The organism is Massilia aurea (assembly GCF_040790145.1).
Taxonomy (GTDB): Bacteria; Pseudomonadota; Gammaproteobacteria; order Burkholderiales; family Burkholderiaceae_D; genus Telluria; species Telluria aurea_C.
The window spans coordinates 1-101383 of the sequence record NZ_JBFMMP010000016.1 but is presented as its reverse complement, the minus strand read 5'-3'; the positions used below and the strand labels follow the sequence as shown (position 1 = coordinate 101383).

Here is a 101383-nt window from a genome sequence, read left to right as displayed (position 1 = left end):
AATAGACAGGCCGAGATCAAAAATCAGGGATGTCTATTCTGATGCGACAGTCAACAAGATTATTCCGGACAGCAGTGAGCGGAGGCTGGAACGACGTTCAAAGGTCAACGTAGAAAACTGCAGTCGCGGATCGCTACGGCACCAACCGCAACGTATGCTTCACCGCGCCCGGCAACAATGGCGTCGGCTTGCCCTCCACCCAGGCCCCATGGTCGCCCATGAAAAACGGCGACAGCGGATGCCCGCTCTGCCCGCCCGGCATATTGTACAAGCCCTCTTCTTCCCGTCCCGGCGACACGATCAGGCGTTCGGACTGGCCGAACTTCGGCCCCGCCACGCGCGGCATGTGTGCGTCGCCCGCCAGCTGGTCGGCCGGTGCGGCCAGCCATGGCCGCAGCGCCGGCACCGCCATGCTGATCGGATGCGCAACGTCCACGGTATTGCGCGCGCCCCAGGTGGCTTGCGCCAGCGGCGTGCCGGCGTCCTGCAGCGCAGTGATTGCACGATCCACGGCCGCCAGTTGCAACGCCTGCCAATCGGCGTAGCCTGACGGCAGCCAGCCGGCCGGCTGTTCGTTGAGCAGGCGCGCCATTACCGCCGGCCAGCGCGCGCTGGCGCCGGCGGCGCTGGCTTTCGGATCGAGCGCCTTGAGCTGCACATTGACCCCGGTGTACAGCAGGTCGTGCAGCGCCCACATGAAGTCGCGCGCCAGGCGGTAGCCGACAGAGTTCACGCTGGCCCGGCCATCCCAGCTCGTCTCGAGCAGGCGCCGGAACTCGGCCCGCTGCGGGCGCCCGGCCAGCGCGCTGGCATCGAGCGCAAGCAGCGCGCGGTCACGCCACGCGCCGATCAATAGCGCGCGGTCGTCCAGCGCCGCATCGAACGCGCGCCGTACATCGGTCTGCGCGCCCAGCGCCGCCACGCGATCGTGCAACTGACGGTTGCGCATCCCCAGGTCGTAGCCGCCGTCGCCCAGCAGCGCATAACCCTCGCCCATCAACTGGCGGCTGTTGGCGGTGGTGAGCTGGCCAATGGCGGGGTTGACCACGCGCGGGTACGCCGCGTAGGGCAGCGTGCCCTTCCAGGTTGGCGTCGCTGTATCCGGTGGCAGCGGGAACGTCGTGTCGTTCGCCGCCGTCGCGCGCTGCGGCAGCAGGCCGGCGATCGTCCAGCCGATGTTCCCGCGCGCGTCGCCGGCCACGAAGTTCTGGGCCGGGATGCCGTTGCTGGCCGCCGCTGCCAGCGCCGCGTCGAGCGTGGCACTGGACTCGAGCTTGAGGTGATTCATGTTCAGCGCCGCCGGATCGTGCGCGATCCAGTGCACGGCGTAGCTGCGCCCGGCGACCTCGCGGATCGGGCCCAGCCACGTATCGCGCACCACCAAGCGTTCGGCCGGCGCGCCTTTCACCAGGATCGTCTCGACATATTCCTGCGGCGTTTCCCACCTGCCCGCCACGCTCACCTGGCCCGGACGCGCGGCGTCCATGCCCAGTTCGACCAGGTCGAGCGTATCGGCATAGCTGTTGGTGAAGGCCCACGCCACCTGGCCATTGCTGCCGACGATGACCGAGGGCGGCGCGCCGGGCAGGCTCACGCCCGCCAGGCGGCGCTGGCCGCCGGGGGCGGTCGGATCGGGGAAGCGCAGCGCCAGCCGGTACCAGATGTTCGGCAGTTGCAGGCCCAGGTGCATGTCGTCGGCGACGATGGCCGCGCCGTTCGTGCTGCGGCTGCCGGCCAGTGCATAGTTGTTGCTGCCAACCGAGTCGGTTACGTCCCGTCCGGACAGCTTGATGGGCGCGCCCGGCACGAGGCGCGCCTCGCCCCACCAGCCTGGCGCGCGAGCGGGCAGCGGCACAAGCTCGGGCGCCGCGCCGCCGTCCAGCGTCGTGTCGAAGTCCGTGGCCTCGGGCAGCAAGAACGCCAGTTGCGCGGCGTCGCTGTGCGCGCGCATCCAGCCGCGCGCCAATTCACGCGAGGCCTGCATGCCTTGCAGGTCGATGTACATGGCCCAGATGACAAGGAGGGAATCCGATCCGTGCCACGGCCGCCGCGCAGCGCCGGTCAGCGCGTATTCGAACGGCCGCGCACCAAGCGCCGCCAGGCCTTCGTTGACGCCGACCGCGTAGCGTTCCAGCAGTGCGCGTTCTGGCGCGGGCAGGCGCGCAAACGTCGCCTGGGCGCGGGCCTTGAAGCGATGCAGCCGGTTGGCACGGTCAAGGGGCACGGCGCGCTGGCCGAACAGTTCGGCAAGTTCGCCAGCCGCCGTGCGGCGCAGCAGGTCCATCTGGAAGAAGCGCTCCTGCGCGTGCACGAAGCCGGTCGCATACGCCACGTCGAGCCGCGTGGCACCGGTGATCAGCGGCACGCCGCTCGCATCGCGCTCGATGCGCACCTCGCCCGTCAAGCCCGCGATCTGGCGCTCGCCGTCGAGCTGCGCCAGGCTGGCGCGCAAGAACAGCCACGCGCCGAGCAGCACGAGCAGCACCAGTCCCAGCAGCGCACCGATGCTGCGCAACGTCCATTTCTTCCATCGCTGCATGTGATCCCCCTGATTGCTGCGTATGTTGCCAGAAAAACCTTTCGACGAGCATCAAAGAGCACGACGACGCGAGATTCGCACGTTTGATCTGGATCATATCCACACCGGGTTCTGATTCTAAGCTGACACTGCGTCACCACCCCAGGAGAGCTGTCATGTTCACCGCCGTTCGCAAGCATTGTCGCTCGTTGGCCATGGCCGGCCTGGCCTTGCTGGCCGCAGCCTGCTCCACGCCCGCCGAGCGCGCCGCGCGCATGCAGGCTGAAATGACCCAGCTCATCGCCATCTACGGCCCGGCTTGCACGCAACTGGGCTACGCCGCCAGCAGCGACCCGTGGCGCCAGTGCGTGCTGCACCTGAGCACGCGCGAGGAGTTGCAGCGCATGGGCAGCAACTCCGGCGTGTATGGCGGTTGGGGACCGGGCCGCTGGCATGGCGGCGGGTATTGGGGGCCGTACTGGTAATGCCACGCGTAAAAAAACGAGGCCCGTATCGACAGGCCTCGTTCGGATATCGCCAGAGCGACAGCAGGCGGCAAATTACGTGCTGCGGCGATCGAGCATGGCGCGCGCAATCGTGCCCGCATCGACATATTCCAGCTCTCCACCGACCGGCACGCCGCGCGCGAGCCGGCTGACCTTCAGGCCGCGCGCCTTGAGCATCTCGCTGATGTAGTGCGCGGTGGCTTCACCCTCGTTGGTGAAATTGGTGGCCAGTACCACCTCACCCACCACCTCGTCGGTGGCGCGTGTCACCAGCTTTTCCAGGTGCAGGTCGCGCGGCCCGATGCCGTCCAGCGGCGACAGCCGGCCCATCAGCACGAAATACAGGCCGCGCCAGGTGAGCGTCTGCTCGACCATCAACTGGTCGGCCGGCGTTTCAACCACGCACAGCAGCGTGTGATCGCGCTCGGGATCGGCGCACAGGTCGCAGATCTCGACATCCGAGAAGGTATTGCACTTGACGCAGTGGTGCACCGTGTCGACCGCCTGGTACAGCGCGCGCGACAATTGCGCCGCGCCCTCGCGGTCATGCTGCAGCAGGTGAAATGCCATGCGCTGGGCCGATTTGGGACCCACGCCAGGCAGGCGCCGGAGCGATTCGATGAGAAATTCGAGGGATGTCGACATGGGTGGCTGAATAAAAACGGCCTGCCGGCCTGACGCCGGCAGGCCGCATCGTCATTGCATCAGAAAGGCATCTTGAAGCCGGGCGGCAGGCCCGGCATGCCGGCGGTGACGCCGCTCATTTTCTCGGCAGCAGTTGCCTCAGCCTTGCGCGAGGCGTCGTTGAACGCAGCGGCGACCAGGTCTTCCAGCATGTCGCGGTCGTCGCCGAGCAGCGACGGATCGATGGTGACGCGCTTGACGTCGTTCTTGCAGGTCATGACGACCTTGACGAGGCCGGCGCCCGACTGGCCTTCGACTTCGACCAGGGCCAGCGCTTCCTGCGCCTTCTTCATATTGTCCTGCATGGCTTGCGCCTGTTTCATCAAGCCTGCGAGCTGGTTTTTCATCATGGTGTGGTTCTCCAAATAGGGTTATCTAAGTTGATTCAGGCGATCTTGACCGAGCCGGGCACGACGAACGCATCGAAGCGTTGCTCGAGTTCCTGCACGAACGGGTCGGCCGCGACCACGGCCTCGGCCTCGCGCTGGCGCGCTTCACGCGCCGCTTTCTGTTCGGCGCCGGCGGTGTACCAGACCGGGCCGATGTCGGATTCCACGCTCACGCGCAGATGCGGGAAATGTTCTTGTAGCGCCGCCGCCAGCTTTTCGCTGTTGCCGCTGGCGCGCAGCGTGTCGACTGGCACGCGCAGCCGGAACGTGACCGCATTGTCGTTGGTTTCGCACGCGATCAGCTCGGTCTGCAGGGCCAGTTGCTGGGCCACGCCGCGCAGAGGCAGGCTGCCGGCCAGCGCCGGCCAGTTGCCGTCCCAGGAGATCTCTGGCACCGGCGTGATGACATAGGCATGCGGCGCCACGCGGGGCGCGCGCACCGCCGGAGCCACGACCACGGCCGGCGCGGCCTCGGTGGTGACGGTGGCCACCGCCGTGTCGTCGGAAAATTCGGTGACCCATGAAGGCACATCATCGTCTGCCGGCTGCGGGGCGCGCATCGTCGGTTGCGGCGGCGCAATGGCTTGGGCTTGGGCTTGCGCCGGTACGACGGACTGCGCCACGGCTTGCTGGCCGCCGCCGTCCCACGGCGGGGCCGCCTGGCTGCGTGGCGCCGTGTGCATCGAGGCGCCTGGCCCCGGCGCTGCAGGCGCTGGTGGACGCGGCGCTGGCGAAGGTGGCGAAGGCGGCACTGCGTCGGCCGCTGGCTCAGGACGCTTGTTGCCGCCCGCGCGCATGCCCGAGCCGGCACGCGCCGCTTCGAGCGCCGCATTGAGCGCGGCCCGCGCCGACGTCATCGGCGGCGCGCCGGCAGCGGCAGCTGCGGCGACGGGCGCGGCAGGCATTGGCGGTGCCGACGGACGTGGCGCCGGTGCAGCCGCCGGGGCCGACGCGGCCGCGCGCGGCGTCACCGCCGCATGACTCGCCGCAACCGCCGCCGCAGCGCGCGCACCAGGCACGTTGATCGGCGCCGCTACCGGCGGTGCGCCGACGTCCGAGCCGCCCTGGCCGGGGCGAAAGGCGAGCATGCGCAACAGCGTCATGGTGAAGCCCGCGTATTCGTCCGGCGCGAAACCGATCTCGTTACGGCCATGCACGGCGATCTGGTAATACAGCTGCACTTCTTGCGGCTCGAACAGGCCGGCCAGGCGCATGATGTCGGCCAGCTCCGGCAAGTCTTGCGGCACCGCGCCCGGCACCGATTGCGCCAGCGCGATGCGGTGCAGCAGCGTGCCCAGGTCTTGCAGCGCGCCGTTGTACGACAGGCTGCGGCTGGCCATTTCGTCGGCCACCGCCATCAGGTCGGCGCCATCCTGCGCGGCCAGCGCATCGAGCAGGCGCACCAGGTACGACCCGTCGAGCGCGCCGAGCATGCCCTGCACCGATTCGAGCGTGACCTGGCCGGCGGCGTAGGCGATGGCCTGGTCGGTCAGCGACAGCGCATCGCGCATCGAGCCGTGCGCGCCTTGCGCCAGCAGGCGCAGCGCGGGCTGCTCGAACGTGACGCCCTCTTGCCCCAGGATGTCTTCGAGGTGGCCCACGATATGCCCCGGCGGCATCTGCTTGAGGTTGAACTGGAGGCAGCGCGACAGCACCGTCACCGGGATTTTTTGCGGGTCGGTGGTGGCGAGGATGAACTTGACGTGCGGCGGCGGTTCTTCGAGCGTCTTGAGCATCGAATTGAACGCGTGGTTCGTCAGCATGTGCACCTCATCGATCATGTAGACCTTGAAGCGCGCATTGCTCGGTGCGTAGACGGCTTGTTCGAGCAGCTGCGCCATCTCGTCGACGCCGCGGTTGGACGCCGCATCCATCTCGATGTAGTCGACGAAGCGACCGGCATCGATGGCGACGCAGGCTTCGCACACGCCGCATGGCTGCTCGGTGATGCCGCCCTGCCCGTCCGGGCCGATGCAATTGAGCGACTTGGCCAGGATGCGCGACAGCGTGGTCTTGCCGACCCCGCGCGTGCCCGTGAACAGATAGGCGTGGTGCAGCCGCCCGGTGCGCAGTGCGTGGCTCAGTGCACGAACGACGTGCTCCTGGCCAACCAGCGTATCGAAATTCTTGGGACGGTATTTGCGGGCGAGGACTTGATAGGACATGCCACGATTTTACCGCAGATGACGGTCGCCGCGAACATTCGGCGGTCGAGCTGGCGTACGGCGGGGCACGGGACGACGGCGACAGGCGTGGTGAAGCCGCGCTGGCGAAGGTGATTCAAAAAAGGGGAGGAAGCAGCGGAGATACAGCGAAAATACAGCGAGGAAGATCGAAAGAGGCGAGCCTGATCTGCGGCACTTGCGGTGAACGGCTTTGGCTGCTTCGTTCCCGACCTGACCAGGTAAACCATGCCACAATGCGCAGGGGCCCGCCAACCCGAATTATACCGCACGCACGCAGTTTGGGGAACTGGCCTGACCGCCTCATACACAAACCGCCAGCACCCGCCTTCACCACGTCAGTATGCACGTCGTTCCCGCGCAGGCGCACTGCTGTCCGGGATATTCATACGCAAAAGTATGCACGTCATTCCCGCGAAGGCGGGAATCCAAGTGAAGTTACAGAATGTTCATTCTCTTGCGTGGCCCGAACGCTCACCGGAGGTCGGTTTTTAGGCCGCTAGCCGGCGACACTTAGGTTCCCGCCAAGGCGCCCGGCGAGGGCGGGAACGACGTGGTTTTCCCTATGAGGCGATCTCATTTAAGCACTCAGAATTATTCCGGATAGCAGTGGGCGCAGGCGGGAACGCAAGTCCGTCGCGTCGCCACAAATAGTAATTGTGGCGACCACGCATGCACAACTGGGTTCCAGCCTCCGCTGCAACGACGTGCTGAGGGCAACACATGATAGCGACGTCCGTGAATTGCCGACCCCGCTACCGCTTCCACCTAAATCCCCAGTTCTTGCCAGATCGCATCCACGCGCGCCTTGACCTCGGGCGCCATCACGATCGGCGTACCCCATTCGCGGTTCGTCTCGCCCGGCCACTTGTTGGTCGCATCGATGCCCATCTTGCTGCCCAGGCCACTGATGGGCGACGCGAAATCGAGGTAATCGATCGGCGTATTGTCGACCAATACAGTGTCGCGGGTCGGGTCGACACGCGTCGTGATCGCCCAGATCACCTCTTTCCAGTCGCGCACGTTGACGTCCTCGTCCACCACCACGATGAACTTGGTATACATGAACTGGCGCAGGAAACTCCAGACCCCGAACATCACGCGCTTGGCATGGCCCGCGTACTGCTTCTTCATCTGCACCACCGCCATGCGGTAGCTGCAACCTTCCGGCGGCAGATAAAAATCGGTGATCTCGGTGAACTGTTTCTGCAGCAGCGGAATGAACACTTCATTGAGCGCCACGCCCAATACGGCCGGCTCGTCCGGCGGTTTGCCGGTATAGGTCGAGTGATAGATCGGATCGCGCCGCATCGTGATGCGATCGATGGTGAACACCGGAAAACTATCCTGTTCATTATAGTAGCCAGTGTGGTCGCCATACGGCCCCTCGAGCGCATGCTCGAAACCGGTCGGGTGGTTCGCGTCCGGGTAGATATGCCCTTCCAGCACGATCTCGGCGGATGCCGGCACCCTGAGTTCGCTGCCGATCGCCTTGGTCAGTGTCGTGCGACTGCCGCGCAGCAGGCCGGCGAACTGGTATTCGGACAGCGAATCGGGCACCGGCGTCACCGCGCCCAGGATGGTGGCCGGATCGGCGCCCAGTGCCACGGCGATCGGATACGGCTGGCCGGGATTGGCCAGCGCATGCTCGCGAAAGTCGAGCGCACCGCCGCGATGCGCCAGCCAGCGCATGATCACCTTATTGCGCCCCAGAACTTGCTGACGGTAGATGCCCAGGTTCTGGCGCTTTTTATTCGGACCCTTGGTGATGACCAGGCCCCAGGTGATCAATGGCGCGACGTCGCCCGGCCAGCAATGCTGGATCGGCAGGCGGGCCAGGTCGACGTCCTGCCCTTCCCACACGATCTCCTGGCACGCCGCGCCCTTGACTTCTTTCGGCGCCATATCCCACACGGCCTTCACGAGCGAGCCCATGCCCATGATGTCGGCGAAGCCCTTCGGCGGCTCGGGTTCCTTCAGGCGCGCGAGCACGTGACCGATGCGGCGCAGTTCGCTCACATCGCTCGCGCCCATGCCCAGTGCCACGCGTTTGGGCGTGCCGAACAAATTGGCCAGCACCGGAATCGTGTGCCCGGTTGGCCTGGAAAACAGTAGCGCAGGACCCTCGGCGCGCAACGTGCGGTCGCATACTTCGGTCATTTCGAGGTGGGTCGAGACCGGAATATCGACGCGTTTGAGCTCACCCATGCGCTCCAATTGGGCCATAAAATCACGCAGATCTGTATATTTCATCAAGTTTTAAGCTTTTCTTCGGTTGCAGAACATTAGTGAAGCGGCGACGCCAAGTGATTGATTCAACAAGTGTTTCACGCTCATCAGTCCCTTCTTAATAACTAGAAGTAATATAGAACCAATGTGCTAGGGTTGACTTGATATAAGCTGCCCCCTACAATCCGTCCTACTTTGATGAGACAGCCATACTTTTTTTGACACAATTTTAGCTGTTCTCATGCATTCACGGGGTCGGGGCCCCACATGACATTTTAGGAGTGTTTTCAACGGGCGTCTGCCCACTCCCCCGAGACAGTTGTTGAGCCACTGGCACCAGTCCCCATGTTGGACGGCAGCCAGCTGAAGCAAGGCAATGACGGCGTTAGTCGGCCGCGTCGCGGCGACAAACGATTTTCTGATGCACGGTCTAGAGCACCCCCACGTAACGCCTTTGGCGCGACGACGGGCTTCTTTTCGCCGCGACAAGGGGAAATTCGATGTTTCATCGTTTCATCATGAGCGCAAAGCTCATGCATTCCATGGCCAGCCAGCCGATCACGGTTTCCTCCGTGACCAAAACGGCACGCCGTGTTTTACAAACTGCACGTTCGACCCTGACCGTATTCGGTCTCAGCGCAGTGGCCATGATGGCCCTGATCTACTCCAACGACAGTGTCGCCAAGCGCGTCTCTGAGATGCTGCACCCGCAGCCTGTCGTCGCGGCCGTCGTGCCGCCCGCGCCCGTCGCTACCGTCGTGCCAGCCATGCAGGCCACGGCCAACGCGGTTGCCATCGAAACGACCCACCTGGGCACGTCGACTGCCACGCTTGGCAACAGCAAGCAGCAGCAGTACGTGACCAAATGGCTGTCGAAGCGTTACCGCGTCGCCAGCGATGCCGCCAATATGCTGGTCTCGACCGCCTACTTGACGGCGCATGACCTGAAGCTCGATCCGCTGCTGATCCTGGCGGTGATGGCCATTGAATCGGGCCTGAACCCGTTCGCCGAAAGCGCGATGGGCGCCAAGGGCCTGATGCAAGTCATGGCCAAGGTCCACCACGACAAGTTCGAGAAAGTCGGCGGCCAGCAGGCAGCCTTGAATCCGGTCGCCAACATCCGTGTCGGCGCCCTGATCCTGAAAGACTATGTCAAGCGCACCGGTTCGGTCGAGGGCGGCTTGAAGACCTACGTCGGCGCCGCCGATATGGACAGCGACCAGGGCTATGGCGCCAAGGTGCTCAACGAGTACCGCCTGCTGAACCAGGTCGCCAAGGGCCAGAACGTGCCGGCGATGAAGCGCTACACGCCAACGCCGGCGCCGATCGTCGTCAGCAAGCAGCCGGAAACCGAAAGCGTCAAGCCGGAAGTCAAGTCGGTGCCGGAGGCAACCACGGTTGCCAACGCGCCGGTGGTCACTGCAGACGCACTGGCCGGTCTGTAAGCGCTACGCGCTTTCCGAGAAACCATCGCTGCGGCGGTGGTTTTTTTTGGCGGGTGCACGTCCAGGTTGCAGGCGGCGCGGCTGACTTGGGTTCCGCGCCGTATCCGCAACCATAAAAAAAGCCACCGGCTCGCGCACGGTGGCTTTCTTGTTAGTGCGAACGACGATCAGCGCCGCTGATCGCCCGCCGCTTCATCCGGGCGCAGGCGCTGGGCCAGCTTGTCCAGCACGCCATTGACATACTTGTGGCCGTCGATACCGCCAAACGACTTGGTCAGCTCGACCGCTTCGTTGATCACGACGCGGTACGGCACTTCAGGGTGGTTCTTCAGCTCGTAGGCGCCCAGCAGCAGCACCGCGTGCTCGATCGGCGACAGTTCGGCGATCGAACGGTCGATCAGCGGCGCGATCGACTCGCGCAGCTCGACCGAGGTGCTGATGGCGCCATTGAGTAGCGCCGAAAAGAAATCACTGTCGGCCTTGTCGAAACCATGGGCGCTGCGGATATTGGTCGCCACGATGCGTGCCGGTTCATTGTTCAGCAGCCATTGATACAGCCCCTGGAGCGCGAACTCGCGCGCGCGGTGGCGCGGCGTGCGGTTCTTGCTCGGGTTGGCGTGCATATTCTTGTCAGTCATTGTTCTCTTGCCTTTACTGTTATTCGTCCTCTGGCACCAGCTCGTCCAGCGCCATCAGGAGGTTGGCCATTTCAACGGCGACACGCGCTGCGTCGGCGCCTTTTTCGGCCATGCGTACTTCTGCCTGCTCATCGTTTTCGGTGGTCAGGATCGCGTTGGCGATCGGGATGCCGTAATCGAGACCGATGCGGGTGATGCCCGCGCCCGATTCGTTCGACACCAGCTCGAAGTGGTACGTTTCACCGCGGATGACCGCGCCCAGCGCGATCAGGGCATCGAACTGTTCGGTGACAGCCATGCGCTGCAGCGCCAGCGGCACTTCGAGCGCGCCCGGCACGGTCACGTGCAGGATGTCTTCGTCGGCCACGCCCAGGCGCTTGAGTTCAGCCAGACACGACGACAGCAGGCCATGACCGACATCGGCGTTGAAACGGGCCTGCACGATACCGATGCGCAGGTCTTCGCCCTGCATATTGCTTTCAAAAGTTCCTACCGTCATGACTGACCTCTTGTATTGGTTGTTCTATATTAGTTGGATTGGATGGTTCAGGCGTCGGGCCGCGGCACGTAGCCCGTCACTTCCAGGTCGAACCCGGTCATTGACGGCATCTTGCGCGGGTTGGCCAGCAGTTGCATCTTGCCCACGCCCAGCGCGCGCAGGATCTGGGCGCCAATGCCGTAGGTGCGCAGGTCCATCGATGCGGCGCGGGCCCCCAGACGGTTGCCCTTGGCATCCTGCGGCGCCAGTTGCGCAAACAATTGCTCGGCCGTTTCGCCGCAATTGAGCAGCACGATCACGCCGGCGCTGCTGGCCTTGATGGTGCGCATGGCCGAAGCCATATCCCACGAGTGGGTGGTGGCGCGGTTTTCCAGCAGGTCGAGGATCGACACCGGCTGGTGCACGCGCACGAGCGCTTCTTTCTCGGGCGACAGGTCACCATGCACCAGTGCCAGGTGGGCCGAGCCGCTCGGGGCGTCGCGAAACGCCACCAGCTGGAATGTGCCCGCTTCGGTCGACAGCGTGCGCTCGGCAACGCGCTCGACCAGGCATTCGTTCTGGCTGCGGTAATGGATCAGGTCGGCAATGGTGCCGATCTTGAGGTGGTGTTCTTTCGCGAACTCGATCAGGTCGGGCAGGCGCGCCATGGTGCCGTCTTCCTTGATGATCTCGCAGATCACCGAAGCGGGCGACAGGCCGGCCATCTGCGTGAGGTCGCAACCGGCTTCGGTGTGACCGGCGCGCATGAGCACGCCGCCCTTCTGGGCGCGCAGCGGGAAGATGTGGCCCGGCTGGACCAGGTCGTCAGGCACGGTGCCTTTATTGACGGCGACCTGGATCGTGCGGGCGCGGTCGGCTGCCGAGATGCCGGTGGTCACGCCTTCGGCCGCTTCGATCGATACCGTGAAATTGGTGCCGAACGAGGTGCCGTTTTTCGACGTCATCATCGGCAGGGCGAGCTGGTCGCAGCGCTCTTCGGTCAGGGTCAGGCACACCAGGCCCCGGGCATGGCGAATCATGAAATTGATCGCCTCGGGCGTGACAAAGTCGGCTGCAAGCACGAGGTCGCCTTCGTTTTCGCGATCTTCTTCGTCGACCAGGATGACCATGCGGCCAGCGCGCAGTTCGGCGACGATTTCCTCGGTGCTGGAAATGGACATACAGATTCCTTGAAACGGGGTTTTGCGTAATCCGCTATTTTAAAGGATTTACAGACTCCCAACCGCATTCCCGATGGCAGCAAGCCCAAATTGCCAGCACGGCGCGCCCCTGGCGTCAACCGTGCGTTGCCAATAGACAACCACAGGTGACCTCGCGCCAGTAAATTGCTAAGCTAGCCAACTCGCCAGGCAAGCCCGTGGCACGACTGCACCCAACTGGATTATGATTAAGACATTATTGCCGTATTTACCCGTCGTCCGCGGCAGTCATTTCCACGGAGTCGCCATGCCGGTTGTCCATCCTGTTCATTTCCCCGGCGCCACCGCCAGCGGCGGGCTTCGCTGATGGCCACCATCCTGATCGTCGACGACCGGCCAAGCAACCGCAGCTACCTGAGCGCCCTGCTGGGCCTTTCCGGCCACCGCATCCTCGAAGCTGAAAACGGCGCCTGCGCGCTGGCCATCACGCGCGCCGAGCTGCCCGACCTGATCATCACCGACATCCTGATGCCGACGATGGACGGCTACGAGTTCGTCCAGCAACTGCGCGCCGAACCGGCGCTGCAAGACACGCGCGTCATCTTCTTCTCGGCCGTGTATTCCGAGCGCGAAACGCTGGCCATGGCGGCGCGCTGCGGCGTGACCACGGTGCTGGGCAAGCCCGCCGACCCGCACCGCATCCTCGACGCCGTCGACGCCGAACTGGGCGTGGCCGGCGGCGCGCCGGCGCCCTGCCCCAAGGCGTCGCAAGAGCACGAGCGCGAGTTGCCGTTCGACCTGGGCGCGCGCCTCGGCGAACTCGAACGCATGTGCATGATGCTCGTCGGCGAGCGCCGGGTCGAGGCGCTGGCGGCGGCCTTTGTCGACGCCGCACGCCGGGTGCTCGATGCCGATTGCGTCGCCCTGTGCCTGCTGGGCAGCTCCGAGCGCAGCGTACGCCACCTGGCCACGTACGGCGTCGACAGCGCCCTGCTGCTGCCGACGGCGCTGGCTGAACACGACCTGCCCGGCGTGCTGCTGCGCGCCCGCGCGCCGCTGCGTCTGGAAGCGGACGACACGCTCCTGGCCACGCTGCCCGCCGGGCACCCGCGCGTGGCGCACCTGCTTGGCCTGCAGGTGCACGACCTGCAGCATCCGCTCGGCTGGCTGTATTGCACGCGCGCCGACGGGGGCGCGCCGTTCTCGGACGAAGAAGAACGCTGGGCCACGGCACTGGCAGCGCAACTGGCGGTGGCCTACGAAAACCTGAACCTGTACGAAGTGGTGCAGCACCACGCGGCGCAACTGCAGCTCGAGGCCATCGCCCGCGCCGATTCCGACGCCGCCCTGCGCGACAGCGAACACCGGCTGGAACTGGCGCGCCAGGTGTTCGACAGCACGCAGGAAGCGATCCTGATGACCGACGCCGATGCCAATATCGTCGCCGCCAATCCGGCCTTCGAGACGATCACCGGCTACCACGAGTCCGATGTCATGGGCTGCAATCCGCGCGTCATGCGCTCGGGCCAGCACGACGCCGCGTTCTACGCGAGCATGTGGAGCTGCCTCGAAAAAGACGGCCAGTGGCGCGGCGAAATCTGGAACCGCCGCAAGAACGGCGAAATCTACCCTGCCAGCATGAGCATCAGCGCGGTGCGCGACGACGCCGGCACCCTCACCGCCTATGTGTCGGTATCGACCGACCTGTCGGCGCTGAAGGCTGCGCACCACCAGCTCGATTTTTTGTCGAACCACGACGCGCTGACCCAGCTGCCGAACCGCTCGCTGTTCAACGACCGCGTGGGGCAGGCGCTGGCTGCGGCGCGCCAGGATGCCAGCCAGGTCGCCCTGCTGCTGTTTAACGTCGACCGGCTCTCTCGCATCAACGACAGCCTCGGTCACTCGGCGGGCGACACCGTGCTGCGCGAAGTGGCCCGCCGCGTGAGCGCGCTGGCAGGCCCCACCGATACCGTGGCGCGCCTGTCGGGCGATGAATTCGTGCTGCTCATGACCGACTTCGACGACACCGATGACGTGATCTACTGCGCCCAGCGGCTGATCGACGCCGTGGCCGAGCCGCATTCGGTGGGCGGTCACGATCTGGTGGTCACCGGCAGCGTGGGCATCAGCATCTATCCGCGCGATGGCGACGCGCCGGGCGACCTGCTCAAGGCGGCCGACGCCGCGCTCACGCACGTCAAGGACTCGGGGCGCAATGGCTTCAGGTTCTTCAAGGGCGAGATGAACGCCGAGGCGCTGCGCTGGCTGGCGCTCGAAACACGCCTGCGGCGCGCGATCGAGCGCGACGAATTGTCGCTGCACTACCAGCCGCAAGTCTCGCGCCAGGATGGCACGCTGGTCGGCATGGAAGCGCTGCTGCGCTGGCAAAGCGCCGAGATCGGCAACGTCTCGCCGGCCGACTTCATTCCGCTGGCCGAAGACACGGGCCTGATCCATCCGATCGGCGAATGGGTCATTCGCCAGGCGTGCTTCCAGAACAAGGCCTGGCAAGATGCCGGCCTGGCGCCGGTGCGGGTGGCCGTCAATGTCTCGGCGCACCAGTTCAAGGCCGGCTCGGTGGTGGAAGTGGTACGCCGCGCGCTGGCCGACAGCGGCCTCGATCCGCGCTGGCTCGAGGTCGAACTGACCGAGAGCGTGATGCTGGGCGACAGCAGCGCCGCCGAAGCCCAGATGGCCGAACTGCGCACGCTGGGCGTGTCGCTCTCGCTCGATGACTTCGGCACCGGCTACTCGTCGCTGGGCTACCTGTCGCGCTTCCCGCTCGACAAACTCAAGATCGACCAGACCTTCGTGCGCAATATCACCAGCGAGCAGCGCAGCGCCGCGATCGCCCAGGCTACCATTGCGCTGGCCAAGGGTCTCTCGCTGTCGGTGGTCGCCGAAGGTGTCGAGACGGTCGGCCAGCGCGATTTTCTCGGCTCGCTCGGCTGCGACGTGATGCAGGGATATCTGTATGGTCGCCCTGTTCCGGCGCCCGAGATGGCCAGGTTGCTGGCGCTCGGCGGCGTAACGCTGTAGGCATTGTCCCGTCCTTGCGCTGTCCTTGCACGATTCTTTAGCGCAGCCTTAAGCCCATCCGTACGGGGGCGGGCGACCTGTAAAATGCAGGGATCAAGTCACCGGGATCACCCAATGAGCAACAAATTAGTACGCGGCCTGCTGCTTCCCGCCGCGCTGTGCGTGTTCTCGCTGGCGCACGCGGGCCAACCGGCCCTGCCTGCGCCGCAGAGCAAAGCGCCGGCGGCAGCCGTCTCGAAAATGGACGCGCTGCAGCTCGACGCCGTGATCCCGGTCGGCCCGCAGGTCAAGGTCGGCACACTGGCCAATGGCCTCACTTACTACATCCAGCGCAATGCACGCCCCGAACGCAAGCTCGAACTGCGCCTGGTCGTCAAGGCCGGCTCGATCCTGGAAGACGAGGACCAGCGCGGCCTGGCCCACTTCGTCGAGCACATGGCCTTCAATGGCTCGACCAACTTCCGCAAGCACGAACTGGTGTCGTACCTGCAGTCGATCGGCGTGGGCTTTGGCGCCGACCTCAATGCCTATACCTCGTTCGACGAGACCGTGTACATCCTGCCGATTCCGACGGATAAACCGCAAAATGTGACCAAGGCCTTCCAGGTGCTGGAAGACTGGGCCCACGGCGTCAGCTTCGATACCGATGCCGTCGACAAGGAGCGCGGCATCATCCTCGAAGAAGCGCGCCTGGGCAAGGGCGCGGCCGACCGCATGGGCAAGCAGATCTACCCGCGCCTGTTCAACGGCTCGCGCTACGCCGAGCGCCTGCCGATCGGGCGCGAAGACGTGATCCGCAATTTCAAGCCTGACGCCCTCAAGCGTTTTTACAAGGACTGGTACCGGCCCGACCTGATGGCAGTGGTCGTCGTCGGCGACATCGATCCGGCGCAGGCCGAACGGCTCGTCAAGAAGCACTTCACGCGCCTGAAGAATCCGGATGCGCCGCGCCCGCGCGACTACGCCACCATCCCGGCCCGCGCCGACACCGAGGCCCTGGTCGTGACCGATCCGGAAGCCGACGGCAACTCGGTATTGATCCGCTATCCGGTGCAGCCGGTGCGAGACCTTGGCACCGTGCGCGCCTACCGCGAAGAGCTGGTGCAGGGCCTGTTCGCCTCGATGCTCAGCGCGCGCCTGGCCGAAATCTCGCAACTGCCCGATGCGCCATGGCTCGGCGCGAGCAGCTCACTCGGCAAGCTCACCCCGCGCTACCGCGCGTACAACGCGTCGGCCGCCATCGGCCCGCGCGGCGCGCAGCCGGCCATCGCCGCGCTGGTCCAGGAAAACGAGCGCGCACGCCAGCACGGCTTCGGCCTGCAGGAACTCGAACGCGCCAAGAAAAACCTGATGCGCACCTACGAGCAGGCCTGGAACGAGCGCGCCAAGAGCGATTCGGGCACCTATGCGGCCGAATACATCCGCAACTTCCTGCAGGACGAAGCGATCCCCGGCATCGACACTGAATACCGCTACGTGCAGAACCTGGTGCCCGGCATCACCCAGGCCGAGATGAACGCCTACGCGCGCAGCACCATCCCGCAAGACTCGGGCAAACTGGTGCTGTACACGGGCGTGAACAAGCCCGATACGCCGACCGGCCCGCAGTTGCTGGCCGCGGTGGCCGACGCCGCGCGCCTGCCGGTGGCGCCGCACGACGAGAAGCTGCTGGCGGCGCGCCTGATGGAGCGCCCGGCCCAGCCAGGCAAGATCACGCACGAAGAACACGACAAGGCGCTGGGCCTGACGCGCCTGACGCTGTCGAACGGCGTGAAGGTGATCCTGAAACCCACCGACTTCTTGAACGACCAGGTGATCCTGAGCGCGGCGCGCCCCGGCGGGCAAAGCCTGTTCCCCGACCAGGACATCCTCAACGCACGCTTTTCGAATGCCATCGTGGCCAGCATGGGCGTGAAGGATTTCACGCCGCTCGACATGCGCAAAATACTGGCCGGCAAGGCGGCCGGCGTGACCGTGGGCCTGGGCAGCTATACCGACGTCATCGCCGGCGCTTCGGGCGCGACCGACATCGAGACCATGTTGCAGCTGCTGTGGCTGAAGTTCGCCGACGTGCGCCGCGACGAAGATCTGTTCCACGCGTACATCGACAAGCAGGCCGAAATCGCGCGCAATGGCAGCGGCCAGCCGGGGCGGCGTTTCGGCGACGCAATCGTCTCGGCGCTGTTCAACGACCACCCGCGCGCGCCCCGCACGCTCGAGGCGGCCGAATACGCGAAGATCGACCTCGATCGCAGCATCGCCATCTTCCGCCAGCGTTTTTCGAGCGCCAGGGACATGACGTTCATCCTGGCCGGCAGCTTCGATGAACAAGCGATCCGCCCCCTGTTGGCGAGCTACCTGGGCACCCTGCCCACGCCCGCCATTCCGGTGGCCTTCCGCGACGTGGGCCTGCGCCCGGTGACCGGCGTGGTCAAGCGCGAAGTGCGCAGCGGTACCGAACCGAAGAGCACGATCTCGATCAACTTCACGGGCCCGGCCGAGTTTTCCGAAGCCGAGCAGCTGCGCCTGTCGGCGCTGATCGAAGTGACCAACCTGCGCATCATCGAGGTGCTGCGCGAGAAAATGGCGATGATCTACGGTGGCGGCGCCAGCGGCGCGCTGAGCAAGATCCCGTACGGAAACTATTCGATCGGCATCAACCTGCCGACCGGGCCGGAGAACGTCGACAAGGTCGTGGCCGCGACGTTTGCCGAAATCAAGCGCCTGCAAGAGAACGGCCCGGATGCGGCCGAGCTCGAGAAAGTGAAATCAGGCTGGATCCAGAACCACCGCCGCTCGCTGCGCGAAAATGGCTACTGGGTCGCCAACCTGCAATCGAGCCTGACCGAAGGCACCGATCCGGCGTCGATCCTGAAGGTCGAGCAGCAGGTGGGCGCGCTGACGGCGCAGGACGTGCAGGCGGCGGCGCGCCGTTACTTCGATACGAAGAACTATGTGCAGGTGGTGCTCAATCCTGAGGTGGCAGCCAAAGCGGCATCCGTGGCCAAGGCGCCTGTTGCCGCCAGGATCGACTTGCCGGACACGCCGGCCAGCTGATCCGCCAGGCGCACCGGCCCGGTTGCTCGTGCGGCGGCGTTGTCGTCTATACTATGCAGGCACGATGAGGCCGTGTGCCCGGCACCTGCCGCATCGTGCTTCTGCCGATGTACAGATCAACGCCGGCGCCAGGCAACTTGGCGCTCTACTGGTAACAGACCATGAGCATTCCAGACAAGCCGGTTCACCTGGCCGGCAAGCCCCTCACCCACGCATGCCACGCCTGCGCTTTTTTTCACACCGATGAAGAAAAGTACCGCGTGCTGATGCCTTTCATCCTCGAAGGCTTCGAGCGCGGCGACCTGGCCGCCCATATCGTCAACCCGGCGCACCGCGCCGCCCACCTGGCCGAGCTGGCCCACGCTGGCGTGGATACCGCCGCCGCCAAGGCGCAAGGGCAACTGGCCGTGCGAACCTGGGACGAGACGTATCTGCAAGATGGCAAGTTCGACCAGGAACGCATGATCGCCTCGCTGCTGGCGCTGATCGCGCCCGAGAATGCACCACCCGGAAAAATCTCGCGCAATATCGCCGATATGGCCTGGATGAACGGTGCCCGCCCTGACGCCCGGCAAATCGTGGCCTACGAGGCGCGACTGAACCAGGCGCTTCCCCACCACCACAACCCGATCGTGTGCACCTACGACCTGACGCATTTCAGCGCCGACGTCGTGATTGACATCATACGCACGCACCCGATGGTCATTATCGGCGGCATCCTGCAAGAAAATCCGTTCTTCGTGCCGCCCGAGCAGATGCTCAGGGAACTCGAAGAGCGTTCCCTGGCGAGCGCCATGCCGGCCGGCGCCCCGCAATAGACCAGCGCACCGGCATGCATTCACACGACGAGCACCGCGCCGAGATCGATCGCCTGCGCAAGACCACGCGCGACCTGGTTGCCATGACCACCCTGCCCGCTGTCTGGGGCGACCTGCCGCCGGAGGGCGTCATCGACAGCCTGGCGGGCGTCCTGCTCAGCACACTCGACCTCGACCTGGCCTGCATCCGCCTGCCCGGCAAGGGCGAGATCGAACCCATGGAAGTCATCCGCACCAGGCGCGACGATTCCGACGCCATGCTGCCTGCCGCGCGCACCGTGCTCGATGCGGCCATGCAGTCGGCCGATGTGCATGGCGCCTGCCCGGCGGCGCGGCAACACGGCGCCGCGCCGCTCCTGTTCAGTACGGCCCGCTTCGGCATTGGCAGCGACCTCGGCGTCGTGGTCATCGGGGCGCGCCGCGCCGGCTTCCCATCCGAGCACGATCGCCTGCTGTTGGGCGTGGCCGCCAACCAGGCCACCGCGATCCTGCAGCGCCGCCTGGCCGAAGGTGCGCTGGCGCGCAGCGAAACGCGTTTCCTCGACCTGGCCAACGCGGCGCCGGCCATGCTGTGGGTGACGGAGCCCGACGGCAGGTTTTCGTTCCTGTCGCGCGCCTGGCACGAATTTACCGGTGACGAAAGGGGCGCCGATCCCGGTATCGGCTGGGTGGCGGCGGTGCATCCGGACGAACGCGCCATGGCGCAGCACTCCTTTCTCGCCGCCATTGCCGGCCGGACTGAATTCAGCGTCGAGCATCGGCTGCGACACGCCGACGGCGACTATCGCTGGGTGATCGTCACCGGCAGGCCCAGGCGTGCCGATGCCGGCGTGTTTCTCGGCTTCGTCGGCAATCTGTTCGACATCAGCGACCGCAAGCTGGCCGAGCGAGCGCTGCACGAGACGCGCGACATGCTCTCGACGATGTTCGACGCGTTGCCGGTGGGCGTGGCGGTGGCCGACCAGGATGGCAAGCTGGTGCTGTCGAACCAGGCCATGCACCGCTACCTGCCCACGGGCGTGCTGCCGTCGATGGACGACGAGCGTCATACGCGCTGGCGGGGGTCTCATGACGACGGCCGCCCGATCGAGCGCCCTGATTTCGCCGGCGCGCGCGCGCTGCGCGGCGAGCGCGTCGTGCCGGGCATCGAAGTGCGCTACCTGGGCGACGATGGCGTCGAGATCTGGACCCAGGTAGCGGCCGTTCCGATCAAGGACCGTGACGACATCACGCGCGGCCAGGTGTCGATCGTGACGGACATCGATGCCTTCAAACGCACCGAAACGGCGCTGCGCCTGGCGGAAACCCGCCAGCGCGAGCTGTTCGACGAGGTGGCCCGGTCCAACCGCAACCTGAGCGAGTTCCTGGCGGTACTGGCGCACGAACTGCGCAATCCTCTGGCCCCGCTCCTCACCGGCCTGGAGCTGATGCGTATCGGGCCGTGCGACGCCGCCACGCCGGCCGATGTGCGGGACATGATGGAGCGCCAGGTGCGCCAACTGGCGCACCTGATCGACGACCTGCTCGATATCGCGCGCGTTACCAACGGCAAAGTGGAGATCAGGAAAGCCCGCGTCGACCTCAACACAATCGTCTCGAACGCGGTCGAGACCAGCCTGCCGCTGATTGAATCGAGCCGCCATGCGTTCAACCTCGCGTTGCACGACACGCCGCTGCCGGTGCTGGCCGACGCCACCCGCATCGCGCAGGTGATCGGCAACCTCTTGACCAATGCGGCGAAGTACACGCCCCCGGGCGGCGCAATCTCGCTGCGCGTGACGCACGAAGGCCTGGAGGCCGTGGTTGCCGTGACCGACAACGGCGTCGGCATCCCCGAAGAAGCACTGGAATCGGTATTCGAGATGTTCAGCCAGGTGGGCAGCAACCGGCAGCACGCGCAGGGCGGTCTGGGCATCGGCCTGTCGCTGGTCCGCCAGCTCGTCGACCTGCACGACGGCACGGTCAGCGCGCACAGCGATGGCGCGGGCAAGGGCAGCCGGTTCGAGGTCAGGCTCGCGCTCGACGGGTCGATGCCGGCGCCGCTGCCCGATAGCGGGCCAGCCGTGCCTGGCGAGCCGGCTGCGCCAGTGCTGCGCATTCTCGTCACCGACGACAATGTCGATGCAGCGCTGACCCTGTCGATGCTGCTCGAGATACACGGCCACGACGTCCGGGTCGCCCACGACGGACAACAAGCGTTGCAGGTGGCGGCGCAATTTCTGCCCGATGTCGTGTTTCTCGATATCGGGCTGCCGGATATCCTGGGCTACGACGTGGCGCGCGGCGTGCGGCAGATTCCCGGGCTCGCGCACTGCGCCATCGCCGCCGTGTCCGGCTTGGGCGCGCCGGACGATCTGGCGCGCTCGAGCGCCGCCGGCTTCGACGCGCACTTCACCAAGCCGGTGGCCTCGAGCCGCGTGCTCGACTACCTGGCGGTGGTGGCTGCGAGCATGCGCTCGACGTAGCGCGCGATCAGGTCGATCTCGAGGTTGACGCGCGCGCCGGCGGCCAGGTGGCGCAGCGTGGTGACTTCGATCGTGTGCGGGATCAGGTTGATCGAGAAGCGGCAGACTTTCTGGCCGCCTGCCTGCAGGTCTTCTACCCGGTTGACCGTCAGCGACACGCCGTTGACGACGATAGAACCTTTGTACGCCAGGAACTTGCCCAGCTCGTGCGGCGCATCGATGACCAGTTCGCGCGATTCGCCGACCGGCTCGAAGCTGTGCACGACGCCCAGGCCGTCGACGTGGCCCGACACCAGGTGTCCGCCCAGGCGCTCGGCCAGCGTCAGTGCTTTTTCCAGGTTCACTTCGCCGGGGGCGTCCAGGCCCACGGTCTTGTTCAGGCTTTCGCGCGAAACGTCGACCGTGAACGCGGTGGCGGTTTTTTCGGTGACGGTCATGCAGGCGCCGTTGATGGCGATCGAGTCGCCCAGGCCCACGTCGGCCAGCGACAGCGGGCCGGCATCGATGGCGAGACGCACGCCGGCGTCCAGGCCGCCGGCCAGTGGCGCGACGGAAGTGATGGTGCCGACTGCGGCGACGATTCCAGTAAACATACGACGTTATTCCTTGTTGGGGAGATCAGTTAATTTGTTCAAAAATCAGTTTTCGGCGTCGGCGAAGCGGGCCAGGATGCGCACGTCTTCCCCCACGCGGCTGACGTCATGAAAGCGCAACTGGCGGCGCTCGGTCAGTTGCGTCAGCGGCGGCAGGTCGAACATGCCTTGCCCCGGGCCGATCAGGCTTGGCGCCAGGTACACCAGCAGCTCGTCGACACAGCCTTCACGCACCAGCGAGGCATTGAGTTTGCTGCCTGCTTCGACGTGCACTTCGTTCACTTCGCGCCGGCCAAGCTCGCGCATCAGCGCCGGCAGGTCGACCTTGCCGTGTTCGTTCGGCAGGTACAGCACCTCGTGGCCGGCGGCGCGCAGGGCCTCGGCCTTGGCGCTGGCCGGGTTGTCAGTCATGCTCTCGGTCGCCGCGACGATCCAGCAGGGTTCGCCCTGCAGGACATGTGCCGTCAGGTCGATGTCGAGGCGGCTGTCGACGATCACCCGGCGCGGTTGCATCGGCGTGTCGAGGCCGCGCACCGTCAGTTGCGGGTTGTCGGCCTTGACGGTGCCGATGCCGGTGACGATTGCACTGGCGCGGGCGCGCCAGGCGTGGCCGTCGGCGCGCGCGTCCGGGCCGGTGATCCACTGGCTTTCGCCGCCGGCCAGCGCAGTGGCGCCGTCCAGGCTGGCGGCCACTTTAAGACGCACCCACGGCAGGCCGCGCACCATGCGCGAAAAGAAGCCGATGTTCAGTTCCTGCGCTTCGCGCGCCATGATCCCGGAGCGCACCGCGATGCCCGCCGCTTCCAGCTGCGCCAGGCCGCGGCCGGCGACCAGCGGATTGGGATCGACCATCGCCGCGACCACGCGGCCCAGGCCGGCGGCAATCAATGCGTCCGAACAGGGAGGCGTGCGGCCATGGTGGCTGCACGGTTCGAGCGTCACATAGGCGGTGGCGCCACGCACATCGTTGCCGCGCGCGGCAGCGTCGCGCAGCGCCTGGATTTCGGCGTGCGCCTGGCCGGCGGGCTGGGTGTGGCCGGCGCCGATCACGACATCGCCCTTGACGATCACGCAGCCGATGCGCGGATTGGGCGCGGTGATGAACATGCCGCGCGCGGCCCAGGCCAGCGCCGCGGCCATGCCTTCGGTGTCGTTGAGAATCGGTTGGCTGTCGTGCGTCACGTGGTCTTTCTTCAATGCGCGTTCTTCAAGGCGCATCCTGCAATGCGCTATCGTCAGGGCGGCGCGGCGGCGCCATCGCAGCCGGCGTCCCGGGCCGGGTTGCACAGGCGCGGGCGCCCGAGCATATTGATTTTAATACGGCGCACCTGGCCGCCATGGAATAGCGAGAGCGTGCCCAGCCGCGACGCGGCGCTGTTGGTATCGCTGCAACTGCGCCCCGCGCCATTGTAGGCGATGTATTGCGGAGCTGCAGGGTTGGTAAAGGAATAGCTCACCTGCACGCCCTGCGGCAGCGCCGAGCGCACGGCGAGTATGTCGTCGCCCGCGCCCGCCTGGCGATCGTTGTCGCGATCGACGTAGACCGTCCAGCCGCGCCTCCAGTCCAGGCCGGCCGCGTCGTTGGCCGTGATGATGACCGGTTCGTTGCGTGAAATCGCCTGCGAACGGGTGAGCTGGATCGCACTGTAGAGGTCGCTGGCAGAGACGCGCAATTCCTGGCCTTGCACGATCCGGTGCAGGCCGGGCGCCGCCACCGCCGATGTGATCGCGACCAGCCCGAGCACCACGGCCAGTTCGGCAAAGGACAGGCCGCTGCAGCGACGCCGCAGGATGGCGCGGGCAAGTACTGCCGGGATTCGGGATCTCATGGCCAGCAGCGCGGCGACGGGCCGCTGGCGCCTTGCGCGCCGGTACTGTCCAGCGTCAGCATGCCGCATTCAGGATCGGCGAATGCGCGGTTGACCTTGGCCGTACCTGGGCGCGCACGCAGCAGGATGCACGCGGCGATCGGTTGTCCCGGACAGGCGTCGCCGTCGAGCTCGTAGGCGCTGGCGGCGGCGCTATTGCCGATCCAGGCGCGAAACCGGCGCGCGTCAGGGTCACTCGCATCAATTGAAAAGGGCATATAGCTGTGATGCTGCGCGAGGTATTGCTCCTGGCGCTGCATGACGTCGAGCAGCGCCAGTTGCGCTTCGACCCGCCGCGCCTTGACGATCTGGCGCGTGTACGACGGATACGCCACCGACGTCAGGATGCCCAGGATCGCCAGCACAGCCAGCAGTTCGATCAGCGTGAAGCCGCTACCTTGTCGCGTCATGTACGTGCTCCTGTGGGTAAATCTTGTAACTCAGTCGGATGCGGCGGCAACGATCCCGGACCAGTTGCTGATCTCGCGCCAGCCGACGCGGCGCCCGGGCGATCCGTCGGGCAGCTTGCGGTAATACGCCTGCAGCGCGGCCCGGGTACCGGGCATGCCGCCGACGCCGCGTGCGCCGATGCGGTACAGCTGCCCTTCGCCGGACGCCGGCATCAGCTCGATCAGGTAGCGCGGCGCCTCGATAGGCAGGCCGCCCTCACCCGTCGGCAACGTGGCGCCGGTGAACCTGCCGTACGCGATGGCCGGCCCGTCGCTTTCGGCCAGTTGCGCAAGTTGCCGGTTGGGATCGGCGTCATGCGCACACAAGCCGTTGTACGGCAGCGCGCCGAGGCAGCCGCCAACGAACGCGTCCGCGCTGCCGCCAAGGATGGCGTTGGCGCGCGCCGAACCCGGCGCCGCGCCGCCTTCGATATCGCGTTCGGCATCGAACAAGGCGGCTTCTGCCATGTGCACGGCCAGCACGCGGTCGCGTTCGTACGCCGCCGCGCGGGCGCTTTGCAGCGCGCCCCGCGCAGAGGCAATGCCGGTCATGAGGACGGCCAGCATCAGCACGAGCGCGGTAATCAGCGCGATGCCGTCCTGGCGTTCGGGCATGGGTGAGTGACAGGAGCGCATCGGGACTCAGGGTGACGCTGCGGGCGGTTCGGCAGATGGTGCGACGGGCAATGCCACGGGCAACGTGATGGGCAACGTGATGGGCAATGCGACCGGCAACGCAACGACGGCGCCGTACACCTTGCGCATGCGCGCCTCGCCGCTGGCATCCAGGTCAGCCGCCGCCAGCAGCACCCCCGGATCGCCGGCGGCTAGCGCGGCATCATATGCCGGCCCGAACAGCGAATGGACCACGCGCGCGTTGGCGCCGGCATCGACGCGCGGCCCGTGCAGCAGCAGGCCTGCCCGCACGCTGGCAACCCGCTTCCAGTGCGTGCGCGTGCGCAGATCGGCGTCCCGCTCGCTCGCCGTCGTGCCGACGAGCACCAGCGCTGCATCGAGCGCCGCGATCGCACTGGCATTCACGTACCGGTTGGGCGTGCCATCGCCATCGGTGTCCAGGCCGTAGAGCACCTGGAAGCTGTCGACCCGCCCCGCCACTGCATCGGATGACCAGCTGCCCGCGCCCTTGTATTTGCAGCGCAGTTCGGCGTCGCCCTGCGCATTGCGCGCGACATAGAAAATGCTCCAGCCTTCTTCTTCGCGATGGACCGGAAAGCCGGCGCAGTCGAGCGTGCCGCCATCACCGTTCGGTGGCGGGCCGGTGCCGGCAAAGCGCAGCGCCAGCACGTCGCTGCCATTGACCGCCGTCGGCAACGGCGCATCGATGCCGGCGCCGGCGTGCGTCAGCGAATGTGCATCCAGCCCGGCGATACGCGCGGGCGCGGTGGGGTCAAGCGCAGGATGCGCCGCCCAGTCGACGTGGCCCGCCAGCCGCACCGCGCGTGCCAGTGCATCGGTTGCGTAGCGGCCGGAGTCGTCCATCTCGGCTGAGTCGAGGAGCGCCGCATGGGTACGGGTGGTGCCGATCAGCAGCGACCCTGCCGCCAGCAGTACGGCCAGGCCGAGCGACATCGCCACCATGAATTCGGCGATGGTAAAGCCGGCCTGGCGCGCGAACCGTCGAGGCACGCTGCTCATCGCGCCACCATCAGCACGAACGCCGGCAAATCGTCATTGCCATGCCAACCGACCTTGATTGCCACCGCCGCATGCGCCCCACCACTGCACGCCCACCGGTAGCGCCGACTGCCCGCATCCCACGGCGCCGCATCGCGACACACGGCAATGCGCCCGCCCGGAAAGCGCCCGTGCACGAGCAGGCGCGTCTCGTGCAGGTCGAACGCCGCCAGCGCCAGCGGGCTGCATACCGCAGAACCGAAGCACGATGCGCCGCCGGCAGGCAGGCCGTCGGCCACTGCGTCATAGTCGAACGAAAGATAGGGATTGCTCGCATCCGGCAAGCTGGCCAGATGAACATTGGCGCCCATGCGCGCCGTTAGCGAACTTGCCAGACCCACCGCTTCGGCGGTCAAGGCCGCATGCTGGCGCGTGCGCTGCGCCGCCAGTTGCGCCGCGCTTGCCCCGACCACGCCAATGGCCAGCACGAACAGCGCCACCAGCACTTCGATGAGTGTAAAACCGCGATGTGAATGCAGCTGCATGCAAGCCTCCGATAACGAGCTACGACGTTATCAGCCAGGCTTGCTGCGCCCGTGCGGCGGCGCAAGCGTGCGCCGCGCCGATCGGGGAACCTTGGGAAGGGTTTAGTTGTCGAGCTTACGCTGGTGTCCGACTTCAGCCAGCGCGGCCTGGAACGAATCCAGGTCTTCGAAATTTTTATACACGGAAGCGAAGCGGATATAGGCGATCTTGTCGAGGCCCTTGAGCTCTTGCATCACGAGCTCGCCCACATAGCCGGTATCGACTTCGCGCAGACCGCTGGTGAGCAGCTTTTCTTCGATGGAGGCAACGGCCTTGTCGATGGCTTCGGCTGCCACCGGGCGCTTGCGCAGCGCCAGCATCAGGCTGCCGCGCAGCTTGGATGAGGCGAATTCGGTGCGGCTGCCGTTCTTCTTGACGATGATCGGCATCGACAGTTCGATGCGTTCATAGGTGGTGAAGCGCTTGTCGCACTTGCCGCAGCGGCGCCGGCGCCGGATGGCGTCCCCTTCCTCGGATACGCGGGTATCGAGGACTTGTGTATCTTCATGCTGACAAAAGGGACATTTCATGGCGCCGGGGCTGCGACTTTCGCTTCGGTACTACATGGGTACTACCGGGCCGGCGAACCGGCCCACGACAGGAGAATCAGGCAGCGTAGACCGGGTACTTGCTGGTCAGCTTCTTGACTTCGCCCTTGACGCGCTCGATGGTCGCGGCGTCGTGCGGGTTGTCCAGCACGTCGGCGATCAGGTTGCCCACAGTAACAGCGTCTTCTTCCTTGAAGCCGCGCGTCGTGAAGGCCGGGCTGCCCAGGCGGATGCCCGAGGTGACGAACGGCTTTTGCGGGTCGTTCGGGATGCCATTCTTGTTGCAGGTCATGTGTGCCTGGCCCAGGATCGCTTCGGCTTCCTTGCCGGTCAGGCCCTTGGCGCGCAGGTCGACCAGCATCACGTGCGATTCGGTGCGACCCGACACGATGCGCAGGCCGCGCGCGGTCAAGGTGTCAGCCAGCGCCTTGGCGTTCTTGACCACTTGCTGCTGGTAGGCCTTGAATTCCGGGGTCAGCGCTTCCTTGAACGCGACGGCCTTGCCGGCGATCACGTGCATCAGCGGGCCGCCCTGGATGCCAGGGAAGATGGCCGAATTGATGATTTTCTCGTGCTCGGCCTTCATCAGGATGATGCCGCCGCGCGGGCCGCGCAGCGATTTGTGTGTGGTCGAGGTGACGAAGTCGGCGAACGGCACCGGGTTCGGGTACTCGCCTGCAGCGATCAGGCCGGCGTAGTGGGCCATGTCGACCATGAAGTAGGCGCCGACATCTTTCGCCACTTTGGCGATGCGCTCGAAGTCGATCTTCAGGGCGAACGCCGAGGCGCCGGCGATGATCATCTTCGGCTTGTGCTCGTGCGCCTGGCGCTCGAGCGCTTCGTAGTCGATGTCTTCTTCGGCGGTCAGGCCGTACGAGACGACGTTGAACCACTTGCCCGACATGTTCAGCGCCATGCCGTGGGTCAGGTGACCGCCTTCGGCCAGCGACATGCCCATGATGGTGTCGCCTGGTTTGAGCACGGCGAAGAACACACCCTGGTTTGCTTGCGAGCCCGAATTCGGTTGCACATTGGCCGCTTCAGCGCCAAACAGTTGCTTCAGGCGGTCGATCGCCAGCTGTTCGACGACGTCGACGTATTCGCAGCCACCGTAATAGCGCTTGCCCGGATAGCCTTCGGCGTACTTGTTGGTCAGTTGCGAACCCTGCGCTTCCATCACGGCTGGCGAGGTGTAGTTTTCCGATGCGATCAGCTCGATGTGGTCTTGCTGACGAACGTTTTCCTTCTGGATAGCATTCCACAGATCCGGATCGACATTGGCCAGCGTATGGTCTTTAGCAAACATGTAAAACTCCAATCGATAGTAATCCAGGCAACGAGCAGCGCTACGAGCGGGGGCGGCGAGCCAATAGGGCGCGGGCAGCCGCGATCGAACGCGTACCGGTTGATGGCTGCCCAGGCGAACGGCGTATGGCGTCTCAGGTTCCCCGGTGGGTGTCCACCTTTGCCGCCGTGCGCACCAATAAGTTGCGCTTGAGCGGTGTTTCGCCAGTTACGTGAGACGTAAAGTCCGCAAATTGTACTGAACTCCCCATTGAAGGGCAAGGAAAGCCCTGTCTTGGTGGCAAGCCGAGGTGGAATGGGCGACCCGCCACGCCGTCATGGTCATATCGGCTACAATTTTGCAGTCGTGCATCTGCCCTCACCGCTTATCAAGGATCCATCATGATCGTCCTCATCACCGGCGCATCGGCCGGCTTCGGCGCCGAAATGGCGCGCACTTTCGTCTCGCACGGCCACCGCGTCGTGCTGGCCGCCCGCCGCACCGATCGTATTGCCGAGCTGGCAGCCGAGCTGGGCGACGCCGCCCTGCCGGTGACGCTGGACGTTACCAGCCGCGCATCGATCGAAACGGCCCTGGCCGGCCTGCCAGCCGAATGGAAGCAGATCGATGTGCTGATCAATAACGCGGGCCTGGCCCTGAACACCCTGCCGGCGCAGGAAGTGCCGCTGGAAGACTGGGAAACCATGATTGCCACCAATTGCAAAGGCCTGGTGACGATGACCCGCCTCGTGCTGCCCGACATGGTTGCGCGCGGTAGCGGCCTGGTGATCAATATCGGTTCGACCGCCGGCCACTACCCTTACCCGGGCGGCAATGTGTATGGCGCAACCAAGGCGTTCGTCGAACAGTTCACGCTCAATCTGCGGGCGGACCTGGTCGGCACCGGCGTGCGCGCCACCAATCTGGCGCCGGGCCTGGCAGGCGGCACGGAATTTTCGAACGTGCGCTTCAAGGGCGACGATTCGGCCGCGGCCAAGGTGTATGAAGGCACGACGCCACTGAGCGCCAAAGACATCGCCGATACCGCCTACTGGATCGCGACGATGCCGCCACACGTCAACGTCAACAGCATCGAACTGATGCCGACCTGCCAGGGTTTTTCGCCCTTCACGATCAAGCGAGTGTAGGTGCCTGGTTGCCTGCGTGACGTACGTATGCAGGCAACCGATAACGTGCTCTTGATTTGTGAGAAAGTGTTACAGTGATTGGTCTTTTTACTACGTTTCAAGTCTACTACTGCTCAAAAGCACAACTGTGTGCCAAGCGTACGTAAGTAATTTCCGCTCTCAGTGTGCCTTAGCGTACATATCGAGATAGAAACTAACGTAGAATGTTTCTCATGTTCATGTATCGGCAGTAGCGATGTCTTCAGTGTTTATCTGGCCAGTCAGGGTGTATTACGAGGATACCGACGCCGGCGGCATTGTTTTCTATGCCAATTACCTGAAGTTCTTCGAACGGGCCCGCACAGAATGGTTGCGCGCACTCGGCGTGCAACAGCAAGCACTGCTCGATGCGAACAACACCGCCTTCGTCGTCAAGAATGTGACCCTCGATTACCATTCGGCGGCGCGCCTCGACGACGAATTGACGATACGAACCAGCGTAGAAAAGCTGGGTCGTGCATCGGTTCAGTTCCTGCAGCAGGCCTGGTGCGGTGACACCCTGCTCAATACGGCCAGCGTCACGGTGTGTTGTGTCGATATTGCCACAATGCGCCCGCGCCCCATGCCCGACCACGTGGCTGCTAAAATGCGTGCCGCCTGAATACATACCTAAATACATAGCCCATGACCGTCACTCCAGACCTTTCATTCGTCGCCCTGATCGGCAATGCCCACGTGCTGGTGCAATTGATTATGGCCTTGCTGTTGCTGCTGTCGATCGTGAGCTGGACCTACATCTTCCGCAAGGTGTTCGCGATCCGCGCCGCGCGTGCACAGACCGAGCAATTCGAGCGCAGCTTCTGGGCCGGCGGCAACCTGCACACGTTGCATCAGAGCGCCAGCAGCCAGCGCGACCAGAGCGGCGCCCTGGCCCGCATCTTTGAATCCGGCATGGGTGAATTCATCAAGGGCAAGCAAGCCTCGCGCGAAGCACTCGACATGAATTCGGTCCTCGACGGCGCCCGCCGCGCCATGCGCGCGTCGTTCCAGCGCGAACTCGATGCCCTTGAATCGCATCTGAACTTCCTGGCGTCGGTGGGTTCGGTCTCGCCCTACATCGGCCTGCTCGGTACCGTGTGGGGCATCATGAACGCGTTCCGCGGCCTGGCCAGCGTCGAGCAAGCCACGCTGGCGATTGTCGCCCCGGGCATTGCCGAAGCGCTGATCGCTACCGCGATCGGCCTGTTCGCCGCGATCCCGGCCGTGGTGGCGTACAACCGCTTCACCCACGATATCGACCGCCTGGCCAACCGCTTCGAGAGCTTCGTCGAAGAATTCTCGAACATTCTCCAGCGCCAGTCGCGCTGATCCAGGGAGCCTGCCGATGGCCTTTTCCAGCAGCATGCGCGGTGGACGTCGCCGCAAGTTCAAATCCGAGATCAACGTCGTGCCATACATCGACGTGATGCTGGTGCTGCTCATTATCTTCATGGCGGTGCCGGCCAATCAGGCGCCGAGCGTGGTGAACCTGCCGCGCGCCGAGAAATCGGCGCTGCCGCCGGACACCTACATCCAGGTGTCGATCGAGCCCGAAAATCGCCTGTCGATCGGCGTGCAGGGCAAGGTGCGCGTGGCCCAGGAAGACGTGGCCGACCGCTCCGCCCTGCTTCAGCGCCTGCGCGCGCTGCATGAAGAACATCCCGATTATCCGGTGCTGATCGCGGGCGACCGCGAGAGCAAGTACGACGACGTCATCCAACTGATCTCGGAAGCCAAGAAGATGGGTATCAACCGGGTTGGCCTGGCCACCCAGTGATGTCGATGCATTGATGCCTAGAATATGTCCGAACTGAAGCCACATAACGCCGGCGTGCCGTATTACGTGCCGCCCGAACCGAGCCGCCTGCCATCGTTCTTGTTGGCAGTGGTCGTGCACGCCGCGTTGCTGGCGTTCCTGTGGATCGGCGTGAGCTGGACGGCCAAGACCCCGATCACGGTCGAGGCCGAAGTGTGGGATATGTCGGTGCAGACCGCCGCCGCGCCTGAGTTGCCGCCTGAGCCAGCGCCGGAGGTGACACCTGAGCCTGAGCCAGCACCTGAGCCGGAGCCAGTGCGCACGCCGCCCTCACCTACTCCGCCACCGGTGGTCGAGCAGCCGGCCCCGAAGCCAGCCCCGGACATCGCGCTGCAGCGAGAGAAGGAACGCAAGGCCGAGGACGCGAAAAAGAAAGAATTGGCCGAGAAGCGCGAGGCCGAGAAACGCGAGCGCGAAGAGCAACTGGCCGAACAAAAGAAAAAAGACGAGGCAGAGCGCAAGCAAAAAGAATTGGCAGCCAAGAAGGAAGCCGACGCCGAGAAGAAAAAGAAAGAAGCCGAGAAGCTGGCCGAGGAAAAGAAAAAAGACGCCGAAGACAAAAAGAAAGCGGATGCACTGGCCGCCGCCGACAAGAAAAAAGCCGACGCGGCAAAAGCCAAGGCGGCCGCTGCCGAGAACGCCAAGCTCGACAAGTTCCGCGCCGATGAACTCAAGCGCATGGCTGGCGCCATGGGCAGCACCGGATCGGCAGCGAAGTCGACGGGGCCGAAATCCGACGGCGGTTATATCGCCGCGATCACGGCCGCGATCAAGAGCAGCACGGCCTATCCGGGTAACACGGATGTGTCTGGAAATCCACGCGCCACGTTCCGCGTCGACCAGTTGCCGACCGGTGAAATCATGTCGGTGCGGCTGGTAAAAAGCAGCGGTGTGCCAGAATTTGACAGGGCAGTAGAAAATGGTATCAAGAAAGCATCGCCACTGCCCAAAAAGAAGGACGGGACGGTGGAGCGTACGCTTGACGTGAATTTCTCGATGCGTGATTACGATTGATTCGGTGTGAACCAGCTTTACAAGAGAAACTATGAAAAAAATCCATTTCCTGCTGTTTAGCGTTTCCCTCGCCATGGGATCGGCAGCCAATGCGCAGCTGCAAATTGAGATCGCGGGTGTCGGCAGCAACCAGATTCCGGTCGCCATCGCCGCCTTCGCCGACGAATCCGTCGCACCCGACAAAGTTTCGGCGGTCATCCGCGCCGACCTCGAGCGCAGTGGCGTGTTCAAGGTGATCGACGCCGGCCAGGTCATCAGCGACCGCGACGCCGGCAGCATCAACCTGGCAGCGTTCAAGGCCAGCGGCGCCGACGCGCTCGTGGTCGGCAGTGTGGCGAAGCAGCCGGACGGCCGTTTCGCGATCCGCTACAAGCTGATGGACACCGTCAAGGGCGGCGAAATCTCGCAGATGGGCGGCGAAGTGCAGCCCCGCTACACCCGCCTGCAGGCGCACCGCATCGCCGACGACGTGTATGAAAAGCTGACCGGCGTGCGCGGCATCTTCTCGACCCGCATCGCCTACGTCAAGGCGGACAGCGGCGCCAAGCGCTACGTCCTGGCCGTATCGGACGCCGACGGCGAGAACGAAGTCATCGCAACCCAGGGCAAGGAACCGATCATTTCGCCAGCGTGGTCGCCAGACGGCTCGAAGGTCGCCTACGTGTCGATGGAAGACCGCAAGCCGGTCGTGTACCTGCAAGACCTGATGACCGGTCGCCGCAACGTGATCTCGAACCAGAAGGGCAACAACTCGGCGCCATCGTGGTCGCCTGACGGCTCGACCCTGGCCGTAGCCCTGTCGAAAGACGGGAACACAGAAATCTACTCGGTCAATTCAAGCGGCACGGGCCACAAGCGTCTGACCAACAATGCAGCCATCGACACCGAGCCGCAGTTCTCGCACGATGGCCAGACCATTTATTTCACGAGCGATCGCAGCGGCGGTCCTCAAGTCTACAAAATGAGCGCCGCCGGCGGCAATGCCACCCGCGTGACGTTCAATGGCAATTACAATATCAGCCCGCGTGTGTCGTCCGACGGCAAGACGCTGGCCTGGATTTCGCAGCGCGGCGGCGCTTTCTCCTTATATGCGATGGACCTGGCCAGCGGCCAGGAACTGCGCCTGGCCGATGGGGCCACCGAACCGAGTTTTTCGCCTAACGGCAAGTACATCATGTATGCAACCAAGGGTGGCGGTCGCACCTCGCTGGCCGTGGTGTCTGTGGATGGACGAGTCAAGCAACGCTTGACGACCAAAGCGGGAAACATTCGGGAGCCCAGCTGGGGTCCCTTCATGAAGTAAGAAGTAAAACCTCAACATAACAGGAGAAAATCCATGCGCAACTTCAAGAGTGTAGCTTTCATCGTTTCCACCGCAGCCCTGCTGGCCGCTTGCTCGTCGCCGACCAAGCTGAACGAAACCCCGGTCGTCGAGAAATCGCCAGAGCCGGCAGCACCAGTCGCCGACACCCGTGACATCCGCCCAGTCGAAACCGGCACCGTCGATCCACTGAACGACCCGCAAGGCGTCCTGGCCAACCGTAGCGTCTACTTCGACTACGACAGCTTCGTCGTGCGCGCTGACGGCCAGCCAGTGGTCCAGAACCACTCGGGTTTCCTGACCAAGAACACCGCGCGTAAAGTCCTGATCCAGGGCAATACCGATGAACGCGGCGGCACCGAGTACAACCTGGCCCTGGGCCAGAAGCGTGCTGAAGCCGTCCGTCGTTCGATGGCGTCGCTTGGCGTGTCGGAAGGCCAGATCGAAGCCGTCTCGCTGGGCGAAGAAAAGCCAAAAGCCACCGGCAGCAACGAAGAATCGTGGGCTGAAAACCGCCGCGCAGACATCGTCTATCAATAATCGATTCGGCTGAACAAGCCGGACAGGTTAGATTGACAGGGGGCGGGACGCAGTGCAGACTGCTACCCGCCCCTTGTTTTATCTCAGCAACCGCCGTAGTCACCGGCTTAGTAGAAAGAACACAACGCTTATGATCAAACTGTCCAAGTCCCGCCTCGCATGCCTGGTTCTGGCCCTGTGGATGCCGCTGCACGCGGCCGCCGGCCCGTTCGACGACGAAGAGGCGCGCAAGGCCATCCTGGACCTGCGCACCAAGGTCGACAACATCACGCGCGACCTGAATACGCGCATCGACAGCAAATCGGACAAGACGGTGCAGATCGAGATGCTCAACCAGCACGAGCAGACGATGCAGGAGATCGCGCGCCTGCGCGGCCAGATCGAAGTGCTGGCCAATGAGGTATCGAAAGCGCAGAACAGCCAGAAGCAGCTGTACGCCGATCTCGATGCGCGCCTGAAAAAAGTCGAACCGCGCGCAGAAGTGATCGACGGCCAGACCGCCGAAGTACTGCCATCCGAAAAGACTGCGTACGAAGCCGCCACCGCCCTGTTCCAGGCCGGCGACTACAAGGGCGCCTCGGTCGCGCTGCAAGAATTCGTCAGGCAGTTCCCCCAGTCACCGTATGCGTCGAACGCGCAGTACTGGCTCGGCAACACGTTCTATGCGCTGGGCGACTACAAGAAGGCCATCGCGGCGCAGCAGGTCGTCACCACCACCTACGCGACGAGCCAGAAGGTGCCGGACGCAATGCTCAATATCGCCAGCAGCTACGCCCTGCTGAAGGACAACAAGAGCGCGAAGAAATCGCTGCAGACGCTGGTGTCGAAGTACCCGGATTCGAGCGCCGCGCAGACCGCGCGCGATCGCCTGGCATCGCTGAAATAAGCCACACCGGGGTACGCCACGCGGGTACGGCATTTGACAGCGCGGGTGTCGCCCCCTATAATCTTGCTTCTTCGGGTCGTTAGCTCAGCTGGTAGAGCAGCGGACTTTTAATCCGTTGGTCGCAGGTTCGAATCCCGCACGGCCTACCAAAGATTCAGCAGAAAAGCCAACCTTCGGGTTGGCTTTTTTGTGTTCTGCTCAAATTCAGGAAGCGCACACCATGACGTATGAAGATTATCTCGACGAAGTAACCACCCTGCTGACCGAGATGTATGACCTCAGCGATGAAGCTGCGATCAAACTCGTGGTCGATGCACAAGCCAACGATTTCTTTGTCGCCCACGATGACAACGAAGAACTGCGCAACGAGGCCCAGGCCAAGCTCGACGCCGTCACGCTGCACGAAGGCAAGCAGAACCGCAACCAGACGCAGCGCAAGCAGCAGCAGCGTCAGGTGCAGAAGAAAAAAGCCACGTAGTCAGGCCGCCTGCGTCGCCGGATTCGCCTGCTTCCGGTACAGGAACTCCAGCACCTGCCGGCGATGCTCTGTGTATCGCGCATCCTGCGCCAGCGCCACCCGGTCGCGCGGCCGGTCGAGCCCCACCTCGACGATTTCGCCAATCGTCGCCGCCGGCCCATTGGTCAGCATCACGATCCGGTCCGACAGCAGCACCGCCTCGTCCACATCGTGCGTCACCATCACCACCGTCGACTTGGTGGCCGCGACGATCTTGAGCAGCTCATCCTGCAAATGCGCGCGCGTGAGCGCATCGAGCGCGCCGAACGGCTCGTCCATCAACAGCACCTTCGGCTGCATTGCCAATGCCCGCGCGATACCGACCCGCTGTTTCATGCCGCCCGAGATTTCATGCGGGCGCTTGGTCTCGGCGCTGGTCAGGCCGACGAGCGACAGCGCAGCCATCGTCCGCTCGCGCAGTTGCGCCCGCGTCTCGGCCGCACCGAACACCCGCTCTACACCCAGATGAATATTTTCGTAGCAGGTCAGCCATGGCAATAACGAATGGTTCTGGAACACCACCGCGCGCTCCGGCGACGGCCCGCCGATCTCGCGGCCAGCGCAGATCAGCACGCCCGCAGTCGGTTTCAGCAGGCCCGCGATCAGGTTCAGCAGCGTCGATTTGCCGCAGCCCGAGTGCCCGATCAGCGTGATGAACTCGCCCTTGCGCACCGTAAGATCGATGCCCTGCAGCGCCTGGAACACGCCCTTCTTCGTCTGAAACGCCATCTCCACGCCGGAGATGTCGATGAATTTCGATTGCAGTTCGTCCATGATCGACATCCCTTTCAGTTAGCGACTTGTTCGTGGGTCAGCGCGCGCGCCAGCGACACCAGCGCCAGCTCGAGCAGCAGGCCGACCACGCCGATGATGGCAATGGCGATGATGATGTGCGCCACGTTCAGGTTGTTCCACTCGTCCCACACCCAGAAGCCGATGCCCACGCCGCCGGTCAGCATTTCGGCCGCGACGATGACCAGCCAGGCGGTGCCGATCGCCAGGCGCACGCCGGTCAGGATGTACGGCAGCGCCGACGGCAGCAGGATCTTGGTAAGGATCTTCCACTCGGACAGGTTCAGCACGCGCGCCACGTTCATGTAATCCTGCGGCACGCGCTGCACGCCGACGGCCGTGTTGATGATCATCGGCCAGATCGAGCAAATGAAGATCGACCAGATCGCCGCCGGGTCGGCCGACTTGAATACCAAGAGGCCGATCGGCAGCCAGGCCAGCGGCGAGACCGGTTTCAAGAGGCTGATGATCGGGCCAAACATGCGATTCACAAATTGCACGCGACCGATCACGAAGCCCAGCGGAATCCCGACCAGCGCCGCCAGGCCGAAGCCGACCGCCACGCGCTGCAGCGACGCCAGCACGTTCCAGCCAATGCCCTGGTCGTTCGGGCTGTTGCGGTAGAACGGATCGGCGAACAATTCGAGCGCCGCCTGCCACGTGACCAGTGGCGACGGAAACGCCTCGTTCTGCGCGGCGATCACTTGCCAGATCACCAGCACCAGCGCGATGCCCGTCAGCGGCGGCGCGACGAGCCGCACCGCCGTGGCGAACGGCTGCGCACGGCGCGCGACCACGGATGCCGGCTTGCGCGGCATGACGGTGCGGGCAGGCCCGCCGGCAGCGGTCGGCGAAGGCGCCGGCTCGTTGGGAACGGATTTCAACAGGGCATTCATGACGGCTCCTCGACACACAGGTGGATGATCAAACCTTGACCTTGAAAGACGCCGCGTAAGCTTGCGGATTCTTGCCGTCCCAGACCGTGCCGTCCATCAGCTTCGACGTGCGCAGCAGGCTGGCCGGGATCGGCGTTTTCGTCATGGTGGCCGCGTCCTTGTACAGTTGCACCTGGTTGACCGACGTGGCCACCGCCAGGTAATCCGGATCGGTCTTGAGCAGGCCCCAGCGGCGATGCTGGGTCATGAACCACATGCCGTCCGACAGGAACGGGAAGTTGACCAGGCCATCGTTGTAGAACTTCATGTGGTTGGCGTCGTCCCAGGTTTTCCCCAGGCCGTTCTGGTAACGCCCCATGATGCGCTGGTCAATGGCGTCCTTGCTGGTATTCACGTACGACTTGGCGGCGATGACCTCGGCCATCCTGTTCTTGTTGGCCAGCGAGGCATCGATCCACTTGCCCGCTTCGAGAATGGCGGCCATCATCGCGCGGCACGTGTTCGGATTGGCCTTCGCAAATTCAAGCGTCGAGCCCAGCACTTTCTCGGGATGGTCGCGCCAGATGTCCTGGGTGGTCGTGGCGGTGATGCCGATGCCGTCCATGATCGCGCGGTGGCCCCACGGCTCGCCGACGCAGAAGCCGTCCATATTGCCGATGCGCATATTGGCCACCATCTGCGGCGGTGGCACGGTGATGACCTTGGCGTCCTTCATCGGATTGATGCCGTTGGCCGCGAGCCAGTAATACAGCCACATCGCGTGGGTGCCGGTCGGGAAAGTCTGCGCGAAGGTGTAGTCGCGCTTCTCGGTGCGCATCAGCCGGGCGAGCGAGGCGCCGTCGACCGCACCCTTGGTCGCCAGTTGTTTCGACAGCGTGATGGCCTGGCCGTTGTTGTTCAGGCCCATCAGCACGGCCATGTCCTTCTTTTGCCCGCCGATGCCCATCTGCACGCCGTACAGCAGGCCGTACAGCACGTGGGCGGCGTCGAGGTCGCCATTGGCCAGCTTGTCGCGCACGCCGGCCCACGAGGCCTCTTTGCTCAGCACAAACTTGACGCCGTATTTCTTGTCCAAGCCCAGCACTGACGCCATCACCACCGACGCGCAGTCGGTCAACGGGATGAAGCCGATCCTGATCTCGGTTTTCTCGGGTTTGTCCGATCCTGCCGCCCACGCCCCGCCCCCGGCCAGACCCAGCAGGCCGCCCGCTGCCGCCAGCGAGGCGCCATGAATGATGTTCCTGCGTGTGCCATCGACGCTCGTGCTGGTAGAAGGGTTGCCCTGCGCTTGACGCTGTTGATTTTCCATCGCAAATCCCAAAAAGTGATCAGGCAAAAAGAAACGCCTACCCCACATGAACGTGTTCATGCGTTGGTAGACGTCGTTGTCCGGGAAGGTGGGGCCGTCATTGGCATGCACCTCGTGCGCTCCGTTGCGCATTGGTCATTACGCAAGCTTCGTGCCAGAACCGTCCCCAGAGTGCAGGCACGGACCGCGCACCACGCAGTGCACCGCAGCATGGCGCGTACAGCGCACTACGATTGCGCAGCGCCTCATTTTGGACGGTAGCGCACGCAGCGCGCTGCGCCGGACGCTGCGGTACGCGCACGGTTGACAACGCGGACTGGCAAAATTCAGTGCGTGCATGCTAGGATTGTTTATTGCTCCGCACACATGCACGTGCCTGATCGTGCGCCACCGGGGCCTGCGATTGGAGTAATCATGCATACCGAACAAATTCAACGTCAGCGTACGGCGATCCACGCGGCGACCGCCATCGACCGCAGCAACCCGACATCCCCGCGCCGTCACATCGCGCAAGACATCGTCTCGAGCAGCCGCCGCCTGCGCCAGCGCATCGGCGTCGTCGCGGTCGTGTGCATTGGCTTGGCCACCGTGCTGGTGGCCCTGGAATAAGCAAGGGTACGACGGGTTGTCCGACACGTTCCCGTTGATGCAAAAACGTCGCACCTGCGGAGACTGGAACGACGTGCGAGGGGCGTCGCTAACGGCAGTGGGTAGCTGGCCATGGCCGGCGTGCGCCGATCAAAACTCTTCCCAGCCGTCGCCGACGTTTGCCGTCTCGGCCTGCTTCGGCCTGGCAACCGGCGCCGCATCCATCTTCGGCTTCACCGGCGCCATTTTCGCTGCTTTCACGACCGCCTTCGGCACCACCGCCGGCAAGGTAGTAACCACCCGCGGCTTGACCGCCACCGCAGTGCGGACGGCCACCGGTGCATTCAGCTTGAACGCGCCCACGGTCTGCGCCAGCTTGGTTGCCTCTTCCTGCAACGACGACGCCGCCGCCGACGCCTGCTCGACCAGCGCCGCGTTCTGCGTGGTCACCTGATCCATCTGCGCCACGGCGCCGTTGATCTGCTCGATGCCGGCCGTCTGCTCCTGGCTGGCGGCGGTGATTTCGGCCATGATGTCGGTCACCCGGTTCACGCTTTGCACGATCTCGGCCATCGTCGTGCCGGCGCGGTCGACCAGCTCGGAACCGTGGTGCACCTTCTCGACCGAGTCGTCGATCAGGACCTTGATTTCCCTGGCCGCCGCCGCGCTGCGCTGCGCCAGGCTGCGCACCTCGCCCGCCACGACGGCGAAGCCGCGCCCCTGCTCGCCGGCGCGTGCCGCTTCCACGGCCGCGTTCAGGGCCAGGATATTGGTCTGGAACGCGATGCCGTCGATGACGGCGATGATGTCGACGATGCGGGTAGCCGATGTATTGATCGCGCCCATTGTCTGCACCACCTGCGCCACCACGGCGCCGCCCTTGCCTGCCACTTCAGACGCCGACGTGGCCAGCGCATTGGCCTGGCGCGCGTTGTCGGCGTTCTGCTTGACGGTCGACGTCAGTTCTTCCATCGACGACGCCGTCTCCTCGAGCGAGCCGGCCTGCTGCTCGGTGCGCGACGACAGATCCAGGTTGCCGGCGGCGATTTCGCCAGAGGCGGTGGCGATATTGTCGGTGCCGGTGCGGACCCGGCTGACGATGTGCACGAGCGAATCGTTCATGTCCTTGAGCGCCTGCAGCAGGCGGCCGGTCTCGTCGTTCGACGTGACGTCGATGGTCTGGGTCAGGTCGCCCTGCGCCACGGCGCCCGCGATCGCCACGGCGCGCTCCAGCGGACGCACGATTGCGCGCACCAGCAGATATCCCACCAGCGCGGCCATGATGACGCCGAAGGCCAGGCCGGCCAGGCACACTGCCCGCACCACCTCGAAGGTCGATTGCGATGCCTGGTATTCGGTGAGCGCGGCGTCCTGCTGCTCCTTGATCAACCTGTTGCCCAGCTCATTGAGCGGCACGTACAGCTGCGTCATCGGGCCGTTCAGCAGTTGCACCGCCTGCGCATTGTCATTGGCGCGGATCGCGGCCACGGCCGGCTGCAGGCCACCATCGAGGAAGGCCATGCGCGCCGCGGCGAACTGTTCGACCAGCACGCGCTCGGTGTCGCTCGAAACGGACTGTGCGTATTGCGCCCATATCTGGTTGATCGTGGCGATATTCGCGTCGATCGTGCCCATCGCGGCACTGCGCTGGCCCGCGTCTTCCAGGTTGACGGCCTTGGCCACGGCCAGCTGGTTCGCCGTGATCAGCTGGGTCACCTGTCCCACCTGGTTCAAGCCCACCAGGCGGTGATCGTACATCTGCTTGAGCTCGGCGTTGGCGATGCCCAGGTTGTAGATGCCGATCACCGCGCCGGCGACGAGTTCGACGGCGAGAAAGGCGATGACGAAGATAAGACGCGACTTGATGCTGAGATGTTTGAACATGGCTCGCTGGGCTGACCTGTAATGAATCGAGGGATGATCCTTTGAATTATAGAAACTTTCGGTTTCCTGTGGGAAGTATTGAACAGGCGCCCCAACGGTTCTTGCGTTACCGCCAGCCATGCGTCGCTGCACATCAACAGCGGTTTGCCACTTATGCAAGCTGCACGAAACGTATAAGCAAAAATGACATTCGCGCTGTGAATGGGCAACTTTGTCGATAAAATGGCACGATTGTTCACGTTGTCCCCATCGAAGCCTCTATGACCCTCCCTGTCCTGTTGAACCTGGCCATTGCCCTGGCCGTTTGCGTCCTGCTGTACCGACTACAGGCCAATCACGTGTCATTTACCAAGCGCGTGTTCGCCGGCCTGGGCCTGGGCGTCGTGCTCGGCGCCGGAATGCAAGCGGTGTATCAGGTGGCGGGGCCGGAAATCAAGGCGACCAATGCCTGGCTCAACGTGATCGGCAGCGGCTACGTCCAGCTGCTGCAGATGATCATCATTCCCCTGATCATGGTGTCGATCATCCAGGCCATCCTGAAACTGCGCGACGCATCCTCGCTCGGCAAGATCAGCACGCTCACCATCGGCATCCTGCTCATCACGACGATCGTCGCGGCCTCGATCGGCATCCTGATGGCCAAGCTGTTCGGCCTGACGGCGGTCGGCCTGACCTCCACCGCCGCCGAAGTCGCGCGCGGCGAGTACATGCAGGGCAACCTGGCAGCGGCCAAGGAACTGTCGCTGCCGTCGCTGCTGCTGTCGTTCATCCCGACCAACCCGTTCCTCGACATGACCGGCGCGCGCAAGACCTCGACCATCGCGGTGGTGGTGTTCGCGATCTTCATCGGCATCTCGGCCACCGGCATCGCCGGCAAGAAGCCGGAAGTGTTCGCGTCGTTCAGCAACTTCGTGCATGTGGCGCACGTGATCGTGATGCGCATGGTCACGCTGGTGCTGCGCCTGACCCCGTTCGGCGTGTTCGCGCTGATGGCCAAGGTGGTATCGAGCTCGAGCTGGCAAGACATTCTGGGCCTGCTCAACTTTGTCGTCGCCTCGTACGCGGCGCTGGCGCTGATGTTCTGCGTGCACCTGGCGATGGTCGCGGCCAGTGGCCTCAATCCCTGGCGCTACGTGAAGAAAATTTTCCCGGTGCTCGTGTTCGCGTTCACGTCGCGCACCAGCGCCGGCTCGATTCCGATGAGCGTGGCGACCCAGACCGCGCGCCTCGGCACGCCAGAGGGTACGGCCAACTTCGCGGCGTCATTCGGCGCCACCATCGGCCAGAACGGCTGCGCCGGCATTTACCCGGCGATGCTGGCGGTGATGATCGCGCCAACGATTGGCGTCGATCCGTTCACGGCCGCGTTCCTGTTGCCGCTGCTGGCGATCATCGCGTTCGGCTCGATCGGCGTGGCCGGCGTGGGCGGCGGCGCGACGTTCGCGGCATTGATCGTGCTATCGGCGATGGACTTGCCGGTGGCGCTTGCGGGCTTGCTCATCTCGGTCGAGCCGCTGATCGACATGGGCCGCACGGCGCTCAATGTCAGCGGCTCGATTGCCGCCGGCAGCGTCACCAGCCGGGTCATGAAACAGACCGATATGCGGGTGTTCGAGGACAATGCCGAGATCAACCTGGACAGCGAGGCGCGGGCCGTCTGACGCCCCCTTGCAGGCGTCGGGCCCGCCGACAATCGTGCGCTGACGCCGCCATGAAACCATCTATGATGACGCCAAGATAACTTTTTGGCGGACACGATGGAACAAAAATGGCCACAAGAAATCTGGCTCGTGCGGCATGGCCAAAGCGCCGGCAATGTCGCGCGCGACCTGGCTGAAGCGGCTGCGGGCCACCGCATCGACATCGCCGAGCGCGACGTCGATGTGCCGCTGTCCGACCTCGGCGAGCGCCAGTCCGCCGCCCTCGGCGCCTGGTTCGCGTCGCTCCCTGCCCAGCAGCGCCCGACGGTCGTGCTGCATTCGCCCTATGTGCGCGCCACCGAAACGGCCAATCTCGTGATGCGCCACCTCGACCGCGACGGCCTGTTGTGCGTGCGCGCCGACGAACGCCTGCGCGAGAAAGAATTCGGCGTGCTCGACCGGCTGACCACGCACGGCATCGCGCACCATTTCCCCGATTTGTATGAGCAGCGCCACCACGTCGGCAAGTTCTATTTTCGTCCGCCCGGCGGCGAAAGCTGGTGCGACGTCATCCTGCGCCTGCGCAGCGTGATGGATTCGCTCGAACGCGACTTCTGCGGCGAGCGTGTGCTGATCGTTGCGCACCAGGTCACGGTCAATTGCTTCCGCTACCTGTTCGAGCACCTCAGCGAGGCGCAGATCCTGGAATTCGACCGCAGCGGCGATGTGCCGAACTGCTCGGTCACGTCGTACGGATTCGATCCCGAGGCCGGCAAGCGGGGCGACCTGGCCGTACGCCTGGTCAACTTCGTCGCGCCACTCGAAGAGACCGGCACGCCAGTCACCGTCGCCAAAGACGTGCCATCCGCTCCCAACGCGTAATGCCACCCGCCATGGATGCGAGCAAGGTACACGATGTCGACCCCGGCCTGCTGGCCGGCTGGCCTCTGCCGCAGCCCGGTGCCGGGGGCGACAAGGAACTGCGCGGCCATATCCTGATCATCGGCGGCTCACGCGAAATGCCGGGCGCCATCATCCTGGCCGCCACGGCCGCGCTGCGCGCCGGCGCCGGCAAGCTGACCATCGCCACCGGCGCCAGCGTGGCGCAGCTGGTGGCGCTGGCCATGCCCGAGGCGCGCGTGATCGGCCTGAGCGAGCACGACACCGATGGCTTCAGCCTGGACGCGCTGGCCAGCCTCGACCCGCTGACCGATCGCGTCGACGCCGTGCTGGTCGGCCCCGGCATGCGCGACCCGGCCAGCACCGCGCATCTGGTGCATGCCTTGCTGCCGCGCCTGGCCGACGCCGGCGTGGGCCTGGTGCTCGACGCCTGCGCCATGGACGTGCTGCTGCATCGGCCGCACGACGCGTCCGAAAGCGCGCCGATGCGCTTTGCGCGCCCCGTCATCATGACGCCGCACTGCGGCGAAATGGCGCACCTGACCGGGATCGACAAGGATTGCATCGTCGGCCTGCCCGACGCGCCGGCCCTGGCGGCGGCGCGCGACTGGAACGCCGTCATCGCACTCAAGGGCGCGCGCACGGTGATCGCCGCGCCCGACGGCACGCTGTGGCAGCACGAAGGCGCCGGCAATATCGGGCTGGCCAGTTCGGGTTCGGGCGACGTGTTGGCCGGCATCATCGCCGGCTTGCTGGCGCGCGGCGCCAGCGAAACGCAGGCCGCCTGCTGGGGCGTGGCGCTGCATGCGCGCGCCGGCGACCGGCTGGCGCAGCGACTGGGCCCCATCGGTTATCTGGCGCGCGAAATTTCCATGGAGGTGCCGGCATTGCTGGCGCAACTTGGTAATCAAAACACGTTTGCAGCCGGTGCGGCCGGGGCCGCGCCAGGCGGCGTGGCGATGGTTCCATGAATCACCGAATGTCACAGCGAGTGTGTAAATAATGTCACCAATTCCGACAAGTGTGCGGTATCTAACGAACCAGCAGTCGGGCTTGCGGTCTAATTGACACAGATGCATTGAAGTTGAGTCAAGTTCGCACTGAGGGCCGCGGTTAGCGTCGGTACCCTCCACGTTTCACCTGAAACCCACCGCGTGACGGTGGAACTGACCTGGCGCCGGTAGTTTCCCAAATAAATACTTGGGCTGCCGGCACTTACATAGACGTCAATCGAGGAGCGAAAAAATGAATGCAATGACCAAGGCACCAAAAATCCTGTTGACCGCCGCCGTGCTGGCAACCCTGCTGGGCGCGTGCAAGAAAGACGAAACGGCCACCACCACGGTCCCGGCCGACACCACCGCCACCACCCCAAGCAGCACCTCGGGCGCCACCGGCACCATGGGTGACACCGGCGCCGGCGCAACCGGCACCGGCACCACCGGTACGGGCGACATGGGCACCGGCGCCGCAGGCACCACCGGCACCACCACCGATACCACGGGCGCGGCTGGCTCGAGCGGCATGACCGGCGCTACCGGCACCACGGGCTCGACCGGCACTGCAGAAGGCGCCACCAGCCCGCAGACCACCGATCCAGCGACCACCACCACGCCGCCACCAACCGGCACCACCGGCCAGTAATCCTGGTCAACTCACCGAACGTCGCCCTGCTGCCCGGGGCGAGTCCGGTGCAGCATCGCAGCCCGGCTATTAGCCGGGCTATGCGTTTTTGGGCCAGTCGGAATTCAAGCGTCCAAGTGACGCTCTGCCACATCCCGAATCAATCCCTCCACGATCCCGAAATCGGCCGGCTTGGTCAAATGATGATCGAACCCCGCCTGGCTTGACCGGCGCCGGTCCTGCTCCGCGCCCCAGCCGGTCAGCGCGATCAGCGTCGCCCGTTCCATGCCCGCGATGCGCCGCATCGCTTCGGCGGCATCGTAGCCGGTCATGTCGGGCAGCCCGATATCGAGAAACACGACCTGCGGCAGCAGCGCCGCCGCCTGCAGCAGCGCCGTGGCGCCGTCGTGCACGGCAGTCACTACATGGCCGTTCATCTCGAGCAGCGCCTGCAGCGTCTCGGCCGCATCGACGTTGTCGTCTACCACCAGGATGCGCAGCGCGCCCGGTTCGGCCTGTGCCGCCTGCGGGGCGGCGACCGCGATCGGGGCCTGCGGCTCGGCGCTGTCGGCCGGCAATGGAAGCCAGACCGTGAACTGGCTGCCCAGCCCGACCCCGCCACTGGCGGCGGCGACCCGGCCGCCATGCAGCTTCACGAGGCGCTGCACCAGGTTCAGGCCCACGCCCAGCCCGCCCTGCGCCATCTCGGCGCCGGCATGCGCCTGCGCATACATGTCGAACACGGCTTCCAGGGCGTTGGCGGCGATACCGATGCCGTTGTCGAGCACCGTGATCGCCACTTCGGCGTTCTCGAGGCGCGCCCGGACCTCGATCGCGCCCCCCGGCGGCGTGTACTTGGCCGCGTTATTGATCAGGTTACTGAGGATCTGCGCCACGCGATGGCGGTCGGCGTGCAGGCTCACACGTTCGGCCGGCAGGTTCACGCAGAGCGCATGCCGCCCGCCATCGACCAGCGGCATGCTCATGTCGACCGCTTCGCGCACCACGTCGGCCAGCAGCACGCGCTCGCAGCGCAGCGTGACCTTGCCTTCGGCCAGGCGCGCCATGTCGAGCAAATCGTCCACCAGGTGCACCATGTGATCGACCTGGCGCCGCATGATCGCCTGCACGTCGCCGCTTGCCGCGCCGACACGCATCAGCTCCAGACCCGAGCGGATCGGGGCCAGGGGATTACGCAACTCGTGCGCCAGCGTGAACAGGAAGTCGCTCTGCGCCCGGTTCTTCGCGCCCAGTTCGCGCGCCAGGCGATGCAGCTCCTGCTCGGCATGCTTCTGGCTGTCGATGTCGAGGGTGACACCGTCGAAGCGCTCGGGCCGGCCATGCTTGTCCAGGCCGCACCAGCCGATGGCCCGCAGCCAGCGCGGCGTGCCATCGCCCGACGCGGCCAGCGTGCGAAATTCGAGATCGAGCGGCGCGCCGGCGCGCACCGCATGCTCGACGCTCACGGCCAGGCGGTCGCGGTCTTCCGGATCGACCGCCGCCAGCAGTTCCTCGACCGAGGTGGGGCGCCCCATGTCGACGCCGAAGTGCAGCGCCATCTCGGCATTGATCTGGAAATGCGTGAACGGCATATCGGCATACCAGACGCCGATATCGCCCGCCTCGGACACCCGCTCGAAGCGTTCCTGCAACAGCTTGCGCGCGTGGACATCGATCACGGTGCCGACGTAACCGTCTGGCTCGCCGGCCGCATTCACGCGCGGCAAGCCGGCGTCGATGAACCAGCGGTAGCTGCCGTCATGGCAGCGCAGGCGGTAGTCGAACGAGAACGGCTGGCGCGCCGCATTCGCGGCCAGGAAGATCTCGCCCGAGCGGGGCCCGTCGTCCGGGTGCACGTTCTCGAGCCAGCCCATGCCAAGATCCTGCTCCGGCGTGCGGCCCGTGTAGTCGTACCAGCGCTGGCTCAGGTAGGTACACAGGCCGTCGTTGTCGGTGGTCCAGAGCATCGCGGGCGACGCATCGATCAATGCGCGCACATGGGCTTCGCGCGCCTGCGCGTCGCGCTCGTTCTGGCGCCGCTCGCGCCCGAGCGCCACCTGGGTGCGGATGCGCGCCAGCAGTTCGTTGGCCGAAAACGGCTTGACCAGGTAATCGTCGGCGCCGGCCTGCAGGCCCTCGACCTTGGCTTCTTCGCCGGCGCGCGCCGACAGCAGCATCACCGGCAGGTGGCGCAGCGACTCGCTGGCGCGCACCCTGGCGATCAGGCCGAAGCCGTCCAGGCGCGGCATCATCACGTCCGACAGCAGCAGGTCGGGCGGGTCTTGCAGCGCTGCCTCGTAGGCGGCCAGGCCGTCGGCCACCGCGCGCACGTCGGCATGCGGCTCGAGCAGCGACTTCAGGTAGGCCCGCATGTCGTTGTTATCGTCGGCGACCAGGATGCGCGGACGGGCGTCGCCCGGCGCGACCACCAGCACATCGATGTCAGCATCCTGCGCCGCGGCCTCCGGCAAGTCCGGCAGCCAGCGCAGCGCTTCTTCGACAAAGGCGGCGCCCATGCGCTGGCGGTCTGCCATGGCGTCCGGCGCCTGCAGGATATGGTCCGGCGGCAGGTGCGCGTCGCCGAACGGCAGATCGACGTCAAAGCGTGTGCCTTCGCCGAAGGTGCTCGCCACGGCGATCGTCCCGCCATGCAGGCGCACCAGTTCCTGGATCAGCGCCAGGCCGATGCCGGTGCCTTCGTAGGTCCGGCCCGGCGCGCCTTCGATGCGGTGGAAGCGCTCGAACATGCGCGGCAGTTCGTGCTCGGGAATCCCGGTGCCGGTGTCCTGCACCGACAGGCGCGCCATGCCGGCGTGCTCGCGCAAGGTGACCGTGACGCTGCCCTGGAGCGTGAACTTGAAGGCATTCGACAGCAGGTTGAAGACGATCTTTTCCCACATGTCGCGGTCGACGAACACCGGCTGCGGCAGCGGCTGGAGATCGACGTGATATCGCAGCCCGCCCTTGGCCATGGCCGATTCGAACACGCCGGCCAGGTCGACGCTCAGGCGCGCGAGATCCACCGGGATGTAGCTGGCCTGCACGCGGCCGGCCTCGATGCGCGAAAAGTCGAGCAGCGAGTTGACCAGCTTGAGCAGGCGCAGCGAGTTACGGTGCGTCAGTTCGACGCGCTCGCGCTGGGCCGCGCTCATCGTTTCGGGCGCATCGGCCAGCGCATCGTCGAGCGGCCCCAGGATCAGCGTGAGCGGCGTGCGGAATTCGTGCGACACGTTCGAGAAGAACGCCGTCTTGGCGCGGTCGATCTTGGCCAGTTCTTCGGCGCGGCGCTGCTCTTGTTCATAGGCGATGACATTGCCCACGGCGGTATTCACTGCGGCGCCCAGCAGTTCGTAGAAATTGCGGTACTCGGCGTCGAGCGCGCGCCGCACGCTGACACCGGCCACGACGAAGCCGAACAGCTCCTGCTGGCCGGGCAAGGTCAATGGCACCACCAGCGCCGAACGCGGCGCGTCGTCGTACGGGCCGCACACGAAGCTGCCCAGCCGCGCCGCGACATCGTCGACCTGTTCGACGGCGTGCGAGGCGCCGCAGCGGGCAAACGGCCAGACGCTGTCGTCGAACGCCGTCGACACCGGGGCAAGCGGGTTGTCCGGCGCCAGGCCGGCACTCCCGCGCAGCGCCAGCGTGCCGGTGTCGCCATCGATCTGATAGAACAGCAGAAACGGCACGTCGGCGGTCATGTACGCGCAGTGCGTCGCCAGTTGCGCGCCGATGTCATCGATCGAGCGCGTCATCGCCAGGCTGGCGGTCAGGTCGCGCAAGCCCTTGCTGCGGCGTGCGCCCAGCACCTGGGCTGTCGTTTCGGTGATCGGGTGGAACACGCCGCCGACCGCGCCGGATTCATCGCGGATCGGCGAGAACGAGAACGTCATGTTCGCTTCTTCGAGGTAGCCGCTGCGATCGAGGAACATCTGCTGGTCCTTGATGTAGGCGCCCTCGCCCTGGTGCGCGCGCTCGAAGGCGGCGCCCACCACCGGCAGGGCCGAGGCCCAGACCACCTTGAACGGCGCGCCCATTGCCGCCGGATGCAGGTCGCCGCAGATCGGGCGGTAGGCGTCGTTGTAGATCTGGATGTCGTCCGGGCCCCAGCAGACCAGGATCGGGAAGGTCGACGACAAGCACAGGCTGACCGAGGTGCGCAGGCTTTGCGGCCATTCGGACAGCGGCCCCAGGGCGGTAGCAGACCAGTCCATGTTACGGATCAGCTCACCCATTTCTCCGCCGCCAGCGAGCCAGTTCAGGTCGTCACTGGTGGACACGGCGATGGGCTGGGCTGCGGGCATGGGACTGGACCTTACGGATGAAAAAGGAGGCGCGACGTGTCGTTTTCTGGGAGCACGCGACGCTTGTCAACGCAGCCTGGAGGCGAAAAGCGTGACAAAACACCCGCTATTAGACCATAACAATGTACCCATTGGTTGCCGAGACGCTATTTTGCGGCGGCAACCCAACTACCAGAACCAGGCGTGAATACAACACGGCCAGCGCGAGGCTGGCCGTGTCGGGTGAATCTGACAGGGCGGCTTGTCCCACCCTGCCCGGCGGATCAGGCCGGCATCGCCTTGCCGCGGCCGCGGCCGGTCACGAAGCGACCGGCACGCACGATCAGGCGGTACACCAGGCGCACCAGGGTCAGCGCCAGGATGGCTTCGACGAACGTCATCAGGAACGCCACCAGCGCGTTGCGGCGCTCGGCGCGGCGGCCGTACTTGGCCACCATGCGGTCGCGGGCGATCTCGATGCTGTCATAGAAGGTTGGCACCACCAGCAGCGTCAGGATGGTCGAGGTGATCGTGCCGCCGATGATCGAGATGGCCAAAGGCTGGTAGAACTCGCCCGAGTCGCCCAGGGCCAGCGCCACCGGCAGCATGCCGGCGATCAGCGCGAAAGTGGTCATCAAAATCGGGCGCAGGCGCTTGCGCCCGGCCGCCATCAGCGCTTCTTCGCGGTCCATGCCTTCGTGCTCCAGCGCACGGGCCGCGTCGAGCAGCAGGATCGCGTTCTTGGCCACCAGGCCCATCAGCATCAGGATACCGATCATGCTCATCAGGTTGAGCGTGTTCTTGGTGATGATCAGCGCCAGCACCACGCCGATCAGCGACAGCGGCAGCGACAACATCACGCCGATCGGCGCGGTGAACGAACCGAACTGCATCACCAGGATCAGGTACATCAGCGCGATGCCCGAGAACAGCGCGATCAGCATTTCACCGAACAGCTCTTGCTGGTCTTCACCCGAACCACCCAGCGCCAGGCCGTAGCCCGGCGGGAAGTCGAAGGTTTTCGCCAGTTTCATGGCGTCGGCCGTGACTTCGCCGGCCGAACGGCCCTGGGCATTGGCCGACACGGTGATCATGCGCTCGCCGTTCTTGTGGCGGATCGCCGACGGGCCCTTGCCCATCGTGATCGTGGCGATCTGTTCGAGCGGCACCATCATGCCGGTGCCCGAGACCGAGATCGGCAGGCGCTCGATACTGTCGGTATTGACGCGGTCATCAGGGTGCAGGCGCACGGCGACGTCGCGGGTCTCGCTGGTCGGATCGACCCAGTCGCCCACTTCGATGCCGGCAAACGCCACCCGCAGCGATTGCGCCGCGTCGCCGACCGAGATGCCCATGGCGTTGGCCAGACCGCGGTCGAGCACGATCTGCAGTTCGTTCTTCGGGTCTTGCTCGGACAGCGCGACGTCCACCGCGCCCGGTACTTCGCGCAGCTTTTCCATGTACGCCGTGGTCAGGTCCATGAGCTTGCGCGAATCGGGACCGGTAAACTCGATCTGGACCGGCTTGCCGTTGCCGCCAAGGTCATCGATGACCGTGTATTCGGCGCCGACCAGGCCACTGATCCTGGCGCGCAGGTCGATGGCGATGTCGGATGCACTGCGCTTGCGCTCGCCGCGCTTGCCGATGTCGACGTAGATCGTGCCACCGCTGAGATTGACGTTGCTGTTGGTGTCCCTGGTTTCGGGCAGCGTGCGGGCCGCCACGGCTGCCGCCTCGAGTTTGCGGCGCGCATACTCGATGGACGACGAGGCCGGTACACGTACCTCGATCTGCAGGTTGCCCGAGTCTTGCTTGGGCAGGAAGCTCGATCCACCAAAGAAGTGGTGCATGGCCATCGCTCCGATCAGGCTGGCGACGGCCAGCACGGCCATCCAGCGACGGTGATGCAGCGCCCAGGCGATCACGCGACCGTAGCGGTCGGCCTGGTGGTCGAACCACGCGTTGAAGCGGTCGAGCACGCGGCCAATGCCTTTTTTGGGCGCGCTGTGGTGATCCGGCGGATCGCCCCAGTAAGCCGACATCATCGGGTCGAGTGTGAACGAAATGAACAGCGACACGATCACCGAGCAGGTCACGGTGAGCGCAAACGGCCGGAACCATTCGCCGGAGATGCCGGGCATGAATGCAACCGGCACGAACACGGCCATGATCGAGAACGTGGTCGCGGCCACCGCCATGCCGATTTCGGCCGTGCCTTCGAGCGCGGCGGTGCGGCGGTCGGCGCCCATTTCCATATGGCGCACGATGTTTTCGCGCACCACGATTGCATCGTCGATCAGCACGCCGATCGCCAGCGACAGGCCCAGCAGCGTCATGAAGTTGAGCGTGAAGCCGCACAGCCAGACCGCGATGAAGGCGGCCAGCACCGACGTCGGCAGGGCCAGCGCGGTAATCAAGGTCGAGCGCCACGAATTGAGGAAGGCATACACGACGAACACGGTCAGCACGGCGCCCAGCACCAGCGCTTCGATCACGTTGTTCAGGCTCGACTGGGCATCCTTGCCGCCGTCGCGCACGACTTCGAGCTTGGTCCCGCTCGGGAGCAGCTTGCTTTGTTTCTCGACCACTTCGTGGACGCGCTTGGCCAGCGACACCGTCGAGGCATCGCGCGAACGGGAGATTTGCAGGCCAACGTTGGGCTTGCCGCTACGGACCGACAGCGTATTGATGTCGGCAAAACCATCCTGGATCTCGGCCACCTGGTTCAGGCGCACGATCTGGTCGCCGTTACGCTTGACGACGATCTGCGAAAAATCCTCGGGCCGCTCGATGCGCCCGACCAGGCGAATGCCTTTCTCGTCGAGTTCGCTACGCAGCTTGCCGACCGGTGCATTGGTATTCCCGTTGCGCAGCGCATTGGTGACGTCCGTCGCCGAGACATTGAATTCGCTCAGCTTCTCGGCGCGCAGCAGCACCGACAGTTCGCGCCGCAGGGCGCCGTTGACGACCACGGTCGACACGCCGTCGATGGCGCGGAATTCGTCGGCCAGCACGTCTTCGGCATAGCGCGAGATTTCGGCATGGCTCTGGCTGCTCGACGACAGCGCCAGCGACATGATCGGCTGCGCCGACGGATCGACCCGGCGCAATACCGGTTCGCGCATCTCGATCGGCAGCTTGTAGCGCACCGCCGCAATCGCGTTGCGCACGTCGTCGGACGCCTCGATCAGGTCGCGGTTGAAGTCGAACTCCATCCAGATCGATGCACTGCCTTCGTTCGAGGTGGAATTGACGTCCTTGACGCCCTGGATCGCCTGCATCTGTTTTTCGAGGCGGTTGACGACCTCGCGCTCGACGGTTTCGGGCGAGGCGCCCGGATACGGAATCTGGACCACGATGATCGGGATCTCGACGTCCGGCTCCTGGTTGACCTTCAGCTTGGACAGGGCCAGCAGGCCAATGGCCATCATCGCGACGATGATGACGATCGTGGCGACCGGTTTTTTGACACTAAAATTGGACAGGAACATGATGGGTTTTCCTTGGATGTTCCTGGATTACTTGCCCTGGACCGCACCGGCGCCGGCGCCGGTGGCGCTGGCCACGCGGGCGTTCGGCATGTCGACCTTCTGGCCGTCTTTCAGGTTCGACGTCGGCGAGCGCAGCACGACGTCGCCGGCTGCGAGGCCCTGCTTGATCTCGACATTGCCCGTGCGGGCGTCGCGCGCGCCGACCACCAGCTTGACCTTGGAGAGCGTCTTGTCCTTGATGCGCCAGGTGTGGCTGGCGTCGCCCACGCGCACCAGCGCGCTCTCGGGCAGCATCAGCGCATCGGTCGCGGCGGCGTCGACACGCCCTTCGGCGTACAGGCCGGCCACGCGCGGCTGCGCGTTATCGACGAAGCCCACCAGCACCTCGACCTGGCGCGTGACCGGATTGGCAGCCGGGTCGATCCGTTTGACCACGCCGGAGAACGTCTGGTTCGCGTAGCCGTTGACGCGGAAACTGACCTTCTGGCCGATCTTGACGGTGCTGACCGAGTCGGCCGACACCGCGCCTTCGAAGCGCATGCTGGTCGGATCGATCACCTTGACGAGTTCCTTGCCGATGGTGGCGGTGTCGCCATTGGACACCTTGCGCTCGGAGACGATGCCGTCGAACGGTGCGCGCACCGTCGTGCGGGCCAGTTGCTGGCGCGCGGTGGCCACGCGGCTGCGGGAGCTCGACAGTTCGCTCAGCGCGTTATTGCGCGCCATTTCGGCGTCGTCGAGCGCCTTGGCCGACGTCATGCCCGACGCGCTCAGCGTTTTCAGGCGCTCGAGCTGGCGATTGGCCTGGTCGACCGCAAGCGATGCGGCGCGCTGGGTGTCCTCGGCCGACATCAGGGTGTCGCGGATCGAGGTTTCATCGAGGCGCACCAGCACGTCGCCGCGCTTTACCGGTTCGCCGTTTTCCTTGAGTACCTGCAGCACGATCGCCGAGACTTCGGCGCGCAGGTCGGCGCGGCGCTCGGGCTCGATCGAGCCGGTGATCACCGGGCCCGAAGAGACCGATGCGCTCTGGATCGTCAACACGTCCTCTTGCGCCACCGTCAATTGCGTCGGCTTGTTGTCCTTGCCCTCGGGGGCTTTGGAATCCTTGCCGCAAGCGACGAGGCTTGATGCGATGGCTAGAACGAGGAGTGTTTTGCGCAGCATTGTGATTCTCCGGAAATGGACTCGGTGTTTTTATAAAAATAAGCTCAGATACATCCAGCGCGCAGTATTCAGGAGGTCTCCAGCAGCGTCAATTGACGAACCTGTGTATTGCCGAATTCGATGGATGAAGTGCGGAATTTGGCGATGAGCTGCACGCCGTCCGGGATGAAACGTAATAGAAAACGGACAAGGTGTGGACGCCCGGACGTCCGCCGGGATGCGTGACGGCCGCATCCCGTACATACATCAGAAGCCCCCGCCCAGGACGGTGTAGAGCAAGAAGCCCATGCCGATGCCGGTCAGGATGCCGCCGGCGATTTCAAAACGCGTATGGCCCATGCGCTCACGCAGGATCACATAGTCTTGTTTGCCATCGTGCAGGCGGTTGAGCGTGACGGCGTGGCGGCCGACGTGCTGGCGCAGGCTGTTGGCGTCGATCATGACGATAAAGGCGAGCGTGACGGCCACGCCAAAGGCGGGATGCCCCATGCCCTCGCGCAGCGCGATCAGCGTGGCCATGCTGGACACGACGGCGCTGTGGTTGCTCGGAAAGCCGCCATTGCCGACGAGGTCGAACGCCCAGCGCCGGTAGCGGACACTGGAAATGAGAAACTTGATTGGGCCGACCACCATCCAGGTCAAAACCGGTGTGACGAGATAAATGAATTCCATGGGTTTTCTTCGAGTGAAAATGCTGGCCAGAATTATCTCAGAAGCAAGGCTCAGCGGGCGACTTTCGCAATCGCCCATTTTGGACAGGACACGGTAATATTGTCTCAACGGGTAAATACACACAAGAGGCGCGTATGCGGCATTTCCGGTGGTCCTTCATCGTCACGGCGGTCCTCATGGTGCTGGCCGGCTGGTGGGGATACGCGCACCGGGGCTGGCCAGGCCTGCTGCAAGCCCTGTGGATCACGGCCATCCTGGGCGTACTCGAAGTGTCGCTTTCTTTCGACAATGCCGTCGTCAACGCCTCGGTGCTCAAGCATTGGAACGAGTTCTGGCGCAAGTTGTTCCTCACTGTCGGCATCCTGGTGGCGGTGTTCGGAATGCGACTGCTGTTCCCGCTCGTGATCGTGGCGGCCGCAACCGGGCTGGGCCTGCCCGACGTCTGGCATATGGCGATCGACAATCCCAATGAATATTCGCGCAACCTCACCGAGCACCACGCCGAAGTCGCATCGTTCGGCGGCGCCTTCCTGATGCTGGTGTTCCTGAACTTCCTGTTCGACGAAGAGAAAGACCTGCACTGGTTCGACTGGTTCGAGGCCAGGGTGGGCAAATACGGCACCGAAGGATTGGCCGTGCTGCTTACGCTGCTGTGCGTAATCATGGCCATGAGCCTGATGCCTGAAGCGCGCAAGCTGGCCGTGCTGATCGCCGGCGTGACGGGCGTGCTGATCTATATAGCGGTGAAGTGGCTCAGTAACCTGCTGGAAGAGAAAGAACACGATCCATCGGTGGGGGCCATGATTTCGCAGGGCAGCATCGGGGGCTTCCTGTACCTCGAGGTGCTCGACGCGTCGTTCAGCTTCGATGGCGTGATCGGCGCGTTCGCCATCACCAACGACGTCGTCATCATCATGCTGGGGCTGGCCATCGGCGCGATGTTCGTGCGCTCGATGACCGTATTCCTGGTCTACAAGGGCACGTTGCAAGAGTTTGTCTATCTCGAACACGGCGCGCACTATGCCATCGGCATCCTCGCGCTGATCATGTTCGCCAGCGTGCACTATCACATTCCGGAATGGTTCACCGGGCTGTCCGGGCTGGCGTTCATTCTCGTGTCGCTGTGGTCGTCAATACGGTATCGCCGGCGGCTGGCCACGTGAAAGGGAATGCGGTTTGCGATTGAGGCAAGGCATGGCAGAATGGGCGCGCACCGCTTTTGCGTTGCAACTTTGAAACTCCCAATCACTTTTTGATCGACCTGCCCAATCATGCCGAAACCCAAGCGCACCACCGCCATCCTGTTGTCCCTCATCGCCGTCGTCGCTGTATTGGGTGCGGGCTACACCTGGTTCACCCTGAACTGGTCGTACTCGGAAGGCGAACGGGCGGGCTATCTGCAGAAATTCTCGAAGGTCGGCTGGTTGTGCAAGACCTGGGAAGGCGAAATTTTACTATCGAGCATGCCGGGCGCGATTCCCGAGCGCTTCGCGTTTACCGTGCGCGATGAAGCCGTCGTCCCGAGCTTGCAGGCAAGCATGGGCAAGCGCGTGCAGGTAACGTATGAGCAGCACAAGGGCGTGCCGACCAGCTGCTTTGGCGAGACCGAGTACTATGTGTCGAAGGTGGCGGGTGGGCCGGATGATCCGGTGTCGCCGAGCCAGGCACCGGCGGTTGCAGCAGCGCAACCGGCAGCCGCGCAGTAAGCACACCACCACGTCGTTCCCGCGTAGGCGGGAACCTAAGTGTCGCCGGCTAGCGGCCTAAAAATCGACCTTCGATGAGCGTTCGGGTCACGCAAAAGCATGAACATTCTGTGACTTCACTTGGATTCCCGCCTGCGCGGGAATGACGTGCATAGTTTTACGTATGAATATTCCGGACAGCAGTGCGCGGAGGCGGGAACGACGTTTTCCGGGCGCAGGTGCAATCAGCGCACCACCTGTCACTCAGGCTCCTGCTTGCGATCCCCATCCAGCTCCCGCTGCGTCGCAATCACTTCCGCCAGCCTGGCCGCCGCCTGCGCCGCCGACGTGTCGCCTGCCCTGGCCTGCGACTGCTTGAACCGGCCCAGCACTTCGCGCGTCAGATCCGCCGATACCGAGCGCTGCCCTGCTTCCACCTTGCGCTCGCCGATGGCGCGCTGGGTGGCGGCCAACTCGGCCGCGTCGTCATCCTGACGCCGGCTTTCCAGATTGACCAGCTGCTTGCGCGCGTCGGCCATCTGCTGTGTGGCGTGCGCCGCCTTGCGTTGCATTTCGGCGTGCTCTTGCGCGTGCTCGAGCAGCGCCCGCTGCGCTTCGCGTTTTTCCACCGCCGCCTGTACCGCTGCCTGCTCGGCCAGTTCGCGTTCGCGCGCCATGGCGGCCTGCGCCTCCTCGGCGTCGGCGCGCGACTCGGCTGCCTGCGCCGCCGCCTGCTCGGACGCCAGCCGCGCCGCCTGCGCCTCATTGGCGCGGGTATCGAAGGCGGCCTGTTCGCGCTGCGCGGCCAGCTTGCGCTCGACCAGCACCAGCGCCTCGCGCGCAGCCCTGGTCGCGTCGCGTTCGGCGGCAATCGCCTGCTCGGTCAGGGCCACTTGCTGCTGCTCGACCTCGGCCCGTTCGGCCTGGGCTTGGGCCAGCTCCGCCGCGCGGCGCGTGTGCGCCTGCTGCGCCGCAGCCGCAGTCTCGGCCTGCGATGCTTCTTCGATCGCCGCGTCGGCCTGCGCCTGCTGCGCTTCCCAGGCGGCGCGCTGGGCTTCTTCGATGCGCCGTTCGGCCTGCGCCTTGGCGTGCAGCGCCGCCGCAGCCGCCGCTTCGGCTTCGCCGCGTGCTTGCGCAGCCAGCGTCAGTTCGTGCTCGGCGGCGATTTTCTGTTCCAGTGCGGCCAGGGCCTGCACCTCGGCCGCTTTGCGCTCGTGTTCGGCCTGCGCCAATCGCTCGGCCTGCTCGCGTCGCTGCGTCGCCAGTTGCGCTGCCTCTTGTAGCAGTTGCACTTGTGCGGCTTCCAGCGCCAGCGCTGCCGCCTCGTCGTCGTTCGACGCGGCCTGCGCGCTAGCGGCGGCCTGCGCCAGTGCCGCACGTTCGTCGGCCAGCGCGCGCTCGCGCCGGTGCTCTTCGGCTTCGCGCAGCGCTGCCGCCGCAGCCGCTTCGTCGGCCGCCGCCCGTTCGCGCGCGTCGAGCGCAGCCTGGGCTTCGGCTTCCAGCCGCGCCTGCACCTGCTCGCCCGCTTCTTCTTCGGCGCGGGCGCGGTCTTCGGCCACCAGGCGCAGCTTGCGGTCGGCTTCGATGCGCGCTTCGGTGGCCGCCAGGATGCGCGTTTCGGCATCGCGCCGCGCTTCGGCGCTCGACGCCGCCATCTGTTCTTGCCGCTCACGGTGCAGGGCCGCGTCGCGGATTTCTTTCTCGGTCTGCAGGCGCATGCGCAGCGACTGGCCGGCCACGCGTTCGGATTCGGCCTGCGCCAGCGCGATCGCTTCGCGCTCCTGTTCGATGTGGGCGTAGGCGCGCGCTTCTTCGAGCGCGCGCGCTTCGGCCGCCGCGCGGGCAAACGCCGAGGTGAGCGCGATCTGGTCGGCGCGCTCGCGCTGCTGGGTCAGGTCAAGCGCTTCGGCCTCGGCCTCGGCCAGCTTCTCGGCGGTCTGGCGCGCGGAGCGTTCGGCCCGTTCGCGCTCGCGCGCCAGGATAGCGATGCGGGCGTCGGCGCTGGCGTTGTGCTGCACTTCTTCGCGCGCCGCCTCGACTGCCGCCATCCGTTCGACCGCCTGCAGGCGCGCCTGCTCGGTGTGCACGACCAGTTCGTCGGCCGCGCGGGCGGCCTTGGCGGCTAGCTCGGCTTCGGCCTCGATCTGGGCGGTGGCGCGGCGGCGCGCTTCTTCTTCTTGCCGTGCCCGTGCTTCGGTGGCCACCCGCACTTCGGTATCGCTTTTTACGCGCGCGCGCAGCTCGGCGGTTTCGTGGCGGATCGCCTCGAGTCGCTCGCTCGACGCCTGCGCGGCGGCGCGCAGCGAGTCGAGCCGCTCGCGGTTGGCGAGAATGGCGTCTTCAGACGCCTGGGAATTGGCTTGCGCGGCGGCAGCGGCGGCCGCGTCAAGCACAGCGCGTTCGTCTGCCAGCGAGCGGGCGCGCGCTTCGGCGTGGTGGCGGCTCTCGGCCGTGATATTGGCCTTGGCTTCAGCCTCGACGCGCGCGATCGCCTCCTGGATCTCGCGCATTTCCAGCGGCTTGCGGCCCTGGGGTGCAGGTTCGCGGGCAGGCTCGGGTTCAGCCGGCAGCACCGAAACCACGTCAGTCGGCGCCAGCGCGCCGGCGGCCGGCGACAGATCGATCGTGAAGTCGTTGTCGTCTTGTTGGGCTGGGTTCGGTTCCATGCGGATTCTCTCTCTGGCTTCTTCGGGGCGACAGTCTGTTCGATTATCCGGCAAATCCGGCTGGCCTGCTACGCCGAACTGCGCGGCAATAACGGCTCAGCTCGACGGTTTGCCGGCACGCGCGGCAACGGCTACATCTGCCACAGCGGCGGCTCATCCATGAGCGCGACCTGTTCGCGCAGTTCGAGGATGCGGTCTTGCCAATAACGCTGGGTATTGAACCAGGGGAAAGCGGCCGGAAACGCCGGGTCGTCCCAACGCATCGCCAGCCACGCCGCGTAGTGAATCAGGCGCAGCGTGCGCAGCGCTTCGACCAAATACAGCTGGCGCGGGTGAAAGTCGCAAAAATCTTCGTAGCCGGCCAGCACGTCGGCCATCTGGCCCACCATCTCTTGCCGCTCGCCCGACAGCAGCATCCACAGGTCCTGCACCGCCGGCCCCATGCGGCTGTCGTCGAAGTCGACGAAGTGCGGCCCGTCCGGCGTCCATAGTACATTGCCGCCATGGCAGTCGCCGTGCAGGCGCAGCAGCGGCAGTTCGCCGGCGCGCTCATAGCAGCGCGCCACGCCGTCCAGCGCCTGCTCCATCACGCTCGACCAGGCCGGCAGCAACTCGGGCGGCACGAAATCGTGACTGCGCAGCCAGTCGAACGGCTCGCGGCCGAACGTGACCGGGTCGAGCGCCGGGCGCAGGGCATACGGCTTGACGGCGCCCTGCGCGTGGATGCGGCCGATGAAGCGCCCGATCCATTCCAGTACCGCCGGGTCGCCCAGCTCGGGCGCGCGCCCACCCCGGCTGTCGAACACCGAGAAGCGAAAGCCGTCGAAGGTGTGCAGCGTGCGCCCGCCGATATCAATGGCCGGCACCACGGGGATCTCTTTCTCGACCAGTTCGGCAACGAATGCGTGTTCTTCCAGGATCGCCTCGTCGCTCCAGCGCTCGGGCCGGTAAAACTTGACCACCACCGGCTCGCCCTCTTCGCGGCCCACGCGGTAGACGCGGTTCTCGTAACTGTTGAGCGCCAGCAGGCGGCCGTCGCCGTGCATGCCGACGCTGTCGAGCGCATCGAGCACGGTCGCGGGATCGAGGCGCGCGTATGGATGGTCGGGCGTGTCGTTGTCGAGGTTCAAGGTATCCATGCCCCCATTGTACGGCGGCGCACGCGCCGGTGGTAATCGCGTGCATTTTACGAGTGCTGTGTTCGTTCTCGCACAGATTGTGACAATGTAACAAGGTCTCATGCGTGTATGTATCCGCGCATTGTCGCAGCGGACAAAACCGTAGAGGACTGAACATGAAGAAACTGACCCTGACCGTCGTCGCACTCGCCGCAGGCCTGCTGGCCGGCACCGCCATCGCCCAAACCGCCGCCCAGCCGCCAAAGGCTGAGCCGAACATGCAAAAAGTGCTGGATGCGATGGCGGCCCTGAAGCCGAAGCCCATCGAAACCCTGAGCCCGGAAGAAGCGCGCAAGCAGCCTACGCCAAGCGACGCCGTCAAGAAGGTCTTGACCGATGCCGGCAAGAGCACCGCCCCGGAACCGGGCGTGACGATGAAGACGCAAACCGTGCAGGGCAAGGGCGGCAGCTTCCCGGTCCACATCTTCACGCCTGAAGGCGCCGGTCCCTTCCCGGTGGTCGTCTATTTCCACGGCGGCGGCTTCGTGATTGCCGACACCAAGGTGTATGAAGCATCGGTGCGCGGCCTGGCCAAGAAAGCCAAGGCGATCGTGATTTCGGCCGACTACCGCCTGGCGCCGGAACACACCTTCCCGACGCAGCCGGAAGACGCATTCGCGGCTTACCAGTGGGCGCTGGCCAACGCCAAGAGCCTGAACGGCGATCCGATGCGCGTGGCCGTGGCCGGTGAATCGGCCGGCGGCAACCTGGCAACCGTGGTATCGATGATGGCGATGGAAAAGAAAATCCAGATGCCGGTGCACCAGCTGCTGGTCTACCCGGTGGTCAATGACGACATGAACAACGCATCGTACAAGACCAACGCCAACGCCAAGCCGCTCAACAAGGCGATGATGACGTGGTTCTTCAAGCATTACGGCGCCGATCCAAAGAACCCGCACGCGCTGCCAATGAAGGCCGCCTCGCTCAAGGGCCTGCCATCGGCCACCGTGATCACGGCCGAGATCGATCCTTTGATGACCGAGGGTAAAGCCTACGCCGACCGTCTCAAGAAGGAAGGCGTGGCCGTCAACTATCGCCATTACACGGGCGTGACGCACGAGTTCTTCGGCATGGAAGCCGTGGTGCCAAAGGCGAAGGAAGCCCAGCAGTTCGCGGCTGACGAGCTGACCAAGGCGTTCGCGGCCAAGCGTTAAGCCCCAAGCGTCAAGTCCCAAGCGTTGCAACAGCGCCTCGCCGGCAGGTTTTTCGTGCCCGGCGACGGCGCAGGCGTTACACTGGCGCCTTTGACGCAAACAGGCGCGCTCGCGCCGCACTCTACCTACCTCATGCACCTCGAACAGCCCCTCTCAGAAAAAGAATTCGACGAACTCGACCAGTTCCTGTTATCCGACCGTTGCTCCGACGACGCGATGACGATGGACACGCTGCACGGCTACCTGACCGCCATCGCGATCGGCCCGGAATCGATCATGCCGGCCGAATGGCTGCCGATGGTCTGGGGCGAAGACGAAGCCGCCGCGCCGAAATGGAAGAACAAGCGCGACGAAGAACGCATCGTCAACCTGATCATGCGCTTCATGAACGAAGTGCTGATCACGTTCGAAGTCTCGCCGAAGGATTTCGAGCCGCTGTTCTGCGAACACGAGGTGGATGGCAAAGTGCTGATCGATCCGGAAGCCTGGTGCTGGGGTTTCTGGGAAGGCGTCGAACTGCGCGCTGGCTCGTGGGACGCGATCTGGGATACCGATGTCGCAGAACTGATCCGCCCGATCTACCTGCTGGGCGCGGACGAGATCGAAGAAGCCGAACTGGCCGAGGTCGACGATCCGGTCAAGGTGCACGCGCTGGCGTTGCAGATCGAGGCGAACGTGCCGGCGATCTACCGCCACTGGCTGCCGCTGCGCAAGCCGGCGGTGGAGACGGTCGTGCGTGAAGAGCCGAAGGTCGGACGCAATGACGATTGCACCTGTGGCAGCGGGAAGAAGTTCAAGAAGTGCTGCGGGGCTGACGCGTCGTAATCATTTCACGCCGGCTCCGTTTTCGGGCCGGATGATCTCGCCGCCAACGATCGCCGCGTCGGCGGCGAAGCCGCCTCGCCGGCCGCGCCAACCCTACATAACGTGGTCGGCCGTTCTGGCCTGCACGCTTGCCAGCAAACCCAGCAACCCATCGAAATCCAGCGGCTTGACCAGGTGGTGCGCGAAGCCTGACGCCAGCGCCGCATCGCGGTCTTGCGGCTGCCCGTAGCCCGTCACGGCAATCAAGACCGTGGCTGCCAGCGCGGGATCTTTCCGCAAGCGCCGCGCCAGTTCGTGGCCGTCGATCTCGGGCAGGCCAATATCCAGCAAACAAACGTCCGGGCGCATGCTGCGCGCCCGCGCCAGTGCGCCGAGCGAACCATGCTCGATCGCCACGTCATGCCCCTGCGCCGCCAGCAGCAAGCCGAGCGTCTCGGCGGCATCGGTATTGTCGTCGACCACCAGCACTTTCAGTCGCGTGACGTCCGCCGGCGCGCTCACCACCGGCGCCGGCGCGCACGGCGCGTCTTCGAGCAGCAGCGGCAGCGTGATGACGAACGTACTGCCCTTGCCCAGCCCCGGGCTCGAGCAGCCGACCGTGCCGCCATGCAGCTCGACCAGGTGCTTGACCAGCGCCAGCCCCAGGCCGAGGCCACCCTGAGCCCGGTCGGACGAGCGCTCGGCCTGCGTAAACAGATCGAACACCCGCCCCGTGAGTTCGATATCCATGCCGATGCCTTCGTCGCGCACGCTGAGCACCAGGCGCGTGCCGTGCAGGTCGGCGCGCAGGTCGATGCCGCGCCCCGGCGGCGTGTACTTGGCCGCATTGGCCAGCACGTTGGCCACCACCTGCACCAGGCGCGCCTTGTCGCCCCGCACGCAGGCACCATCCGGCGGCAGGCGCACGGTGAATGTTTGCGCGCGCGTATTGATCGTCGGGCGCACCTGCTCGATCGCTTCTTCGACGACAGTACGCGCCGCCACGCGCGCCTGGCCCAGCGTGATCAGGCCGCGCGTGACGCGCGAAACGTCGAGCAGATCGTCCACCAGGCGCGTCATGTGGCGCACCTGGCGGCTGATGATGGTGCTGCTCTGCTGCACCCTGAAAGCGTCGACCTTGCCGAGCCGGAGCAGTTCGGCGGCGGCGCTGATGGGCGCCAGCGGATTGCGCAGCTCGTGCGCGAGCATCGCCAGAAATTCATCCTTGCGACGGTCGGCCTCGACCAGTTTTTCTTCGGCCAGCTTGCGGTCGGTGATATCGCGGAAGAACGTGGCGATGCCGCCGTCCTGGGTCGGATAGGCGCGGATATCGGTCCAGATGCGCCGGCCGTCGGCAAACACATGGCACTGCTCGGCGCTGCCGGCCTTGCGGGTGGCCATCACGCTGCGATACATGCACCCGGCGTCGCTGTCGATCATGGCAGGAAACACGGCCCAGTGATTGCGCCCGATGACCTCTTCGCGCGTGATGTCGCAGATGCGCAAGCCTTCGGCGTTCATGCGCTGCATGACCCAGTTGCGGTCGAACAGCGCGAAGCCTTCGGAGATATTGGCGAAGATCTCACGGCCGCGATCGAGTTCGTCGCGCAGCATCGCCTGCGCGCGCGCCGTGCCTGCCGCGGCCCAGGTGCGCTCGGCCACGTCACGCGCCAGAGCGACATCATGCCCGGTCCACGAGCGCGGCGTCGGCGTATCGACGCCCAGACAGGCGCCAAGATGCCCGCCCGCCATGAGCGGCACGACCAGCATGGCGCCCACGCGCTCGTCGAAGGGCGACTGCAAGGCGCGCGGATCGTTGGCGGCGTCGTGGATGCGCACCACGGCGCCACGGCGCAGCTCGTCCATCAGGGCCGGCCCGAGGTGGCTCAACTGCCCGCCCAGTGCCCCGCTGAGCGGATCGGTTTCGACGTACTGCACGCGCGCCGCGCCCAGTTCGGCGCCCAACAGTGCATTGGCCGTGGCGATCACCTCGCCCGCATCGTCCAGCGGCGCGAGCGCGTCGGACAGCGTGAGCTGGAACGCCGCGCGGCGCTCGCCCAGCACGCGGGCCGTGGTTTCCATCGAGGTGCAGAACAGGCCGCCGACACTGCCGTCGGCCTCGTGCAGAGGCGCGTACGAGAACGTGAACCAGGTGCGCTCGGGATAGCCGTTACGCAGCAGGCATAGTTCGTGATCTTCAAAATAGACCGGCTTGCCCGCCATGGCCAGCTCGATCTGCGGCTGCAGCTCAAGCCAGACCTCGGGCCACAGCGCCGCGAACGGCTGCCCGAGCGCGCCGGGATGGCGCTCGCCCAGGATCGGGATATAGGCATCGTTGTAGAGGACGATGTGCTGCGGCCCCCAGGCAACGAACATCGGGAAGGCGGAATGCAGCAGCATGTCGACCGCGGTCCGGAGGGACGACGGCCAGGTATCGGGTGCGCCAGGCGGGCACTGCCGCCAATCGTGGCTGCGCAGTTGCGCAGCCATCGCACTGTCACCCGCGAACGCGGTAGCTGGGAGCGAAGGCATGACAATAATTGTCGCATACCTTGCTCAGCGGATTGCAGTTTTTTCCGATTTGCGGATGACGTTTGCCGAAATTACACTTTAATGAAATGCTCGCGGTAGTAGCGCAGCTCTTCGATCGATTCGACGATATCGGCCAGCGCCGTGTGCTTCTGGTGCTTCTTGAAGCCCGACGCCAGCTCTGGCTTCCAGCGGCGGCACAGTTCCTTGAGCGTCGACACGTCCAGGTTGCGGTAGTGGAAAAACGCCTCGAGCTTCGGCATGCCGCGCGCCATGAAGCGGCGGTCCTGGCAGATCGAATTGCCGCACATCGGCGATTTGTTCTTCGGCACATATTGCTTGAGAAACTCGATCAGCTCGACTTCAGCCTGGGCTTCCGTCACGGTCGACGCTTTCACGCGGTCGATCAGGCCCGACTTGCCGTGGGTGCCCTTGTTCCAGTTGTCCATCTTGTCGAGCGTCTCGTCCGACTGGTGGATGGCGAACACCGGCCCTTCGGCGATGATATTCAGGTCCGGGTCGGTGACAACGACGGCGACCTCGATGATGCGGTCATTGTCCGGGTCGAGGCCCGTCATTTCCATGTCGAGCCAGACGAGGTTGAATTCATTCGGGCGCTGGGGCGTCGCCGGCACGGCGGAAGGTGTAGCTTGTGACATAATTCTCTCTTTGCCTAATCAATCCTGCATTTTCTCACAGGCACAGAATGTCTTCATTCGGGTTTTCGGTTTTGTTCGTCGCTTTCTTGCTGGGCACGCTCACGCTGCGCATCTGGCTCGCTGCGCGCCACGTCAGGCACATCGCGCGCCACCGCGCCAGCGTGCCGACCGAGTTTGCGCCGAAAGTGCCGCTCGCGGCGCACCAGAAAGCGGCCGACTATACCGTCGCCAAGACCCGCCTCGGCCTCATCGGCACCCTGTGGGGCGCCATTGTCCTGATCGGTTTCACCCTGATGGGCGGGCTACAACTGCTGTCGCTCGCGGTCCTGCCGTTCACCGGCCCCGGCCTGATGCACCAGCTGGTACTGGTGGTGGCGTTCACCGTGATCGCCAGTGCGCTCGACCTGCCGCTCGACTGGTACCGCCAGTTCGTGCTCGAACAGCGCTTCGGCTTCAACAAGATGACGCCCGGCCTCTGGTGGGCCGACCTGGTCAAGAGCACCTTCGTTGGCGCGCTGATCGGCTTGCCGCTATTGTGGGTGGTGCTCAAGTTGATGGAAGCCAGCGGCGAGCTGTGGTGGCTGTTCACCTGGTTCGTCTGGAGCGGTTTTCAGCTATTGATGATCGCGTTCTACCCGACCGTGATCGCGCCGCTGTTCAACAAGTTCACGCCGCTGGCCGACGTCAGCCTGAAAGCGCGCATCGACGCGCTGATGACGCGCGTCGGTTTCGCCTCGCGCGGCCTGTTCGTCATGGATGGCAGCAAGCGCAGCGCCCACGGCAACGCCTACTTCTCGGGCTTTGGCCGGGCCAGGCGCATCGTGTTCTTCGACACGCTGCTGGCGCGCCTTGAACCAGCCGAAATCGAAGCGGTGCTGGCGCATGAACTGGGCCACTTCAAGCTGCGCCATATCGTCAAGCGCGTGGTGGTGATGTTCGCGATGTCGCTGGCCCTGCTTGCCCTGCTCGGCTACCTGAAGGCCCAAGCCTGGTTCTATACCGGCCTGGGCGTGCTGCCATTCATGAACGCGTCGAATGACGGCATGGCGCTGATCCTGTTCGGGCTGGTGCTGCCGGTGTTCACGTTCGTGCTTGCACCGCTCAGCTCGATTACGTCGCGCAAGCATGAATTCGAGGCCGATGCCTTCGCCGCGCAGCATACCGATCACCGTCACCTGGTGTCGGCGCTGGTCAAGATGTACGAAGACAATGCGTCGACGCTCACGCCCGATCCGCTGCATTCGGCCTTTTATGATTCGCACCCGCCGGCATCGGTGCGCGTGAAACACCTCACCATGGCGGCCGCATGACGCTCGAACCGACACTGACTGCGCGTCACTGCACCCGCAAGGCGCCCGCGCTCGACGCGGTGGCCATTGCCAATCTGCTGCACGAAGTTCCCGGTTGGGCGGTGACCGACAACGTCCTGACCCGCGAATTCAAGCTGCCCGACTACCGCGCCACGATGGCTCTGGTCAATGGCGTGGCGGGCATCGCTGAACAAGAAGACCACCATCCCGACATGACGGTGGGTTACGCCACCTGCCGCGTCAGCTGGACCACCCATTCCGCGGGCAGCGCGCTGTCCGAGAATGATTTTATCTGCGCCGCGAAAGCCAATGCGCTGTACCTGGACCTGGAAAACGCATGAGCGCATCCCCTACTGAATTGACTGGCACGATCATCGCGGCCCACGGCCGCCACTACCTGGCCGACATCGACGGCGAAAAACTGCAGTGCGTCACGCGCGGCAAAAAAACCAATGTGGCCGTGGGCGACGTCGTCCACGTGGTCAAGACGTCCGAGAACCAGGCCGTGATCGAGCGCATCGCCGAGCGCACCACCCTGCTGTATCGCTCCGACCAGTACAAATCCAAGCTGCTGGCAGCGAACATTTCGCGCCTGTTCGTCGTGATTGCCACCGAACCCGGCTTTGCCGACGACCTGGTGTCGCGCTCGCTCGTCGCCTGCGAAGCGGCCGGCATCGAGGCGCACCTCATCTTGAACAAGACCGACGTGACGGATTTGCTGCCGCGCGCCCGCGAACGCGCCGCGCAGTATTCGCGGCTCGGCTATCCGGTGCACGAAGTCTCGGCCCAGGCGCACCCGGAAGAAACGGTGGCGATCCTCACGCCGCTGCTGGCCGGCCAGTCGTCGATTTTCATTGGCCAGTCGGGCATGGGCAAGTCGTCGCTGATCAACCTGCTGATCCCGGACGCCGACATCGCCGTGCGCGAAATCTCCGCCGCGCTCGATACCGGCAAGCACACGACCACCTTCACGCGCCTGTACTGGCTGCCCGAAGTCGACGGCAAGGCCGGGGCGATCATCGATTCGCCGGGCTTTCAAGAGTTTGGCCTGTACCACCTGAGCGAAGGCATGCTCGAGCGCGCGTTCGTCGAGTTCAAGCCCTACCTCGGCGGCTGCAAATACTACAACTGCCGCCATATGGCCGAGCCGTTCTGCGCCATCCTCGACGCCGTCGCGCAGGGCAAAATCTGGAAGCACCGCCATGAACTGTATGGCCAGCTGCTGCACGAGTCGGCGCAGACGCTGTACTGAGCGCCCCACGACTTTCCCAAGCGGAAAGAAATTCCCCTTATAATTCAAGGGACAAACACAGCAGCAGACACGAGTAGACTTATGATGCAGAGCACCTCACCGATCAAGCACTTCCTGCAATTTTCCGACTTCACGCGCGACGAGTTCGAATACGTCATCAAGCGCGCGGCGATCATCAAGCGCAAGTTCAAGGCCTACGAGGTGTATCACCCGCTGGTCGACCGCACGCTGGTGATGGTGTTCGAGAAAAGCTCGACGCGCACGCGCCTGAGTTTTGAAGCTGGCATGCACCAGCTGGGCGGCGCCGCCATCTACCTGAACACCCGCGACAGCCAGCTCGGCCGTGGCGAGCCGGTGGAAGACGCCGGCCAGGTGATCAGCCGCATGTGCGACATCATCATGATCCGCACCTTCGGCCAGGACATCATCGAGCGCTTCGCCGCCAATTCGCGCGTGCCGGTCATCAATGGACTGACCAATGAACACCACCCGTGCCAGGTGCTGGCAGACGTGTTCACCTTCCACGAACACCGCGGCTCCATCGCCGGCAAGACGGTGGCGTGGATCGGCGACGCCAACAATATGCTGTACTCGTGGCTGCAGGCGGCCGAAGTGTTCGGCTTCCACCTGAACGTCTCGACGCCGGCAGGCTACGAGATCGACCCGAGCCTGGTCTCGACCACGCGCTACACGCGGTTCGACAACCCGTCGGACGCCTGCGAAGGCGCGCACCTGGTCAATACCGATGTCTGGACCAGCATGGGTTACGAGAAGGAAAACGCAGAACGCCTGAAGGCATTCGACGGTTTCATCGTCGACGGCGCCAAGATGGCGCGCGCCGCCGACGACGCGCTGTTCATGCACTGCCTGCCGGCGCACCGCGGCGAAGAAGTGGCCGCCGAAGTCATCGACGGCCCGCAATCGGTGGTCTGGGACGAAGCCGAAAACCGCCTGCACGTGCAAAAAGCCCTGATCGAGTACCTGCTGCTCGGTCGCATCGAAGATTGAATTTTTACCCCTGAAGCTTGATCGTTGGCCGTCCATCCCGGCGTTTGCCGGGCTGGATTTGCGGGCCAGCTGACCATTACCCCTCTACCATCTCCATCACTGGAACTCCCATGAGCGACATCAAGAAAGTAGTACTGGCCTACTCCGGCGGCCTCGACACCTCCGTCATCCTGAAATGGCTGCAAGACAATTACGGCTGCGAAATCGTCACCTTCACGGCCGACCTCGGCCAGGGTGAAGAGCTGGAACCGGCACGCGCCAAGGCCATCAAGTTCGGCATCAAGCCAGAGAATATCTATATCGACGACGTGCGCGAAGAATTCGTGCGCGACTTCGTGTACCCGATGTTCCGCGCGAACACCGTGTACGAAGGCGAATACCTGCTGGGCACGTCGATCGCGCGCCCGCTGATCGCCAAGCGCCTGATCGAGATCGCCAACGAAACCGGCGCCGACGCCGTCTCGCACGGCGCGACCGGCAAGGGCAACGACCAGGTGCGTTTCGAGCTGGGCGCCTACGCGCTCAAGCCAGACGTCAAGATCATCGCCCCATGGCGCGAATGGGACCTGCTGTCGCGCGAAAAACTGCTGAAATACGCGGAAGACGCGGGCATCGCGGTGGACATGAAGCACAAGAACGGCGGCGCGCCGTACTCGATGGATGCCAACCTGCTGCACATCAGCTTCGAAGGCCGTCACCTGGAAAACCCGAGCGCCGAAGCCGAAGAATCGATGTGGCGCTGGACTGTCTCGCCGGAAGCGGCGCCGGACGAAGCCGAATACCTGGACGTTGAATTCGAGCGCGGCGACATCGTCGGCCTGAACGGCAAGCGCCTGTCGCCAGCCGCCGTCTTGACCGAGCTGAACCGCCTGGGCGGCAAGCACGGCATCGGCCGCCTCGACCTGGTGGAAAACCGCTACGTCGGCATGAAGTCGCGCGGCTGCTACGAAACCCCGGGCGGCACGATCATGCTGCGCGCGCACCGCGCCATTGAATCGATCACGCTGGACCGCGAAGTGGCGCACCTGAAGGACGACCTGATGCCACGCTACGCGTCGCTGATCTATAACGGCTACTGGTGGGCGCCGGAACGCGTCGCGCTGCAGACGCTGATCGACCACACGCAGGCCACCGTGAACGGCTGGGTGCGCATCAAGCTGTACAAGGGCAATGTGATCGTGGTGTCGCGCGATTCGAAGACCGATTCGCTGTTCGACATGAACATCGCGACGTTCGACGAAGACGGCGGCGCGTACAACCAGGCCGACGCGGGCGGCTTCATCAAGCTCAATGCGCTGCGGATGCGCATTGCCGCGAAGGCGCGCGCGAAGCGCGGGCAGTAAGTGGAGAAGCCGCCTGAGGGCGGCTTTTTTTGGCGGTTGCGCTGTGCGTGGTTACTTGGGTTCCCGCCTTCGCGGGAACCCAAGCACGTTGAGCCGCCACAAGCTCAAAGCGCTAGGTAGAAAGCAGACTAGACGCCATGGACAAACCCTCCTACGTCTACATCCTGGCCAACCGCCCCTACGGCACACTCTACATCGGCGTCACCTCCGACCTGATCAAACGCATCTGGCAACACCGCGAAGCAGCCGTTGCCAGCTTTACCAAGACATACGGTATCAAGACCCTGGTCTGGTACGAAATCCACACCGACATCCGCGCCGCCATCACGCGCGAAAAACAGCTCAAGACCTGGCACCGCAACTGGAAAATCAACCTGATCCAGTCTGCAAATCCACGCTGGCATGACCTGTTCCCCGCGCTCTGCACTTAACTAAACCTCAACGCGGCGACCACCCCGCCCACAGCTTGCGCTCGACCGCATCCAGATCCGGCTGCACCCGCAGCTTGTCTTTCGCATCGAACACCATGTTCGGCCGCTTGGCCAGGTCGTAGGCCGGCCAGGCCGGTGCGCCTTGCGCCACCGGCTTGCCGTCCTTGACGAACGACACCCACGCCGCCAGCATGTGCTTGCCCAGTTCGGCCGCCTCGGGTCCGGTCGCGCCCAGTGCCGGCGCGGTCGAATCGTGCAGGTTGTCGAACACCAGCGCCAGTTCCGAGCCGTGCACCGAATAACCCACTTTCTCGCCGCTGCCAAACGGCATGTCGAGGCGATACACATACGCCTTGCCGCCCGCCTTGGCCTGCGCCTCGGCCATGCGGATCGTCGGCACCCAGTACTCGGCGGCGGTCAGCGCCTTGTAGCGCAGTTGCGCGTCATTGAGTTTCGGGAACGACGCCGGGTACTTCGCGAAGATCCTGTCGAATGCCGGCAGCTCGATATTGGCCAGCTCGCGTGCTTCGATATTGCCGTTCATCGTCTTGGCCGGCCCGAAGAACGCGTTCTCGTCGCGCGCCGTGCCCATGATGATCGGGATGTCCCGCGCCGCGCCTTTGGCGATCGCCTCGACCGGCAGCATCGGCATCGTCACGCCATCGACCACGCCGCGGAACGGGTACTTGTAGCCATACTCGGCGATCAGCTTGACCTGCGCCGCCAGCAGATCCTTGGCCGGCAGCGTCGTCAGCTCGCTCGCGCGGCTCTTGTCCAGGCCCATGCGCTGCAGGATGCCGTCGGTGACCGCGGCTGCCATCGCCGGCGTGGCCAGTGTCTGGCCGCCACCGCTCTGGCTGATCACGCGATGGAACAGCCCCTTTGCGGCCGGCATCGCGATCAGCGAGATGACGTTCTTGGCGCCGGCGCTCTGGCCGCCGATCGTCACGCGGCCTGGGTCGCCCCCGAGCGCGCCGATATTCTTCCTGATCCATTCCAGGCCCATGACCTGGTCAAGCAGGCCATTGTTGCCGCTGCCGGCGTATTGCGATCCCAGTACGCCACTCACGTCCATGAAGCCGAACACGCCGACGCGGTACGCCACCGAGACCACGACCACGCCCTGGCGCGCCAGGTTGGCGCCGTCGAACACCGGCATGCTGGTGGTGCCGGCCACGTTGCCGCCGCCGTAGATGTACACATACACCGGATGCGGGCCCGGCGTCTTCGGCGTCCACACGTTCAGGTACAGGCAATCCTCGGAATACGTCGGGCCGACCGGCACGTATTTGCTCGGGCCGATCGGCATCTGGATCGGCGCCGCCGGGAAGGCTTTCGCATCGAGCACCCCGCTCCAGGCAGGCAGCGGTTGCGGGGCCTTGAAGCGCAGCGCGCCCACCGGCGGCTGGGCGAACGGGATGCCGAGATAGCGCGCGACATCGCCGCCGTCCTGGCCGCGCAGCACACCGGCAGGCAGGCGCAGTTCAGGCGTGGGGGCGGTAAAGGCATCGGCCAGCGCGGCCGGCATCGTCAGCAGCATGCCCGCGCCGAGCATCAGGGCGCCACCGGCGCGCAGGAAAGTACGTTTGGAGTTCATGGCAGTCTTCATGGTCATGGTGGATTAAAAGGCGATGCGCGGGAAGTTGAACAGCGCGCCGATATTGGCGTTCATGCGCACGCCGATCACCAGCGCGTCGTTGATGTCACGCGGGTGGTTCGGCGTCACGCGGGAATCGGGCTTGTGCAGGTACTGGATGTTCGGCGCGATCGTGATGCCCGGCGCCAGCGCGTAGCTGTAGGCCGTCTCGAACACATAACCTTCCGAGTTCACGCGGCCGGTGCCGCCGCCCTTCGCGCGCCGCTCGCTCAGGAATGCCACCTGCTTCTCGGGCATCTTGAGCGTGCTGACGACCACGCCGAACGTGTCGTTGTCGCGGCCCGCGAAGGTACCGGTCTTGACCAGGCCTACCTTGGCCGTGTACTTGATCGCCTCGGCGTCGCTGCGGTTGTAGACCACGCTGCCGAAGGCGGCCAGGTTGCGCTTTGACTTGAGGTCGGGCCGGTACAAGACCTTGTCGCCCATGACATACAGGCCGTTGCCGTGGCGGTGCGTCTCGCGCGTGCCGCCGTAGGTCGTGAACGAGCGCCCTTCCGTATTCAGGTACACGTCGTTGCGCGGCGCATCGAGGTACCAGGCGCCCAGGCGAATCCGGCGCGGCATCGGGTCGTTGTTGAAATCGGTCTCGTAACCGGTTTCGAGCATGTAGTTCTGGCCCGTGATGCGGCTCGAACTGAAGTCCCACAGGTGCGTGCCAGCGTCGAGCGTGGCCGGGTCGATCGAGAACGAACCGGCATGCACATACGTCTTCTCGCTCGGCCGGAAACTCACGCGCCCGCCCCAGGTCGACAGGGGCGCGAGCACCGTGCCGGACGACTGGCTGAAGCCATACAGTGCGCCGCTGTGGGCGTGGTTCTGGAACAGCGTCGAGAACGGCGACTTGGCGAACGTCTGGAAGGCGCTCATGCGGCCAATGGAAAAACTCAGGTCGTTCTTGTTATACAGCGAGAAGTTCTGGTGCAGGCTCAGGTCGAGAAAACGCAGCAGCGTGAATGGCGCCGAGTTTTCCTGGGCCGACGTGCCGCCGCCGATATAAAACGTGGTCAGGCTGCGGCTCTTGATGCCGATGACGCTGGCCTGGATCTTCGCGCCGTTCCAGCCCATCATCTTCTCGAGATCGACGTCGACGCCGCCAACGACATACTGCGATGCGGTGGCGCCCTGCCTGATGCCGCCGCTCGGGTTCCCGGCGAGCTCCATATTCAGCAGCAGGCGGGTATAGATGCCGCGCTCGGCCAGCGTGGCCAGTACACCGGTCTCTTTCGCTTTTTCCGGCACGGCCTTGCGCGCCGCCTCGGTGGTCGCGGCCGCATCGACGGCGCCGGCGCGGGCCGGATTCGGGGCCTGGGCGAATGCGCTGCCCATGCCGAGCGCGCACACCACGGCGCAGGCGCGGCGCAGCATGACGCTACCCTCGCGTGCAGGTTGGACGCGCGCCATCATTTGGCGGTGGCGCTTGGAGCCAGCGCGGCGGTCACTTCGATCTCGATCAAAAAATCGGGCAGCGCCAGCGCCGCCACGCCCAGCACCGTGTTGGCCGCCGGCTCGGCGTCGCCATAGAAGGCGGCGATTTCAGCGCAGATCGCGCCCAGTTTTTCCGGGTCGTGGCCGACGATGTAGGTGCGCATGCGCACGACATCCGCCGGCGTGGCGCCGGCCGCGGCCAGCACGTCCTTCAGATTGGCCAGCACCTGGCGGGTCTGGGCGATGACGTCGCCGGCGCCGACGAGCTGGTACTGGCTGTCCCAGGCGACCTGGCCGGCCAGGTGCAGCGTGCGGCCCGGCTGCTGCTCGACCGCGTGGGAAAAACCGAATGGCGTGCTGGCATACATCGACTCGGGATTGATGGCGCGACGGATCATGAAGTACTCCTGGTTCTGGGATGGGGAAAGGAAGGGATGTGCATTAACGTTGCGTGTGTTGGCACAGCTCGAAAATATTGCCCCACGGGTCGCGGAAATAACGGAACGACGAACCGGCAGTAGGACCTTCGTCCAACGCGATGCGCTCGTACACGGTGCAGCCGTTTTCCAGCAACACGGACGCGGCCTGCTCCAGGTCATCGACCTCGATGCCCAGGTGGTGGCTGCCGATCTCGTTGCACGGCAGCGGCGCGGTGCTGGCGCCAGCCGGTTTGCCGTACTCGAACAGCTCGAGGCGAAAACCGTCGGGGAACTGCAGCATCGCCAGGCTCAGACGCCCGCCCGGCACGCCCAGGTGCGCCTCGGTCCAGTCGCGCCCTTGCGCATCGCGCGGGATGTCGGCCGCGTCCAGTGGACCCATGGCGTACAACGGCGTGACGCCGAATACGCGGCTATAAAATTCAACGACCGGTTCGATGGCGGCCACGGTCCAGGAGACGTGATCGATGCGGCGGAAACTGATAAGTGCTTTGCTCAAGGCGTGACCTTTCCTGACGCATGGTGCGTCGCTGCTGTAACGGGGTGGTATCAGGTAGCCTGGATGGCGGCGCCACCCGGGCCAGGTTTCTAGCGTCGGTTCGGCCCCATGGCCAGCGCGATCCCCTTGCCGCCCGGCGCGCGGGTCGCCATGCTGACCGCGACCATCACTGCCGCATTGATCGCCATGGCGATCAGTCCCGGCTCCCAACCGGGCAGCACGCTCGCCCAATATGGTTTGGCGAACGGCGCGACCAGTGCGGTGAAGCCCGCGACGACGCCGCAGATGACGCCGATGGCGGTAGCGCGGCGCCACAAAAAGGCGAGGAACACGCCCGGGGCCAGCATGCCGATGGCCGAGTAGGCGTTGAGCAGGATCGACATCAGCGAGCCCTTTTGCAGCAGCGAGACGGCGACTGCAATGATCGCGAAGCCCACGACGGCATAGCGCGACAACAGCAGCGACTTGCGCTCGCCGATATCCGGCGCCAGCGGCGTGACGACATTGCGGGTGAAGATCGAGGCGGCCGTGAGCAGCAGCACCGAACCGGGGGCCAGCGCCAGCAGGAAGCCGGTGCCGGCCAAGAGGCCAATGACCCACTCCGGATACTTGTTCGACACGAACTGCAGCAGCGCCGCATTCATATTGCCGCCCGGCGGCTGGGTTCCGGCCACCAGCGCGCCCATGCCGAGCACGATGATGAAGAAGAAGGCCAGTGAATACACCGGTTGCCAGATGGCGTTGCGGCGGATCGCGGTTGGGCTGCTGGCCGAGTACGAGATCTGGAACAGGTGCGGAAACACCCAGTTGCCCAGCGCGATATTGAGGGCCGACGTGATCAGCCAGACGGCGGTGGTGGTCGCGCCAGGGTCGATGCCGGGCAGCTTGGTGATGCCGGGGTAGCGTTGTTCGGCCAGGTTGAAGACGTCGAGCAGCGACGTCGCGCCGACCTTGTCCGACAGTGTCCAGGCCAGCACGACGACCAGCACGATCATCATGACGTCCTTGATGGCCGCCGCGTAGGCTGCCGAGCGCAGGCCGGCAAACAGCACGAAGGCCGTCATCAACACGCCCGCCAGGATGTGCGCGACCAGCGGCGAGACAGCGTCGCCAAAGGTCAGCGCCACCACCAGGCCCAGGCTCACGAGCTGGATCTGCACATACACGATCAGCGCGCCGATGCCGATCAGGCCCGTGACCACGCCGAGCCACGGCGCCTCATAGCGGGCGGCGAAGAAGTCGGCCTGCGTGACCAGGCCTGCCGTGCGGCCCGCGCGCCAGATCTTCGGCATCAACAGGTAGCCGATCGCATACGACAGCGACACCGAGCAGAATGCCAGGTAGGCCGGCGCGCCCATCGCCCAGGCATAGCCGGCGATGCCGAATACGGCGAACGTGGTGTAGATCTCGCCGGCATTCATGAACCAGAACAGCAGTGTGCCCATGCCACGCCCGCCCAGCGCCCAGTCGGCGACGGTCTTGTTGCGGGTCTTGGCGCGGCCGAAGCCGATGGCGCCGACGACGGTCGTGAGCAGCAGCAAAAATACGATGGTCAGTTTCATTTAATGCCCCGCCTGGCGTGGTTGCAAGCCAAGCGCGGCTTCTTCGGCTTCGATCGCGGCCATGAATGCGTTTTCTTCAGCCTCGACCCCGGCGCGGCGATCGAGCGCGAACACCAGTGCGAACAGCACGCTGGCCAGCACCACGCCCATCATTTGCCACGCCAGCGGGAACGGCAAGCCGAACGGCTTGTAAGCCACATCGTTGATGAACGGCGCCATCCCGAGCTGCCAGACAAACGGCAGGCACAGCAGCCAAAGATGGCCGCGGCGCGGCGCCGGGGCGGATGGATCGAGGTACGGGGCAGGCGTCATGACAGTAACCTTAATTCGATGCTTGTGATGTTTGTGCAGCCAAACTGCACAGCAAAGTTATTTTAAGAACTGTTTGAAGTCAAGATTTTTATATTCAAATTGCATTTTTCGGATAAAAACCCCGTAGCGTGCCTTGAACTTCAGATTCATGCGAATATTTGACAAGCAATCGGCGAGATGGAATAATCGATAAATGTGCAGTAATAATGCACAATGCCCCAAAGTGGTGCGCGCTTTTGGTGCACGCCACGCTGTACACGACGAGGAGTTATCTTGTGATTGGCAAACGTTTGCATGACCTGCGCGTGGCGCGCGGCCTGTCCCTGCGCGGATTGGCCGAGATCGCCGGGGTCTCGCCGACCCTGCTCAGCCAGGTCGAACGCGAAGTGACCGAACCCAGCCTGACGACGCTGCGCAGCCTGAGCGCCGTGTTCGGCGAATCGATGTCGAACCTGTTCGCCGACCCGACGGCGCCCTCGGTCTGGCACAGCCGGCCCGGCGAACGACTGAGCCTGATCGGCCCGAAAGGCGGCGTCACGTATGAACGCCTCACGCGCGGCAACGGCCAGATGGAAGTGCTGCGCGCCGTGTTCGCGCCGGGCCAGTTTTCGGCCGAGGACATGCTGCGCCATCCGTCGCTCGAATGCGTATACGTCGTCACCGGTGTGCTCACCGCCGAAATCGCCGGCGCCACGTATGTGGTGGCGGCCGGCGAGAGCATCACGTTCGATGCCCAACAGTCGCACCGCTACCGCAACAACGGCAGCGAGGACGCCGAAGTGATCCTGTCGATCACGCCGCCGGTGCCGTAAAGCCTTTCACCGCCGCTTGCATGTCTGCCCCGACGGCGCCTACCGCGCCGCCGCTGGCCCGCGCTCGCCCATTTTTTTGAAGAGAACAGGACCACCATGAACCGCAACGACATCAACTGGACCGGCTACATCCCGGCGATCACCACCCCCTTCACCCGCGACGGCGCCATGGCCTGGGACGACCTGGCCAGGCAGCTCGAATGGTATGTCGAGCAGCGCATGCACGGCGTGGTGTTGGCCGGCACGTCGGGCGAGTGGTTCAGCATGAGCGAGGCCGAACGCGCCCAGTTGTTCGCCGAGAGCGCGCGCACGATCGACAAGCGCATCACGGTGCTGGGCGGCTGCAATGCCTACACCGCGGCGGAAGCGATCCGCCACGCCCGCGCCGCAGAAAAGGCCGGCCTGGACGGTATCTTGCTCACGCCGCCGCCGTACATGGTGCCGAGCCGGCGCGAACTGCTGCAGTTCTACCAGGACGTCTCGGACGCCACCGACATCCCGATCTGCATTTATAACTGGCCGCGCGGCTGCGTCGTCGACATGGACACCGAGCTGCTGGGTGAACTGGCCGACATCGACCACGTGGTCGCCATCAAGAATTCGACACCGAACTTCGCCGGCTTCCTGGAAGGCCTGTACGCACTGAGCGACAAGGTCCGTTACTTCAACGTACCCACGTCCGCACTGGGCGCCGACCTGGTCGCGCTGGGCCGGGGCGATGGCCTGATGGGCGCCGGCGGCGTGCTCGGTTCGGACCATCCGGACTTCTGGCGCCTGATCGACAAGGGCGACAAGGAAGGCGCGATCGCCCTGGGCGCGCGCGACCGCGTGATCATGAAGGCCTGGTTCAACAAGGACTTCGCCGGTAATTTCGGCAGCGCCCAGGCGATCCTGAAGACCGCCCTGCGCCTGCGCGGCGTGCCGGCCGGGTACGTGCGCCGCCCGCTGCTCGACCTGACCCCGGCCGAAGTCGAACAGGTGCGCGCCACCTTGACGGGCCTGGGCATCGAGACCGGCGCCGCGTGACAAACCCTGTCGACACCCTGGTGATCGGCGGCGGCCTGCTGGGCAGCGCCGTCGCTTATTACCTGGCACGTGCCGGCAGCAGCGTGCTGCTGGTCGAGAAGGACCAGATCAACCGCCAGGCATCGGGCCAGAACGCGGGCAGCCTGCACTTCCAGCTTGAATACCGGATGATCGAGAACGGTATCGAATCGGCGCGCAAGGCGGCCGAGGCGATGCCGCTGCACCTGCATGCGCAGCAGGCCTGGGCCGGCCTCGAGGCCGAACTGGGCACGTCGCTGGGCGTGGCGCAGCACGGCGGCTTCATGGTCGCCGAAACGCCGCAGCAGGTCGAGCGTCTGGGCCAGAAGGTCGCGCTCGAACAGGCCAGCGGCCTGGTGACGTCGCTGCTCGATGGCGATGAAGTGCGCCGCCGCGCCCCGTACCTGGGGCCGTCCGTGCTGGCCGCCGCCTTCTGCCCGTCCGAAGGCAAGGCCGATCCGCGTCGCTGCAGCCTGGCGTATGCCAATGCCGCCGTGCGCCTGGGCGCCAGGCTGCGCACGACCAGCGCCGTGGCCGCCATCGCGCGCGTGGCCAATGGCTGGGCGGTGACGCTGGACGACGGCAGCGTGCACCGCGCCGCGACGATCGTCATCGCCGCCGGCGCCTGGTCGGGCCGCGTCGCGCAGATGGCCGGCACCGTGCTGCCCGTGAGCCCCGTCGGGCTGACGATGACGGCCACCGCGCGCAGCCCGTCGCTCATCAAGCACCTGGTGCAGCATGCAGGCCGGCGCCTGTCGATGAAACAGACCGTCGAAGGCAATGTCTTGATTGGCGGCGGCTGGCCGGCGCGGCTGCATCACGAGGGCGGCCTGATCGACCTCGAACGCAAGCCCGAGCTGCTATTGACGTCGTTGGCCGGCAATATGGCCGCTGCCGCCGCCGTGGTGCCGGGCGTGGCGCACCTGCCGGTGCTGCGCGTCTGGACCGGCATGACGGCGCTGATCGCCGACCAGTTGCCCTTGATCGGCGAAGTGCCGCGCGCGCCCGGCGCCTTTATCGCCACCGGCGGCTCGGCGTTCACGCTGGGTCCGACCTATGCGCGCGTGCTGGCCGACCAGGTGCTCGGCAAGCCGGCCGCGTTCGACGTGAGCCGCTATGACCCCAAACGCTTCGGGAGTTTGACCTTTGCTTGATTCCATCCGCCTGCAGCCCGGCGACGCGCCGCTGCGCCCGGCCCCGATCACGGTGTTCGTCAACGGCGCGCCAGTAGAGGCCCATCCCGGCGAGACGGTGGCAACCGCGCTGCTGGCCGCCGGCATCAACCATTTTCGCACCGCCAGGAACGGCGCGCCGCGCGCGCCCGTGTGCAATATGGGCGTGTGCTTCGAGTGCGTGGTGACGGTCGACGGCCGGCCCGCCACGCGCAGTTGCATGACGCTCGTCGAACCCGGCATGCAGATCGAGACCACTTGACATGACTTCACACGACAACAACGTCGACCTGATCGTCGTCGGCGCCGGCCCGGCCGGCCTGTCCGCCGCGCTCGATGCGGCCGACCATGGTCTTAAAGTGGCCGTGATCGACGAGCAGCATGCGCCGGGCGGGCAGATCTTCCGCCAGCCGCCCGCGTCGTTCACGCAGACGCCAAAGAAGCTGCCGTATGCGTTCGGGCACGACCTGCTGGCGCGCGCGCGGCGCGACGCCCGCATCGACTGGCACTACGGCAGCACGGCCTGGGGCGTGTTTCGCGAGCCCGATGGCAGCGCCGTCAAGGTGGGCGTCACGCACGGCGACGCGAGCCGGATGCTGGCTGGCCGCGCGCTGCTCGTGGCCACTGGCGCCTATGATTTGCCAGTGGCGTTTCCCGGCTGGACGCTGCCCGGCGTGATGAGCGCGGGCGGCGTGCAAACCCTCCTGAAAAGCCAGTTCCTGCAGCCCGGCAGCCGCTTCGTGCTGGCCGGGTCGCACCCGCTGCTGCTGCTGGTGGCGGATCTGCTGGTGACGTCCGGCGCGACCGTGGTGGAAGTGGCATTCGCGCGGGCGCTGCCAGGGGTCGGGGAATTGCTGCGCGGCTGGCGCGCCCTGCCCGGCCACCTGGGCCTGATGGCGCAGGCGGCGCAGGCGGTGGTCAATCTCAAGCGCGCCGGCGTGCCGGTACGCTTCGGCACCATGATCAAGAGCGCGCACGGCGACGATGCACTGCAAGGCGTGACGCTGCAAACCGTCGACAGCGACTGGCACCCGAAGCCCGGCACCGAAAGAGTACTGGCGGCCGATACGCTGGTGGTCGGCTATGGCTTGCTGGCCTCGACCGAGCTGGCGCGCCAGGCCGGGTGCGCGGTCGATTATCGCCCGGCCGAAGGCGGCTGGATCGTGCGCCGCGACGCGACCATGCGCAGCAGCGTGCCTGGCATCTGGGTGGCGGGCGAACCTGGTGGCGTCGGCGGGGCCGAGCTGGCGCATCTCGAAGGCCGGCTGGCGGGGCTCGATATCGTGCGTGCGCTCGGTGGCTCGCCGGCAGAGGGCATGATCGCGCAGTTGCAGGCTGCGATCGTCAAGGCGCACCGTTTCAGCGACGTGGTGCGCGACTTCTTCGCGCCGAACATGGCGGCGCTGGGCCGGCTCGCGGTGGGCGACACGCTGGTGTGCCGCTGCGAAGAAGTCACGGCCCACGAGGTGCGCGGCTTCCTGGCGGCCAACCCGCACGTCACCGACAACAACAGCGTCAAGCTGGCCTGCCGCACCGGCATGGGCATGTGCCAGGGCCGCTACTGCCAGCACACGAGCGCCGCGTTACTGGCCGAGGCGACCGGCAAACCGGTCGAGAGCCTCGGCTGCCACACGGCGCGGGCGCCGGTCAAGCCGGTGTCGGTCATCAGCCTGGCGGCGCTGCAAGAGACGCTGAAATAGCGCCTACAGCAGGCCCAGGGCGTGCAGGGATGCCTTGGCCAGCGACACGCGCTTGTCTTCTGCGCCGTGCGGGATGTCGATGTTCAGCGCGAACGTGTACAGCTTGCCCTCCTTCTTGATCCAGCCGACCCACCAGCCGATATCGGGCTGGCCCGGCCGCTTGCCCCAGCCAGTCTTCGCATACAGGTCGGCCGGGCCGTGCTGGCGTGCAATCGCGCGCACCGCTTCCATGTGCATGTTCTCGAACGGCAGCTGGCCCTGCGCCAGCCTGGCCAGGAACACCGCCTGTTCGAGGGCGCTGATCTCCAGCGGGCCGTCGAGCCAGAAGCGGTCGACGACGGTGCCGGTGTCGTTGTTCCCGTAGTTCATGCGCACCAGCGCGCCGCGCATGCGGTCCATGCCGATGCGCCGCGCCAGTTCCTGGTAGACGGGCACGTTCGACATTTTGATCGCCTCGCGCAAGCCCATCGACTTGGCCCACTCGGCGCGGGCGACCGGCTTGCCGTCGTACGGCACGATCTCGTCGACCGAGGCCACGGCGCCCGTGCTCAGGGCGATCAGCGAGTTCGGGATCTTGAAGGTCGACGCCGGGATGAAGCGCTTGCCGGCGCGCTGCTCGTCGTGGCCGGTGTTGGTGTCCTTTGCCACGTCGTGCACGACGAAGGTGCCGGTGACGCCTTCCTTCTTGAAGAGCGCGGTGACGGCGGCGCTGTCCTGCCATTCGGTGGCCTGGACCACGGCGCACAACGAGAACAGAGCGAGTGAGAGAGCATGCTTGATCATGGTGTTTTCTCCTGGGCCAGTTGGGTGGCGAGGCGCACGCGGGCCTTGTCGGCGTAGGTGCGGCAGGCGGTGTTGTCGATGAAGGCGGCGCTGCCCCGCGCAGCGCGCCTGGCGTAGCGCTGCCACAGGTCGCTGCCTTCCGGGTGGGCCGAGACCAGCACGTCGCATGGCAGGGCGGCCACGGTCGCCATCGAGCGTTCGAGGTCCGCGCGCGCCGTCGGATAGGCCGGATCGCCACTGTAGCGGAACGGTTTGGCGGCGAAGGCATTGAGGCTGTCGGCATACACCATGCGCGCGGGTTTGCCCTGTTCGGTCGCCGTCCAGGTCCAGCTGGCGCCGCCACGGGTGTGGCCAGGCGTCGCGTGCATCGTCACCGCCAGCGGTCCGAGCGTGATCACCTCGCCGTCGCGCACCGCCCGCACTTTCGCGATCGGCGTCATCGGCGACAAGTCGCCGAATTGCGGGTCGCCCTTGTCGGGCTGGCCGCTGCGCAGCACCGGCACAGCGGCGCTGCCGGCCAATACCGCGGCGCCGGAGAGCCGCTGCAGTTCGGCGATGCCGCCCGCGTGATCGAAGTGCGCGTGCGAGTTCAGGATCAGGCGGATGTCCTTGACCTTGAAGCCGAGCTGACGAATGCTGCGCGCGATCTGCGGCGCCGACTTGCCGCTGCCGCCGTCGATCAGGATGTGGCCTTGCTTCGACGTGATCAGGACCGCCGACAAGCCATGCGTGCCGACGTAGTAGGTGTTGCCGTACAGGGCGAACGGCTCTTGCGGCGTGTTCCAGTCGTTGGCGGCGGCAGGCTGCATGCACGCGACGAGGCCAGCCGCGGCAAAAGCCAGGCTTGTGTAATTCATGATGACGATCCTTTGAGTAGAAGGTTACAGCGTAGCGAGTCTTCCCGGCAGCGCGCGCAGGAAGCGTTCTTTCAATAGCGGCCCGGCCGCGCGGTCGGGGTCGCGCGGGCCGAGCGTCTGGCGCGCAAAGACGACCGTGCGCCCATCCTTCGTGGCCCAGCCGACGAACCAGCCAAGGGCGCGGCCCGGATCTTCGGCGCCATCGCGCCATCGGCCTGACGCGGTACCGGTCTTGCCGTACACCTGCCAGCCATCGGGCAGCGTGGGCAGGTGCAGCAACTGCGCCGTCATGTCGAACGCGTGGGCGCTGACGGGCAGTTCGCGGTTGGCCACCTTGCGCAGGAAGGCGGCCTGCTCGCGCGGCGAGACCTGCAGCGACGAGGCGATCCAGGCGATGTCGACACCGCCGGTGAGGTCCTGGTTACCGTAGTTGAAGCGTGCGACGTAATCCTGCACGCCCCGCTCGCCCAGCGTGCTCGTCACCTGCTGCGCGTACCAGACGGTCGAGTTGCGGATCCAGCTGGTCGGGTCGGTGGTCGCACGCCAGGACGGCTGCCAGTCTGCATAGCCGGGCTTGAACGGCAGCGCCGGCGCGTGGGCGTCCTGCAGGATGCCGGCATCGAACCCCATCAGGCTCACGGCGATGTTGAAGATCGACGCCGGCGTGGTGCGCACGTCGCAGCGGCCTTCTTCCACCAGCACGGCGCCGGTGGCGGCATCGAGCATCACGGTGCAATCGAGCGTGTCCGGCGCATCGTTCCAGGCCAGTGCCGGCTGCAGGGCGAGGTTGGCGGCGAAGACCAGCGCCAGCGTGACCAGGCCGACGAAACGGGCACGGGCCGCATGCTGATCCAGGGCCGGGGTGCGGATCAGGGCGACGCGCGCGGCCAGCGTGTCCGGCTTCAGGGCGCCGAATGCAAGGGCCGCCGACGGCGCGGCCTGATACTGGCAGCGCAACTGCGCGACCAGCGCGGCGGCGTAGGCCTTGCGCTGGACTTGCGGCCGGCCGCGCAAGACGTCGCGGTCGCAGCCGAGTTCCTGGGCCCAGCTCAGGCGCTCGCGCAGCAGCCGCATCGCGGGATTGAACCAGCACAGCGCCTGCAGCAGCGCGCAGGCGGCGAGCCACCACAGGTCGCCACGGCGCCAGTGCGTCAGCTCGTGGGCGACGATCAGGTCGCGCTGCACTGGGTCGATGGCGCGCAGGGACAGCGGCAACAGCAGGCGCGGTCGGAACGGGCCGACCAGCATCGGCGGAATCGGGGCGTCGACTTCGATCGTGGCGGGCAGCGCTGCCTCGGACGGCAACCGTGCGCCGCCGGACAGCAGCCGGTTCAACGCGCGCTGGCCCTGGTTCAGGCGGGCCAGCATCCACAGCAGGCCACCAATGTACGCCAGCATCCATCCCGACGCGGTCCAGGACAGCCATGAACGGGACTGCGCGAGCGTGTTGGCGGCGCCAGGCGTTGCAGTCGCCTGGGCCGGCGCTGCGACCGCGGCGGCGGTGGCCGCCGACAGATCCACCTCAAAGACCGGCAGCATGTGCGATTGCTGCCCTGGCGGCAGCATGAGAACGATGAAGGTCGCGGCAATGACGACCTGCCCCAGCATCCAGGGCGAGCGCTGCATGCCGAGCGCCGCCAGGTGCCGCCGCGCCAGCGCCAGCACCCCCCACACCGCCCCACCGGCCGCCAGGCAGCCGATGCTGGCGAACAGGAAGCGGATGGCCAATGCGTCGGGCACTGTCATGAGGCCGTGTCCTTGTCGACCGGCCAGTCGTTGAGCAATTGTTCGAGGCTGATCAGTTCATCTTCATCGACCAGCTTGCTGCCAGTGAACATATTGACGGGCAGCGGCGTGTCGATTTCCATCACGCGCTTGCCGAAATCGTGGGCGAAGGCGGCCAGCGTGTCGACCTTGTCGACCTTGTCGCTCAGCGCCTCATAGACCTGCACGCCGTGACGCAAGGCCTGGCGCACCATGTTTTTTTCCAGCATGCGCTCGAGCGTCTTGCGGGTGGACGAATACGACCAGCCAAGCTCTGCCTCGACCGCGTCGTGGATTTCACGCGCGCTGAGCGGCTGCTGGCGCCACAGCGCCTTGAGCAGACTGAGTTCGGAAATCGAGGGGACGGCCATACGAATAATTCCTTGCTGCGACGAATGACGCAATGATGCGACATGTGTCGCACCTACGTCAACAAGAAATTGGCTTGATCGTCAGTTGCGCAGATCGTCGACCGCTTCGGCCCCGAAACCAGCCGCGAGCAGGTAGTCGGCCAGATTGCGCGCGCAGTCCTCGGGCGAGGTCAAACCGCCGCTCTCTTTCATCTCGACAAAGCGCTCGCGCAGCGGGAAATTGCCCTCGGGCGTGGCACGGATCGCCGCCTGCATATCGGTATCGATCACACCCGGCGCCAGGCTCACCGCCAGCACGCGCGGATCGCCATCGAGCTGCACGGCGCGCACATGATGGTCGAGCGCGGCTTTCGTCGCACAATAGACCGCCCAGCCGGGATATGCATTACGCCCTGCTCCGCTCGAGACGTGCAGGATGCGCCGCGCCGCGTCTGGCGCGGCTTGCACGAAGGCGGCGGCCAGCGCCAGCGGCGCGCCCACATTGAGCAGCACCGCCTGCAGCACGGCAGCGGGATCTTGCGCGGCAAGCTGCCCCACCGGTGTGACGACGCCGGCATTGTTGACGAGACAGGCCTCGTCGGCGCCGGCAAGGAAGTCGCGCAGTGATGGACCGGCGAGCCAGGCCTGCAATGCGGCAGCATCAGCCATATCGACCTCGGCCTGCTCGATGCCGGCAAGCGGCGAGCGCCCACGCGCCAGGCCCAGCACGGCAATCCCGCGCGATTGCAGTTCGGCCGCGATGGCGGCGCCGAGGCCACGCGTGTGGCCGGTGACGATGGCTTTCTTCATGGAGCGTTCCTTAAATGAATACGGGTTCCGGTTCGAGCGCCACACCGAAGCGCGCCGCGACATCGGCCTGGATCGCGGCGGCCAGCCGCACCACGTCCTGGCCAGTGGCCTGCCCAAGATTTACCAGCACCAGCGCCTGCTTGTGATACACCCCGGCGGCGCCCAGGTGCTTCCCCTTCCAGCCGCATTGGTCGATCAGCCAGCCCGCCGCCAGCTTGAACGTGCCGTCCGGCTGCGCGTGGTGCACCAGGTTCGGGAACAGCCCGACCAGGCGCGCGCATTCGGCGCTTGAAACCACGGGATTCTTGAAGAAGCTGCCGGCGTTGCCGATCTCGCGCGGATCGGGCAGCTTGCGGCGCCGGATCGCCTCGACCAGCAGGCCGACGTCGTTGGGCGTGGGCGCAATCAATGCTGCTTCCTGCACCGCGTTGCCCAGCTCGGCGTAGCGCAGGTTCGGCTGCCATGCGGCTGGCAAGGCGAAGGTCACGTCCAGCACGATCAAATCAGCCCCGTCAGGATGCTTGAAGATGCTGTCGCGGTAGCCGAAGCGGCAGGCGGCGGCGTCGAGTGTGCGAACTGCCCCGCTGGCCATGTCGTACGCCGTGAGGCTATGGAACACATCCCTGGTCTCAACACCGTACGCGCCCACGTTCTGGATCGGCGCGGCGCCCACCGTGCCCGGGATGAGCGACAGGTTTTCCAGCCCGCCGATGCCCTGCTCCAGCGTGAAGCGCACGAAGCCGTGCCAGCCTTCGCCCGCTTGGGCACGCACCAGGGTCTTGCCATTCTCTTCACCGATGATCGCGCGCCCCTGCCCCGTCATGTGCAGCACGAGGCCATCGACATCGCGCGTCAACAGCAGGTTGCTGCCGCCACCGAGCACCAGGCGCGGCAAGCCCGACAGCGCCGGATCGGCGCGCACCGCATCCAGCTGCTGCGCGCCGTCCACGCGCAGGTAATGGCGCGCGCGCGCGGGAATGCGAAAGGTATTGAATGCGTCAAGTGGCTGGTCGTGGACGATGGACAGGGAGGGATGCATGGCAAGGCGGGGTAAAAGCAGCATGAAAGTGTCGTTTCATTATAGTGGTTCGTGCATCCCCGGCCTTTCAATCGGGCGAAACCGTCGCGATTCGGGCCGCCGTCCGCTAAAATAGAGGGATTCATCTACATGCAATACATAAAAAAGGACACCCCATGCCATCGTTTGATGTCGTCTGCGAAGCAGACATGATCGAAGTAAAGAACGCGGTCGAACAATCGAACAAGGAAATCACGACCCGTTTCGATTTCAAGGGCAGCTCGGCGAACGTCGAACAGAAAGAGCGCGAACTGACGCTGCTGGCCGATTCCGACTTCCAGCTCAGCCAGGTCAAGGATGTCTTGATCAACAAAATGGCCAAGCGCAAGGTTGACGTGCGCTTCCTCGACGAAGGCAAGGTCGAGAAAATCGGCGGCGACAAGGTCAAGCTGGTGATCAAGGTGCGCAACGGCATCGAGACCGAAGACGCCAAGAAAATCACCAAGCTGGTCAAGGAAAGCAAGATGAAGGTGCAGGCCAGCATCCAGGGCGAATCGGTGCGCATCACCGGCGCCAAGCGCGACGACCTGCAGACCGCCATGGCCATGCTGCGCAAGGACGTGCAAGAGCTGCCACTGGCGTTCAACAACTTCCGCGACTAAGCTGAGTTAGCGCGTTGCAACGGGCCGGAACGACCGGCCCGGGTACCGGGCGCTACGTGGACAATGTGTCCGCCGAGCCCTTGTAACGCTTGGAGTAAAATGGCGTCGTGTACGCTGTCGGGCACCGCAGCCACTCCGAGCAGATTAGGTAGTCTAAGGATAGCAATGAAACGTGTTGATGATTTCCGCCTGCGCATGGGCAACAAGGAATACGTGCCCATCATGATTGGCGGAATGGGTGTGGACATTTCGACGTCCGAGCTGGCGCTGGAAGCGGCCCGCCTGGGCGGTATCGGCCATATCTCCGATGCAATGTCGCAGGACGTGTCCGACCGCAAGTTCGACACCACCTACGTCAAAGAGAAAACCAAGACCTACAAGTTCAACATCAACAATATGAACAAGGCGGTGGTCCAGTTCGACCTGGATCACCTGGCCGAGGCCACCCGCCGGCACGTCAGTTCCACCATGGAAGCGAAGAAAGGCAATGGCCTGATCTACGTGAACTGCATGGAAAAGCTGACCATGAACGCGCCGAAGGAAACGCTGCGCGTGCGCCTGGCGTCGGCCCTGGACGGCGGCATCGACGGCATCACGCTGTCGGCCGGCCTGCACCTGGGTTCGTTCGAGCTGATCAAGGATCACCCGCGCTTCCGCGACGCCCACCTGGGCATCATCGTCTCGTCCGTGCGCGCGCTGCAACTGTTCCTGCGTAAAGTCTCGCGCCTGGACCGCAAGCCCGACTTCGTCATCGTCGAAGGTCCGCTGGCCGGCGGCCACCTGGGCTTCGGCATGGACGACTGGAAGCAATATGACCTGCACACGATCATGGACGAGATCCACGCGTTCATGAAGGCCGAGCAACTGGGTATTCCGGTGATTGCAGCCGGTGGCGTGTTCACCGGTTCGGACGCGGTGAGCTTCCTCGAAAAAGGTGCGGCCGGCGTGCAGGTTGCCACGCGCTTCACGGTCACCAGCGAATGCGGCTTGCCCGACAACGTCAAGCAGGAATACTTCCGCGCCAGCGAAGAAGACATCGAAGTCAATGGCGTCTCGCCAACCGGCTATCCGATGCGCATGCTCAAGAATACGCCGGCGATCGGTTCCGGGATCCGGCCAGGTTGCGAATCGTATGGTTATCTGCTCGATGCGACCGGCAACTGCTCGTACATCAATGCGTACAATCGCGAAGTGCAGGCGCATCCCGAGCTGAAAAAAGTCACGGTGATGGACAAGACCTGCCTGTGCACGCATATGCGCAACTTCAATTGCTGGACTTGCGGGCATTACACGTACCGTTTGAAGGATACGTCGCATCTGCTGGCCGATGGTAATTACCAGATCCTGAGCGCGGAACACGTCTTCAAGGATTACCAGTTCAGCGTGAACAACGAGATTGCGCTGCCGGAGAAACAGGAGATCGTGGCTGCGTAAACGCATTCCAGCCGCAATCTTTCTTGATTAGTCAGATCTGAAACCGTCATTCCCGCCTGCGCGGGAATGACGGTTTTACGTTAGCGACCAATACAAATGCCGCTGACCCGCTCCTGCCCCGCCATCGCCGCTGAATGTGCGCACCCGCACCGAGCCCTTGCCCCACGACCGCTACGGTAACCATTCCATCAGCAGGAGTGAGCAATGAGCGAAGAGAAAAAGCAGGTACGTATCGAATCGGCGACCATGCCGGCGGGCGGCTGGGGTTCCGTCGGCGATGTCCGCACGATCTTGTTGGACCAGAACGTGGTCGTGAAAGACACCGCCCTGCTGCTCAAGCAAAACAAGGCTGACGGCTTCGCCTGCGTGAGCTGTGCCTGGGCCAAGCCGGCCAATCCGCACCCGTTTGAATTCTGCGCCAGCGGCGCCAAGGCGACTGCCTGGGAGACCACCAGCAAGTCCATTGGCGCCGACTTTTTCCAGCAGCACACCTTGAGCGAACTGGAATCTTGGAGCGATCATGCACTCGAAGACCACGGCCGCTTGAGCACGCCGCTGCGCTACGACGCTGCCAGCGACAAATACCTGCCGGTGGACTGGGACGTGGCGTTCGCCGAGATCGGCGCCGCACTGCGCGGGTTCGACCGCAAGCAGGTCGTGTTCTACGCCTCGGGCCGCGCGTCGCTCGAGACGTCGTATATGTACCAGCTGCTGGCGCGCATGTACGGCAATAACAACCTGCCGGACAGCTCGAACATGTGCCACGAAAGCACGTCGGTCGGCTTGCAAAAGACCATCGGCGTGGGCGTGGGCACCGTCAAGCTGAGCGACTTCGAGCACACCGACTGCATCCTGTTCTTCGGCCAGAACGTGGGCGTGAACAGCCCGCGCATGCTGCACCAGCTGCAAGAGGCGCGCAAACGCGACGTGCCGATCATCACCTTCAATCCGCTGCGCGAACGCGGGCTGGTGAGTTTCACCAATCCGCAGTCGCCGCTGGAGATGCTCACCGGCCAGGAAACGGCGATCTCTACCCAATACCACCAGGTCAAGCCGGGCGGCGACACGGCCGTGATCATGGGCATGTGCAAGGCGATCTTCGCGTTCGACGATGCGGCGCAGGCCAATAACGCACAGCGCGTCATCGACATCGCGTTCGTTCAGGAGCACACCAACGGCTTCGCCGCATTCGAGGCCGCCGTGCGCGCCTGTACCTGGCAAGCGATCGAGCGCGAATCGGGCCTGGGGCGAGCGTCGATCGAAGAAGCGGCCAGCGTGTATTGCAAGGCCGGCGCGGCGATGGGCGTGTACGGCATGGGCCTGACCCAGCACCGCAACGGCGTGCAGAACGTCACGATGCTGGTCAACCTGCTGCTGTTGCGCGGCAATATCGGCAAGCCGGGCGCCGGGATCTGCCCGGTGCGGGGCCACTCGAACGTGCAGGGCCAACGCACGGTCGGCATCACCGAAAAGCCTGAATTGGCGCCGCTCGACAAGCTCAAGGCGCAATTCAATTTCGAGCCGCCGCGCGACCCGGGTCTCACCACGGTAGATGCCTGCGAGGCCATACTCAAGCACGAGCTGCAGGCGTTCATCGGCCTGGGCGGGAATTTCCTGCGCGCAGTACCGGAAACCGTGCTGATGGAAGCGGCCTGGCGCGCGCTGCCGCTGACGGTGCAGATCGCCACCAAGCTCAACCGCAACCACGTGATCCACGGCAAGGCCGCCTACCTGCTGCCATGCCTGGGCCGTATTGAAATCGACCGCCAGGGTTCGGGCGACCAGGCCGTGTCGATCGAAGACAGCACATCGCATATGCACGGCTCACGCGGCATGACCGAGCCGGCCGCTCCCGGCTTGCTGTCCGAGCCGGCCATCGTGGCCGGCATCGCCAAGGCGACGCTCGACGCCAACCCAACTGTCGACTGGGATACCTGGGTGGCCGACTACAGCACCATCCGCACCGCCATGGGCGTGACCTTCCCCGAGATTTTCGGCAGCCTGAACGAGCGCATGTGGACGCCGGGCGGCTACCGCAAGCCGCTCGCCGCCGCCGAGCGCGTCTGGAAGACCGAGAGCGGCAAGGCCGAATTCACGGTGCCCGATGAATTGCCGGGCAACCCGGACCTGGCCGGCGGCCCGGACATCCTGCGCCTGTTCACGATCCGCAGCGACGGCCAGTTCAACACGACCATCTACAGCAACGACGACCGCTTCCGCGGGGTGAGCGGCAGCCGCATGGTGCTGTTCATGAGCGCAACCGACATGGCGCGCTACGGCCTGGGCCAGGGCGACGTGGTCACCCTGCGCACGCATGCCGACGACGGCGTCGATCGTCGTGTGGAAGGTTTGCAGATCGTGCCGTACGACGTGCCGGCCGGCTGCATCGCCGGCTACTACCCGGAGTGCAATCCCCTGATCCCGCTGTGGCACCACGCCAAGGAAAGCAAGGTGCCGGCCGCGAAAGCCATCGACGTGCTGCTCGAACGCAGTGCTGGCCCGGCATGAACGCGCGCGCATCCTTCCCCGGCGACGGCGGGCCGGACTTCCCCGTCGCCAGCAGCGTGCCGGCCGCCTGCTGGCAGGCCGGCGCGAGTGCGGCGCTGGACGAAGTGCTGGCCGAGGAAGTGCCGGTCGCGCTCGTTTATAACGGCGTCAGCCACGCCGTGATGCTGGCCTCGCCGCAGGACCTGGACGACTTTGCGCTGGGCTTTTCGCTGTCCGAGCGCATCGTGCGCCAGGTAGCGGACATCCGCGATATCGCCATCGATGTGGGTGTGCACGGCATCACGATCTCGATGGAGATTGCCCCGGGCGCCATGGCGCGTTTCAAGGAAGCACGGCGGGCACGTACCGGCAAGACCGGCTGCGGCCTGTGCGGCGTGGATAGCCTGGCCTGGTTCGAGCGCGAGACCGGCCTGGCGGACGCGCGCGATGGCGGCGCGCACTGCGTGGACACGCAGTTCGCCCCTGACGCCCTGCACCGCGCCATGGCGGCGATGGCCGCGCGCCAATGCCTGCACCACGCGACCGGCGCCGTGCATGCGGCCGGCTGGGCCGACCGCGACGGCGTGCTGCGCACCGTGCGTGAAGACGTCGGTCGCCACAATGCGCTGGATAAATTGATTGGAGCCTTGGCCGGCGACGGCGTGCAGGCAGCAAGCGGCTTCGTCGTCGTCACGAGCCGCGCCAGTTTCGAGATGGTGCAAAAGACGGCGCGCGCCGGTATCGCGCTGCTGGCGGCCATCTCGGCGCCCACGGCGATGGCAGTGCGCCTGGCCGACTCGGCTGGCGTGACGCTGGCCGGCTTCGTGCGCGCTGGCCGCCACGTCGTCTACAGCCATCCGCAGCGCCTGGCATGACACCCCGCGCACGCCTCACGCGCCGCTTGCCACAACCTTCTTGAACGGGTATATGCTGAGAACATGCGCGCGTCCGACGCTGCGCGATGCGAGAGAGGCGGCCCGCCATGTCAACGTTTGCCCCTGCCGAGGATGTCAGCTTTCTGGCTGATCACGCGGGCATCATCATCAGCTGGAACCCGGCTTGTGCGGCGCTGTTCAGGTGCGCGGCGGGCGACGCGATCGGTCAACCGGCCGCCAGCCTGCTGGCCGGCGCCAACTGGCTGGCCCTCGAGAGCGCCGGCCGGGGCCACACCGAGCTACCGACCAACGCTGGCCCCCGCCCCGCCAGCATCGTCGTGGCGCCGCAAGTCGGCCTCGACGGTGCGCCCTGCATCTATAGCGTCAGCGTCACATTGTCAGAAATCGGCATATCCGAAGGCGAACGCCTCGGCGCGACGCCCCTGTCTGCCGTCGTCGACCTGTTGCCGGGCACGTTCTACATCATGAACCGCGAAGGCCGTATCCTGCTGTGGAACCATAATCTCGAGCGGGTGTGCGAAATGATGCCCGACGAAATTGCGGCCGCCAACGGCATCGGCATGCTCGACCCCAATGACCGTCCGAACGCGATCAGGCAGATCGACGCCATGTTCGACAACAATACCGAGCTCGCACTGGAAATCGACTACGTCGCGCGCAGCGGCCGCGAGACGCCGATGCTGCTGCGCGGTGCGCGCATCGATTGCAACGGCGGCCAGTACCTGTTCGGGATGGGCATCGACATCTCCAGGCGACGCGAGCGCGAACGCCAGATGGTGCTGTACCGGCGCGCTCTCAATGCCGCCAGCAACGGGGTCATCATCGCCCACGACACCGGGCCCGACCACCTGATCGAATACGTCAACCCCGCGTTCGAGCGCATCACCGGCTACAGTGCCGAAGAAGCGGTCGGCCGCGATCCGCGCTTCATGGCCGCGCCGGGCCTCGATGCCGACGAACGCAGCCGCATGCGCCAGGCGCTGCGCGAGCACCGTTCGGTGCATGTCGTGCTGCGCAACCTGCGCAAGAATGGCGAGCTGTTCTGGAGCGACCTGCACATCACGCCGGTGTACGACGAGAACGGCAAGGTCACGCATTTCATCGGCATCATCATCGACGTCACCGCCAGCAAGCAGCGCGCCGACCACCTCGAACACGAAGTCAACCATGACAGCCTGACCGGCCTGGCTAACCGCACGCTGCTGTGGGACCGGCTCGAGCATGCCTTGCACCTGGCCCAGCGCCACCAGACGCTGGTGGCCACGGTGCTGATCGACCTGGACGGGTTCAAGGCCATCAACGACACCTTCGGGCACGATGCGGGCGACGCCGTGCTCAAGGTGGTGGCGCGGCGCCTGCAATCGGCCGTGCGCGACAGCGACACGGTGGCGCGCATGTCGGGCGACGAATTCGTGATGGTGCTGGTCGACCAGCCGAGCTTGCGCTTCACGCTGCGCATGGTCGAGCGGGTGCGGCGCGCGCTGGTCATGCCGGTCGCGTTCGGCGGCAACGAGATTCCCGTGGGCGCCAGCCTGGGCGTGGCCGCCTATCCGCACGATGGCGCCACGCCGGGCGACCTGATCCGCGCAGCCGACATGGCGATGTACCGCGCCAAGCAGAACGGCGGCGGCGTGCATTTCTATTCCAGCGAAATGCGCGTGGCCAGCGAGGCGCGCGCCGCACTGGCCGACAGCATGAAGAATGCGCTCGACCAGAATCAATTGTTTTTACTGTTCCAGCCACGGATGGAAGCGCGCAGCGGCAAGGTGCGCGGGTTCGAAGCGCTGCTGCGCTGGCACCATCCCGAGCATGGCGTGATGCTGCCGGCGGCGTTCCTGGCCGAGGCCGAAGAAAGCGGGCAGATCGTCGAGATCGGCGGCTGGGTGCTGGACCAGGCCTGCGCTTTCGCGCGCGACCTGCGCGGCGCCGGTTACGCGGGGCTGCCGGTGGCGGTGAACGTGTCGCGCCGCGAATACAGCCGGCCCGATTTTACTGGCGGCATCGCCCAGCGCATGCTGGATCATGGGTTACCGCCCGGGAGCCTCGAAATCGAAATCCCCGAAGCCGACCTGATCCGCAATCCGGGACTGGGGCGCGACCTGGCGGTGCAGTTGCGCGAAGTGGGCGCGATGCTGTCGATCGACCAGTTCGGGCGCGGGATTTCCGACCTGGCGTTCTTGCAGCAATTGTCGGTGCGCCAGGTGAAGCTGTCACGGGTAGCCGTGCATGACATCGCCGACCACGGCCGGGGCGGCTCGCTGGCCAAGACCCTGATCGACATCGGGCACAATCTCGATATCACGGTGGTCGGCGAAGCGGTGGAGACCGAGGTGCAGGTGGACTTCTTGCGCAGCCACGGGTGCGACCAGATGCAGGGGCAGTGGTTCAGCGAACCGCTGTCGGCCGCTGCGGCGCGCGATTTGCTGGCGCAGCGGCAGCACATGCTCTGAACCGGGGTGGCACACGCGCTCACCCCTCCTTCGTAATCCGCCACACCAGCGCGCCCAGCACGTCTTCAGCCAACTCGTTGGCGACCTGGCACGTGCCGGCATTCTCGTGCCCGCCTCCGCCGTATTCCAGCATCAGTGCGCCGATATTCGTCTTTGCACTGCGGTTGATGATCGATTTGCCGGTCGCGAATACCGTGTTCTGGCGCTTCAGGCCCCACAGCACGTGGATCGATATATTCGTCTCGGGATACAAGGCATAGATGATGAACCGGTTGCCGGCATAAATCACGGCCTCGTCACGCAGATCGAGCACCACCAGGTTGGCGAGCACGCTGGCGCAGCGACCAATCTGCTGCTTGCACAGCGCGCTGTGTTCGCGATACAGCGCGATGCGTTCGCGCACGTCGGGCAAGGCCATCAAGCGTTCGATGTCGTAGGTTGCGCAATGATCGATCAGGTCCATCATGAGCTGGTAGTTGGAAATGCGAAAGCTGTGAAACCGCCCCAGTCCCGTGCGCGCATCCATCAAAAAATTGATCATGTCCCAGCCGTGCGGCACGAGCACGTCGTCGCGACTGAAGCGCGCCGCGTCGCCCTTGTCGACCGCCGCCATCATCGCGTTCCAGGCGCCGGGAAAGGTGTGCGCGCCGCCGTAGTGGTCGTACACCACACGCGCCGCCGATGGCGCGGCCGCGTTGATGATGTGGTTGGCCCGGCGCCCGGTGTTGCGGATGGTTTCCGACAGGTGGTGGTCAAACACCAGATGGGCGCCTGCCACGTACGGCAGATTGGTCGTGATGTCGCGCGCGCCGATGGCGATCTTGCCGTCCTGCATGTCCTTCGGATGGACAAACAGGATGTCGTCGATCAGGTCGAGATGCCGTAACAGCACCGCGCACACCAGGCCATCGAAATCACTACGGGTCACGAGACGGAATTTGTTCTGGATTACGGACATCTGGCATACCCTTTAGGCGTCAAGAATCAGGTGCGGCAGGTGGTGGTGATGCGCGTCGATCGTTCCTACCTTGCGATGTTTCCATTTGGTAGCGTTTGCGCTGGATCATTCCCTTGCCGCTCAAGCGCCGTCCATTCCCCGATTTATGCAGGCTGTCGCAGGGGGCTGGCCCTGACGCGCCCGGCGCGTTAAAGTTGCATCATTCCAACGGCCGACTTCTCCTGGCCGGTGCAGCAAACCTAGAGATCGACGACGCCATGCAAGCACGCTTCCCCACACAGCATTATCTGGCCGGCATCCTGTCCTGGCTCTACCGCGCCTTCGACGGGGTGGCGACCTGGGTTACCCAGCTTTCATGGTGGAAGTTTCTCCTGTTCGCTGGCCTGACCCTGACCGCCGCCGGCATCCTGCAAGAAGAATTGTTCAACGGCCCGGCCGAAGAAGAAATAGCCCGCGCCGAGCGCGATTCGGGCCGCCGCAGCGACGCCAGCATCCTGATCGACGAGAGCGGCATTCGCTTCAATCCCCGTACCCGCACGCGCCCGGCCGAACCGGCCCCGGCGACGACGCCCGAGACGCCGTCCGTGCCGGAGGTCCCGGATGCGCCCGATGCCCCACCGGGGCCGCCCGCCGCGCCAGCCGCGCCCGCAGCGCCCGCAGCGCCAGCGTCCAGTGCGGGCGCCGTGAACATTTCGCCGGGGAGCGACTCGGTGCACATCGAACTGCCGCCGCAGATCGGCGAAGAACTGTCGAACGCCATCGAGGCCGCCGTCGAAGATGCCGCCGAACAAAAGGTGTCGCGCTATCACAAGCAGGCATCGACCTGGTTCATGAACTTCGTCGTGCTCTTGCTGCTGGCCCTGTTCGGGACGAAGGCGCTGGTCGGCGGCAAGAAGCGCGCCGATGCCGAAGCCCAGGTCGCCAACGCTGCCGCCGAGCGCGAAGCGATGCAGCGCCAGCTGATGGAAACGAAAATGCAGATGATGCAGGCCCAGGTCGAACCGCACTTTCTGTTCAACACGCTGGCCTCGGTCGAGCACCTGATCCGGGTCGACCCGCCGCGCGCCTCGGCCATGCAGCGCAGCCTGATCCAGTACCTGCGCGCCGTGCTGCCGCAGATGCGCGACAACGCCGTGGTCACCGGCCTGGGGCGCGAGGTCGACATGGTCAACGCCTACCTGGATCTGCTCAGGATGCGGATGGAAGAACGCCTGACCGTCAACCTGCGCGTGCCCGACGGCCTGCGCAGCGCGGCGTTCCCGCCGATGATGCTGCAATCGATGGTCGAGAACGCCATCAAGCACGGCCTGGAGTGCAAGCCCGAAGGCGGCACCCTGAACATCGTCGCCGAAGTGGTGGACAGCCGGCTGCGCGTGACCGTCGCCGACGATGGCGTGGGCTTTGGCGTGATGCCAAGCGACGGGACCGGCCTGGGCCTGCAGACGATCCGCGAACGCCTGAAGTTGCTGCACGGCGATGCTGGCTGGCTGCATATCGGGGCCAATCAGCCAAGCGGCGTGATCGCGACGATCGAAGTGCCGTACCAGTTGTCGAAGTAAACAGCGCAGATCGACAGCTTGCCTGTTGGTCTGATTCATTGAATAATCATTCAATCACTTTTTAACACCATCCTGCCAAGAGACCACCATGCCGACTGCGATTATTGCCGATGACGAGAGACTGATGCGCGACCAGCTGCGCATGCGCCTGCAGGATGCCTGGCCAGAACTGCAGATCGTCGGCGAAGCGAAGAATGGTGAAGAAGCGGTGCAGCTGGTGGGCGAACTCAAGCCCGATCTGACCTTCCTCGACATCCGCATGCCCGGCAAGACCGGTATGGAAGCGGCGCGCGACATCGGCGACAAGAGCCTGATCGTGTTCGTGACGGCCTACGACCAATATGCGGTGGAAGCGTTCGAGCGCGGTGCGATCGACTACGTGCTCAAGCCTACCGAGCCAGACCGCCTGCGGGTAACAGTCGACCGCCTGAAAGAACGCCTCGAGCGGCCGCAAGAGAACGTGAACGACAGCGTCAGCGCCATGCTGAGCCAGCTGGCTGAAAAAATCGCCTTGCCCAAACCCAAGCACCTGCAATGGATCCAGGCCAGCATTGGCCAGGACCTGCGCATGATTCCGGTGGAAGATATCCTGTTCTTCCGGTCGGACGAGAAATACACCAGCGTGCAGACGAGCGGCTTCGAGGCGCTGATTCGCAAGCCCGTGCGCGACCTGGCTGACGAGCTCGACCCGTCGCTGTTCTGGCAGATCCATCGCGCGACGCTGGTCAACGTCAATGCCATCGAAGGCGTGACGCGCGACATCCGGGGCCGTCACCTTGTGATGGTCAAGGGCCGGCCCGAAAAACTCGAAGTCAGCCGCAGCTTCCTGCACCTGTTCAAGCAGATGTGACAGTGTGACCGGACGCGAGTGCCATTTCGTGCCTTGTGACCTCTCAAAGCCCGGTGAAAGCGTGCGGGTAATGTAGAAGACCCGGTCCACACCCGTGGCCATCTTCTCCACCATATCCGCATGCAACCCCAGCGCACGATGCGCCTGCGGCGCAACCGCAGACTTGACCAGCGTACCGCTCGCGCCTTCGACAGCCGGCGCATCCTGCACAGCGCGGGCGACGCCATCCTGTCGGTCGATCACGACACCACCATCCTGCTGGCCAACCCGGCCGCGGCGCACATGTTCAACACCAGCCTGACCGGCATGCAGGGCAGCCCGCTGGCGCGTTTCATCGTCACGCCCGGCATCGAAGCGCGCACCCCGCTCGACTATTTTCCGGCCGGCCTGAGCCGCGCGGGCCGGCGCGCCACCGACTACGCTGTCACCGGCATCCGCATCGACGGTGAGCGCTTTCCCATTGAAAGCTCGATCTCCAGCGTCGAGCACGAGGGCCGGCCGATCTACACGGTGATCCTGCGCGATGTATCAGAGCGGCAGTTGATCCAGCAAAAGCTGGCGCGCTCGCATGACCAGTTACGGCAACTGTCATCGGCGCTGCAAAGCATCCGCGAAGAAGAGCGCACCCATATTGCGCGCGAGCTGCACGACGACCTGGGGCAACTACTGGCGTCGCTGCGCATGGACCTCACGCTGATCGCGCGCGTGGATCACTTGCCCGAAGTCAGCGTGCGCCTGATCGGCGGCATGGAAACCAATCTGCTCACGGCCATCGCCTCGCTGCGCCGCATCGCCACCAATTTGCGGCCACGCGCGCTCGACGAAGGCGGCCTGTATTTCGCGCTGCAGGGCTTGCGCGACGAATTCACCGAGCGCCACGGCATCGCCTGCACGCTGCTGGCCGATGAGGCCGAACTACGGCTGGACGATGCCGCCAGCACCGTCATCTTTCGCATCGTGCAAGAGGCGCTGACCAATATCGCGCGCCACGCCGGCGCCCGGCAAGTGTACGTCAACCTGTACCGCCTCAATGGCTCGCTGCTCGTGACCATCCAGGATGACGGGCGCGGCATTCTCGCACAAGACATGGACAAAGCAGAGTCGCTGGGCCTGATCGGCATGCGCGAACGGGTCTGGGCGATGCACGGCGAAATCACGATTGCGGCGGACGAGCCGCCAGGCACGCGGATCGACATCGTGCTGCCCCTGAGCGGACACGCAAGCTAGCAAAACGAAGAATCAAGCATGAACTACTTCTATTGCGAAAATACAACAATGTCATGGTGTCATGAACTCGACATATAGGCTCGATAAGATCGCTGTCGATCTGAGTTGAAAGCAAAAACTCAACATCTTGTCGAAACCAAACTGGAGATCTTCATGAAGTATAAGTTCCTGGCCGCCGCCGTGCTGTCATCCCTGCCACTGTTCGCATCCGCCCAAACCAACGTCCAGATGTATGGCGTGATGGACGCGGCCGTCGCTCTCGAAGACACCGACGTGCCGGGTGAAGACCGTCGCACCACTGTCAGCTCGGGCAACCAGTCGAGCAGCCGTCTGGGCTTCCGCGGTACCGAAGATCTCGGCAATGGCCTGAAAGCGATGTTCAATATCGAAGCCGGCGTTGCACTGGACACCGGTGCGACTGACTCGCAAACCTTCGGCCGCCGCGCCGTGGTCGGCCTGCAAGGCAACTTCGGTACCGTGACCCTGGGCCGCGAGTACTCGCCAATCGCCGCTGTCGCCGCTGCGTCGGACATCAACGGCCAGGGCTTCTTCGGCAGCAATCTGTCGGGCTTCGGCACCAACAAGCTGACCCGTCGCCTGTCGAACTCGGTCAATTACAAATCGAACGACCTGTCGGGCCTCGTGCTCAACGCCGCTTACTCGACCGCCGAGAAGACCGTCGAGCCATCGGGCGACCTGTTGGGCGTGGCGCTTGAATACAAGATCGGTGGCCTGTACCTGGGCGCCGGTTACCACGCCATCGAGCGTCTGGCCTCGGGCGACGACAAGGAAATGGCCTTCGGCGCGGGCTACAAGTTCGGCGCGTTCGAAATCAAGGGTAATTACATGGAAGCCGAACTGGAAGGCACCACCGCCGCCAACGGCATCGAGTACAAGAACGCGAACATCGGTGCTTCGTACGCCATGGGCGCGAACAAGTTCTTCCTGAACTTCCAGCAGCAAAAGCTGAACAATGGCGCCAAGGGCAACACCGTGGCCGTGTCGTACGCCTACACCCTGTCGAAGCGCACCAGTTTCTACGGCACCTACGCGCAGCTGAGCAACAACAACCGCGCCGCGTTCGGCATCAACTCGTCGTCGAACAACGTGACCCCGGTCTCGACCGTGCCGACCGTCAGCGCCCTGAGCGCCGATCCATCGGTCCTGACCGTCGGTATCCGTCACGCGTTCTAAGTACCAAGTATGGGCCCGCGCACGCTGCCACCGGCGGCGTGTGACGGCGCCCGTCAGCCCCTGCGTCCGCGGGGGCGTTTGATGCCGGCTGCGCCGGCATTTTTCATTGGTGGGGTAGGTAGGTTGGACAGCCGGTGAACAAGCTGTTTTGTTAGCCTCAAAACCGTCGTTCCCGCGCAGGCGGGAACCTAAGTGTCGCCGGCTAGCGGCCTAAAAACCGACCTCCGATGAGCGTTCGGGCTACGCAAGAGAATGAACATTCTGTAACTTCACTTAGATTCCCGCCTGCGCGCACTGCTGTCCGGAATAATCTTGTTGACTGTCGCATCAGAATAGACATCCCTGATTTTTGATCTCGGCCTGTC

At 65.0% G+C, this 101383-nt stretch carries 86 protein-coding genes, 1 tRNA gene, 1 other RNA gene and 1 riboswitch; of the genes, 45 read left to right on the top strand and 43 right to left on the bottom strand.

Annotated features, from left to right (window positions below):
- Positions 1 to 133 precede the first annotated feature (133 nt).
- Positions 134 to 2539, bottom strand: a complete 2406-nt coding sequence (locus AB2N08_RS19120) for a penicillin acylase family protein (protein WP_367612488.1) — start codon at positions 2537 to 2539, stop codon at positions 134 to 136.
- A 155-nt stretch (positions 2540 to 2694) separates the two neighbouring features.
- On the opposite strand from AB2N08_RS19120, the gene AB2N08_RS19115 reads away from it, so the two are divergent.
- On the top strand, positions 2695 to 3003 hold the full coding sequence (locus AB2N08_RS19115; protein ID WP_367612487.1) for a hypothetical protein: 309 nt from the start codon (positions 2695 to 2697) through the stop codon (positions 3001 to 3003).
- Positions 3004 to 3078: 75 nt separating this feature from the next.
- Here AB2N08_RS19115 and recR read toward each other — a convergent pair whose 3' ends face one another.
- The 5 genes from recR to ubiD form a co-directional block, all read right to left on the bottom strand.
- Positions 3079 to 3669: a recombination mediator RecR gene (recR, locus tag AB2N08_RS19110; RefSeq protein WP_367612486.1), complete on the bottom strand. Its 591-nt coding sequence runs from the start codon at positions 3667 to 3669 to the stop codon at positions 3079 to 3081.
- Positions 3670 to 3728: 59 nt separating this feature from the next.
- Complete coding sequence (locus AB2N08_RS19105; RefSeq protein ID WP_183550557.1) at positions 3729 to 4058, bottom strand: YbaB/EbfC family nucleoid-associated protein; 330 nt, start codon at positions 4056 to 4058, stop codon at positions 3729 to 3731.
- 35 nt (positions 4059 to 4093) lie between these two features.
- Entirely contained in the window at positions 4094 to 6262 is a 2169-nt protein-coding gene (locus AB2N08_RS19100; RefSeq protein WP_367612485.1) for a DNA polymerase III subunit gamma/tau, read from the bottom strand.
- Positions 6263 to 6434: 172 nt separating this feature from the next.
- Positions 6435 to 6533: signal recognition particle sRNA small type (gene ffs, locus AB2N08_RS19095), an RNA gene on the bottom strand.
- A 515-nt stretch (positions 6534 to 7048) separates the two neighbouring features.
- The gene (ubiD, locus tag AB2N08_RS19090) at positions 7049 to 8533 is read right to left on the bottom strand and encodes a 4-hydroxy-3-polyprenylbenzoate decarboxylase (protein ID WP_367612484.1); all 1485 of its coding nucleotides are present in this window, start codon (positions 8531 to 8533) and stop codon (positions 7049 to 7051) included.
- 623 nt (positions 8534 to 9156) lie between these two features.
- On the opposite strand from ubiD, the gene AB2N08_RS19085 reads away from it, so the two are divergent.
- Positions 9157 to 9954, top strand: a complete 798-nt coding sequence (locus AB2N08_RS19085; RefSeq protein ID WP_367612483.1) for a transglycosylase SLT domain-containing protein — start codon at positions 9157 to 9159, stop codon at positions 9952 to 9954.
- Positions 9955 to 10121: 167 nt separating this feature from the next.
- Here the strand turns inward: AB2N08_RS19085 and nusB are convergent, their stop codons facing one another.
- The 3 genes from nusB to ribBA are packed head-to-tail and all read right to left on the bottom strand — an operon-like array spanning position 10122 to position 12251.
- The gene (nusB, locus tag AB2N08_RS19080) at positions 10122 to 10592 is read right to left on the bottom strand and encodes a transcription antitermination factor NusB (protein ID WP_367612482.1); all 471 of its coding nucleotides are present in this window, start codon (positions 10590 to 10592) and stop codon (positions 10122 to 10124) included.
- Positions 10593 to 10611: 19 nt separating this feature from the next.
- The gene (gene ribH / locus AB2N08_RS19075) at positions 10612 to 11091 is read right to left on the bottom strand and encodes a 6,7-dimethyl-8-ribityllumazine synthase (protein WP_367612481.1); all 480 of its coding nucleotides are present in this window, start codon (positions 11089 to 11091) and stop codon (positions 10612 to 10614) included.
- A gap of 47 nt (positions 11092 to 11138) precedes the next feature.
- A complete protein-coding gene (gene ribBA / locus AB2N08_RS19070; RefSeq protein WP_367612480.1) occupies positions 11139 to 12251 on the bottom strand; it encodes a bifunctional 3,4-dihydroxy-2-butanone-4-phosphate synthase/GTP cyclohydrolase II in 1113 nt (370 codons plus the stop codon).
- Between the two features lie 345 nt (positions 12252 to 12596).
- Here ribBA and AB2N08_RS19065 point away from each other — a divergent pair, with 345 nt between their 5' ends.
- The 4 genes from AB2N08_RS19065 (at position 12597) to AB2N08_RS19050 (ending at position 21609) form a co-directional block, all read left to right on the top strand.
- Positions 12597 to 15269, top strand: coding sequence for a two-component system response regulator (locus tag AB2N08_RS19065; protein WP_367612479.1), 2673 nt, complete (start codon positions 12597 to 12599; stop codon positions 15267 to 15269).
- Positions 15270 to 15383: 114 nt separating this feature from the next.
- Entirely contained in the window at positions 15384 to 18326 is a 2943-nt protein-coding gene (locus AB2N08_RS19060) for a M16 family metallopeptidase (protein ID WP_367612478.1), read from the top strand.
- 161 nt (positions 18327 to 18487) lie between these two features.
- Complete coding sequence (locus AB2N08_RS19055) at positions 18488 to 19144, top strand: MEDS domain-containing protein (protein WP_367612477.1); 657 nt, start codon at positions 18488 to 18490, stop codon at positions 19142 to 19144.
- Between the two features lie 14 nt (positions 19145 to 19158).
- A complete protein-coding gene (locus AB2N08_RS19050) occupies positions 19159 to 21609 on the top strand; it encodes a hybrid sensor histidine kinase/response regulator (protein ID WP_367612476.1) in 2451 nt (816 codons plus the stop codon).
- On the opposite strand, the gene AB2N08_RS19045 is transcribed toward AB2N08_RS19050, so the two are convergent.
- The 9 genes from AB2N08_RS19045 to glyA all read right to left on the bottom strand — a co-directional run bounded on the left by AB2N08_RS19045 (position 21570) and on the right by glyA (position 28593).
- The gene (locus AB2N08_RS19045; protein ID WP_367612475.1) at positions 21570 to 22202 is read right to left on the bottom strand and encodes a riboflavin synthase; all 633 of its coding nucleotides are present in this window, start codon (positions 22200 to 22202) and stop codon (positions 21570 to 21572) included. The two genes, AB2N08_RS19050 and AB2N08_RS19045, sit on opposite strands and share 40 nt — an antisense overlap.
- A gap of 45 nt (positions 22203 to 22247) precedes the next feature.
- A complete protein-coding gene (gene ribD, locus AB2N08_RS19040; RefSeq protein WP_367612491.1) occupies positions 22248 to 23342 on the bottom strand; it encodes a bifunctional diaminohydroxyphosphoribosylaminopyrimidine deaminase/5-amino-6-(5-phosphoribosylamino)uracil reductase RibD in 1095 nt (364 codons plus the stop codon).
- Between the two features lie 95 nt (positions 23343 to 23437).
- Complete coding sequence (locus AB2N08_RS19035) at positions 23438 to 24031, bottom strand: GspH/FimT family pseudopilin (RefSeq protein ID WP_367612474.1); 594 nt, start codon at positions 24029 to 24031, stop codon at positions 23438 to 23440.
- A complete protein-coding gene (locus AB2N08_RS19030; protein ID WP_367612473.1) occupies positions 24028 to 24480 on the bottom strand; it encodes a type IV pilin protein in 453 nt (150 codons plus the stop codon). The genes AB2N08_RS19035 and AB2N08_RS19030 overlap by 4 nt, the downstream gene beginning before the upstream one ends.
- Before the next feature lie 30 nt (positions 24481 to 24510).
- Positions 24511 to 25155 (bottom strand): pilus assembly PilX family protein, encoded by a 645-nt coding sequence (locus AB2N08_RS19025; RefSeq protein WP_367612472.1) that lies wholly within the window; start codon positions 25153 to 25155, stop codon positions 24511 to 24513.
- 6 nt (positions 25156 to 25161) lie between these two features.
- The gene (locus AB2N08_RS19020) at positions 25162 to 26175 is read right to left on the bottom strand and encodes a PilW family protein (RefSeq protein ID WP_367612471.1); all 1014 of its coding nucleotides are present in this window, start codon (positions 26173 to 26175) and stop codon (positions 25162 to 25164) included.
- Positions 26172 to 26699 (bottom strand): type IV pilus modification protein PilV, encoded by a 528-nt coding sequence (gene pilV / locus AB2N08_RS19015; RefSeq protein ID WP_367612470.1) that lies wholly within the window; start codon positions 26697 to 26699, stop codon positions 26172 to 26174. The genes AB2N08_RS19020 and pilV overlap by 4 nt, the downstream gene beginning before the upstream one ends.
- A 102-nt stretch (positions 26700 to 26801) precedes the next feature.
- Entirely contained in the window at positions 26802 to 27269 is a 468-nt protein-coding gene (gene nrdR / locus AB2N08_RS19010; RefSeq protein ID WP_367612469.1) for a transcriptional regulator NrdR, read from the bottom strand.
- Positions 27270 to 27345: 76 nt separating this feature from the next.
- Positions 27346 to 28593, bottom strand: a complete 1248-nt coding sequence (glyA, locus tag AB2N08_RS19005) for a serine hydroxymethyltransferase (protein ID WP_367612468.1) — start codon at positions 28591 to 28593, stop codon at positions 27346 to 27348.
- Positions 28594 to 28694: 101 nt separating this feature from the next.
- Positions 28695 to 28814: riboswitch (ZMP/ZTP riboswitch) on the bottom strand.
- A 159-nt stretch (positions 28815 to 28973) separates the two neighbouring features.
- Here glyA and AB2N08_RS19000 point away from each other — a divergent pair.
- The 10 genes from AB2N08_RS19000 to AB2N08_RS18955 all read left to right on the top strand — a co-directional run bounded on the left by AB2N08_RS19000 (position 28974) and on the right by AB2N08_RS18955 (position 35793).
- Positions 28974 to 29720: an SDR family oxidoreductase gene (locus tag AB2N08_RS19000; RefSeq protein WP_367612467.1), complete on the top strand. Its 747-nt coding sequence runs from the start codon at positions 28974 to 28976 to the stop codon at positions 29718 to 29720.
- A 235-nt stretch (positions 29721 to 29955) separates the two neighbouring features.
- Positions 29956 to 30360, top strand: coding sequence for a tol-pal system-associated acyl-CoA thioesterase (gene ybgC / locus AB2N08_RS18995; protein ID WP_367612466.1), 405 nt, complete (start codon positions 29956 to 29958; stop codon positions 30358 to 30360).
- Between the two features lie 23 nt (positions 30361 to 30383).
- Complete coding sequence (gene tolQ, locus AB2N08_RS18990) at positions 30384 to 31067, top strand: protein TolQ (RefSeq protein WP_367612465.1); 684 nt, start codon at positions 30384 to 30386, stop codon at positions 31065 to 31067.
- A 16-nt stretch (positions 31068 to 31083) separates the two neighbouring features.
- Positions 31084 to 31515: a biopolymer transporter ExbD gene (locus AB2N08_RS18985; protein ID WP_367612464.1), complete on the top strand. Its 432-nt coding sequence runs from the start codon at positions 31084 to 31086 to the stop codon at positions 31513 to 31515.
- Positions 31516 to 31539: 24 nt separating this feature from the next.
- Complete coding sequence (gene tolA / locus AB2N08_RS18980; RefSeq protein ID WP_367612463.1) at positions 31540 to 32568, top strand: cell envelope integrity protein TolA; 1029 nt, start codon at positions 31540 to 31542, stop codon at positions 32566 to 32568.
- A 31-nt stretch (positions 32569 to 32599) separates the two neighbouring features.
- Positions 32600 to 33871: a Tol-Pal system beta propeller repeat protein TolB gene (gene tolB / locus AB2N08_RS18975; protein ID WP_367612462.1), complete on the top strand. Its 1272-nt coding sequence runs from the start codon at positions 32600 to 32602 to the stop codon at positions 33869 to 33871.
- A gap of 33 nt (positions 33872 to 33904) precedes the next feature.
- Positions 33905 to 34429, top strand: a complete 525-nt coding sequence (pal, locus tag AB2N08_RS18970) for a peptidoglycan-associated lipoprotein Pal (RefSeq protein WP_367612461.1) — start codon at positions 33905 to 33907, stop codon at positions 34427 to 34429.
- 130 nt (positions 34430 to 34559) lie between these two features.
- Positions 34560 to 35315, top strand: coding sequence for a tol-pal system protein YbgF (gene ybgF, locus AB2N08_RS18965; RefSeq protein ID WP_367612460.1), 756 nt, complete (start codon positions 34560 to 34562; stop codon positions 35313 to 35315).
- Positions 35316 to 35388: 73 nt separating this feature from the next.
- Positions 35389 to 35464 (top strand) — tRNA-Lys (locus AB2N08_RS18960).
- A gap of 71 nt (positions 35465 to 35535) precedes the next feature.
- The gene (locus AB2N08_RS18955; RefSeq protein WP_367612459.1) at positions 35536 to 35793 is read left to right on the top strand and encodes a hypothetical protein; all 258 of its coding nucleotides are present in this window, start codon (positions 35536 to 35538) and stop codon (positions 35791 to 35793) included.
- Here the strand turns inward: AB2N08_RS18955 and AB2N08_RS18950 are convergent, their stop codons facing one another.
- Genes AB2N08_RS18950 through AB2N08_RS18940 form a run of 3 tightly spaced genes read right to left on the bottom strand, consistent with a single transcriptional unit; the run spans position 35794 to position 38829 of the window.
- Complete coding sequence (locus AB2N08_RS18950) at positions 35794 to 36606, bottom strand: ABC transporter ATP-binding protein (protein ID WP_367612458.1); 813 nt, start codon at positions 36604 to 36606, stop codon at positions 35794 to 35796.
- Positions 36607 to 36620: 14 nt separating this feature from the next.
- Complete coding sequence (gene ntrB / locus AB2N08_RS18945) at positions 36621 to 37520, bottom strand: nitrate ABC transporter permease (protein WP_367612457.1); 900 nt, start codon at positions 37518 to 37520, stop codon at positions 36621 to 36623.
- Positions 37521 to 37548: 28 nt separating this feature from the next.
- Positions 37549 to 38829, bottom strand: a complete 1281-nt coding sequence (locus AB2N08_RS18940) for a CmpA/NrtA family ABC transporter substrate-binding protein (RefSeq protein ID WP_367612456.1) — start codon at positions 38827 to 38829, stop codon at positions 37549 to 37551.
- Between the two features lie 414 nt (positions 38830 to 39243).
- Here AB2N08_RS18940 and AB2N08_RS18935 point away from each other — a divergent pair, with 414 nt between their 5' ends.
- Positions 39244 to 39438 (top strand): hypothetical protein, encoded by a 195-nt coding sequence (locus tag AB2N08_RS18935; protein WP_367612455.1) that lies wholly within the window; start codon positions 39244 to 39246, stop codon positions 39436 to 39438.
- A 129-nt stretch (positions 39439 to 39567) separates the two neighbouring features.
- Here the strand turns inward: AB2N08_RS18935 and AB2N08_RS18930 are convergent, their stop codons facing one another.
- On the bottom strand, positions 39568 to 41301 hold the full coding sequence (locus AB2N08_RS18930; RefSeq protein ID WP_367612454.1) for a methyl-accepting chemotaxis protein: 1734 nt from the start codon (positions 41299 to 41301) through the stop codon (positions 39568 to 39570).
- 260 nt (positions 41302 to 41561) lie between these two features.
- Between AB2N08_RS18930 and AB2N08_RS18925 the strand changes: the two genes are divergently transcribed.
- The 4 genes from AB2N08_RS18925 (at position 41562) to AB2N08_RS18910 (ending at position 45485) form a co-directional block, all read left to right on the top strand.
- Positions 41562 to 42962, top strand: coding sequence for an L-cystine transporter (locus tag AB2N08_RS18925; RefSeq protein WP_367612453.1), 1401 nt, complete (start codon positions 41562 to 41564; stop codon positions 42960 to 42962).
- Positions 42963 to 43058: 96 nt separating this feature from the next.
- Positions 43059 to 43823 (top strand): histidine phosphatase family protein, encoded by a 765-nt coding sequence (locus tag AB2N08_RS18920; protein WP_367612452.1) that lies wholly within the window; start codon positions 43059 to 43061, stop codon positions 43821 to 43823.
- A complete protein-coding gene (locus AB2N08_RS18915; protein WP_367612451.1) occupies positions 43823 to 44812 on the top strand; it encodes an NAD(P)H-hydrate dehydratase in 990 nt (329 codons plus the stop codon). The genes AB2N08_RS18920 and AB2N08_RS18915 overlap by 1 nt, the downstream gene beginning before the upstream one ends.
- A gap of 274 nt (positions 44813 to 45086) precedes the next feature.
- The gene (locus AB2N08_RS18910; protein ID WP_367612450.1) at positions 45087 to 45485 is read left to right on the top strand and encodes a hypothetical protein; all 399 of its coding nucleotides are present in this window, start codon (positions 45087 to 45089) and stop codon (positions 45483 to 45485) included.
- 104 nt (positions 45486 to 45589) lie between these two features.
- On the opposite strand, the gene AB2N08_RS18905 is transcribed toward AB2N08_RS18910, so the two are convergent.
- The 4 genes from AB2N08_RS18905 to AB2N08_RS18890 form a co-directional block, all read right to left on the bottom strand.
- Positions 45590 to 49768 (bottom strand): ATP-binding protein, encoded by a 4179-nt coding sequence (locus AB2N08_RS18905; protein WP_367612449.1) that lies wholly within the window; start codon positions 49766 to 49768, stop codon positions 45590 to 45592.
- 263 nt (positions 49769 to 50031) lie between these two features.
- A complete protein-coding gene (locus AB2N08_RS18900) occupies positions 50032 to 53238 on the bottom strand; it encodes an efflux RND transporter permease subunit (protein WP_367612448.1) in 3207 nt (1068 codons plus the stop codon).
- Between the two features lie 27 nt (positions 53239 to 53265).
- On the bottom strand, positions 53266 to 54405 hold the full coding sequence (locus AB2N08_RS18895) for an efflux RND transporter periplasmic adaptor subunit (protein ID WP_367612447.1): 1140 nt from the start codon (positions 54403 to 54405) through the stop codon (positions 53266 to 53268).
- A 246-nt stretch (positions 54406 to 54651) separates the two neighbouring features.
- Positions 54652 to 55077 (bottom strand): divergent PAP2 family protein, encoded by a 426-nt coding sequence (locus AB2N08_RS18890; protein WP_367612446.1) that lies wholly within the window; start codon positions 55075 to 55077, stop codon positions 54652 to 54654.
- 134 nt (positions 55078 to 55211) lie between these two features.
- Here AB2N08_RS18890 and AB2N08_RS18885 point away from each other — a divergent pair, with 134 nt between their 5' ends.
- The gene (locus AB2N08_RS18885; protein WP_367612445.1) at positions 55212 to 56240 is read left to right on the top strand and encodes a DUF475 domain-containing protein; all 1029 of its coding nucleotides are present in this window, start codon (positions 55212 to 55214) and stop codon (positions 56238 to 56240) included.
- Positions 56241 to 56348: 108 nt separating this feature from the next.
- On the top strand, positions 56349 to 56783 hold the full coding sequence (locus tag AB2N08_RS18880) for a hypothetical protein (RefSeq protein WP_367612444.1): 435 nt from the start codon (positions 56349 to 56351) through the stop codon (positions 56781 to 56783).
- Between the two features lie 239 nt (positions 56784 to 57022).
- Here AB2N08_RS18880 and AB2N08_RS18875 read toward each other — a convergent pair whose 3' ends face one another.
- Positions 57023 to 59428: a hypothetical protein gene (locus AB2N08_RS18875; RefSeq protein ID WP_367612443.1), complete on the bottom strand. Its 2406-nt coding sequence runs from the start codon at positions 59426 to 59428 to the stop codon at positions 57023 to 57025.
- A 131-nt stretch (positions 59429 to 59559) separates the two neighbouring features.
- Positions 59560 to 60567, bottom strand: coding sequence for a serine/threonine protein kinase (locus AB2N08_RS18870; protein WP_367612442.1), 1008 nt, complete (start codon positions 60565 to 60567; stop codon positions 59560 to 59562).
- Positions 60568 to 60722: 155 nt separating this feature from the next.
- On the opposite strand from AB2N08_RS18870, the gene AB2N08_RS18865 reads away from it, so the two are divergent.
- Complete coding sequence (locus AB2N08_RS18865) at positions 60723 to 61763, top strand: alpha/beta hydrolase (RefSeq protein ID WP_367612441.1); 1041 nt, start codon at positions 60723 to 60725, stop codon at positions 61761 to 61763.
- A 132-nt stretch (positions 61764 to 61895) separates the two neighbouring features.
- Positions 61896 to 62588 carry a UPF0149 family protein gene (locus AB2N08_RS18860; protein ID WP_367612440.1) on the top strand — a complete coding sequence of 231 codons (693 nt, stop codon included), beginning with the start codon at positions 61896 to 61898 and terminating at the stop codon, positions 62586 to 62588.
- Between the two features lie 93 nt (positions 62589 to 62681).
- On the opposite strand, the gene AB2N08_RS18855 is transcribed toward AB2N08_RS18860, so the two are convergent.
- Positions 62682 to 64967, bottom strand: coding sequence for a hybrid sensor histidine kinase/response regulator (locus AB2N08_RS18855; RefSeq protein ID WP_367612439.1), 2286 nt, complete (start codon positions 64965 to 64967; stop codon positions 62682 to 62684).
- A gap of 203 nt (positions 64968 to 65170) precedes the next feature.
- The gene (gene orn, locus AB2N08_RS18850; protein ID WP_367612437.1) at positions 65171 to 65755 is read right to left on the bottom strand and encodes an oligoribonuclease; all 585 of its coding nucleotides are present in this window, start codon (positions 65753 to 65755) and stop codon (positions 65171 to 65173) included.
- A gap of 47 nt (positions 65756 to 65802) precedes the next feature.
- Here orn and AB2N08_RS18845 point away from each other — a divergent pair, with 47 nt between their 5' ends.
- From AB2N08_RS18845 to AB2N08_RS18820, 6 genes are all read left to right on the top strand, one after another.
- On the top strand, positions 65803 to 67065 hold the full coding sequence (locus AB2N08_RS18845) for a M48 family metallopeptidase (protein WP_367612436.1): 1263 nt from the start codon (positions 65803 to 65805) through the stop codon (positions 67063 to 67065).
- On the top strand, positions 67062 to 67406 hold the full coding sequence (locus tag AB2N08_RS18840; RefSeq protein WP_367612435.1) for a 4a-hydroxytetrahydrobiopterin dehydratase: 345 nt from the start codon (positions 67062 to 67064) through the stop codon (positions 67404 to 67406). Before AB2N08_RS18845 ends, AB2N08_RS18840 begins: the two co-directional genes overlap by 4 nt.
- The gene (rsgA, locus tag AB2N08_RS18835) at positions 67403 to 68317 is read left to right on the top strand and encodes a ribosome small subunit-dependent GTPase A (protein WP_367612434.1); all 915 of its coding nucleotides are present in this window, start codon (positions 67403 to 67405) and stop codon (positions 68315 to 68317) included. The genes AB2N08_RS18840 and rsgA overlap by 4 nt, the downstream gene beginning before the upstream one ends.
- An 84-nt stretch (positions 68318 to 68401) precedes the next feature.
- The gene (argF, locus tag AB2N08_RS18830; protein ID WP_367612490.1) at positions 68402 to 69325 is read left to right on the top strand and encodes an ornithine carbamoyltransferase; all 924 of its coding nucleotides are present in this window, start codon (positions 68402 to 68404) and stop codon (positions 69323 to 69325) included.
- A gap of 110 nt (positions 69326 to 69435) precedes the next feature.
- Positions 69436 to 70668: an argininosuccinate synthase gene (locus AB2N08_RS18825; protein WP_258836058.1), complete on the top strand. Its 1233-nt coding sequence runs from the start codon at positions 69436 to 69438 to the stop codon at positions 70666 to 70668.
- 137 nt (positions 70669 to 70805) lie between these two features.
- A complete protein-coding gene (locus tag AB2N08_RS18820; RefSeq protein WP_367612432.1) occupies positions 70806 to 71099 on the top strand; it encodes a GIY-YIG nuclease family protein in 294 nt (97 codons plus the stop codon).
- Between the two features lie 7 nt (positions 71100 to 71106).
- Here AB2N08_RS18820 and AB2N08_RS18815 read toward each other — a convergent pair whose 3' ends face one another.
- The 6 genes from AB2N08_RS18815 to AB2N08_RS18790 form a co-directional block, all read right to left on the bottom strand.
- Complete coding sequence (locus AB2N08_RS18815; RefSeq protein ID WP_367612430.1) at positions 71107 to 72696, bottom strand: carboxylesterase/lipase family protein; 1590 nt, start codon at positions 72694 to 72696, stop codon at positions 71107 to 71109.
- A gap of 24 nt (positions 72697 to 72720) precedes the next feature.
- A complete protein-coding gene (locus tag AB2N08_RS18810; RefSeq protein WP_367612428.1) occupies positions 72721 to 74121 on the bottom strand; it encodes a carbohydrate porin in 1401 nt (466 codons plus the stop codon).
- 35 nt (positions 74122 to 74156) lie between these two features.
- Positions 74157 to 74579 carry a RidA family protein gene (locus tag AB2N08_RS18805; protein ID WP_367612426.1) on the bottom strand — a complete coding sequence of 141 codons (423 nt, stop codon included), beginning with the start codon at positions 74577 to 74579 and terminating at the stop codon, positions 74157 to 74159.
- 43 nt (positions 74580 to 74622) lie between these two features.
- Positions 74623 to 75117 carry a VOC family protein gene (locus AB2N08_RS18800; protein WP_367612424.1) on the bottom strand — a complete coding sequence of 165 codons (495 nt, stop codon included), beginning with the start codon at positions 75115 to 75117 and terminating at the stop codon, positions 74623 to 74625.
- Positions 75118 to 75206: 89 nt separating this feature from the next.
- Positions 75207 to 76679, bottom strand: a complete 1473-nt coding sequence (locus tag AB2N08_RS18795; RefSeq protein WP_367612423.1) for a sodium:solute symporter family protein — start codon at positions 76677 to 76679, stop codon at positions 75207 to 75209.
- Complete coding sequence (locus AB2N08_RS18790; RefSeq protein ID WP_367612421.1) at positions 76680 to 76991, bottom strand: DUF3311 domain-containing protein; 312 nt, start codon at positions 76989 to 76991, stop codon at positions 76680 to 76682.
- A gap of 275 nt (positions 76992 to 77266) precedes the next feature.
- Between AB2N08_RS18790 and AB2N08_RS18785 the strand changes: the two genes are divergently transcribed.
- The 5 genes from AB2N08_RS18785 (at position 77267) to AB2N08_RS18765 (ending at position 81719) form a co-directional block, all read left to right on the top strand.
- Complete coding sequence (locus AB2N08_RS18785; protein ID WP_367612419.1) at positions 77267 to 77803, top strand: helix-turn-helix domain-containing protein; 537 nt, start codon at positions 77267 to 77269, stop codon at positions 77801 to 77803.
- A gap of 96 nt (positions 77804 to 77899) precedes the next feature.
- Positions 77900 to 78829: a dihydrodipicolinate synthase family protein gene (locus tag AB2N08_RS18780; RefSeq protein WP_367612418.1), complete on the top strand. Its 930-nt coding sequence runs from the start codon at positions 77900 to 77902 to the stop codon at positions 78827 to 78829.
- Complete coding sequence (locus AB2N08_RS18775; protein WP_367612417.1) at positions 78826 to 80001, top strand: NAD(P)/FAD-dependent oxidoreductase; 1176 nt, start codon at positions 78826 to 78828, stop codon at positions 79999 to 80001. Before AB2N08_RS18780 ends, AB2N08_RS18775 begins: the two co-directional genes overlap by 4 nt.
- The gene (locus AB2N08_RS18770) at positions 79994 to 80281 is read left to right on the top strand and encodes a (2Fe-2S)-binding protein (protein ID WP_367612416.1); all 288 of its coding nucleotides are present in this window, start codon (positions 79994 to 79996) and stop codon (positions 80279 to 80281) included. The genes AB2N08_RS18775 and AB2N08_RS18770 overlap by 8 nt, the downstream gene beginning before the upstream one ends.
- Position 80282: 1 nt before the next feature.
- Complete coding sequence (locus AB2N08_RS18765; protein WP_367612414.1) at positions 80283 to 81719, top strand: FAD-dependent oxidoreductase; 1437 nt, start codon at positions 80283 to 80285, stop codon at positions 81717 to 81719.
- 3 nt (positions 81720 to 81722) lie between these two features.
- On the opposite strand, the gene blaOXA (AB2N08_RS18760) is transcribed toward AB2N08_RS18765, so the two are convergent.
- The 6 genes from blaOXA (AB2N08_RS18760) to murB form a co-directional block, all read right to left on the bottom strand.
- Complete coding sequence (blaOXA, locus tag AB2N08_RS18760) at positions 81723 to 82499, bottom strand: class D beta-lactamase (protein WP_370662438.1); 777 nt, start codon at positions 82497 to 82499, stop codon at positions 81723 to 81725.
- The gene (gene bla, locus AB2N08_RS18755) at positions 82499 to 83359 is read right to left on the bottom strand and encodes a subclass B3 metallo-beta-lactamase (protein ID WP_367612412.1); all 861 of its coding nucleotides are present in this window, start codon (positions 83357 to 83359) and stop codon (positions 82499 to 82501) included. The genes blaOXA (AB2N08_RS18760) and bla overlap by 1 nt, the downstream gene beginning before the upstream one ends.
- Before the next feature lie 24 nt (positions 83360 to 83383).
- The gene (gene blaOXA / locus AB2N08_RS18750; protein ID WP_367612411.1) at positions 83384 to 85105 is read right to left on the bottom strand and encodes a class D beta-lactamase; all 1722 of its coding nucleotides are present in this window, start codon (positions 85103 to 85105) and stop codon (positions 83384 to 83386) included.
- Positions 85102 to 85494: a BlaI/MecI/CopY family transcriptional regulator gene (locus AB2N08_RS18745; RefSeq protein ID WP_367612410.1), complete on the bottom strand. Its 393-nt coding sequence runs from the start codon at positions 85492 to 85494 to the stop codon at positions 85102 to 85104. The genes blaOXA (AB2N08_RS18750) and AB2N08_RS18745 overlap by 4 nt, the downstream gene beginning before the upstream one ends.
- 81 nt (positions 85495 to 85575) lie before the next feature.
- Entirely contained in the window at positions 85576 to 86283 is a 708-nt protein-coding gene (locus tag AB2N08_RS18740; protein ID WP_367612409.1) for an SDR family oxidoreductase, read from the bottom strand.
- Between the two features lie 10 nt (positions 86284 to 86293).
- The gene (gene murB / locus AB2N08_RS18735) at positions 86294 to 87322 is read right to left on the bottom strand and encodes a UDP-N-acetylmuramate dehydrogenase (RefSeq protein WP_367612489.1); all 1029 of its coding nucleotides are present in this window, start codon (positions 87320 to 87322) and stop codon (positions 86294 to 86296) included.
- A 155-nt stretch (positions 87323 to 87477) separates the two neighbouring features.
- Between murB and AB2N08_RS18730 the strand changes: the two genes are divergently transcribed.
- From AB2N08_RS18730 to AB2N08_RS18710, 5 genes are all read left to right on the top strand, one after another.
- Positions 87478 to 87963, top strand: a complete 486-nt coding sequence (locus AB2N08_RS18730; RefSeq protein ID WP_367612408.1) for a YajQ family cyclic di-GMP-binding protein — start codon at positions 87478 to 87480, stop codon at positions 87961 to 87963.
- Between the two features lie 165 nt (positions 87964 to 88128).
- Positions 88129 to 89397 carry a nitronate monooxygenase gene (locus AB2N08_RS18725; RefSeq protein ID WP_367612407.1) on the top strand — a complete coding sequence of 423 codons (1269 nt, stop codon included), beginning with the start codon at positions 88129 to 88131 and terminating at the stop codon, positions 89395 to 89397.
- 204 nt (positions 89398 to 89601) lie between these two features.
- Positions 89602 to 91905: an FdhF/YdeP family oxidoreductase gene (locus AB2N08_RS18720; RefSeq protein WP_367612405.1), complete on the top strand. Its 2304-nt coding sequence runs from the start codon at positions 89602 to 89604 to the stop codon at positions 91903 to 91905.
- Entirely contained in the window at positions 91902 to 92759 is an 858-nt protein-coding gene (gene fdhD, locus AB2N08_RS18715; protein WP_367612403.1) for a formate dehydrogenase accessory sulfurtransferase FdhD, read from the top strand. Before AB2N08_RS18720 ends, fdhD begins: the two co-directional genes overlap by 4 nt.
- A gap of 107 nt (positions 92760 to 92866) precedes the next feature.
- Positions 92867 to 95230, top strand: a complete 2364-nt coding sequence (locus AB2N08_RS18710) for a putative bifunctional diguanylate cyclase/phosphodiesterase (RefSeq protein WP_367612402.1) — start codon at positions 92867 to 92869, stop codon at positions 95228 to 95230.
- Positions 95231 to 95249: 19 nt separating this feature from the next.
- Here AB2N08_RS18710 and AB2N08_RS18705 read toward each other — a convergent pair whose 3' ends face one another.
- Complete coding sequence (locus AB2N08_RS18705; protein ID WP_367612401.1) at positions 95250 to 96188, bottom strand: exopolyphosphatase; 939 nt, start codon at positions 96186 to 96188, stop codon at positions 95250 to 95252.
- 257 nt (positions 96189 to 96445) lie between these two features.
- Between AB2N08_RS18705 and AB2N08_RS18700 the strand changes: the two genes are divergently transcribed.
- From AB2N08_RS18700 to AB2N08_RS18685, 4 genes are all read left to right on the top strand, one after another.
- Positions 96446 to 97747: a sensor histidine kinase gene (locus AB2N08_RS18700; RefSeq protein ID WP_367612399.1), complete on the top strand. Its 1302-nt coding sequence runs from the start codon at positions 96446 to 96448 to the stop codon at positions 97745 to 97747.
- An 88-nt stretch (positions 97748 to 97835) separates the two neighbouring features.
- Complete coding sequence (locus tag AB2N08_RS18695) at positions 97836 to 98597, top strand: LytR/AlgR family response regulator transcription factor (protein ID WP_367612398.1); 762 nt, start codon at positions 97836 to 97838, stop codon at positions 98595 to 98597.
- A gap of 120 nt (positions 98598 to 98717) precedes the next feature.
- Positions 98718 to 99824, top strand: a complete 1107-nt coding sequence (locus AB2N08_RS18690) for a PAS domain-containing sensor histidine kinase (protein ID WP_367612397.1) — start codon at positions 98718 to 98720, stop codon at positions 99822 to 99824.
- A gap of 153 nt (positions 99825 to 99977) precedes the next feature.
- A complete protein-coding gene (locus tag AB2N08_RS18685) occupies positions 99978 to 101018 on the top strand; it encodes a porin (RefSeq protein WP_367612396.1) in 1041 nt (346 codons plus the stop codon).
- Positions 101019 to 101383: the final 365 nt, after the last annotated feature.

Bases quoted from the DNA above. Each gene is read 5' to 3' on its own strand.
- AB2N08_RS18845 (WP_367612436.1), top strand. From the start codon at position 65,803: ATGTCTTCATTCGGGTTTTCGGTTTTGTTCGTCGCTTTCTTGCTGGGC.
- AB2N08_RS19085 (WP_367612483.1), top strand. From the start codon at position 9,157: ATGATGGCCCTGATCTACTCCAACGACAGTGTCGCCAAGCGCGTCTCT.
- AB2N08_RS18710 (WP_367612402.1), top strand. From the start codon at position 92,867: ATGTCAACGTTTGCCCCTGCCGAGGATGTCAGCTTTCTGGCTGATCAC.
- AB2N08_RS19035 (WP_367612474.1), bottom strand. From the start codon at position 24,031: ATGAGATCCCGAATCCCGGCAGTACTTGCCCGCGCCATCCTGCGGCGT.
- AB2N08_RS18740 (WP_367612409.1), bottom strand. From the start codon at position 86,283: ATGAAGAAAGCCATCGTCACCGGCCACACGCGTGGCCTCGGCGCCGCC.
- AB2N08_RS18950 (WP_367612458.1), bottom strand. From the start codon at position 36,606: ATGGACGAACTGCAATCGAAATTCATCGACATCTCCGGCGTGGAGATG.
- AB2N08_RS18790 (WP_367612421.1), bottom strand. From the start codon at position 76,991: ATGACGCCTGCCCCGTACCTCGATCCATCCGCCCCGGCGCCGCGCCGC.
- AB2N08_RS18900 (WP_367612448.1), bottom strand. From the start codon at position 53,238: ATGTTCCTGTCCAATTTTAGTGTCAAAAAACCGGTCGCCACGATCGTC.
- tolB (WP_367612462.1), top strand. From the start codon at position 32,600: ATGAAAAAAATCCATTTCCTGCTGTTTAGCGTTTCCCTCGCCATGGGA.
- AB2N08_RS19060 (WP_367612478.1), top strand. From the start codon at position 15,384: ATGAGCAACAAATTAGTACGCGGCCTGCTGCTTCCCGCCGCGCTGTGC.
- AB2N08_RS18860 (WP_367612440.1), top strand. From the start codon at position 61,896: ATGCACCTCGAACAGCCCCTCTCAGAAAAAGAATTCGACGAACTCGAC.
- bla (WP_367612412.1), bottom strand. From the start codon at position 83,359: ATGAATTACACAAGCCTGGCTTTTGCCGCGGCTGGCCTCGTCGCGTGC.
- AB2N08_RS18690 (WP_367612397.1), top strand. From the start codon at position 98,718: ATGCAACCCCAGCGCACGATGCGCCTGCGGCGCAACCGCAGACTTGAC.
- AB2N08_RS18795 (WP_367612423.1), bottom strand. From the start codon at position 76,679: ATGAAACTGACCATCGTATTTTTGCTGCTGCTCACGACCGTCGTCGGC.
- AB2N08_RS18935 (WP_367612455.1), top strand. From the start codon at position 39,244: ATGCATACCGAACAAATTCAACGTCAGCGTACGGCGATCCACGCGGCG.
- ybgF (WP_367612460.1), top strand. From the start codon at position 34,560: ATGATCAAACTGTCCAAGTCCCGCCTCGCATGCCTGGTTCTGGCCCTG.
- recR (WP_367612486.1), bottom strand. From the start codon at position 3,669: ATGTCGACATCCCTCGAATTTCTCATCGAATCGCTCCGGCGCCTGCCT.
- AB2N08_RS18985 (WP_367612464.1), top strand. From the start codon at position 31,084: ATGGCCTTTTCCAGCAGCATGCGCGGTGGACGTCGCCGCAAGTTCAAA.
- AB2N08_RS19025 (WP_367612472.1), bottom strand. From the start codon at position 25,155: ATGCGCTCCTGTCACTCACCCATGCCCGAACGCCAGGACGGCATCGCG.
- AB2N08_RS18700 (WP_367612399.1), top strand. From the start codon at position 96,446: ATGCAAGCACGCTTCCCCACACAGCATTATCTGGCCGGCATCCTGTCC.
- ribD (WP_367612491.1), bottom strand. From the start codon at position 23,342: ATGGCCGCGGCGCTGGCCTGGGCCGCGCGCGGCATGTTCATCACCGCG.
- AB2N08_RS19065 (WP_367612479.1), top strand. From the start codon at position 12,597: ATGGCCACCATCCTGATCGTCGACGACCGGCCAAGCAACCGCAGCTAC.
- AB2N08_RS18825 (WP_258836058.1), top strand. From the start codon at position 69,436: ATGAGCGACATCAAGAAAGTAGTACTGGCCTACTCCGGCGGCCTCGAC.
- tolQ (WP_367612465.1), top strand. From the start codon at position 30,384: ATGACCGTCACTCCAGACCTTTCATTCGTCGCCCTGATCGGCAATGCC.
- AB2N08_RS19000 (WP_367612467.1), top strand. From the start codon at position 28,974: ATGATCGTCCTCATCACCGGCGCATCGGCCGGCTTCGGCGCCGAAATG.
- nrdR (WP_367612469.1), bottom strand. From the start codon at position 27,269: ATGAAATGTCCCTTTTGTCAGCATGAAGATACACAAGTCCTCGATACC.
- ribH (WP_367612481.1), bottom strand. From the start codon at position 11,091: ATGACGGTAGGAACTTTTGAAAGCAATATGCAGGGCGAAGACCTGCGC.
- AB2N08_RS18925 (WP_367612453.1), top strand. From the start codon at position 41,562: ATGACCCTCCCTGTCCTGTTGAACCTGGCCATTGCCCTGGCCGTTTGC.
- AB2N08_RS18895 (WP_367612447.1), bottom strand. From the start codon at position 54,405: ATGCTGCGCAAAACACTCCTCGTTCTAGCCATCGCATCAAGCCTCGTC.
- AB2N08_RS19105 (WP_183550557.1), bottom strand. From the start codon at position 4,058: ATGATGAAAAACCAGCTCGCAGGCTTGATGAAACAGGCGCAAGCCATG.
- pal (WP_367612461.1), top strand. From the start codon at position 33,905: ATGCGCAACTTCAAGAGTGTAGCTTTCATCGTTTCCACCGCAGCCCTG.
- glyA (WP_367612468.1), bottom strand. From the start codon at position 28,593: ATGTTTGCTAAAGACCATACGCTGGCCAATGTCGATCCGGATCTGTGG.
- AB2N08_RS18720 (WP_367612405.1), top strand. From the start codon at position 89,602: ATGAGCGAAGAGAAAAAGCAGGTACGTATCGAATCGGCGACCATGCCG.
- orn (WP_367612437.1), bottom strand. From the start codon at position 65,755: ATGTCACAAGCTACACCTTCCGCCGTGCCGGCGACGCCCCAGCGCCCG.
- AB2N08_RS19050 (WP_367612476.1), top strand. From the start codon at position 19,159: ATGCATTCACACGACGAGCACCGCGCCGAGATCGATCGCCTGCGCAAG.
- AB2N08_RS18840 (WP_367612435.1), top strand. From the start codon at position 67,062: ATGACGCTCGAACCGACACTGACTGCGCGTCACTGCACCCGCAAGGCG.
- AB2N08_RS18765 (WP_367612414.1), top strand. From the start codon at position 80,283: ATGACTTCACACGACAACAACGTCGACCTGATCGTCGTCGGCGCCGGC.
- murB (WP_367612489.1), bottom strand. From the start codon at position 87,322: ATGCATCCCTCCCTGTCCATCGTCCACGACCAGCCACTTGACGCATTC.
- ybgC (WP_367612466.1), top strand. From the start codon at position 29,956: ATGTCTTCAGTGTTTATCTGGCCAGTCAGGGTGTATTACGAGGATACC.
- AB2N08_RS18875 (WP_367612443.1), bottom strand. From the start codon at position 59,428: ATGGAACCGAACCCAGCCCAACAAGACGACAACGACTTCACGATCGAT.
- ntrB (WP_367612457.1), bottom strand. From the start codon at position 37,520: ATGAATGCCCTGTTGAAATCCGTTCCCAACGAGCCGGCGCCTTCGCCG.
- AB2N08_RS18745 (WP_367612410.1), bottom strand. From the start codon at position 85,494: ATGGCCGTCCCCTCGATTTCCGAACTCAGTCTGCTCAAGGCGCTGTGG.
- AB2N08_RS18910 (WP_367612450.1), top strand. From the start codon at position 45,087: ATGAATGCAATGACCAAGGCACCAAAAATCCTGTTGACCGCCGCCGTG.
- AB2N08_RS18730 (WP_367612408.1), top strand. From the start codon at position 87,478: ATGCCATCGTTTGATGTCGTCTGCGAAGCAGACATGATCGAAGTAAAG.
- AB2N08_RS18890 (WP_367612446.1), bottom strand. From the start codon at position 55,077: ATGGAATTCATTTATCTCGTCACACCGGTTTTGACCTGGATGGTGGTC.
- AB2N08_RS19055 (WP_367612477.1), top strand. From the start codon at position 18,488: ATGAGCATTCCAGACAAGCCGGTTCACCTGGCCGGCAAGCCCCTCACC.
- AB2N08_RS18905 (WP_367612449.1), bottom strand. From the start codon at position 49,768: ATGCCCGCAGCCCAGCCCATCGCCGTGTCCACCAGTGACGACCTGAAC.
- fdhD (WP_367612403.1), top strand. From the start codon at position 91,902: ATGAACGCGCGCGCATCCTTCCCCGGCGACGGCGGGCCGGACTTCCCC.
- AB2N08_RS19115 (WP_367612487.1), top strand. From the start codon at position 2,695: ATGTTCACCGCCGTTCGCAAGCATTGTCGCTCGTTGGCCATGGCCGGC.
- argF (WP_367612490.1), top strand. From the start codon at position 68,402: ATGCAGAGCACCTCACCGATCAAGCACTTCCTGCAATTTTCCGACTTC.
- AB2N08_RS19120 (WP_367612488.1), bottom strand. From the start codon at position 2,539: ATGCAGCGATGGAAGAAATGGACGTTGCGCAGCATCGGTGCGCTGCTG.
- AB2N08_RS18940 (WP_367612456.1), bottom strand. From the start codon at position 38,829: ATGGAAAATCAACAGCGTCAAGCGCAGGGCAACCCTTCTACCAGCACG.
- AB2N08_RS18880 (WP_367612444.1), top strand. From the start codon at position 56,349: ATGCCGAAACCCAAGCGCACCACCGCCATCCTGTTGTCCCTCATCGCC.
- pilV (WP_367612470.1), bottom strand. From the start codon at position 26,699: ATGCAGCTGCATTCACATCGCGGTTTTACACTCATCGAAGTGCTGGTG.
- ubiD (WP_367612484.1), bottom strand. From the start codon at position 8,533: ATGAAATATACAGATCTGCGTGATTTTATGGCCCAATTGGAGCGCATG.
- AB2N08_RS19100 (WP_367612485.1), bottom strand. From the start codon at position 6,262: ATGTCCTATCAAGTCCTCGCCCGCAAATACCGTCCCAAGAATTTCGAT.
- AB2N08_RS18865 (WP_367612441.1), top strand. From the start codon at position 60,723: ATGAAGAAACTGACCCTGACCGTCGTCGCACTCGCCGCAGGCCTGCTG.
- blaOXA (WP_367612411.1), bottom strand. From the start codon at position 85,105: ATGACAGTGCCCGACGCATTGGCCATCCGCTTCCTGTTCGCCAGCATC.
- AB2N08_RS18815 (WP_367612430.1), bottom strand. From the start codon at position 72,696: ATGAACTCCAAACGTACTTTCCTGCGCGCCGGTGGCGCCCTGATGCTC.
- AB2N08_RS18685 (WP_367612396.1), top strand. From the start codon at position 99,978: ATGAAGTATAAGTTCCTGGCCGCCGCCGTGCTGTCATCCCTGCCACTG.
- rsgA (WP_367612434.1), top strand. From the start codon at position 67,403: ATGAGCGCATCCCCTACTGAATTGACTGGCACGATCATCGCGGCCCAC.
- AB2N08_RS18725 (WP_367612407.1), top strand. From the start codon at position 88,129: ATGAAACGTGTTGATGATTTCCGCCTGCGCATGGGCAACAAGGAATAC.
- AB2N08_RS18930 (WP_367612454.1), bottom strand. From the start codon at position 41,301: ATGTTCAAACATCTCAGCATCAAGTCGCGTCTTATCTTCGTCATCGCC.
- AB2N08_RS18820 (WP_367612432.1), top strand. From the start codon at position 70,806: ATGGACAAACCCTCCTACGTCTACATCCTGGCCAACCGCCCCTACGGC.
- AB2N08_RS18810 (WP_367612428.1), bottom strand. From the start codon at position 74,121: ATGCTGCGCCGCGCCTGCGCCGTGGTGTGCGCGCTCGGCATGGGCAGC.
- AB2N08_RS19030 (WP_367612473.1), bottom strand. From the start codon at position 24,480: ATGACGCGACAAGGTAGCGGCTTCACGCTGATCGAACTGCTGGCTGTG.
- tolA (WP_367612463.1), top strand. From the start codon at position 31,540: ATGTCCGAACTGAAGCCACATAACGCCGGCGTGCCGTATTACGTGCCG.
- AB2N08_RS18805 (WP_367612426.1), bottom strand. From the start codon at position 74,579: ATGATCCGTCGCGCCATCAATCCCGAGTCGATGTATGCCAGCACGCCA.
- AB2N08_RS18855 (WP_367612439.1), bottom strand. From the start codon at position 64,967: ATGCTGCTGCATTCCGCCTTCCCGATGTTCGTTGCCTGGGGGCCGCAG.
- nusB (WP_367612482.1), bottom strand. From the start codon at position 10,592: ATGACTGACAAGAATATGCACGCCAACCCGAGCAAGAACCGCACGCCG.
- AB2N08_RS18915 (WP_367612451.1), top strand. From the start codon at position 43,823: ATGCCACCCGCCATGGATGCGAGCAAGGTACACGATGTCGACCCCGGC.
- AB2N08_RS18885 (WP_367612445.1), top strand. From the start codon at position 55,212: ATGCGGCATTTCCGGTGGTCCTTCATCGTCACGGCGGTCCTCATGGTG.
- AB2N08_RS18870 (WP_367612442.1), bottom strand. From the start codon at position 60,567: ATGGATACCTTGAACCTCGACAACGACACGCCCGACCATCCATACGCG.
- AB2N08_RS18780 (WP_367612418.1), top strand. From the start codon at position 77,900: ATGAACCGCAACGACATCAACTGGACCGGCTACATCCCGGCGATCACC.
- AB2N08_RS18920 (WP_367612452.1), top strand. From the start codon at position 43,059: ATGGAACAAAAATGGCCACAAGAAATCTGGCTCGTGCGGCATGGCCAA.
- AB2N08_RS19045 (WP_367612475.1), bottom strand. From the start codon at position 22,202: ATGTTTACTGGAATCGTCGCCGCAGTCGGCACCATCACTTCCGTCGCG.
- AB2N08_RS18705 (WP_367612401.1), bottom strand. From the start codon at position 96,188: ATGTCCGTAATCCAGAACAAATTCCGTCTCGTGACCCGTAGTGATTTC.
- ribBA (WP_367612480.1), bottom strand. From the start codon at position 12,251: ATGTCCATTTCCAGCACCGAGGAAATCGTCGCCGAACTGCGCGCTGGC.
- AB2N08_RS18955 (WP_367612459.1), top strand. From the start codon at position 35,536: ATGACGTATGAAGATTATCTCGACGAAGTAACCACCCTGCTGACCGAG.
- AB2N08_RS18695 (WP_367612398.1), top strand. From the start codon at position 97,836: ATGCCGACTGCGATTATTGCCGATGACGAGAGACTGATGCGCGACCAG.
- AB2N08_RS19020 (WP_367612471.1), bottom strand. From the start codon at position 26,175: ATGAGCAGCGTGCCTCGACGGTTCGCGCGCCAGGCCGGCTTTACCATC.